The sequence below is a fragment of the Amycolatopsis sp. NPDC104863 genome (assembly GCF_055582965.1).
Map to the genome: position 1 here is coordinate 317954 of NZ_JBVJOW010000003.1, position 86323 is coordinate 404276.

Annotated in this window: 88 protein-coding genes and 1 pseudogene; 43 read left to right on the forward strand and 46 right to left on the reverse strand. The window is 71.1% G+C overall.

Annotated elements, in window-relative coordinates:
• Positions 1–331: 331 nt before the first annotated feature.
• The 6 genes from ACZ63J_RS18125 to kstD are packed head-to-tail and all read right to left on the reverse strand — an operon-like array spanning position 332 to position 5751.
• Positions 332–787 carry a riboflavin kinase gene (locus ACZ63J_RS18125; RefSeq protein ID WP_465403296.1) on the reverse strand — a complete coding sequence of 152 codons (456 nt, stop codon included), beginning with the start codon at positions 785–787 and terminating at the stop codon, positions 332–334.
• Between the two features lie 32 nt (positions 788–819).
• Positions 820–1665, reverse strand: a complete 846-nt coding sequence (locus ACZ63J_RS18130) for a MaoC/PaaZ C-terminal domain-containing protein (protein ID WP_465403298.1) — start codon at positions 1663–1665, stop codon at positions 820–822.
• A 10-nt stretch (positions 1666–1675) separates the two neighbouring features.
• The gene (locus tag ACZ63J_RS18135) at positions 1676–2707 is read right to left on the reverse strand and encodes a 2Fe-2S iron-sulfur cluster-binding protein (RefSeq protein ID WP_465403300.1); all 1032 of its coding nucleotides are present in this window, start codon (positions 2705–2707) and stop codon (positions 1676–1678) included.
• A complete protein-coding gene (locus ACZ63J_RS18140) occupies positions 2700–2957 on the reverse strand; it encodes a hypothetical protein (RefSeq protein WP_439378339.1) in 258 nt (85 codons plus the stop codon). The genes ACZ63J_RS18135 and ACZ63J_RS18140 overlap by 8 nt, the downstream gene beginning before the upstream one ends.
• The gene (locus ACZ63J_RS18145) at positions 2954–4090 is read right to left on the reverse strand and encodes a Rieske 2Fe-2S domain-containing protein (protein WP_465403301.1); all 1137 of its coding nucleotides are present in this window, start codon (positions 4088–4090) and stop codon (positions 2954–2956) included. The genes ACZ63J_RS18140 and ACZ63J_RS18145 overlap by 4 nt, the downstream gene beginning before the upstream one ends.
• Positions 4087–5751, reverse strand: a complete 1665-nt coding sequence (kstD, locus tag ACZ63J_RS18150) for a 3-oxosteroid 1-dehydrogenase (RefSeq protein ID WP_465403302.1) — start codon at positions 5749–5751, stop codon at positions 4087–4089. Before kstD ends, ACZ63J_RS18145 begins: the two co-directional genes overlap by 4 nt.
• A 100-nt stretch (positions 5752–5851) precedes the next feature.
• Between kstD and ACZ63J_RS18155 the strand changes: the two genes are divergently transcribed.
• From ACZ63J_RS18155 to ACZ63J_RS18195, 9 genes are all read left to right on the forward strand, one after another.
• Positions 5852–7453 carry an FAD-binding protein gene (locus tag ACZ63J_RS18155; protein WP_465403303.1) on the forward strand — a complete coding sequence of 534 codons (1602 nt, stop codon included), beginning with the start codon at positions 5852–5854 and terminating at the stop codon, positions 7451–7453.
• A 33-nt stretch (positions 7454–7486) separates the two neighbouring features.
• Complete coding sequence (gene hsaA / locus ACZ63J_RS18160) at positions 7487–8650, forward strand: 3-hydroxy-9,10-secoandrosta-1,3,5(10)-triene-9,17-dione monooxygenase oxygenase subunit (protein ID WP_465337966.1); 1164 nt, start codon at positions 7487–7489, stop codon at positions 8648–8650.
• On the forward strand, positions 8650–9495 hold the full coding sequence (gene hsaD / locus ACZ63J_RS18165; RefSeq protein WP_465403305.1) for a 4,5:9,10-diseco-3-hydroxy-5,9,17-trioxoandrosta-1(10),2-diene-4-oate hydrolase: 846 nt from the start codon (positions 8650–8652) through the stop codon (positions 9493–9495). Before hsaA ends, hsaD begins: the two co-directional genes overlap by 1 nt.
• A complete protein-coding gene (gene hsaC / locus ACZ63J_RS18170) occupies positions 9495–10406 on the forward strand; it encodes an iron-dependent extradiol dioxygenase HsaC (protein ID WP_465403307.1) in 912 nt (303 codons plus the stop codon). Before hsaD ends, hsaC begins: the two co-directional genes overlap by 1 nt.
• A complete protein-coding gene (hsaB, locus tag ACZ63J_RS18175) occupies positions 10403–10942 on the forward strand; it encodes a 3-hydroxy-9,10-secoandrosta-1,3,5(10)-triene-9,17-dione monooxygenase reductase subunit (RefSeq protein ID WP_465403309.1) in 540 nt (179 codons plus the stop codon). Before hsaC ends, hsaB begins: the two co-directional genes overlap by 4 nt.
• A gap of 159 nt (positions 10943–11101) precedes the next feature.
• The gene (locus ACZ63J_RS18180) at positions 11102–11701 is read left to right on the forward strand and encodes an Rv1733c family protein (RefSeq protein WP_465337962.1); all 600 of its coding nucleotides are present in this window, start codon (positions 11102–11104) and stop codon (positions 11699–11701) included.
• Positions 11702–11758: 57 nt separating this feature from the next.
• On the forward strand, positions 11759–12100 hold the full coding sequence (locus ACZ63J_RS18185) for an ArsR/SmtB family transcription factor (protein ID WP_465307553.1): 342 nt from the start codon (positions 11759–11761) through the stop codon (positions 12098–12100).
• Between the two features lie 2 nt (positions 12101–12102).
• A complete protein-coding gene (locus tag ACZ63J_RS18190; protein WP_465337960.1) occupies positions 12103–12570 on the forward strand; it encodes an SRPBCC family protein in 468 nt (155 codons plus the stop codon).
• Positions 12567–13133 (forward strand): dihydrofolate reductase family protein, encoded by a 567-nt coding sequence (locus ACZ63J_RS18195; protein ID WP_465403311.1) that lies wholly within the window; start codon positions 12567–12569, stop codon positions 13131–13133. The genes ACZ63J_RS18190 and ACZ63J_RS18195 overlap by 4 nt, the downstream gene beginning before the upstream one ends.
• On the opposite strand, the gene ACZ63J_RS18200 is transcribed toward ACZ63J_RS18195, so the two are convergent.
• The 11 genes and pseudogenes from ACZ63J_RS18200 to ACZ63J_RS18250 form a co-directional block, all read right to left on the reverse strand.
• Positions 13115–13369, reverse strand: coding sequence for a Smr/MutS family protein (locus ACZ63J_RS18200; RefSeq protein ID WP_465337958.1), 255 nt, complete (start codon positions 13367–13369; stop codon positions 13115–13117). The two genes, ACZ63J_RS18195 and ACZ63J_RS18200, sit on opposite strands and share 19 nt — an antisense overlap.
• The gene (locus tag ACZ63J_RS18205) at positions 13366–13515 is read right to left on the reverse strand and encodes a hypothetical protein (RefSeq protein WP_465403313.1); all 150 of its coding nucleotides are present in this window, start codon (positions 13513–13515) and stop codon (positions 13366–13368) included. The genes ACZ63J_RS18200 and ACZ63J_RS18205 overlap by 4 nt, the downstream gene beginning before the upstream one ends.
• On the reverse strand, positions 13512–14573 hold the full coding sequence (locus ACZ63J_RS18210; protein WP_465403315.1) for an MBL fold metallo-hydrolase: 1062 nt from the start codon (positions 14571–14573) through the stop codon (positions 13512–13514). Before ACZ63J_RS18210 ends, ACZ63J_RS18205 begins: the two co-directional genes overlap by 4 nt.
• 9 nt (positions 14574–14582) lie before the next feature.
• Positions 14583–15599 (reverse strand): fatty acid desaturase family protein, encoded by a 1017-nt coding sequence (locus tag ACZ63J_RS18215; RefSeq protein ID WP_465403317.1) that lies wholly within the window; start codon positions 15597–15599, stop codon positions 14583–14585.
• Between the two features lie 108 nt (positions 15600–15707).
• Entirely contained in the window at positions 15708–18080 is a 2373-nt protein-coding gene (locus tag ACZ63J_RS18220; RefSeq protein ID WP_465307540.1) for an ATP-binding cassette domain-containing protein, read from the reverse strand.
• Complete coding sequence (locus ACZ63J_RS18225; RefSeq protein WP_465403319.1) at positions 18077–18325, reverse strand: AraC family transcriptional regulator; 249 nt, start codon at positions 18323–18325, stop codon at positions 18077–18079. Before ACZ63J_RS18225 ends, ACZ63J_RS18220 begins: the two co-directional genes overlap by 4 nt.
• A gap of 469 nt (positions 18326–18794) precedes the next feature.
• On the reverse strand, positions 18795–19205 hold the full coding sequence (locus ACZ63J_RS18230; protein ID WP_465307534.1) for a VOC family protein: 411 nt from the start codon (positions 19203–19205) through the stop codon (positions 18795–18797).
• A 10-nt stretch (positions 19206–19215) separates the two neighbouring features.
• The gene (locus ACZ63J_RS18235; RefSeq protein WP_465337952.1) at positions 19216–19659 is read right to left on the reverse strand and encodes a helix-turn-helix transcriptional regulator; all 444 of its coding nucleotides are present in this window, start codon (positions 19657–19659) and stop codon (positions 19216–19218) included.
• 27 nt (positions 19660–19686) lie between these two features.
• Positions 19687–20016 carry a YciI family protein gene (locus ACZ63J_RS18240; protein ID WP_465337951.1) on the reverse strand — a complete coding sequence of 110 codons (330 nt, stop codon included), beginning with the start codon at positions 20014–20016 and terminating at the stop codon, positions 19687–19689.
• Between the two features lie 30 nt (positions 20017–20046).
• Complete coding sequence (locus ACZ63J_RS18245) at positions 20047–20658, reverse strand: dihydrofolate reductase family protein (RefSeq protein ID WP_465403321.1); 612 nt, start codon at positions 20656–20658, stop codon at positions 20047–20049.
• A 118-nt stretch (positions 20659–20776) separates the two neighbouring features.
• Positions 20777–21662 (reverse strand): annotated as a pseudogene (locus ACZ63J_RS18250) (LysR family transcriptional regulator).
• Positions 21663–21779: 117 nt separating this feature from the next.
• Here ACZ63J_RS18250 and ACZ63J_RS18255 point away from each other — a divergent pair.
• A complete protein-coding gene (locus ACZ63J_RS18255) occupies positions 21780–23186 on the forward strand; it encodes an MFS transporter (protein ID WP_465403400.1) in 1407 nt (468 codons plus the stop codon).
• A 415-nt stretch (positions 23187–23601) separates the two neighbouring features.
• Here the strand turns inward: ACZ63J_RS18255 and ACZ63J_RS18260 are convergent, their stop codons facing one another.
• Genes ACZ63J_RS18260 through ACZ63J_RS18280 form a run of 5 tightly spaced genes read right to left on the reverse strand, consistent with a single transcriptional unit; the run spans position 23602 to position 27244 of the window.
• Positions 23602–25041, reverse strand: a complete 1440-nt coding sequence (locus ACZ63J_RS18260) for an NAD(P)/FAD-dependent oxidoreductase (RefSeq protein WP_465307524.1) — start codon at positions 25039–25041, stop codon at positions 23602–23604.
• Positions 25034–25264, reverse strand: coding sequence for a ferredoxin (locus ACZ63J_RS18265; protein WP_013224408.1), 231 nt, complete (start codon positions 25262–25264; stop codon positions 25034–25036). The genes ACZ63J_RS18260 and ACZ63J_RS18265 overlap by 8 nt, the downstream gene beginning before the upstream one ends.
• Before the next feature lies 1 nt (position 25265).
• The gene (locus tag ACZ63J_RS18270; protein WP_465337948.1) at positions 25266–25883 is read right to left on the reverse strand and encodes a ferric reductase-like transmembrane domain-containing protein; all 618 of its coding nucleotides are present in this window, start codon (positions 25881–25883) and stop codon (positions 25266–25268) included.
• A complete protein-coding gene (locus tag ACZ63J_RS18275) occupies positions 25876–26667 on the reverse strand; it encodes a DUF4142 domain-containing protein (RefSeq protein ID WP_465307519.1) in 792 nt (263 codons plus the stop codon). The genes ACZ63J_RS18270 and ACZ63J_RS18275 overlap by 8 nt, the downstream gene beginning before the upstream one ends.
• Positions 26651–27244, reverse strand: a complete 594-nt coding sequence (locus ACZ63J_RS18280; protein ID WP_465307517.1) for a hypothetical protein — start codon at positions 27242–27244, stop codon at positions 26651–26653. The genes ACZ63J_RS18275 and ACZ63J_RS18280 overlap by 17 nt, the downstream gene beginning before the upstream one ends.
• 229 nt (positions 27245–27473) lie before the next feature.
• On the opposite strand from ACZ63J_RS18280, the gene ACZ63J_RS18285 reads away from it, so the two are divergent.
• The 4 genes from ACZ63J_RS18285 (at position 27474) to ACZ63J_RS18300 (ending at position 31603) form a co-directional block, all read left to right on the forward strand.
• Complete coding sequence (locus tag ACZ63J_RS18285; RefSeq protein ID WP_465307515.1) at positions 27474–28037, forward strand: sigma-70 family RNA polymerase sigma factor; 564 nt, start codon at positions 27474–27476, stop codon at positions 28035–28037.
• 7 nt (positions 28038–28044) lie between these two features.
• Positions 28045–28836 (forward strand): anti-sigma factor family protein, encoded by a 792-nt coding sequence (locus tag ACZ63J_RS18290; protein WP_465307513.1) that lies wholly within the window; start codon positions 28045–28047, stop codon positions 28834–28836.
• Between the two features lie 268 nt (positions 28837–29104).
• Positions 29105–30616, forward strand: a complete 1512-nt coding sequence (locus ACZ63J_RS18295) for a DUF1996 domain-containing protein (RefSeq protein WP_465403323.1) — start codon at positions 29105–29107, stop codon at positions 30614–30616.
• A gap of 45 nt (positions 30617–30661) precedes the next feature.
• Entirely contained in the window at positions 30662–31603 is a 942-nt protein-coding gene (locus ACZ63J_RS18300) for an SCO0930 family lipoprotein (RefSeq protein WP_465403325.1), read from the forward strand.
• A gap of 824 nt (positions 31604–32427) precedes the next feature.
• On the opposite strand, the gene ACZ63J_RS18305 is transcribed toward ACZ63J_RS18300, so the two are convergent.
• Entirely contained in the window at positions 32428–33492 is a 1065-nt protein-coding gene (locus ACZ63J_RS18305) for an Lrp/AsnC family transcriptional regulator (RefSeq protein WP_465403327.1), read from the reverse strand.
• Positions 33493–33560: 68 nt separating this feature from the next.
• On the opposite strand from ACZ63J_RS18305, the gene ACZ63J_RS18310 reads away from it, so the two are divergent.
• Genes ACZ63J_RS18310 through ACZ63J_RS18325 form a run of 4 tightly spaced genes read left to right on the forward strand, consistent with a single transcriptional unit; the run spans position 33561 to position 37571 of the window.
• Positions 33561–34754 carry a M20 metallopeptidase family protein gene (locus ACZ63J_RS18310; RefSeq protein WP_465337942.1) on the forward strand — a complete coding sequence of 398 codons (1194 nt, stop codon included), beginning with the start codon at positions 33561–33563 and terminating at the stop codon, positions 34752–34754.
• Entirely contained in the window at positions 34751–34960 is a 210-nt protein-coding gene (locus ACZ63J_RS18315) for a hypothetical protein (RefSeq protein ID WP_465337941.1), read from the forward strand. Before ACZ63J_RS18310 ends, ACZ63J_RS18315 begins: the two co-directional genes overlap by 4 nt.
• Positions 34957–36372, forward strand: a complete 1416-nt coding sequence (locus ACZ63J_RS18320) for a sodium:solute symporter family protein (RefSeq protein WP_465403329.1) — start codon at positions 34957–34959, stop codon at positions 36370–36372. Before ACZ63J_RS18315 ends, ACZ63J_RS18320 begins: the two co-directional genes overlap by 4 nt.
• The gene (locus ACZ63J_RS18325; protein ID WP_465337939.1) at positions 36369–37571 is read left to right on the forward strand and encodes a metal-dependent hydrolase family protein; all 1203 of its coding nucleotides are present in this window, start codon (positions 36369–36371) and stop codon (positions 37569–37571) included. Before ACZ63J_RS18320 ends, ACZ63J_RS18325 begins: the two co-directional genes overlap by 4 nt.
• A gap of 292 nt (positions 37572–37863) precedes the next feature.
• On the opposite strand, the gene ACZ63J_RS18330 is transcribed toward ACZ63J_RS18325, so the two are convergent.
• Both ACZ63J_RS18330 and ACZ63J_RS18335 read right to left on the reverse strand, forming a co-directional pair.
• Positions 37864–38223, reverse strand: a complete 360-nt coding sequence (locus tag ACZ63J_RS18330; RefSeq protein WP_465403332.1) for a DUF2255 family protein — start codon at positions 38221–38223, stop codon at positions 37864–37866.
• Positions 38220–39020 (reverse strand): alpha/beta fold hydrolase, encoded by an 801-nt coding sequence (locus tag ACZ63J_RS18335; protein ID WP_465403334.1) that lies wholly within the window; start codon positions 39018–39020, stop codon positions 38220–38222. Before ACZ63J_RS18335 ends, ACZ63J_RS18330 begins: the two co-directional genes overlap by 4 nt.
• Positions 39021–39063: 43 nt before the next feature.
• On the opposite strand from ACZ63J_RS18335, the gene ACZ63J_RS18340 reads away from it, so the two are divergent.
• Complete coding sequence (locus ACZ63J_RS18340) at positions 39064–39450, forward strand: RidA family protein (RefSeq protein WP_465403336.1); 387 nt, start codon at positions 39064–39066, stop codon at positions 39448–39450.
• Here ACZ63J_RS18340 and ACZ63J_RS18345 read toward each other — a convergent pair.
• Positions 39447–40604 carry a steroid 3-ketoacyl-CoA thiolase gene (locus tag ACZ63J_RS18345; protein ID WP_465403338.1) on the reverse strand — a complete coding sequence of 386 codons (1158 nt, stop codon included), beginning with the start codon at positions 40602–40604 and terminating at the stop codon, positions 39447–39449. The two genes, ACZ63J_RS18340 and ACZ63J_RS18345, sit on opposite strands and share 4 nt — an antisense overlap.
• A 232-nt stretch (positions 40605–40836) precedes the next feature.
• On the opposite strand from ACZ63J_RS18345, the gene ACZ63J_RS18350 reads away from it, so the two are divergent.
• Positions 40837–42063: a cytochrome P450 gene (locus ACZ63J_RS18350; protein WP_465337934.1), complete on the forward strand. Its 1227-nt coding sequence runs from the start codon at positions 40837–40839 to the stop codon at positions 42061–42063.
• Here the strand turns inward: ACZ63J_RS18350 and ACZ63J_RS18355 are convergent.
• Positions 42035–42616 (reverse strand): dienelactone hydrolase family protein, encoded by a 582-nt coding sequence (locus ACZ63J_RS18355; protein ID WP_465403340.1) that lies wholly within the window; start codon positions 42614–42616, stop codon positions 42035–42037. The two genes, ACZ63J_RS18350 and ACZ63J_RS18355, sit on opposite strands and share 29 nt — an antisense overlap.
• Before the next feature lie 22 nt (positions 42617–42638).
• On the opposite strand from ACZ63J_RS18355, the gene ACZ63J_RS18360 reads away from it, so the two are divergent.
• Positions 42639–43430: a transglutaminase-like domain-containing protein gene (locus ACZ63J_RS18360; RefSeq protein WP_465403343.1), complete on the forward strand. Its 792-nt coding sequence runs from the start codon at positions 42639–42641 to the stop codon at positions 43428–43430.
• A 67-nt stretch (positions 43431–43497) separates the two neighbouring features.
• Positions 43498–44526, forward strand: a complete 1029-nt coding sequence (locus tag ACZ63J_RS18365; RefSeq protein ID WP_465403345.1) for a YhjD/YihY/BrkB family envelope integrity protein — start codon at positions 43498–43500, stop codon at positions 44524–44526.
• A gap of 30 nt (positions 44527–44556) precedes the next feature.
• Here ACZ63J_RS18365 and ACZ63J_RS18370 read toward each other — a convergent pair whose 3' ends face one another.
• From ACZ63J_RS18370 to ACZ63J_RS18390, 5 genes are all read right to left on the reverse strand, one after another.
• Complete coding sequence (locus tag ACZ63J_RS18370) at positions 44557–45213, reverse strand: TetR/AcrR family transcriptional regulator (protein ID WP_465403346.1); 657 nt, start codon at positions 45211–45213, stop codon at positions 44557–44559.
• A 15-nt stretch (positions 45214–45228) separates the two neighbouring features.
• Positions 45229–46392 (reverse strand): thiolase domain-containing protein, encoded by a 1164-nt coding sequence (locus ACZ63J_RS18375; RefSeq protein ID WP_465403348.1) that lies wholly within the window; start codon positions 46390–46392, stop codon positions 45229–45231.
• Positions 46389–47402, reverse strand: a complete 1014-nt coding sequence (locus ACZ63J_RS18380; RefSeq protein WP_465403350.1) for a thiolase domain-containing protein — start codon at positions 47400–47402, stop codon at positions 46389–46391. Before ACZ63J_RS18380 ends, ACZ63J_RS18375 begins: the two co-directional genes overlap by 4 nt.
• A gap of 7 nt (positions 47403–47409) precedes the next feature.
• Positions 47410–48393, reverse strand: a complete 984-nt coding sequence (locus ACZ63J_RS18385; RefSeq protein ID WP_465307477.1) for a Zn-ribbon domain-containing OB-fold protein — start codon at positions 48391–48393, stop codon at positions 47410–47412.
• 184 nt (positions 48394–48577) lie between these two features.
• Positions 48578–49366: a crotonase/enoyl-CoA hydratase family protein gene (locus ACZ63J_RS18390; RefSeq protein WP_465403352.1), complete on the reverse strand. Its 789-nt coding sequence runs from the start codon at positions 49364–49366 to the stop codon at positions 48578–48580.
• Between the two features lie 61 nt (positions 49367–49427).
• On the opposite strand from ACZ63J_RS18390, the gene ACZ63J_RS18395 reads away from it, so the two are divergent.
• Together ACZ63J_RS18395 and ACZ63J_RS18400 are read left to right on the forward strand one after the other, a co-directional pair.
• A complete protein-coding gene (locus ACZ63J_RS18395; RefSeq protein ID WP_465403354.1) occupies positions 49428–51044 on the forward strand; it encodes an acyl-CoA synthetase in 1617 nt (538 codons plus the stop codon).
• A 14-nt stretch (positions 51045–51058) separates the two neighbouring features.
• Complete coding sequence (locus ACZ63J_RS18400; protein ID WP_465403356.1) at positions 51059–52159, forward strand: NAD(P)H-dependent flavin oxidoreductase; 1101 nt, start codon at positions 51059–51061, stop codon at positions 52157–52159.
• A 40-nt stretch (positions 52160–52199) separates the two neighbouring features.
• Here ACZ63J_RS18400 and ACZ63J_RS18405 read toward each other — a convergent pair whose 3' ends face one another.
• Positions 52200–53000 (reverse strand): S1 family peptidase, encoded by an 801-nt coding sequence (locus ACZ63J_RS18405; protein WP_465403357.1) that lies wholly within the window; start codon positions 52998–53000, stop codon positions 52200–52202.
• Positions 53001–53332: 332 nt separating this feature from the next.
• Between ACZ63J_RS18405 and ACZ63J_RS18410 the strand changes: the two genes are divergently transcribed.
• The 9 genes from ACZ63J_RS18410 (at position 53333) to ACZ63J_RS18450 (ending at position 60823) form a co-directional block, all read left to right on the forward strand.
• Positions 53333–54109 carry a GntR family transcriptional regulator gene (locus ACZ63J_RS18410; RefSeq protein ID WP_465337923.1) on the forward strand — a complete coding sequence of 259 codons (777 nt, stop codon included), beginning with the start codon at positions 53333–53335 and terminating at the stop codon, positions 54107–54109.
• A 431-nt stretch (positions 54110–54540) separates the two neighbouring features.
• A complete protein-coding gene (locus ACZ63J_RS18415; RefSeq protein ID WP_465439567.1) occupies positions 54541–54717 on the forward strand; it encodes a DoxX family protein in 177 nt (58 codons plus the stop codon).
• A gap of 105 nt (positions 54718–54822) precedes the next feature.
• Positions 54823–55941 carry a TIGR03364 family FAD-dependent oxidoreductase gene (locus ACZ63J_RS18420; RefSeq protein ID WP_465403359.1) on the forward strand — a complete coding sequence of 373 codons (1119 nt, stop codon included), beginning with the start codon at positions 54823–54825 and terminating at the stop codon, positions 55939–55941.
• Positions 55938–56612 carry a phosphonatase-like hydrolase gene (locus ACZ63J_RS18425; protein WP_465403361.1) on the forward strand — a complete coding sequence of 225 codons (675 nt, stop codon included), beginning with the start codon at positions 55938–55940 and terminating at the stop codon, positions 56610–56612. The genes ACZ63J_RS18420 and ACZ63J_RS18425 overlap by 4 nt, the downstream gene beginning before the upstream one ends.
• Complete coding sequence (locus ACZ63J_RS18430; protein ID WP_465403363.1) at positions 56609–57616, forward strand: 2-aminoethylphosphonate ABC transporter substrate-binding protein; 1008 nt, start codon at positions 56609–56611, stop codon at positions 57614–57616. The genes ACZ63J_RS18425 and ACZ63J_RS18430 overlap by 4 nt, the downstream gene beginning before the upstream one ends.
• A complete protein-coding gene (locus ACZ63J_RS18435) occupies positions 57613–58662 on the forward strand; it encodes an ABC transporter ATP-binding protein (RefSeq protein ID WP_465403365.1) in 1050 nt (349 codons plus the stop codon). Before ACZ63J_RS18430 ends, ACZ63J_RS18435 begins: the two co-directional genes overlap by 4 nt.
• The gene (locus ACZ63J_RS18440; RefSeq protein ID WP_465403367.1) at positions 58659–59510 is read left to right on the forward strand and encodes a 2-aminoethylphosphonate ABC transporter permease subunit; all 852 of its coding nucleotides are present in this window, start codon (positions 58659–58661) and stop codon (positions 59508–59510) included. The genes ACZ63J_RS18435 and ACZ63J_RS18440 overlap by 4 nt, the downstream gene beginning before the upstream one ends.
• Positions 59488–60285: an ABC transporter permease gene (locus ACZ63J_RS18445; RefSeq protein ID WP_465307455.1), complete on the forward strand. Its 798-nt coding sequence runs from the start codon at positions 59488–59490 to the stop codon at positions 60283–60285. The genes ACZ63J_RS18440 and ACZ63J_RS18445 overlap by 23 nt, the downstream gene beginning before the upstream one ends.
• A 40-nt stretch (positions 60286–60325) precedes the next feature.
• Positions 60326–60823 carry a hypothetical protein gene (locus tag ACZ63J_RS18450; protein ID WP_465337915.1) on the forward strand — a complete coding sequence of 166 codons (498 nt, stop codon included), beginning with the start codon at positions 60326–60328 and terminating at the stop codon, positions 60821–60823.
• A 6-nt stretch (positions 60824–60829) separates the two neighbouring features.
• On the opposite strand, the gene ACZ63J_RS18455 is transcribed toward ACZ63J_RS18450, so the two are convergent.
• The gene (locus tag ACZ63J_RS18455) at positions 60830–61192 is read right to left on the reverse strand and encodes a nuclear transport factor 2-like protein (RefSeq protein WP_465403369.1); all 363 of its coding nucleotides are present in this window, start codon (positions 61190–61192) and stop codon (positions 60830–60832) included.
• On the reverse strand, positions 61189–61731 hold the full coding sequence (locus ACZ63J_RS18460; protein ID WP_465403371.1) for a MarR family winged helix-turn-helix transcriptional regulator: 543 nt from the start codon (positions 61729–61731) through the stop codon (positions 61189–61191). The genes ACZ63J_RS18455 and ACZ63J_RS18460 overlap by 4 nt, the downstream gene beginning before the upstream one ends.
• A gap of 102 nt (positions 61732–61833) precedes the next feature.
• Here ACZ63J_RS18460 and ACZ63J_RS18465 point away from each other — a divergent pair, with 102 nt between their 5' ends.
• The 4 genes from ACZ63J_RS18465 (at position 61834) to ACZ63J_RS18480 (ending at position 65033) form a co-directional block, all read left to right on the forward strand.
• Positions 61834–62319 (forward strand): hypothetical protein, encoded by a 486-nt coding sequence (locus ACZ63J_RS18465; protein ID WP_465403404.1) that lies wholly within the window; start codon positions 61834–61836, stop codon positions 62317–62319.
• Positions 62320–62333: 14 nt separating this feature from the next.
• On the forward strand, positions 62334–62771 hold the full coding sequence (locus ACZ63J_RS18470) for an SRPBCC family protein (RefSeq protein WP_465307451.1): 438 nt from the start codon (positions 62334–62336) through the stop codon (positions 62769–62771).
• Between the two features lie 110 nt (positions 62772–62881).
• Positions 62882–64249, forward strand: coding sequence for an MFS transporter (locus ACZ63J_RS18475; RefSeq protein WP_465403372.1), 1368 nt, complete (start codon positions 62882–62884; stop codon positions 64247–64249).
• A gap of 100 nt (positions 64250–64349) precedes the next feature.
• Positions 64350–65033, forward strand: a complete 684-nt coding sequence (locus tag ACZ63J_RS18480) for a hypothetical protein (protein ID WP_465403374.1) — start codon at positions 64350–64352, stop codon at positions 65031–65033.
• A gap of 58 nt (positions 65034–65091) precedes the next feature.
• On the opposite strand, the gene ACZ63J_RS18485 is transcribed toward ACZ63J_RS18480, so the two are convergent.
• The 4 genes from ACZ63J_RS18485 to ACZ63J_RS18500 form a co-directional block, all read right to left on the reverse strand.
• Positions 65092–66747 (reverse strand): fumarate hydratase, encoded by a 1656-nt coding sequence (locus ACZ63J_RS18485; RefSeq protein WP_465403376.1) that lies wholly within the window; start codon positions 66745–66747, stop codon positions 65092–65094.
• 910 nt (positions 66748–67657) lie between these two features.
• On the reverse strand, positions 67658–68692 hold the full coding sequence (locus ACZ63J_RS18490) for a sigma-70 family RNA polymerase sigma factor (protein WP_465307443.1): 1035 nt from the start codon (positions 68690–68692) through the stop codon (positions 67658–67660).
• 286 nt (positions 68693–68978) lie between these two features.
• Positions 68979–69404 carry a D-aminoacyl-tRNA deacylase gene (gene dtd / locus ACZ63J_RS18495; RefSeq protein WP_465403378.1) on the reverse strand — a complete coding sequence of 142 codons (426 nt, stop codon included), beginning with the start codon at positions 69402–69404 and terminating at the stop codon, positions 68979–68981.
• Positions 69401–70903 carry a DUF7782 domain-containing protein gene (locus ACZ63J_RS18500; protein WP_465403380.1) on the reverse strand — a complete coding sequence of 501 codons (1503 nt, stop codon included), beginning with the start codon at positions 70901–70903 and terminating at the stop codon, positions 69401–69403. The genes dtd and ACZ63J_RS18500 overlap by 4 nt, the downstream gene beginning before the upstream one ends.
• Positions 70904–70931: 28 nt before the next feature.
• Between ACZ63J_RS18500 and ACZ63J_RS18505 the strand changes: the two genes are divergently transcribed.
• Complete coding sequence (locus ACZ63J_RS18505) at positions 70932–72197, forward strand: amidohydrolase (protein ID WP_465403406.1); 1266 nt, start codon at positions 70932–70934, stop codon at positions 72195–72197.
• A gap of 17 nt (positions 72198–72214) precedes the next feature.
• Positions 72215–72550 (forward strand): DUF3099 domain-containing protein, encoded by a 336-nt coding sequence (locus tag ACZ63J_RS18510; protein ID WP_465337910.1) that lies wholly within the window; start codon positions 72215–72217, stop codon positions 72548–72550.
• Between the two features lie 3 nt (positions 72551–72553).
• Here ACZ63J_RS18510 and ACZ63J_RS18515 read toward each other — a convergent pair whose 3' ends face one another.
• Genes ACZ63J_RS18515 through ACZ63J_RS18535 form a run of 5 tightly spaced genes read right to left on the reverse strand, consistent with a single transcriptional unit; the run spans position 72554 to position 76225 of the window.
• Positions 72554–73426: a carbohydrate kinase family protein gene (locus tag ACZ63J_RS18515; protein ID WP_465403382.1), complete on the reverse strand. Its 873-nt coding sequence runs from the start codon at positions 73424–73426 to the stop codon at positions 72554–72556.
• The gene (locus ACZ63J_RS18520) at positions 73423–74328 is read right to left on the reverse strand and encodes a pseudouridine-5'-phosphate glycosidase (RefSeq protein WP_465403384.1); all 906 of its coding nucleotides are present in this window, start codon (positions 74326–74328) and stop codon (positions 73423–73425) included. Before ACZ63J_RS18520 ends, ACZ63J_RS18515 begins: the two co-directional genes overlap by 4 nt.
• Positions 74329–74337: 9 nt before the next feature.
• A complete protein-coding gene (locus ACZ63J_RS18525; RefSeq protein ID WP_465403386.1) occupies positions 74338–74949 on the reverse strand; it encodes an HD domain-containing protein in 612 nt (203 codons plus the stop codon).
• Positions 74946–75437, reverse strand: a complete 492-nt coding sequence (locus tag ACZ63J_RS18530; RefSeq protein ID WP_465403388.1) for a pyridoxamine 5'-phosphate oxidase family protein — start codon at positions 75435–75437, stop codon at positions 74946–74948. Before ACZ63J_RS18530 ends, ACZ63J_RS18525 begins: the two co-directional genes overlap by 4 nt.
• Entirely contained in the window at positions 75437–76225 is a 789-nt protein-coding gene (locus tag ACZ63J_RS18535) for a sporulation protein (RefSeq protein WP_465307429.1), read from the reverse strand. Before ACZ63J_RS18535 ends, ACZ63J_RS18530 begins: the two co-directional genes overlap by 1 nt.
• A gap of 67 nt (positions 76226–76292) precedes the next feature.
• Here ACZ63J_RS18535 and ACZ63J_RS18540 point away from each other — a divergent pair, with 67 nt between their 5' ends.
• Together ACZ63J_RS18540 and ACZ63J_RS18545 are read left to right on the forward strand one after the other, a co-directional pair.
• Positions 76293–76535 carry a DUF3039 domain-containing protein gene (locus tag ACZ63J_RS18540; RefSeq protein WP_167379801.1) on the forward strand — a complete coding sequence of 81 codons (243 nt, stop codon included), beginning with the start codon at positions 76293–76295 and terminating at the stop codon, positions 76533–76535.
• Between the two features lie 166 nt (positions 76536–76701).
• Complete coding sequence (locus ACZ63J_RS18545; RefSeq protein WP_465403390.1) at positions 76702–77538, forward strand: hypothetical protein; 837 nt, start codon at positions 76702–76704, stop codon at positions 77536–77538.
• Between the two features lie 57 nt (positions 77539–77595).
• Here ACZ63J_RS18545 and ACZ63J_RS18550 read toward each other — a convergent pair whose 3' ends face one another.
• A complete protein-coding gene (locus ACZ63J_RS18550; protein ID WP_465403392.1) occupies positions 77596–80748 on the reverse strand; it encodes an efflux RND transporter permease subunit in 3153 nt (1050 codons plus the stop codon).
• 88 nt (positions 80749–80836) lie between these two features.
• Positions 80837–81985, reverse strand: a complete 1149-nt coding sequence (locus tag ACZ63J_RS18555) for a YihY/virulence factor BrkB family protein (RefSeq protein ID WP_465337903.1) — start codon at positions 81983–81985, stop codon at positions 80837–80839.
• Between the two features lie 224 nt (positions 81986–82209).
• Between ACZ63J_RS18555 and ACZ63J_RS18560 the strand changes: the two genes are divergently transcribed.
• A complete protein-coding gene (locus tag ACZ63J_RS18560; RefSeq protein WP_465307421.1) occupies positions 82210–83946 on the forward strand; it encodes a DEAD/DEAH box helicase in 1737 nt (578 codons plus the stop codon).
• Between the two features lie 1099 nt (positions 83947–85045).
• Positions 85046–86185 (forward strand): sugar ABC transporter substrate-binding protein, encoded by a 1140-nt coding sequence (locus ACZ63J_RS18565; RefSeq protein WP_465403394.1) that lies wholly within the window; start codon positions 85046–85048, stop codon positions 86183–86185.
• The last annotated feature ends 138 nt before the right edge of the window (positions 86186–86323 follow it).

An 86323-nucleotide genomic window follows, 5' to 3' on the forward strand; every position in this document is an offset into this window, starting at 1 on the left:
TGCGCCGAGGGGTATCTCGCGTGCTTGGAGGGGCATCTTGCGTGCGCCGAGGGGTATCTCGCGTGCTTGGAGGGGCATCTTGCGTGCGCCGAGGGGTATCTCGCGTGCTTGGAGGGGCATCTTGCGTGCGCCGAGGGGAGTCTCGCGTGATTGGGGGCGGAACTCGCGTGATCAGGGCCGGATCTCGCGTGACTGGAGACCGAACTCGCGTGCTCAGGGGCGGTTCCCGGCTGGTTTGGCCGGATCTCGCGTGACCCGAGGGGTATCTCGCGTGATCCCAGGGGTATCTCGCTGTGCGTGATCGTCGGCGGGGCGTGAAGAAGGGCGGGAGTTAGGGGGTGACTTGCTGGACCTCGCCCAGTGGGGTGTAAGTGGGGGTGGGCAGGCTGGCTGCCGGGTGGGCTGTGGTCCAGCGGGTGGCCGCCGCTATGTCGTTCTTCAGAGCCGTGATCAAATCCTCCGCCGAGGCGTACGCCTGCTGCTCCCGCAGGTGCGACCCGAGCCACACCACCAGCGTCTCGCCGTACAGGTCGCCCGTGAACTCCAGCAGGTGCGCCTCCAGGAGGCGGTAGCCGTCCGCGCCGTAGTACGTCGGGCGGCGGCCGACCGAGATCGCCGCCGGGATGTGCGTTCCGTCGGCGCGGCGGACCCAGCCCGCCCACACTCCGTCGCCGACCGAGCCGGACTGGTCACTCAGTGCGATGTTCGCCGTGGGGAACCCCAGCTCACGGCCGCGCTGGTCACCCGGCTCGACGGTTCCCCGCACCACGAAGTATTCCGAAGTCACCCCTCCACGTTAGCGGGCGCCCGGCCGGGAGATCAGATCGTGGACAGCACCGTGTCGGCCAGCACCGGCGCGTCGTCCCGCTCGACCGCCGACGTCGTCACCAGCAGCCGGCCGTCCGCGCGCCACACCCGCGTGCGCAGCGTCTCGCCGGGGAACACCACGCCGGCGAACTTCGTCCCGAACGACGCCACCCGCGCCGGGTCGCCGTCCAGGAGCTCGTCGACCAGCACCCGCGCGACGATCCCGTACGTGCACAGCCCGTGCAGGATCGGCCGGTCGAAACCCGCGGCAAGAGCGAACGCCGGGTCCGCGTGCAGCGGGTTCCGGTCGCCGCACAGCCGGTACAGCAACGCCTGCTGGGGCAACGTCGGCGTCTCGAACACGAAGTCCGGCTCGCGCGTGGGCCACTCGAGGCGGTCCGACGGACCCCGTGACCCGCCGAAACCCCCTTCACCCCTGGCGAAGATGCTCGAGCGTGCCGTCCACAGTGGATCGCCGGCTGACGACGTCACCGCGACCTCCTGCACCACCACCGCGGCCTTGCCCTTGTCGTAGACGTCCGCGACGCGCGAGCGGGCCACCGCCTCGCCCGACGTCGGGATCGGCCGGTGCAGGGTGATCTCCTGCTTGCCGTGCAGCACCTTCGCCAGGTCGATCTCGACGCCGGGGAACGACACCGCCGGCGGGTCGAACACCCGCAGGTTGGCCGCGACCGTCGCGAACGTCGGCAGCACCACCAGGTCCTGCTCGTAGGTGAACTGCAGCTCGTCCGGCCCGGCGCCCAGCGCGAGGTGGTACAGCAGCACGTCCGACGACGTCCAGGCGAAGTTCACCTCGCCGATCTCGGCGCCGATGGCGACCGCGGGATCGATGGGCACCCGAAAACTCCTATTCGTAGCTGATCTCGACGTCGTCGGTGACCGGCAGCGACTGGCAGGCCAGCACGATGCCGTCCGCGATGTCCTCGGCGTCCAGGACCTCGTTGTGCAGCATCTTCACCTCACCCGAGACGACCCGGCACGCGCACGCGCTGCATTGTGCCTCGCGGCACGAGTACGGCGCGTCCATCCCCGCGTCCAGCAGGTGGTCGAGCAGCTTCCGCTGCCGCGGCCAGGCCGACGACCGCGTCGAACCGTCCAGCGTCACCGTCAGCGACGCGGGCGCTTCGTCCGATTCCGCGACCGGCTCCTCGGCGACGTCTTCGAACGGGTTCCCGGTCAGCGACGTGAACTTCTCGACGTGGACCCGGTCCCGCGGCACCCCGAGCTGCCCGAGCGCCTCCCGCACGGCGGCCATGAACGGCGCCGGACCACACAGGAAAGCCTCGTGGGACGTATACGCCGTGGCCAGGCCACGCAGCTGCGAGACGTCCGGAAGGCCCTGCACGCTCTCCAGCCAGTGCACCACGACGAGCCGATCGCCGTACCGCTTGGCCAGCGACGCCAGCTCGCCCGCGAAGATCACCGAGCTCTCGTCACGGTTCGCGTAGACCAGCACCACGCGCCCGGAGCCCTGCTCCAGCGCCGTCTTCAGGATCGCCATCACCGGCGTGATGCCGCTGCCGCCGGCGAACAGCAGGAAGTCCTCGTCCACCGACGTCGGGCAGAACACGCCGGCCGGCGCGAGCACGTCGACCTGCATCCCCGGCTTCAAAGACGAGCAGACCCAGCTCGACCCGTACCCGCCGTCGGTCCGCTTGACCGTCACCTGCACGCGGTTCTCGTGCGGCGCGCTGGACAGCGAGTAGCACCGCGCCACCGAGCCGGTCCGGTCGCTGGGGATCCGCAGCGTCAGGAACTGCCCCGCCGTGTAGGAAAAGGCCGAAGCGTGCTCGGGCGGGATCTCGAAGACCACCGACCGCGCGTCCGGCGTCTCGACGACGACGTCGGCGACCGTGAGCGTGTAGACGCGCTCACCCATCGGCCACCGCCAGCGAACCCTCGCGCACCGCGTCGCCGATGCTGTCCGCCAGCTTCGGGCACGTGTCGAGCAGCGCCGACGGCCCGTCCGCGTCGGCGAACACCGGGCAGGTCTCGGCGGGCCGCGAGGTCCACTGGATGCTCGTGTGCTGGATGCTGTTCTTCTTCACCAGCACACACGTCCCGCAGCTGCGGCACTCGTGCGGCCGCAGCCCGCCGGTGAGGAACTCCGTCTGTTCGGCGGTCGTCACACTTCCGCCTCGGTCTTCTGCCGGGCGAGGTTTTCGGCCACCTCCGCCGCCCACGCCTCGTTCGCCTTCGAAGTGTCCACTTCGAACTCGAACCGCCGGGTCATGTCCTCGGTGACGTCGGCGGCGTCGACGTAGAACTGCTGGTACCAGCGGCGAAGCTGGTAGACGGGACCGTCCTCTTCGCACAGCAGCGGGTTGTCGATCTGCGTCTTGTGCTTCCAGATCTCGACGTCCTGCAGGAATCCCGCGCCGATGCCCTTGGCCAGCTTCGCGGCGATCTTGTCCGCGTGCTCGTCGGTCAGCCCGTGCTGCTTCTTGACCTTCATGCCGTACTGCAGCACGAACGACGTCGGCGTCACGGGGTAGTGGCAGTTGATGAGCACGCTCTCGATTTCGTAGCCCTGGAACGAGTTCACCAGCTTGTTGATCATGTAGGACGGTCCGAAGTACGACGCCTCCGACCGCAGCAGGTTGTCCTCACCGCCGTAGTTCGACGCCATGCCCATGTCCGGGCGGCCCTTGGTGTTGAGGTACTGCGTCGCGATGTGGCCCTCGAAGACGTTCTTGAAGTACGTCGGGTAGGCGTAGTGGATGTAGAAGAAGTGCGCCATGTCGACGACGTTGTCGATGATCTCGCGGCAGTTGGAGCCGTCGATGAAGATCGAGTCCCACGTCCAGTTGCTCCACTCGGGACTGTCGGCCGCCTCGATCTTCGGGATCGCCAGCTCCTCGGCCGGCGGGTTGCCCTCGGGGTCGTGCCAGACCATGAGCTGGCCGTTCTGCTCGGACGCCGTCCACGACCGCGTCCGCGCGCGCAGCGGAACCCGCTTGGCGTAGGGGATCGAGACGCACTTGCCCTTGCCGTTCCAGCGCCAGTCGTGGAACGGGCAGGCGACCTCGTCACCCTTGACGCTGCCCTGGGTGAGGTCGCCGCCCATGTGCCGGCAGTAGCCGTCGAGGACGTTCAGCTCGCCCTTCGAATCGGCGAACACGACGAGTTTGGTGCCGAACGCCGTGACCGCGTGCGGTTTCCCGTCGCGGAACCGCTCGGCCAGGCCGAGGCAGTGCCAGCCGCGCGCGAACCGGGTCGGCGGCTCACCGGCGTAGATCGTGCGTACGGACTCCTGCGTCATCGCTCGCCTCCCGTGGTCCCTTGATCTTCGTGCGCCAGCCGCGTCGCCGCAAGGTAGCCGAACACCATGGCCGGGCCGATGGTCGCGCCCGGCCCGGCGTACGTCCGGCCCATCACGGCCGCGCTGACGTTGCCCGCGGCGTACAGCCCGGGCACCACCGAACCGTCTTCACGCAGGACCTGTGCGTGTTCGTCGGTGCGCAGCCCGCCCTTGGTCCCCAGGTCGCCCGGCACGATCTTCACCGCGTAGTAGGGCGCCTTGTCGAGGGGACCGAGGCTCGGGTTCGGCTTGTTGCGCGGGTCGCCGTAGTAGTGGTCGTACTTGCTGAGCCCACGCTGGAAGTCCTCGTCGACGCCGGCGCGCGCGAAGCCGTTGAAGCGCGTGATGGTCGCTTCGAGGGCCGCGGGCGGGACGTCCATCTTCGCGGCCAGGCCGGTCAGCGAGCCCGACTTCACCGCGATCCCGGCCTTGAACCAGCGGCCGGGCAGCGGCTGGCGCGGCCCGATGCCGGTGAACATGTACCGGTCCTTGTAGCGCTGGTCGAAGACCAGCCAGGTGGGGATGTGCTCGCCCGGGCCGTCGCCGGCGCCGTACATCGCGTGCACGGCCTCGACGTAGGGCGCCGACTCGTTGACGAACCGCTCGCCGCGCGCGTCGACCATGACGCAGCGCGGCCGCGAGCGCTCGGCGAGGGCGAACCACGGGCCGCCGGTGAGCGGCAGGGTCGGGCCCCACCAGGCGTCGTCCATCAGGTCGAGCGCGGCGCCGAGCTTGAGGCCGGCGGTGATGCCGTCCCCGGTGTTGGCGGCCGCGCCGACGGTCCACTCGGTGCCGATCGGCGCGCGCTGGTACTTCTCGCGCATCTCGAGGTTCTGCTCGAAGCCGCCGCTGGCGAGGATCACGCCGCGCCGGGCCTCGATGACTCCCTCGGCGGTGACGACCCCGGTGACGCGGTCGCCTTCAACTTGGAGATCGACGAGCGGCGTGTTCAGCCGGACCTCGACGTTCGCCCTGGTCAGGCCCACCCGCAGGCCGGCCGCAAGCGCTTGCCCCATGGCCAGCAGCCGCTGCCCGCGCAGCCGTCCGGCAAGCCATTGGACGCCCAGCGACAGCAGCCGGACGACCCCGCGCGGGTGCCGGGCCAGCAGGCTCAGCCAGCGGTAGTCCGCCTGCGTGATCGGCACGCCGAGCGGGGGAGCGCTGTACGGCGGTTCGAGGTGGGCCAGGTCGTCACCGAGCAGCTTCCCGTCGAAGGCGACCGGCTCGACCGAACGCCCGCCGGAGCGGCCACCCGGGGCTTCGGGGTGGTAGTCGCTGTAGTTCCGGACCCAGCGGAACTTCAACGGCGTGTGGTCGCAGACGAACTTCAGCACCTCGGGGCCGTGCTCGAGGAACGTGTCGCGACGGACGGCCGGGACGACGTCCCCGACGATCGAAGCGAGGTACTCGCGCGCCCGCTCGGGCGGCTCGTCGATCCCGGCGGCGCGCAGCGCGTGGTTCCCGGGCAGCCAGACCCCGCCGCCGGAGCGCGCGGTCGAACCGCCGAAGCAGGGGGCTTTTTCCAGGAGGACCACGCTCAGGCCGGCTTTCGCCGCGGCCAGTGCGGCAGTCATCCCGGCAGCGCCACTGCCGACGACGACAACGTCGAACTGCTCCGTCATGCCACCTCACTTGTAACGTGTTCCACAAGAAGAGTATCCAGTTGAGAGCCGCTTTCGCTCACCATAGACGAGAACGTGTTCCAGTTCTAGGGTGGTGACCATGGACGAACTCGTCGCGGACGTGGTGATCGTGGGGTTCGGGGCGGCCGGCGCCTGCGCCGCCCTGGAGGCGGCCGACGCGGGCGCTGACGTCATTCTCGTCGAACGGTTCGCGGGCGGTGGCGCGAGCGCGGTCAGCGGGGGCGTGGTCTACGCCGGTGGCGGCACCCGCCAGCAGCTCGACGCCGGTGTCGACGACTCCGTCGACGCGATGTACGCCTACCTCCGGCTCGAAGCCGGGGACGTCGTCTCGGAGCAGACGCTGACGCGGTTCTGCGAAGGCAGCCGCGAGATGATCACCTGGCTGGAGGGCAACGGCGTCCCGTTCGAGGGCAGCCTGTGCCCGTACAAGACTTCGTACCCGAGCGACCGGCACTACCTCTACTACTCCGGCAGCGAGGCGGCCGGCGGTTTCCGCGACGCGGCGAAGCCCGCTCCGCGCGGCCACCGCGTCAAAGGCCCCGGGACCTCCGGGAAGATGCTGATGACCCGCCTCAAAGAAGCCGTCGCGAAGCGCGGGGTGCGGGTGCTGACCCAGACCAACGCCCGCGAGCTGGTCCGCGACGACGACGGCCGGGTCACCGGGCTCGTCGTCGCCACGCTCCGCGACGCGCCCGCCGGGGTCCGCGCCCGGCACCGGCGGCTCGCGCAGTACGCGGCCAAGCCCGGCATCTACGTTCCGTCGCTGCGGAAGTCGCTGCACCGCCGGGTCGAACGGATCGAACGCGCGCACGGCCGGGAGCTGCGGATCACCGCCCGGCGCGGGGTCGTGCTCGCCGCGGGCGGGTTCATCGCCGACCGCGAGATGGTGCGCGAACACGCGCCCGCCTACCGCGGCGGGCTCGCGCTCGGCACGTCCGCCGACAACGGCTCGGGCATCCGGATGGGCGTCGAGGCCGGGGGTGCGACCGGCGAGCTGGGCCGGATCTCGGCGTGGCGGTTCGTCACGCCGCCGAGCGCGTTCCTCGGCGGGATCATCGTCGACGCCGAGGGAAACCGGGTCATCGACGAGTCCCGCTACGGCGCCGCCGTCGGGGAGAAGCTCATCGAGGAGCACGGCGCGAAGGGCTGGCTGCTCGTCGACGCGCCGATCGTGGCCGAGGCGCGGCGGGACGGCGGCAAGCAGAGCCAGTGGTTCCAGGGCCTGCAGCTGCGGTACCTGCTGCGGCGCGGCCGGGTCATCGGCACGACCCTCGACGAGGTCGCGAAGAAGGCCGGGATCAACGCCGAGGGCCTGCGCGCGAGCGTCGAGGCCTATCACGGCGCGAAGGACCCGATGGGCAAGCCCGCCGAGTTCGCGCGCCGGCTCGACAACCCGCCGTTCTCGCTCATCGACATCTCCGTGCGGCCCAACCTCGGCTATCCGACGCCGATGCTCACGCTCGGCGGCCTGGTCGTCGACGAGGACACCGGCGCGGTCCGGAGCGCGGCGGGGGAGCCGATCGCCGGGCTGTACGCCGCCGGTCGCACCGCGGTGGGAATCTGTTCCAGGTCGTACGTGAGCGGGCTGTCCCTGGCCGACTGCGTGTTTTCCGGCCGCAGAGCGGGGATCAACAGCGCTCTGGCGCAGGGCGTTCTCGACAAAAACGAGAACGTGTTCTAGTCTTGCCGGAGTGAACGCGAGAGAGGACTGCGCATGAGCGAGCAGGTGATCGCCGGGGTCCGGGACCTCCTGCCGGTCCTGCGGGAACGGGCCCAGGACACCGAGGACGCGCGGAGCGTCCCCGCGGAGTCCGTCAAGGCCCTGCAGGAGACCGGGTTCTTCAAGTTGCTGCAACCGAAGCCGTACGGCGGTTTCGAAGCCGACCCGGTGAGCTTCTACACCGCGGTGAAGCTGATCGCGAGCGCGTGCGGGTCCACCGGCTGGGTCGCCTCCATCCTCGGCGTCCACCCGTGGCACGTGGCGCTGTTCGACGCGCAGGCCCAGCAGGAGGTCTGGGGTGAGGACGAGGACGTGCGGATCTCCTCGTCGTACGCCCCGATGGGCAAGGCCGAGGTCGTCGACGGCGGCTACCGGCTCTCCGGCCGGTGGAGCTTCTCCTCCGGCTGTGACCACTGCACGTGGGTGCTGCTCGGCGGACCCGCCTTCAAGGACGGCAAGCCGGTCGACTTCTGCACTTATCTCCTGCCGATCGCCGACTACTCCATTGTGGACGTCTGGGACACCGTCGGCCTGCGCGGCACCGGGTCGAACGACATCGTCGTCGAGGACGTCTTCATCCCGCAGCACCGCGCGCTGAGCTTCATCGCGACGTCGAAGTGCAAGGTGCCGGGCCAGGCCGTCAACCCCGGGCCGCTGTACCGGCTGCCGTACGGGTCGGTGCACCCGTCCACGATCACCGCGCCGATCATCGGCATGGCGCAGGGCGCCTACGACGCGCACGTGGAGCACCAGCGCAAGCGCGTGCGCGCCGCGTATGCCGGTGAACAGTCCAAAGAGGACCCGTTCGCCAAGGTGCGGATCGCCGAAGCCGCCAGCGAAATCGACGCCGCCTGGCTGCAGCTGACCCGCAACATCGACGAGCTGTACGAGCTGGCCAAGCGCGAGGAACGGCTGCCGAGCGATCTGCGCCTGCGCGTCCGGCGTGACCAGGTGCGTGGCACGGAACGCGCGATCAGCGCGATCGACCGGCTCTTCGAGAACTCCGGCGGCCGCGCGATCCAGCGCGGCACACCGATCCAGCGCTTCTGGCGCGACGCGCACGCCGGCCGGGTCCACGCGGCCAACGACGCCGAGCGCGCGTACGTCATGTTCGGCACCGGCGCCTTCGGGCTCCCCGTCGAGAACGCGATGTACTGATGGCCGCTCCCGAAGGCAAGGACGTCCAGGCGGGCGGTCTCAAGCTCCACTACCACGAGGCCGGCGCCGAACATGCCGAGACGGTGATCCTGCTGCACGGCGGCGGGCCCGGCGCGTCGGCGTGGAGCAACTTCGGGCGCAACCTGCCGGAGTTCGCCAAGCACTACCGGACGATCGCCGTCGACCAGCCCGGCTTCGGGCGCTCCGACAAGCCGGCCGAGCACCCGCAGTACTTCCGCCACAGCGCGGACGCCGTTGTCGGCCTGATGGACGCGTTGGAGATCGAGACCGCGCACTTCGTCGGCAACTCCCTGGGTGGTGGCGCCGCGGTCCGGCTGGCGCTGAACCACGGCAAGCGCGCGGGGCGGCTCGTCCTGATGGGACCGGGCGGGCTGAGCGTGAACGTCTTCGCGCCCGACCCGACCGAGGGGGTCAAGAACCTCGGCAGGTTCGGCGCGAAACCCAGCCGTGAACGCATGGAAGCGTTCCTGCGCATCATGGTCCACGACCAGGCGCTGGTCACCGACGAGCTGGTCGACGAACGCTTCGCCGCGGCGAACACCCCCGAGTCCCTGGCCGCCATGCGCGCGATGGGGATGTCGTTCGCCCGGCCCGAAACGTACGAAGAAGGCATGCTCTGGCGCGAGGCCCACCGCCTGCGGCAGCGCGTGCTGCTGATCTGGGGCCGCGAGGACCGCGTCAACCCGCTCGACGGCGCCCTGCTCGCGCTGAAGACCATCCCGCGCGCGCAGCTGCACGTGTTCGGCGGCTGCGGGCACTGGGCCCAGCTGGAGAAGTTCGACGAGTTCAACCGGCTGGCCCTCGACTTCCTCGGGAGTTCCTGATGGGCATCCGGTCACTGGGCTACCTCCGCATCGAAGCCACCGACATGGCCGCGTGGCGCGAGTACGGGCTCAAGGTGCTCGGCATGGTCGAAGGCAGTGGCACCAACCCCGACGCGCTCTACCTGCGCATGGACGACTTCCCGGCGCGGCTGGTCATCTCACCCGGCTCCGCGGATCGCCTGGCCGTCACCGGCTGGGAGGCGGCGAACGCGGGCGAGCTCGCCGAGATCCGGTCGCGGTTGGACAGTGCGTCCGTGCCGTACAAAGAGGGCACGCCCGAAGAGCTGGTCGACCGGCGCGTCGACGAGCTGATCAGCTTCGACGACCCGTCCGGCAACACCCAGGAGGTGTTCCACGGCGTCGCGCTGCAGCACCGGCGCGTGGTCAGCCCGTACGGCCACAAGTTCGTCACCGGCGAGCAGGGGCTCGGCCATGTGGTTTTGTCCACAAAGGACGACGAGGCGTCGCTGCGGTTCTACCGCGACGTCCTCGGTTTCCGGCTGCGCGACTCGATGCGCCTGCCGCCGCAGATGGTCGGCCGGCCCGCCGACGGGCCGCCCGCGTGGCTGCGGTTCTTCGGCTGCAACCCGCGCCACCACAGCCTGGCGTTCCTGCCGATGCCGACGCCGTCCGGGATCGTGCACCTGATGGTCGAGGTGGAGAACACCGACGACGTCGGCCTGTGCCTCGACCGCGCGATCCGGCGCAAGGTGCCGATGTCGGCCACGCTCGGCCGGCACGTCAACGACCTGATGCTGTCGTTCTACATGAAGACCCCCGGCGGCTTCGACGTCGAGTTCGGCTGTGAGGGCCGTCAGGTCGACGACGACAACTGGATCGCGCGCGAAAGCACCGCGGTTTCCCTGTGGGGGCACGACTTCTCGGTCGGCGCGCGGCCCCCGGGCTCATGACGGCCGCGGCGGTCGACCAGACCGCCTTCCGCAGCGTGCTCGGGCACTTCTGCACGGGCGTCACGGTGGTCACCGGCCGCGACGGCGACACGCTCGCCGGGTTCGCCTGCCAGTCGTTCGCGGCGCTCTCGCTCGACCCGCCGCTGGTGCTGTTCTGCCCGGCGAAGACGTCGCGGACCTGGCCGGTGCTGGCCGCGGTGGGCCGGTTCGCGGTCAACGTGCTGGCCGAGGACCAGCAGGAGGTCAGCGCGGTGTTCGGCGCGCGCGGCCAGGACAAGTTCGCGCGGGTCGGCTGGACCCCCGCGCCGTCCGGGGCGCCGCTGCTCGACGGCGCCCTCACCTGGATCGACTGCAGCCTGGAAGCCGTCCACGAGGCGGGGGACCACTACGTCGTGATCGGCCGGGTGACGGCGCTGGGCACCCCGTCGGACGCGCGGCCGCTGCTGTTCCACCGCGGCCGGTACGCGGTGACCGAGCCGGCCCGGGACGCGCTGTCGGCGCTGATGCCGTGGCCGCGGCCCGACGACTGGCTCTGAACCACTCACGATCCGTGACCGCCGATCGCCGTGGGTTAGCACAAGCGGGTGGTTGTGCAGGGTTTCACAGGTGGGCCGCATCCCATTCGCGAGAGAAAGTCGAGCCCCGGAGCGCACACTGTTACCGAGATGATGTGTTCCCGGGGAGGAGTGTCGCGCATGCGTGGGCCCAGCGGACGGATCGCCCGGTTCCGGCGCCGGTTGCACCCCGGCCGCAACCCCCTGACCAGGCTCGGTGACCGCGTCGAGGCGGCCCTGCTGATGCTGGTCTTCGCCGGCGCGCTGCTGGCCCTGCCGTTCGCGGCCGCCTTCGGCTCAGACACCTACGCCTCGCAGACCGCCCGGGCCGAGCAGGAACGCACCACGCGTCACCCGGCGACAGCGGTTTCGCTCGTCGCGGCCCCCACCCAGACCTACAGCACCGACGGCGCCGGCGCCCCCGCCGACCAGACGACGGTCCAGGCCGCCTGGTTCGACGCGCGCGGCGCCCGCCACACCGGTGACGTCCTGGCCGACGCGGGCAGCCCCGCGGGCACCCACCTCTCGGTGTGGCTGGACCAGCGCGGGCAGCTGACGACCGAGCCGCTCTCGCCGTCGACCTCGGCGGCCGACGGCGTCTTCGCGGCGATCCTGCTCTGGGTCGCGGTCACGGGCGCGCTCGCCGGCCTCTACGGGACCGCCCGCCTCGTCGTGAGCCGCCTGCACTCGGTGGCGTGGGACCGCGCCTGGTCCGAAGCGCGCCACGACAGCCGGTTCTGACCTCTTTCCCCTCCCAGGTCTTGCCACGGGTATCGGGCACGGCTAACGTACAACCACATGGTTGTACTTCAGGAAGAGAGTGAGGAGTCGCTCAACCAGCTCTTCCGCGCCCTGGCCGACGGCACGCGCCGCGACATCCTCGCGCGGTCGATCACGGAAACGCCGTCGGTGTCCGAACTCGCCGCGCGGTACGAAATGAGCTTCGCCGCCGTGCAGAAGCACGTCGCCGTGCTCGAACGCGCGGGCCTGGTCCGGAAACGGGCCACCGGCCGCGAACAACGGGTCTCGACCAGCCGCGAGCGGCTGCAGCGGGCCCGGGAACTGCTGGATTCCTTCGAAGCCCTTTGGCGTCACCGCGTGGCGCGGCTCGACGACATGTTCTCACCGAAAGAAGAATGACGATGCCCGTCACCTCGGTCACCCAGGACCCCGAAAACCTCAGTTTCACGCTCGTCGCCGACTTCCCGGTCCCGAAACAGCGTCTCTGGGAAGCGTTTTCCGACCCGCGTCAGCTGGAACGCTTCTGGGGCCCGCCGTTCGCGCCCGCCACCTTCACCCACCACGACTTCCGGCCCGGCGGCCGCGCCGAGTACTTCCTGTCCGGGCCGGACGGCGAGAAGTGGACCGGCTCGTGGAAGTTCACCGCGGTGGACCCCATCGACTCGTTCGAAGCCGACGACGGCGACGGCGACGAAGACGGCCCGGCCGCGATGAAGTTCGTCTTCGAGACGACGGAAACCGGGTCGCGCATGACCAGTGTGACCCGGTTCGCCGGCCTCGAAGCCCTGGAAAAGGCGTTCCCCGGCATGGAGCAGGGACTCCGTGCCGCGTTGCCCCAGCTCGACGCGCTTCTGGAGGAGCCGGCATGAGAACCCTCAAGATCATCGAACACATCTCGCTCGACGGCGTGATCCAGCATTCCGCCGACGAAAACGGGTTCGCCCACACGAACTGGACGGCGCCGTACCGGACGGCCGAAGGTGGGGCCCAGGTGATGGCCGCCCACGGCGACGAGTTCGACCTGCTGCTCGGCCGCCGCACCTACGACCTGTGGACGACCATGTGGGGCAAGGCGCCGAGCAACCCGATCGGCGACCGCATCAAGGCGGCGAAGAAGTACGTCGCCACCCACCGGCCGGAGAGCCTCAAGTGGGGCCCGGCCGAGGGAGTCGGGTCGGACTTCGTCGAGGGCGTCCGCCGCATCAAGGCACAGGACGGCCCCGGCCTGGTCGTCTCGGGCAGCTCGACGGTGACGACCAAGCTGCTCGAGCACGAGCTCGCGGACGAGGTGGTGCTGATCGTCTACCCGGTGCTGCTGGGCGCGGGCAAGCGGCTGTTCGCCGAAGACGCCCCGCTGCGCTCGTTCGAGCTGTCCGGTTCGACGGCGTTCCCGTCCGGCGTCCTCATGACCACCTACTTCCAGCGGAAGTGAACGAACACCCGGCCGAAGTTGTCCTTGTCCTTCTCGACGCGGTGGTAGAGCGCCTTGACGTCCTTGCGCTCGAGGAACCGCAGGACGTGCTTCTTCAGCTGGCCGGAGCCCTTGCCGGGAATGATCTCGACGAGCGGCGCCTTCTTGGCGACCGCTTCGTCGATGATCGCCTGGAGGGCCCGGTCGATCTCACCGCCGCGGTTGTAGATGTCGTGCAGGTCCAGCTTCAGCTTCACGCGCGCTCCAGTTCTCGCCGGGCCGCCGGTTCCCCGCCCGCCGGTTGCAGCACAGCGTCCGGGTCGGTGAGCATCGCGCGGACCAGCGCCGGCTCGTCGGCGTCGGCGGCGAACTCGAGCAGGTGACGCTCGTGCTCGCCGGTCACAGGGCCTGCCACCAGCCGTCGACTGCCGGGGGTGCCGAGATGTCGATGCGCTCGCCCGGGCGGGGGATCGCCAGCGGGAGGTCCGCCGCCTTCGCCTCGCGCCACACGCGGTCCGCCGGCTCGCCCCACGGGTGCATGGCCAGCTGGAACGTCGCCCAGTGGACCGGGATCAGCAGCTTCGCCCGGACGTCTATGCCCGCCGCGACGCCCTCTTCCGGTGTCATGTGGATGTCCGGCCAGTGCGGGGCGTACGCGCCGATCTGGACCAGGGCGACGTCGAACGGCCCGTGGGCCTCGCCGATCTTCGCGAAGCCGTCGAAGTAGCCGGTGTCGCCGGTGTAGAACACGCGGTGGGCCGGGCCCAGCAGCGCCCACGACGTCCACAGCGTGTGGTCGTTCGTGATGCCGCGGCCGGAGAAGTGCTGGGCCGGCGTCGAGATGAACCGGACGCCCGCGACCGTCGCCTCCTCGTGCCAGTCGAGCTCGATGATCCGGGCGGCCGGCACGTGCCAGCGTTCCAGGTGGGCGCCGACGCCGAGCGGGACCAGGAACGGCGCTTCGGTGCCGGCGACCAGCGTCCGGATCGTCGCCAGGTCCAGGTGGTCGTAGTGGTCGTGCGAAATGACCACCGCGTCGATCCGGCCGAGCCCGGACAGCGGCACCGGCGGCTCGTGCAGCCGCCGCGGGCCGGTGAACGCCGCGGGGGACACCCGGTCGCTCCACACCGGGTCGAGCAGCACGCGGGCGCCGTCCAGCTCCACCAGCGCCGTCGCGTGGCCGTGCCAGGTGACGTGCAGGCCCTCGGCCGACTCGACCGGCGCTGCCTGCACCAGCGGCACCGCGCCGGCCGGTTTGCGCAGCTCGCGGTGCTCGCCGAAGAACATCTCGCGGAAGATGGTGCCGATCGACGCGGCCGTCATCGGGTGGCGCGGGGCCGCGTTGCGGAACACCTTGCCGTCGAACTGGGGTGACCGGCGGACCCGCTCGGCCCGCGCCCCGGCCGCCTTCGCGCCGAACGCCGCCGGCAGGTCCCGGAGCGCCGCGATCGTCTTCCTCATGCCCCGAGTCTACGAACGGTTCCTGAGAGGCGCCCCAGCTTCATGCAGGTGGGTGAGTGCCTGCCGGTACGACTCGACGAGGCTCGTCTCCAGGTACGGGATGCCGAGCTCGGCGCAGTAGGCCTGGACGATCGGCTGCGCCCGCCGCAGGTGCGGTGACGGCATGCTCGGGAACAGGTGGTGCTCGATCTGGTAGTTGAGGCCGCCGAGCGCGACGTCGGTGACGAGCCCGCCGCGGACGTTGCGCGAGGTCAGCACCTGCTTGCGGAGGAAGTCCAGTTCGGAGCGCCCGGTCAGCGTCGGCATGCCCTTGTGGTTGGGCGCGAAGATCGATCCCATGTAGACACCCCACAGTCCTTGGTGGACGGCGAAGAACAGCAGCGCCATGCCGGGGGACAGCACGGTGAGCAACGCGCTGAAGTAGACGACGAAGTGCGTCGCGAGCAACGCGGCTTCGAGCCCGCGGCGGCGCAGGCCCGGCTTGCGGACCGCGCGGACGCCGGACCAGTGCAGGTTCAGCCCTTCGAGCGTCAGCAGCGGGAAGAACAGGAAGGCCTGGTACCGCCCGATGAACCGGGGCACCCCGCGGCTGGCGCGGGCCTGGTCCTTCGACCACACCAGGATGTCCGGGTCGACGTCCGGGTCGAGCTCCTCGTGGTTCGGGTTGGCGTGGTGGCGGGTGTGCTTGTCCATCCACCAGCCGTAGCTCATCCCGATGCCGAGGTTGCCGGCGAGCATCCCGGCGATCTCGGTGGGCCGGCGGCGGCGGAACACCTGCTTGTGCGCGAGGTCGTGGGACAGCAGCGCGATCTGCCCGAACATCACGGCCTGGAACGCGGCGACGGCCAGCTGCCACCACGAGTTCCCGAGGAAGGCGAAGGCGACCCAGCCGGCGGCGAACAGCCCGGTCACGACGGCGATCCGGGCGGTGTAGTAACCGGGACGGCGCTGCATCAGGCCGGCGGCGGAGACGCGCTGGCTCAGCCGGGCGAAGTCGCTGCCGGTGCTGATCTCTGTAGTGGTCACACCCCCGAGTCTTCGGCGTGGGCGGCCGCCGCGGAATCCTGCGCGCCCGAGGCACTTTGCGGGGGCCAGCCCTACCCCCGGTGCTGGTATGCGCCGGGGGCCCGGGCCTCAGCCGACGTACTCCGCGAGGTGCCGCCCGGTCAGCGTCTTCTTCCGCGCCTTCACCAGCTGCGCCGGGGTGCCCTCGAAGACCACCCGGCCGCCGTCGTGGCCCGCGCCCGGGCCGAGGTCGATGATCCAGTCCGCGTGGGCCATCACCGCCTGGTGGTGCTCGATCACGATCACCGACTTGCCCGACTCCACGAGCCGGTCGAGCAGGCCCAGCAGCTGCTCGACGTCGGCCAGGTGCAGGCCGGCCGTCGGCTCGTCGAGGACGTACACCCCGCCCTTCTCCGCCATCCGCGTGGCCAGCTTGATCCGCTGGCGCTCGCCGCCGGACAACGTCGTGAGCGGCTGGCCGAGCGTCAGGTAACCGAGGCCGACGTCGGCCAGGTGCGTCAGGATCTTGTGCGCCGCCGGGGTTTGCGCGTCACCCGCGCCGAAGAACTCCTCGGCCTCGGTCACCGACATCGCGAGCACCTCGCTGATGTCGCGGCCGCCGAAGGTGTACTCCAGCACCTCGGCCGAGAACCGCTTGCCGTCGCAGACCTCGCACGGGTTGGCCGTGCCGGCCATGATCCCGAGGTCGGTGTAGACGACGCCGGCGCCGTTGCAGTTGGGGCACGCGCCTTCGGAGTTCGCGCTGAACAGGGCCGGCTTCACGCCGTTGGCCTTGGCGAACGCCTTGCGGATCGGCTCCAGCAGGCCGGTGTAGGTCGCCGGGTTGCTCCGGCGCGAGCCGCGGATCCCGGTCTGGTCGACCGCCACCACGCCTTCGCGGCCGGCCACCGAGCCGTGGATCAGCGAGCTCTTGCCCGAGCCCGCCACGCCGGTCACGACCACCAGCACCCCGAGCGGGATGTCGACGTCGACGTCCTGCAGGTTGTGCGTCGAAGCGCCGCGCACCTCCAGCACCCCCGACCGCTCCCGCACGGACTCCTTCAGCGACGCGCGGTCGTCCAGGTGCCGTCCGGTCAGCGTCTTGCTCTTGCGCAGACCGTCCACAGTGCCCTCGAAGACGACCTCGCCGCCCTTCGACCCGGCGTGCGGGCCGAGGTCGACGACGTGGTCGGCGATCGCGATCGCCTCGGGCTTGTGCTCGACGACCAGCACCGTGTTGCCCTTGTCGCGCAGCTGCAGCAGCAGGTCGTTCATGCGCTGGATGTCGTGCGGGTGCAGGCCGATCGTCGGCTCGTCGAAGACGTAGGTGACGTCGGTGAGCGACGACCCGAGGTGGCGGATCATCTTGGTGCGCTGGGCTTCCCCGCCCGAGAGCGTCCCGGATGGACGGTCGAGCGAGAGGTACCCCAGCCCGATCTCGACGAACGAGTCGAGGGTGCGCTTCAGCGCGTCCAGCAGCGGCGCGACCGACGGCTCGGCCAGCTTCCCCACCCAGCCGGCCAGGTCGCTGATCTGCATCGCGCAGACGTCGGCGATGCTGATCCCGTCGATCTTCGACGACCGGGCCTCTTCGGACAGCCGCGTCCCGTCGCAGTCCGGGCACGTCGTGAACGTGACGGCCCGCTCGACGAACGCGCGGATGTGCGGCTGCATCGCGTCGACGTCCTTGGCCAGGAAGGACTTCTGGATCGCCGGCACCAGCCCCGAGTACGTCAGGTTGATGCCCTCGACCTTGATCTTGGTCGGCTCCTTGTAGACCAGGTCGTTGAACTGCTTCTTCGTGTACTTCTTGATCGGCTTGTCCGGGTCGAAGAAGCCGGAGCCGCGGAAGATGCGGCCGTACCAGCCCTCCATGCTGTAGCCGGGGATGGTGATCGCGCCCTCGTTGAGGGACTTCTCCTCGTCGAACAGCGCGGTCAGGTCGATGTCGTTGACCTTGCCGCGGCCCTCGCAGCGCGGGCACATGCCGCCGGTGATGCTGAAGCTGCGGCGCTCCTTGATCTGCCGCCCGGCCTTCTCGATGGTGACCGCGCCGGCGCCGCTGATCGACGCGACGTTGAACGAAAACGCCTGCGGTGAGCCGATGTGCGGCTGCCCGAGCCGGCTGAACAGGATGCGCAGCATCGCGTTGGCGTCGGTCGCGGTGCCGACCGTCGAGTGCGAGTTGGCGCCCATCCGCTCCTGGTCGACGATGATCGCGGTGGTGATCCCGTCGAGCACGTCGACGTCGGGCCGGGCCAGCGTCGGCATGAACCCCTGCACGAAGGTGCTGTAGGTCTCGTTGATCAGCCGCTGCGACTCCGCGGCGATCGTGCTGAACACCAGCGAGCTCTTGCCGGAGCCGGAGACCCCGGTGAACACCGTCAGCCGCCGCTTCGGCAGCTCGACGCTCACGTCCTTGAGGTTGTTCACGCGCGCGCCGTGGACGCGGATCAGGTCGTGGCTGTCGGCGCGGTGGGCCGCGGGCTTTCTCGTGGTCATCGTGTCTCCAGGACTCGGTCGGCGGTGAGCGTGCGGAGCGCCCGGGCGGCCCGCTGGTAGGCGTGCGGGGACTGCCCGTAGGCGTCCCGGAAGCGGCGGAGGAGGTCCCCGGTCGTCATGCCCGCGCCGGCGGCGAGCGCCTCGACGTCGACGGTCTGCTCGCGGTCGATGCGGTCACGCACCCGGCGCAGCAGCGTCAGCTCGGCGATGTGCCGCCGGGCGGCGGCGGACAGGCTCAGGCACATGATCGGTCTCCCATCGGTGAACGGCCGAGCACCGCCCGCGCGGCGATCGGGAGCAGCAAGAGCATGAGGACCCGGACAGCTCGACCAGCGGCGCGGCGTCGGTGGAGCACAGCGCCCACAGGCCGATGCTCGCGGCGAGCAGGGGCCGCCGCGGCAGGTTCCGCAGCTGGTCGACCAGGGTCGCCGGCCGCCGCGCGACGACCGGGCGCCGGCGCAGGATCCGCCGGCCGGAGGCCCTCGGCTCGCGCGGCGCGGTCGCGGCCCACCCCGTCCCGGGCACCGACACCAGGACCGCGCCCAGCATGACTGGTGTTCAGGCCGAGCAGGCCGTTGACCGAGATCGCCTTCGGCACGGAGCCCGGCATCGCCACGATGATCATGCCCGTGCCGACGTTCGCCGGCAGGTCACCCGGCAGCGGACCGGCCACCCGCCGGACGTGCCGGACGTGGCGGTGGGACCGGACCTCGGTCAGCGCAGCTCCTGGATGCGGAGCAGGTTGCCGGCGGGGTCGCGGAAGGAGCAGTCGCGGACGCCGTAGGGCTGGTCGACCGGCTCCTGGACGACCTCGGCGTTGCCCGCTTCGAGCTTCGCGAAGAGGGCGTCGAGGTCCTTGGTCGCCAGGTTGATCGAGGCGTAGGTGCCCTTGGCCATCATCTCGGCGATCATGCGGCGCTCTTCGTCGGTGAGGCCGGGCGTCGCCGACGCCGGCGACAGCACGATCGCCGTGTCGGGCTGGTTCGGCGGGCCGACCGTGATCCAGTTCATCTCGCCGTACTTGACGTTCTGGCGGACCTCGAAGCCGAGCAGGTCGCGGTAGAAGGCCAGGGAGGCCTCCGCGTCGGTGTGCGGGAGGAAGCTCGCGTGAATGGTGACGTCCATGGTCGTCACCCTAGGTGGCCGCCGAGGGCCGCGCTTCTCGATTCCTGATCGGTCTGGTGACCTGTTTGGCCACGCACGGCGGCATGCCCACGGTGGCCTCGGCCTGCTGCTCCTTGTAGACGCTCGGCGGCATGCCCACCAGCTCGGCGAACCGCGTGCTGAAGGTGCCCAGCGACGAGAAGCCGACGGTGAAGCAGACCTCCGTGACGCTCAGCTCGCCCGTGCGCAGCAGCGCCATCGCGCGCTCGATCCGCCGTGTCATGAGGTACGAATACGGTGACTCCCCGTAGGCGCGGCGGAACTGCCGGCTGAGGTGCCCGCCGGACATGTTGACCCCGCGCGCGAGGGCCTCGACGTCGAGCGGCTGGGCGTACTCCCGGTCGATCCGGTCGCGGACGCGCCGCAGCAGCGCGAGGTCACGCAGGTACTGCGCCGTGGCGGCGGTGCTGGTCACGCCCCGATCCTGCCATATCGGACGCGCTCACCCGGCCGAGAACGGCCGCAGTTCGACCTTCCGGTCGCAGGCCTTCGACGCCTCGGTGGCGAGCTCGAGCGCCACCGAAGCGTCGGGGACCTCCCAGACCCAGACGCCGGCCAGGTACTCCTTCGACTCCACGAAGGGCCCGTCGCTGACCACGACCGCCCCGCCCCGGTTGTCGACGACCGTGGCCGCGGTGGTGTCCGCGAGCCCGCCCGCGAACACCCAGTAGCCGTCGGCGACCAGGCGTTCGTTGAACGCGCTGATGGCGGGCTCCCGGTCGGTGCGGCCGGGGTCGGTCTTGTCGTCGATCACGGAAACCAGGTATTGCATCCGGAAGTCAGCTCCTCGGCGTCGGGAATGTCAGACCGTTGCATACCGCGGGCGACCGGCCGGCCGGAAGACCTGGGTCGTCACGCCCATCGTGTCGGTCCGCGACTCGACGAGGTCGAGCGCGAGGTCCGGGCCGGCGTCCGGGAACAGCCGCGTGCCCTGGCCGAGCACCACCGGGACCACGAGCAGGGTCAGCTCGTCGACCAGGTCGTGTTCCAGCAGCCACCGGGTGAGCGTGCCGCTGCCGTGCACCTGCAGCTCACCGCCCGGCTTGGCCTTCAGCTCCCGGACGGCGGCCGCGAGGTCGTCGCCGAGCACGGTCGTGCCGTCCCACTCCGGCGTGGTGAGCGTGCCCGAGGCGACGTACTTGGGCGCCGCCTCCAGCGCCACGCCGATCGGGTGGGCGCGCATCTGCTCGACCGAGCCCCAGGACCGGGCGAACAGCTCGTAGGTCCGCCGTCCGAAGAGGAACGCCTCGGCACGCTGGTAGGTGCGCGTGATGAGCTCACGGGTCTCGTCGTCACCCTTGCCCAGGGCCCAGCCGCCGCGCTCGAAGCCGTTCCGGCGGTCCTCCTCCGACGCGCCGCCGTTGCCCTGCACGACTCCGTCGACGGTGATCTGGGTGATGGTCGTCAGCTTCATGGTCGCGGTCCCTCGCCTTCGCGCCGCCCCTCGTGGGTGGCTTCACTCCGGCTACGAACTCCGCCGCCGCGATTCGACACGTCTCCGGAAAATTCTTCGAAGATCTTTCCGGGGAGGCTCAGCGGAGGGCGTCACGGATGGTTTCGCGCAGCCAGCGCTGGGCCGGGTCGGCGTCGAGACGGGCGTGCCAGCAGAGTCGGACGGCCATCTCCGGCAGCGGCGCAGGCACCCGGAACCAGCGCAGGCCCAGCGCCGGCCCGTGCTGCTCGGCCAGCCGCTGCGGCACGAGCCCGACGTAGGGGCTCGACGCCACCAGCAGCATGGCCACGGCGGACGTCGGCACCACCGCCGCCACGTGCCGGGACAGGCCCGCCGCCTCGAGCGCGTCGTCCAGGGGTCCCCGGGCGCGGCCGCGGCGGGACGCCGACACGTGCGGGTGCCGGCACAGCTGCGCCAGCGTCGGGCGCCTGCCCAGGGGGCTGATCCTCCCGGACCAGGCCGACCAGGCGTTCGGTGTACAGCACGGTGGTGCGGATGTCGGGCGCCGTGACGTCGCCGGCGCCGATGTCCAGGTCTACCGAGCCGTCACGCAGGGCTTCGGTGCTTTCGCTGCCTTCGGCGACAAAACGCAGGGTCACGCCGGGAGCGGCCGCCGCCGCGGCTTCGACCGCCGCCGTCGCCAGCGTGGCCGCCACGCCGTCGTTGATGCGGATCGTGAAGGTGCGGTTGAGGTCGGCCAGCGAGAATTCGGTGGTGACCAGGGCGGCCGCCTCGTCCAGCAGCGACCGCACCCGTGGGGCCGTGCGGAGCGCGAACGGCGTCGGCGCCATCCCGCGCCCCGCACGCACCAGGATCGGGTCGCCCATCGCGCGCCGCAGCCGGCCCAGCGCGCGGCTGGCCGCCGGGATCGACAGGTGGAGGCGTTCGGCCGCCGCCGTGACGCTCCCTTCCTGCAGGAGCGCGTCGAACACGCGCAGGAGGTTCAGGTCGAGCTGGTCCGCCATCGTTGCATCTTACGCAAACAGTTCTTGCCAAAGTTGCGTGGCACGCCGCCCCCGGTCGTCCCTACCGTCGGGTGCATGGTCCTCAAGCACCGGGAAACCACCGGACTGCTCACCGTCATGTGCGCCTGCGTCGTGCTCGTCGTCGGGATGGTCGCGGCGATCAACCTCGCCGTCCCGATGCTGGCCGCGAGCGCCCTCCACCCGTCCGCGTCCGCGCTGGTCTGGATCGTCGACACCTACGTGATCGTGTTCGCCTGCCTGGTGATCCCCGGCGGCGCCGCGGGGGACCGGTTCGGCCGCAAGGGTGTCCTGCTGGCCGGGCTCGTGCTGTTCGCGGCGGGCGCGCTCGTCTCCGCGCTGGCGCCGGACGTCGTCGTGCTGCTCGCCGGCCGCGCGCTCACCGGCGTCGGCGCCGCCGCCGTGCTGCCCAACTCGCTCGCCGTGCTGCTGCACGCCGTGGCTGCCGAGCGCAAGTCCGCGACGATCGCCGTCTGGGCGTCGATGACCGGAATCGGCGGGGTGGTCGGCAACGTCGGCGGCGGCCTTGTCCTCACGGCGGGTTCCTGGCGCTGGCTCTTCGCCGCCGCCGTGCCGCTCGCGCTCGCCGCGGCCGCGCTGGTGGCCCGGACCGCGCCGGTGTCCGCCCGCCACGACCGCCGGCTCGACCCGCTCGCCGCGGTGCTGCTCGTCGGCGCGTCGGTCGCGCTGCTGGTCGGGATCGTCCAAGGCCCGGAGGCGGGCTGGGGGAGTGCGCTCGTGGTGACCGGGTTCGCCGGCGCCGCCGTGCTCTTCACCGCCTGGGTGCTCGTCGAGCTGAAGGCCGGGCACCCGCTGCTGGACCCCCGGCTGTTCCGGATCGCGGGCCTGCGCAGCGCCTGCCTCGGGCTGACGGCGATCTTCTTCGGCATGTTCGCGCTGTTCTACGTCAACGCGTCGTTCCTGCAGTACGCCAAGGGGTTCGGCGTGCTGGGGACCGGGCTCGGGATCATCCCGCTGACCGTCCCGATCATCCTCGGCGGCCGCCACGTCGGGCTGCTGACCCGGCGCGTCGGCCTCGACGCGACCGTCGCGCTCGCGTTCGCCTTCGTCGGCGGTGGCCTGCTCGGACTGTCCACAAGCGACGCACAGACGCCGTACGCCGGTTACGCGGCTTGGCTCGTGGTGACCGGGATCGGGGTGACGCTGGCCCTGCCGACGCTGTCCGGGGTCATCGCGGGCGCACTGCCGCCGGCGCAGGCGGGCGTCGGCACCGGCCTGCAGGCCACCACCCGGGAGTTCGGCAGCGCGCTCGGGGTCGCCGTGATCGCCACGGTGATGACCGCGAAGTTCGCCGCCGCGCTCCCGCCGGAAGCACGCGGCGCGCACACGGTGGCGGAAGCATTGGCCAGGACGGGCCACGCGGCCGACGTCGTCGCGGCCTTCACCGCGGGCGCGGACGCCGGGCTGCGGGTGGTCGGAGTGGCTGTGCTCGTCCTCGGCGCGCTGGTCGTGGGGGAAGCGCGGGTCGCCCGGCGGACGAGGTGAAGGCCGTCCCGAGGGTTCCCGTTCCCTGGGGACGGCCTTCGCCGGTGCAACCCCGACCCCGACTTACGACCGTGCCGATCCTTCCGGCGGCATACCCTTCCCCCGGAAGGGCCGGCACGGACGATGCACGCCGCGGCGGCAGGTTCACCGCCGTGACGCTCGACCCCGGACCCCCGCCCGGCGCGGCCGGAAGAAGGCCATCCCGGGGGTGTCGGGTTCCCTCGGGATGGCCCTCTCCTGGCCCGCCGGACGCTCGGCCTGTTCCGGTTTGTCACCGGCACCGGACGCGAGGCGGGCAGGGGGGACGTTTTGCAGTGTCACGTTGGGGACCGGTCACCACACCGCCCAGCCGCGGAGGGGGCGTGGTGACCGGCAAGGGACGGGGACCGCCGCGCGCAGCCCCGCCCCGGCTCTGTTACCTCCCCATCGGGATGGCCATGGTGGGCGGCGCGGCCGCTCCGGGCTGGGCGGCGAACGCCGTGGTCGGCGGGGCCGCCAGCGCGGGGAACGCCGTCGTGGGAATGTTGTTGGCGAACTCGCTCTCGAACTCGCGCTCGAAGGCCTGCTGGTCGAAGCCGCTTTCGAACTCCGTCGGCACCTCGGCCGCCAGCGCGGCGAGCGCCGGCTCGACGACCGGGACCTCGGGGACCTCGGCGACCGGAGCGGGCTCCGGCTCGGGCACGTAGTCGGGCGCGGGCAGTCGCCGGTCGAGCTCGGCCATCCAGTCGAGCATCGCCCGCGGTTTGTCCCACGCCGAGACGCCGACGAGCCGGCCGTCGCGGATGAAGCCGGTGATGCCGTCGGCGAGCGTGACGGTGTCCTCGGCCAGCGACGGCATGCCGCACATCTGCAGCCGCGTGTCGTACAGCGTCGACCACGCCCGGGGGAGCGGGGTGAACGGCACGGCGCTGGAGTGGCCCATCAGCAGGTTGTCCGCCGCGTGCCGGGCCGACTCGACGGCGTTGATCCAGTGCTCGACCCGCCGCGGGGTCTCGTCGAAGCGCAGGTTCGGCCAGCGCGCGATGTCGCCGGCGATGACGACGTCGGACGCGCCCTCGGCGAACAGCTTCGAGTCGCAGAGCACGCCGTCGCTGATGTCGAGGCCGGAGCCGCGCATCCAGTCGACCGACGGGACACTGCCGATGGCGAGCACGACGACACTGGCGACCAGCAGCTGGTTGTTCGTCAGGTGCAGCCCGACGGTGTCCTTCGTGCTGATCCAGTGCCGCACTTCGCTCTTCATCGCGAGCTTCGCCCGGTGCTCGTGGTGCGCCTCGACGACGCCGCTCGAGACGCGGTCGCCGAAGCGGTGCAGCGGGGCCTTGGCGTGCCCGACGAGCGTGACGTCGCGGCCGATGTGCCGCATGCTCGCGGCGAACTCGTTGCCGATCAGGCCGGCGCCGATCACGACCGCCGGCTTCTTGCTGGCGTGCAGGCAGCGCCGCACGGCCATCGAGTCCTCGACCGTGCGCAGGATCCGCACGCGCGGGTCGTGCCGCGGCGACCCGGGCAGGTGCCGCGGGTAGACGCCGGTCGCGGCGATCAGGCCGTCGTACCAGAGGGACTCCCCGCCGGGCAGGTGCACGACCCGCTCGGTGGTGTCCAGGTGCGTGACGCGGGCGCCGAGGCGCCAGTGCACGTCGAGGTCCGGCAGGTAGTGCGACAGGCCCACGTCGCTGGGCCGTTCGGTCCCCATCACGAGGGCCTTGGACACCATCGGGCGGTGGTAGGGGCGCCGGGCCTCGTCGCCGATGAGCACGATCTCACCGTCGAAGTTCTGTTCCCGCAGGCGTTCCGCGGCACGCAGCCCGGCGACGCCGGCGCCGACGATGACGATCCGGTCGCCGTCAGCCATCGAGGTCCCCTCTCATCACGACCGCCTGCATCGGGCAGCAGCGGGCCGCCATCTTCGCCTGTTCGATCGTGGTTTCGTCCAGCAGCCGCGTGTGGAAGCGCAGCCGGCCGTCCTGGCCGAGGTCGAACACATCCGGCGCCTCCATGGCGCAGATGCCGTAGAGCTCGCACCGGTCGTTGTCGACGCTGATCCGGGGCCCGCCACCGGGCAAACGGAAGGGCATGTCAGGCCACCTGCTCTTCCACGAGTCCGATGCGTTCCAGGGTCCGGGCGGGCATGAACCGCAGCAGCGACACCGTGACCGCCGGGATGAGCAGCGTGATGCCGCCCAGCCACACGGTCGAGAGGTGGCCGTTGGCGATCGCGCCGAACCAGGCGTGCAGCGCGGTCAGCGCCACCGCCGGGTACGCGCACCGGTGCAGCCACAGCCAGCGGCGGTAGGAGGTGAACCGCTGCAGGCCGGCGGTGAAGCCGATGGCCAGCATGACCTCGAGACCGACGATGCCGAGGTTGTGCCGGGTCTCCTGGCCGGAGAGGAAGGGGACGAACAGGTACTGCAGCGTGTAGGGCTGGATCGTCAGGTAGAAGAAGCCCAGCGCGTGGATGCCGCCGAAGATCAGCGTTCCGGTCGCGAGGACCAGGTGCGTGCTGCGCAGCGCCTTGCGGCCGGTGACCGAGCGCACCCAGCCCGTGGCGGTGAGCACGCCCCAGGTGAGGGTCAGCATCATCGCCGCGTAGGACGCCCGGGCGGCGAACGCCGCGAGGCCGCGCGCCGCCGGGTCGGTCTTCGGCTGGAACTGCTGCGTGATCAGGATCGTCGCGTCGTGCCAGGTCTCAACCATGGGTGCCCCCGGCACGGACCGGGACCGGACGGGACGAGCCGCGGCCGCGGCGGTTGCCCTTGATCTGGCGCAGCACGTAGAACAGACCGCCGCCGACCAGCAGGAACAACGCCGACACCACGGCGATCTGGGAGGTGTCGAGGCCCAGCTGGGCCCCGGCGGGCGCCGCGGTGGTGGACACACTGGGCTCGGGGAGCGCGGTGTAGTCGACCATCCCGGTGCTCTCGAGCATCGTCATGTGCCGCATCACGGCCTGGTTGCCGACGGTCGCGAAGGCGCGCACGTCGTCGTTGCGGGTGCCGGCGCGCAGCTGCGCCAGGACGGCGAAGACCTGGCCGTGCGCGGCGCGCAGCCGGTTGGCGAACACGCGGTCGAAGGCCGGGCCGGGCGCCGCGTTCATCTCTTCGAGCAGCCAGCCGCGCTGCTCGTCGGACGGCTGGTCGGGGACCGGCGAGTTCAGCTTCGCCGACAGCGCGCGGGTCGCGACGTCGAGCCGGCCGTGGTCCATCATGATCGCGAAGCCGACCGCCTTGACCTGCGGGCTGCCCTTCTCCATGGCCATCATGCCCGAGGGCATCTCCCACAGACCGGCCTGGCGGACCTTGGTCAGCAGCACCGCGTCGGTGGGTGAGACGGCGGTGGTCTGGGCGGTCGAGGCCGAACCGGGCGCGAGCAGCGCCAGCACGGCGACGACCACGAACAGGATGCGGACCAGCGGTCGCGAGCGCTCCAGAGCGGACGGCGGGTCCAGCTCGAGCGTGGCGAACTCAGACGCCGAACGCATTTTGCCTCCACTCGTCCTGGGTCAGCGTGATCTTCTTGCCGTCCGGCGCGATCGGGTACCAGGCCTGGTCGGCGCCCTGGCCGGACGTGTCGGCCGGTTCGCTGTCGCCGGTGAAGTGGTACAGCGGCCAGCCGGCGAGGGTGACCTGCTGGGTGCCGTCGTCGCGGGTGATCTGGCCGATGAGGGACTGGTCGACGTCGATCGGCGCGGGACCGCCGGTCTTGACGGGGATCCACTTCGCGGCGCACGCGTCGTTGCAGTTGGACCGGGACGGGTCGGTCGTGTCCCGGTCGTAGCGGTAGATCGTGTACCCGGTCCCGTCGACGAGCATCAGGCCGAGGTCGAAGGTCTTGGCCGCGCGGAGCTGGCTCTTCGCCGGGTCGTTCGGGTTGGCGGTGATGGGCTGCGGCATCGCCAGGGTCAGCGGCGCCTGCATGCCGGGCATCTGCATGCCGGCCCCGCCACCTGCGGCGTAACCACCCGAGGTGGTCGCGGCGCCGGCGGTGCAGGCGGTGAGCAGAGCGAGTGCGGTGAGGCACACGGCGGCGGGGACCACCGTTCGGGGAATGCGGATCACTGCTCCTCCGTGGGGCATGACTACGCGCCGTCGCCGAGGGTGCGGCGGAAAAGCGCGCGAAAGATCCACAGTGGACTTTCGGTCCGGAGTGGATGCGGAGCGTTGCGGGGGACAACGCCTTGTCGGGGGTCTTCGGTAGGGGATACGGACACGATCCGGAAACGGTTCAAAAAAGTTCTGGGACATTTGGTACTGGACTCCGGGGCTCCGGCACACCAGGATGTGCCGCGTGGGACGGCACACTCGAGCGCTGAGACCCGTCGAAGATCACCAGGAAGCGGTTGTCGGGTCCGACGACGCCTCCGATGATCTGGCGAAGGCGCTCTACCAGGAGTTCGGCGGGTCCCTCATGGCGTTCGCCCTACGGCTGACCGGTCACGACCGGCAGTGGGCCGAGGACGTCGTGCAGGAGACCCTGATCAAGGCATGGCGGAACGCGGACAAGCTCGACCGCCGGCCCGAGATGTTGCGCGCGTGGCTGTTCACGGTGGCCCGGCGTATCGTCATCGACGGCTGGCGCAGCCGGAGCGTCCGCCCCCAGGAGCTCGAGGAGATCGAATCCGACGCGATCGCGGTGTCCGACGAATCGGACCGGACGCTCGCCGCGATGATCGTTTACGAGGCGCTGCAGGGGCTTTCGCCCGAGCAGCGGGAGGCCATCCAGCAGACCTACCTGCGCGATCGGACCGTGAACGAGGTCGCGGCGACCCTCGGGGTGCCCCCGGGCACGATCAAGTCCCGCATCCACCACGCCGTCCGCGCGCTGCGCCGTGCCCTCCGCGAGCGGGGGTGAACTGAGGGTGGCCGGGTCCGCACACACCGATGTCGCCGCATACGTGCTCGGCGTCCTCAGCGAGGCCGAGAACACCCAGTTCGAAGCCCACCTCATGAACTGCCCGCACTGCCAGCTCGACCTGATCGAGCTCTACCAGCTCCCGGACGTCCTGGACCTGGTGAAGCGCAGCTGGCCGGAGCCCCCGATGCCCGCGCCGAGCCCGCGCACCCTTGCGCCCGGGCCGCGGGTCCTGCGTGGCCTGATGGAAGAGGCCACCGTCAAGCGGCGCCGCCGCAAGCGCCTCGGCATCATCGCCGGCGTCGCGGCCGCCTCCCTCGTCGTGGCCGGCCCGCTGGTGACCCTCGCGGTCCGGCCGGCCGACGCCGTCCCGCCCGCCTCGCTCGCCGCGCCGAGCGGCAAGCAGCCGCCGCCGGTGACGAGCGTGCCCGCGACGTCCACCGCGCCGCCGGAGAGCGGCACCCCGAGCCAGCCCGGCGGCGGCCAGACCTACGGCCGCGGCAGCGGCGGGTCCGCGGTCAGCGCCCTCGTCACCGTGTCCCCGGTGGAGTGGGGCAGCCGGGTCGACCTCGAGCTGCGCGGGATCGTCGGGCCGTTGAAGTGCCAGCTGATCGCCGTCTCGGCGTCGGGTGACGAGCGCGTCGTGTCCAGCTGGGTGGTGCCGCCCAAGGGTTTCGGCATTCCCGGCTCGTCGGAACCGTTGCGGCTGCAGGGTTCCATCTCGATGGTGATGGACCAGATCGCGCGGTTCGAGGTCCGTGGTGACGACGGCACCGTCCTCGTCACCGTGCAGCGCTGAATCTTTTTTCCGGGTAAAACGCGGTGACCTGGGTCAATGCTGCCCGGTTGCGTTCCGCTTGATAACGAACAGATAACGGGCCGGTCGCTTTTGAACCTCGCGGCACCGGGGTCCGTATCCCCCAATGCATCCCCCGATGCATCCCGACGCCGGAGCCGAACGCATCCCCCCGGGCTCCGCGTGATCTCGACCTCAACTAACGGTAGTTCTTGCCCGGGCCACCGCGGTGTTCGGCGTGCCCGGAATAACGAACGAGGTGAACTAGTCTATGGCCCGGAATTCTCGGTCCCCCGTGACGGGCAAGCATCGCGTCGCCCGTCGTACGAAGATCGCCATGGGCGCGATCGGCCTGGCGATCGCCGTCGGCGCACTCGCCGTCGCGGTCAGCGCGGGCCGCACGGGCGAAGCGAGCGCGGACCCCGCCGACCCGTCGTTCTTCATCGACATCAACAAGGTTCCCGCGGGCAACAACGTCAACGCGGCCTTGCAGAAGAAGGGCGCGCAGGGATCCTTCACCGTCGACTGTGGAACGAACGCCGACGGCGCGCACCACAACCCGGACAACTTCATCGCCCAGCCCGGGATCAAGAACGGCGCCCAGCATCTGCACGACTACGTCGGCAACGTGACCACGGACGCCGATTCCAGCCTCAAGAGCCTGCTCGCCGGCGACACCACCTGCAAGAACGGTGACCAGTCGGCGTACTTCTGGCCCGTGATCCGGATCGACCGCGAAGACAACGCGGCGAACCAGAACGAAAACCAGCAGGCGCAGCAGAAGCAGCAGGGCAAGACCGGCGACGTCCAGCAGGACCAGAGCGCCAAGGACGCGCAGGCCGCGAAGGACGCCGGGCAGGGCCAGGACCAGGCGGCTGGCGACCAGAACGCCCAGGACCAGAACGCGCAGGATCAGAACGCGCAGGATCAGAACGCGCAGGACCCGAACGCCCAGGATCAGAACGCCCAGGATCAGAACGCCCAGCAGAAGCGCAAGAACACCGGTGGCGGCGCGGGCCGCGGCGGTGACCAGAACGCGCAGCAGCAGGACAACCAGGACCAGCAGGCGCAGCAGGACCAGCAGCAGGGCCAGGACCAGCGTCGTGGCGGCAAGAACCAGAACCAGAACGGCAACGGCGGCAAGAACAACGGTGGCCAGAACGGCAACCAGAACCAGAGCAGCAGCGCCGCCGCGCCCCCGGCCGAAGAGCTCGGCGGACCCCAGGGTGCCAACGAAGAGGTCGGCGACAACGACGGCGAGATCCTCGAGCCGGAGTCCGCGACCCTGAAGTTCATCGGCGGTGGCGCGAAGAACGTCGTCGCGATGCCGCTCGGGCTGAAGATCCTCTACGGTGACGCCAAGCAGAGCACCAACGGCCCGGCCAACGCCCGGCCCAGCTGGACCTGCACCGGCTTCGAGGACCGGCTGACCGACCTCTACCCGATCTGCCCGGCCGGCAGCAAGGTCGAGCGCATCCACGCCTTCCCGAACTGCTGGGACGGCAAGAACACCGACAGCGCCAACCACCGCACGCACATCGTGTTCGCGAACCAGCAGGGCAAGTGCCCGCAGGGCTTCAAGAACGTGCCGCAGCTGCAGGTGACGCTGGTCTACGACGTCCCGCAGGACGTCCAGCAGAAGGGCCAGTACAAAGTGGACGCCTTCGCCCAGGAAAAGCACAACCCGCGGTCCGACCACGACGACTTCGCGAACGTGATGAGCAAGAAGATCATGGGCCGCCTCGTCAACTGCGTCAACTCGGGCAAGGCCTGCGCGGAATAGTCATCCCGGCCAGCTGAAACCCGGATTCGGGAAGGAGAACCTCCGATGAACCGTGCTCGCCCGGTTGCCGCCGCCGTGCTCACCGTCGCCGGATTCGCGCTCGTCGCGGCTTGCGGGTCCAACCCGTACGCTGCTTCCGGCGCGGTCCAGCCGGTGGCGCTCGGCGCCCCGCGGCAACCGGCGAGCGCGGTCCCGGCCGGCTCCACGGCCGGCCAGGCCCAGCTCGTGGCGTCCACAGTGGAGGGTCTTGGTGCGGTCCTGACCGACGCCGGCGGCCACACGCTCTACCAGTACGCCAAGGACGCGGCCAACCCGCCGCGCTCCGTCTGCGACGGTGCCTGCGCCCAGATGTGGCCGCCGCTGCTCTCCGACGTCCCGGCGCTCGTCGCCGGGGTGGACGAGAAGCTCGTCAGCCTCCTCACCCGGCCCGACGGCCGCAAGCAGGTGTCGGTGGCCGGCCGGCCGGTCTACACCTACGCCAAGGACACCGGCGCCGGCGTCGCGCTGGGCCAGAACGTCAGCGCGGACTGGGCAGCCGTCACGCCGACGGGGGAGAAGGCGGCCACCGCGGCCAAGCCGACCACCGTCGGCATGGGCGAGGCCGGCGGTCTCGGCCCGGTCCTCACGGACTCGGCGGGCCGCACGCTCTACCTGTTCACCAAGGACGGCAAGGACTCCGGACAGTCCACATGCGACGCGTCCTGTGCGGACAAGTGGCCGCCCGTGCTCGTCGACGGCCGGATCACCGTCGCCGAAAGCGTCGACACCGGTCTCATCGGCCAGATCCGCCGGAACGACGGCACCATGCAGGTGACCGTCGGCGGCTGGCCCGTCTACACCTACGCCCAGGACAGCGCGCCCGGCGAGGCGAACGGCCACGGCGCCGGGAACACCTGGTACGCCGTCGAACCCGGCGGCTGCAAGGTCGACCCCGCGCGCCGGCCCGACTCCTCGTTCAAGACGGCCTCGGCGACCGGCAGGTACTGACCCGCCCCACGAACCCCGGCCCGGCGGACACTTCCCTCCACCTCACCCCCCAGTCCGCCGGGGCGGTTGCTCCACCCGAAGAACCGCGGGACCCCCGTCCCGCGCCCCGAGCCCCGGCCCGGTGGACACTTCCCTCCACCTCACCCCCCTGTCCGCCGGGCCGGGATTCTTCACCCACACCGATCCGGCCCCACCGGATCAGCGAAGGAGGAGACGGCGGGAGTCGCTCCCGCCCGCGAGTTCCGGCCCGGTGGACACTTCCCTCCACCTCACCCCCCCAGTCCACCGGCCGGAACCCTCCCTCCCCACCCAAGATTCCCCTCCGCACACACGTGATTCCCCTCCAGTCACGCAAGAAGCCTCCCCAATCACGCGAGATCCCCCTCCAGCCACGCGAGTTCCGCCCGCGTCGTCCGTCCAGGTACGCGTGTCGTCCGCTCGGGTACGCGTGCCGTCCCTCCAGACACGCGAGTTGACCCTCCAATCACGCGAGTCGACCCTCCAGACACACGAGTTCCGCCCCTAGCCACGCGACTTCCGTCTCCAGTCACGCGAGTTGACCTTCCAGACACGCGAGTTGACCCTCCAATCACGCGTGTCGACCCTCCAGACACACGAGTTCCGCCCCCAGCGACGCGACTTCCGCCTCCAGTCACGCGAGTTCCGGCTCCAATCACGCGAGATCCGCGCCCAGCCACGCGAGATCCGCCCCCAAAAGACTTCCGGCCGGTGACCGCCCCTCGGTCACCGGCCCGGCCCCCCCGCCAGAACCGCCGCCCCCGCAGACCCCGGTCCGGTGGATGCTTCCCTCCACCTCACCCCCCTCATCCCCCGGGCCGGCTCACGCCGCGGTTCCCGTGCTCCGGCACGGGGACCGCGGCCCAGAAGTCCAGCGGCACCCGGCCCGTCCCGCGCCCCGCCGCGTCGAGCAGACGGCCCATCAGCTTGACGCTCCGCAGCGTCACCGCCCGGCCCGTGATCTCCAGCCAGGGCAGCTTCGCCGCCAGCACCGCCTCCAGTGCCACCGTGTCGTGCTGCGAAGGCAGCCACACCACCAGCATCAGGTTCGCCGCCCCGGTCAGGGCCGCGCACATCCGGACCTCCGGCAGCATCGCCAGCGACCGCGCCGTCGTCTCCAGCTTGTCCGGCGGGACCCGCAGCCAGAGCGTCACCGTCACCGGCGCGGGTGACACGGACCGAGCGATCTCGCACCGGACGCGGATCGCGCCACGGGCCAGCAGCGCGTCCAGCCGGCGTCGCACTGTGGTGGCCCCGACGCCGAGTTCGAGCGCCAACGCCGCTGCCGACACCCGTGCGTCGACGCCCAGTGCGAGGATCAGCGCCCGGTCCGCGTCGTCGAACCGCAGTGGCGCCCGGTTCTTCGGCGGCTTCGCCGAAAGGGCCTCCCGCTGACCCGGCGAGATCGCCCGCACCCGCCACCGGCTGCCCTCGGTGAACATCCGCGGCGACAGCACCGTCCGGACGCGGGTCACGCCGGGCACCGCCGTCACGCGGTCCAGGACGTGCGCGCCCAGCTCCCGCAACGTCGGCGCGACGACGTGGGCGAGCAGGTCGCCCGGCCCGGCCACGCATTCGACGGTCACGACACGCGGGTCCGCGGCCAGCGCGGACGCCGCCGAAAGCGCGGCCCCCGGCGCGCAGTCGATCTCGACGAACGCCAAGGCCAGCTGCGCCGTCAGCTCGCCCCCGGCGTATGCGGTGAGCCACGCGTCGCCCCGCTCGACGAGTGCGTCCCAGCGCCGGGCGGCGGTCACCGCGCCCAGGCCGAGCGCGCGGCCGAGCGTCGACCAGGACGCCCGGGGCGCGGCCTGCAGCGCGTCGACCAGTTTGAGGTCCTGCTCGGCCAGCATGGCGGATTCTTCGTTCATCGGCCCTCGGAACGGTGGTTTCGGGGATTTTCCCCGGCCATTGTGCTCGACTCTCGCATGATCGGCGGATGACCCTGCGCTCCGACGCCGCCGTCCTCCTCGACGACCTGGTCGCCCTGCGCCGCGACCTGCACCGCATCCCCGAGATCGGCTTGACCCTGCCGCGCACCCAGGAGCGGGTCCTCGCGGCGCTCGACGGGCTGCCCCTCGAAATCTCCCTCGGCAAGAACCTCTCCTCGATCACCGCCGTCCTGCGCGGCGGCAAGCCCGGCGGCACCGTGCTCCTGCGCGGCGACATGGACGCGCTCCCGGTGACCGAAGCCAGCGGCGAGGACTTCAGCTCGACCCTGCCCGGCGCGATGCACGCCTGCGGCCACGACCTGCACACGGCGGGCCTGGTCGGCTCGGCCCGGCTGCTCGCCGCGCGCAAGGACGACCTGCCCGGCGACGTCGTGTTCATGTTCCAGCCCGGCGAAGAGGGCTGGGACGGCGCCGGCCGCATGATCGAGGAAGGCGTGCTGACGGCGTCCGGCAAGCACGTCGACGCCGCCTACGGCCTGCACGTCTCGGCCACGACTTACAAAAAGGGCCACTTCACCGCCCGCCCGGGCACGCTGATGGCGGCGTCGGGCGGGCTGTTCGTGCGGGTGCGCGGCGACGGCGGCCACGGCTCGTCACCGCACGACGCGCGCGACCCGATCCCGGCGGCCTGCGAGATGGTGACCGCGTTGCAGACGATGGTCACGCGCGGCTTCGACGTCTTCGACCCGGTGGTGGTCACCGTCGGCACGTTCCACGCGGGCACGCGGCGCAACATCATCCCGGACGACGCGGTGTTCGAGGCGACCCTGCGGTCGTTCTCGCCGGAGGTCGCCGAACGCGTCGGTGAGCGCGCGGTGCGGGTGTGCCAGGGCATCGCCCAGGCGCACGGCCTCGACATCGACGTCACCTTCGAGCCGGAGTACCCGGCGACGGTCAACGACGCCGGCGCGTACGACTTCGTCGCCGACACGATCCGCGACGTCTACGGCGAGGAGCGGTTCACCGAGATGGCCGATCCGATCACCGGTTCGGAGGACTTCTCCCGGGTGCTCGAACGCGTGCCCGGCGCCTACCTCTTCCTCGGCGCGTGCCCGACGGACCCGGCGACCGCGCCGGACAACCACTCACCCCGCGCCCGGTTCGACGACAGCGTGCTCGGCGACGGCGCCGCGCTGCTGGCGGAGCTCGCGGTCCGCCGGCTCGGCATCCTGGCGGGGTGACGCGCGTGCGCAGTTATCACTGGCCCCCGCTGCTCCCGGTGCTCGCGCTGGTCCTGATGCCGTTCCTGCCGTTCGTCAACACGACCGGGCTGTGGCTCGGCCTGCCGCGGATGGTCGTGTGGGGCGCGTTCTGGTGCCTGATGTTCACCCCGGCGCTGCTGCTGTCCGAACGCCTGCTGCGCGCGGCGGGGGAGGAGGACGAATGATCCTCACCTTCACTCTCGCCGGCATCGTCCTGATCGGCGTCCTGGGTTTTGTCGGCCGCCGCAAGCCCGTCGCCGACCTCGCCGAGTGGACGGTCGGCGGCCGCCGCTTCGGCGCCATGACCATGTGGTTCCTCCAGGCCGGGGAGGTGTTCACCACCTTCACCTTCCTCGGCATGGCCGGGCTCGCGTTCTCCGGCGGGGTCGCGGCGATGTACGCGCTGCCGTACGTGCCGATCGCCTACGTCGTGCTGTTCTTCCTCGCGAAGCGCCTGTGGACGCTGGGCAAGGAGCGCGGTTATCTCACGCAGGGCGACTTCCTCGAAGACCGTTACTCCAGCCGGGCGCTCGGGACGCTGTCGGCGGTACTGGGCGTGGTCTTCGTGCTGCCGTACCTGCAGCTGCAGATCACCGGGCTCGGGCTGATCGTCCGGCTGGTGACCGGCGACAGCGCGTCCGGCACGCTCAGCATGGTCGCCGGCAGCGTGCTGGTGGTCGCGTTCGTGCTGTGGGCGGGGCTGCGCGGGGTCGCGGCGACGTCGTACTTCAAGGACGGCATCATGCTCGTCGCGCTGGTGGTGCTGATCGTCGCGGTGCCGACGCACTTCGCCGGCGGGATCCCCGCGGTGTTCCACAAGATCGAGCAGCTGCACCCCGAGAAGCTGATCGTCCACAGTGGAGCGAACGACCACGTCTGGTTCGTGACGAGCATGCTGGTCAGCGCCATCGGCGTCGGGCTGATGACGCTGCCGCACTCGTGGCCGGCGCTGATGTCGGCGCGCGACCCGAAGGTGCTGCGGCGCAACTACGCCTGGATGCCGGTGTACGAGCTGTGCCTGCTGCTGCCGATGATCGTCGGGTTCGCGGCGATCCTCGTGGTGCCCAAGGGCAGTGACCCGAACGGCGTATTGCTGACGCTGTCGAAGGACGCCCTGCCCGGCTGGGTGACCGGCATCATCGTCGTCGCCGCGACGGCCACCGCGATGGTCCCGGCGGCCGGGATCCTGATCGGCATCTCGTCGCTGGTGGCGCGCAACATAGTCCGCGTGCGCGGCGGGCGCAAGCAGTTCTGGATCAACCACGGCACGGTTGTGCTCGCGAGTACCCTTGCCCTCGTGCTGGGCATCTTCCGGCCGGACCTGCTGGCCAACCTGCTGTTGCTCACGTATTCGGGGTCGGTCCAGCTGGCCCCGGCCAACCTGCTGGGCTTCCTCAAACGAGTGCCGGTCGGCAAGGGCCCCGTGTTCGCCGGGCTGATCGCCGGCGAGGTCGTCGTCATCTGGCTGACCTTTGTGGACACTCACTTCGCCGGCACCGTCAACGTCGGCCTGATCGGGCTCGGCGTCAACGTCGTCGTGCTGGCGCTGGCCGCGCTGGTGTCGCGGCGGCAGACTTCTCCCGTGGAGGCGGCGTGACGCGCACGGTTTTCACCGGTGGTTCGGTGTTCGACGGTTCCGGTGCGGAGCCGGCGGAGGCGGACGTCGTCGTCGAGCACGGCCGGATCGTCGACGTCGGCACGGACCTGGACGGCGACGAGGGGGTCGACTGCTCCGGCGCGGTGCTGCTGCCGGGGCTGTTCGACTGTCACGTGCACGTGACGGTGTCGGAGATCGGGCTGCTGTCGCGGGTGCAGAAGCCGTTCTCCTACCAGTTCTACGAAGCCGCGCGGAACCTCTGGGCGACGCTCGGCCTGGGCATCACGACGGTCCGCGACGCCTCGGGCGCCGACCTCGGCATCAAGCAGGCGGTGGACGACGGGCTGATCCCGGGGCCGCGGCTGCAGATCTCGATCGGGCTGATCAGCCAGACCGGCGGCCACGGCGACAGCTGGAACCCGTCGAGCATCTGCGTCCCGCTGCTGGTGCCGCACCCGGGCCGCCCGGACGCGACGGCCGACGGCCCCGACGAGATGCGCCGAGTCGCCCGCACGCTGCTGCGCGCGGGTGCCGACGTGCTGAAGGTGTGCACGACCGGCGGCGTGCTCTCCCCGCGCGACGACCCGCGGCATTCGCAGTACACCCCGGAGGAGCTGGAGGTCCTGGTCGCCGAGGCGTCCGCGCAGGGCCGTCCGGTGATGGCCCACGCCCAGGGCGCGGCGGGCATCAAGAACGCGGTGCGGGCGGGTGTCCGGTCCATCGAACACGGCATCTACCTCGACGACGAGGCGATCGAGCTGATGCTCGGCCACGGAACGTGGCTGGTCCCGACGCTGATCGCCCCGGTCAACGTGGTCCGCGCGGCGGACGCGGGCGTGGATCTGCCGGCCTCGGTGGTGGCGAAGGCGCGCGAGGTGGTGGAAGTCCACCGCGACTCGGTGCGGCGGGCCTACGCGGCGGGCGTGCGGATCGCGATGGGGACGGACAGCGGGGTGGGTCCGCACGGGACGAACCTCGAGGAGCTCGCGCTGATGGCGGCGTGCGGGATGACCCAGGCGGACGTCCTGGAGGCGACAACGTCGTCGGCGGCGCGCTTGATGGGGTTGGACGGTGAGCTGGGGCGGATCGAGCCGGGGCTGCGGGCCGATCTTGTGGTGGTGGCGGGGGATCCGTACGACTTCCCGGCGCTGGCGTCGAACATCCGGGAGGTCTGGAAGGACGGCATCCGGGTGGTCTGACACCGTGTCGTCCCTCTAGACACGCGTGTAGTCCGGTTGGTCACGCGTGTCGTCCATCCGGACACGCGTGTCGTCCGGTTGGTCACGTGAGTTGCGCCGCGGATCACGCGGGTTCGGTCTCTGGCCACGTGGGTTCGGTTCCGGGCACGCGGGTTTGGTCCCGGATCACGCGAGTTCGGTCTCTGGTCACGCGAGTTCCGTCCCGGATCACGCGAGTCACCGCGTGGCGCACGGTCGGCAGCCACTGTCCCGTCGGCCGCGTGCCCGCCGCCGCGTCGCGCAGTTCGCGGCGCTAGCGGCGACCCAGCCGCAGGGTGGTCGCCGCGGCCTCGGGCGTCACCATGGCTTCCGTCCCGCCCGCGTACTTCGCCCGATAAGCAGCGTCGACCGCCGCGGTGACCTCCGCCGACGCGGCACCGACGTCTTCGACGGAAACCTCGGCTTCCAGACCCGGCACCCGAACGCGCGCCCGACCCGACCGCACCGCGGCGCCGAACCACCCGGTGTCCCGCCGGTACCACGTCCGCACGTAAACCTGCCCGCCCGCGCAGACAACCCAAATCGGCACCCACCGGCGCGAGCCGACCGCGATCTCCAGCTCCTGGGCCGCGGTCAAGAACCGCAAGTCGTCCGGGGACCAGGGTTCCGTCATGCCGGCTCCGGGGTGAGGAGATCCTTCAACGCCGCCGCGAACTTTGCCGGGTTTCGCTGCGGGGCCAGGTGGGCTCCCGGCATCTCGGTGAACGGCAACCCCAGCTCCAGCGCCAGGATCTTCGCCGGCTGGTAGTGGTAGTGGCCGCGGCTGGCTTCGCCCGCCACCGGGACTATCTCCGTGCTCGCCCTGCGCAACGCTCGCAGATCCGGCAGGTAGTCGAAGAACTCCGTCAGCTCGCGGTCGAACAGGCGGACCCAGTCGGCCTCGTGGGGGAGGCGGATCGTGGGCAGGTTGGGCAGGGCCGCGCCCGCGATCGCGTCCGCGAAGCGGGTCACCGCCGCCATCAGCTCACCCGAACGGGCCAGCCGGACCTGCTCGGCCGCCGCCTCGAGCCAGCTGCCCGCGTCCGGCATCAGGTGGACCGCCGGGGGTTCGTGGGCGACCAGTGTGGTCACCCGGTCCGAAAACCGGGCCACGAGGTCGAGGCCGATCAGCGCGCCCGCGCTCGAGCCGAACACCAGCGCCGGGCCGTCGGTTGTGTGCTCCAGCACCGCCCGGGCGTCGTCGGCCTGCAGGGACACCGGGACCGGGCCCGTCGTCGTGTCCGTGCTGCCGAAGTGGCCGCGCCGGTCGTACGTGATCACGGTGAACTCCGCGTACAGCTGCTTCGCCAGCGCGCGGTAGGAGTCACCCGCCCCGGTGCCGCCCGCGATCAGCAGCAGCGCCGGACCCTCGCCGCCGCGGCGGACGAGGAGCTCACCGTCCTCCACCGGGCAACGGCTTTCCGAGATCATGCATCGAAGTGAAGCACAACGGCCGCAAGCTAACGTGCGCGGTATGACGGAACGGCGAGCGATCCTCAGCGGCTCCACCTTCGAGGAACAGATCGGGTACGCCCGCGCTGTCGTGCACGGCGATCGGGTGTACGTCTCGGGCACGACCGGCTTCGACTACACGACGATGACGATCTCCGAAGACGTCGTCGAGCAGGCGGCGCAATGCCTGCGCAACATCGGATCCGCGCTGGCGGAGGCGGGCTGCACCCTGGCGGACGTCGTCCGTGTGCGGTACCTGCTGCCCGCACGCGAGGACTTCGAACCGTGCTGGCCGGTGCTGCGCAAGGCTTTCGCGGACGTCCGCCCGGCCGCGACGATGCTGCAGTGCGGCCTGGCGGACCCCCGCATGAAGATCGAAATCGAGGTGGACGCCCACCTCCCCGGCTAGAGCCGTTCGATGATCGACGCCGTGGCGAGCGCGCCGCCGGCGCACATCGTCACCAGCGCCGTCGACGCGTCCCGGCGTTCCAGCTCGTGCAACGCCGTTGTCAGCAGCCGGGCCCCGGTGCTGCCCACCGGGTGACCCAGCGCGATCGCGCCGCCGTTGACGTTGACCCGGGAGGGATCGGGCGAAAGTGTCCGCTGCCACGACAACGCCACCGAAGCGAACGCTTCGTTGACCTCGAACAGGTCCAGGTCACCGACCGTCATGCCGGTCCGCGACAGCACCCGTTCCGTCGCGCGGATCGGGCCGTCCAGGTGGAAGTACGGCTCGGCCCCGACCAGCGCCTGCGCGACGATCCGGGCGCGCGGCCGCAGTCCCAGGGCGGCGGCCCGGTCGGCGTCCATCAGCAGCAGCGCCGCCGCGCCGTCGGAGATCTGGGACGACGTTCCCGCCGTGTGGATGCCGTCCTCCACCACCGGCTTCAGCCGGGCGAGGCCTTCGACGGTCGTTTCGCGCAGGCCCTGGTCGCGACCGACCAGGCGAGTTTCCCCCGTCAAAGCCCCCGAAGCGTCGAGGACCGGAGCCTTCACCGGCACCACTTCGCGGTCGAAGTGCCCGGCTTCCCACGCGGCCGCGGCCTTCTGCTGGGACGCGGCGCCGAACGCGTCGACGTCGTCGCGCGTCAGCCCGCGGCGGACGGCGATGCGCTCCGCCGCGCCGTACTGGTTGGGCAGGTCGATCGACCACGACGCCGGCCGCGGCGACGCACCCGCGCGGTTCGCGCCGAGCGGCACCCGGCTCATCGCCTCGACCCCGCACGCGACACCGACCTCGATGGCGTCCGCCGCGATCAGGCCGGCGATGAGGTGGGTGGCCTGCTGCGCCGAGCCGCACTGGGCGTCGATCGTCGTCGCGCCCGCCGTCTCGGGCAGGCCCGCGTGCAGCCACGCTGTGCGCGTGACGTTGTTGGACTGCTCGCCGGCCTGCGTGACGCAGCCGCCGATCAGCTGCTCGACCAGCGCGGGGTCGATCCCGGCCCGGTCGAGCAGGGCCAGCTGCGCGGCGCCCAGCAGCTCGGCCGCGTGCAGGCCGGCCAGCAGGCCGCCCCGCTTGCCGATCGGGGTCCGCACGGCTTCGACGATGACCGGCACGCCCATGTCGTCCCCTTCGTCGGGAAACACTGTCCACTGACTTAAAAACTAGAACAAGTTATCGTTCTAGGCAAGCCGCCGCAGCATCCACGTAATCTTGATCTTCCGCAACTGAGCGCTCGCTCACCTGCCGTCATCGGTCAAGTTAACGGGTTTCACTGAACGCCCTTCCGTTAGTTAACACCGTATGCTTCAATCCGAGTTAGAACGTGTTTCACGGCGAACCGTGGGAGGCAACGTGGCCGCTCCGCTCATCCCCGCCGGTTTCGACTTCACGGACCCGGACCTCTACGCCCAACGGCTGCCCCTGGCCGAGTTCGCCGAGCTCCGGCGGACCGCCCCGGTGTGGTGGAACCCCCAGAAGACGAACACCGCCGGCTTCGGCGACGACGGCTATTGGGTCGTCTCCCGGCACGAAGACGTCAAGGAGGTCTCCCGCGACAGCACGCTCTACTCGTCGAGTGAGAAGACCGCGATCATCCGCTTCGACGAGAGCATGACCGAGGACCGCCTCAACGCGAACCGGTTGGTGCTGCTCAACATGGACGCCCCGCAGCACACCAAGCTGCGGCGGATCGTGTCGAAGGGCTTCACCCCGCGCTCGATCGCCAAGCTCGAGGACACCCTGCGCGAGCGCGCCGAAAAGATCGTCCACGAGGCGCGCAAGAAGGGCACCGGCGACTTCGTCACCGACGTCGCGTGCGAGCTGCCGCTGCAGGCGATCGCCGAGCTGATCGGGGTCCCGCAGGAGGACCGGCTCAAGATCTTCGACTGGTCCAACCAGATGGTCGCCTACGACGACCCGGAGTACGAGGTCGAGCCCCTGGAGGCGTCCGCGCAGCTCATCGGGTACGCGTGGAACATGGCCGAGGACCGGCGCAAGTGCCCGATGGACGACATCGTCACGAAGCTGATCCAGGCCGACGTCGACGGCGAGGCGCTGGGCTCCGACGAGTTCGGGTTCTTCGTCATCCTGCTCGCCGTCGCGGGCAACGAGACGACGCGCAACGCCATCACGCACGGCATGAAGGCGTTCCTCGACCACCCGGACCAGTGGGAGCTCTACAAGGACCAGCGGCCGAAGACCGCGCCCGACGAGATCGTCCGCTGGGCCACCCCGGTGGTCGCCTTCCAGCGCACCGCCACGCGCGACACCGAGCTCGGCGGCGCGCAGATCCGCAAGGGCGACCGCGTCGGCATGTTCTACAGCTCCGCCAACTTCGACCCGGAGGTGTTCGACAACGCGGAGAAGTTCGACGTCCTCCGCGAGGACAACCCGCACGTCGGGTTCGGCGGCACCGGCTCGCACTACTGCATCGGCGCGAACCTGGCCCGGCTGGAGATCGACCTGATCTTCAACGCGATCGCCGACGTGATGCCCGGCATCACCGAAGCGGCGGCCCCGGTCCGGCTGCGGTCGAGCTGGTTGAACGGGATCAAGCACTACCCGGTTCGGTACGCCTGAGGAACTCGAGGACCCGCCGCCGGGTGAGGTCGGCGGCGGGTTCGTCGTGGTCGGGGCCCGCCGCGTCCGTGTAGAAGTGGCCGACTCCCGGGTAGGTGAACACCCGGGCGTCGGCGCCCGCGCCGGTCGCGGCCGCCTGCCAGGCCGCGACCTGTGCCGGGGGCGCGATCGGGTCCGGGTCGGCGACGTGCGCCTGCGCCGGCAGGCCCGGGCGGACCGACGCGGGCAGCGCTCCCACCGCGTGCAAGAGCACGACGCCGGCCGTGTGCGGGCGCTCGGGCAGCACCTCCTGGACGACTCCCGCTCCCATCGACACGCCCAGGAGCACGCTCTCCGCGGGCAGGTCCCGCACGGCTTCCCGGGCCCGCCCGACGACGGTCGCCCAGCCGACGGTGTCCTTCAGCGCAAAACCTTCCTCGATCGTCGCGGCGGTCGAGCCGGCGTAGAGGTCCGGGGTGGCGACGCGGTGCCCGGCGGCCCGCAGCCGGTCGGCCAGGCCGAGCTCGACGGGCCGCAGTCCCAGGACGGAGTGGAAGAGCACGATGGTGGTCACCCGACCATGACATCATGACGCGATGGCCCCGCGAGCGACCGTCGACGTCGAGTTCTCCGTCCGTGTCACCGAACCCGGGCGCGCGGCGGTCTCCGTCGCGGCCGCGCGGGCCGACACCGACGAGCTCACCGTGTCCTGGCACGGGGAGAGCGAGCTCGCCGAGTTCGAGCACGGGACACGTGCCGAGGTCTTCGAGCTGCCCGCCGGTGAGCACCGCGTCACCTACCACGCCGAGCACGCGCTGACCGAGCCCGAACCCGAGCCCGTCACCCTCGCCGAGCTCGCCGTGTTCACCCGGCCCAGCCGGTACTGCCCGTCCGACCGGATCGCCGGGCTGGTGCCGCCCGAGCTGTTCTCCGTGCCGAGCACCAAGGACAAGGTCGACCGGATCGTCCGGCACGTCCACGAGCGACTGTCCTATGTGGCCGGATCCAGCCGCGGGACCGACGACGCGATCGACACGCTCCTGGCGGGGGAAGGCGTCTGCCGCGACTTCGCGCACGTCTGCATCACGCTCTGCCGCTCGCTCGACATCCCCGCGAGGTACGTCGGCGTCTACGCGCCCGGACTGTCCCCGATGGACTTCCACGCCGTCTTCGAGGCCGTCGTCGACGGCCACTGGTACGTCTTCGACGCCACCCACCTCGCGCCCCGGCAGACCATGCTCCGGATCTCGACCGGCCGCGACGCCGCCGACACGGCGTTCCTCGCGACCCTCGGCTGCGAGCTCGACTTCCTGGGCAGCACGGTCTTCGCGACGACGGACACCGCGCTGCCCCAGGACGACTGGACCGAGCTGGTCGTGCTCGGCTGACGCCGATCGGAGGGGCCAACCGCGTGTTGCCCGCGCGAAGAGGCCTTCCGCTGGGTAGACAGTGTGCGTGAAGAGTTCCCCCAAGGCCCCGAGCCCCTGGGCCCGGGCCCGCGCCCGGTACCGCTGGCTGGACCACATCGCCCGCGCGACCAACCGCTACGTCGAGTGCGGCGGTTACCACTACGTCGCTTCGATCACCTACTTCAGCCTGTTGTCGCTGGTGCCGCTGCTGATGGTGGCGTCGTCGGTCGCCGGGTTCGTGCTGGCCAGCCAGCCGCACCTGCTCGACACGATGGTCCAGGCGATCGTCTCCACACTGCCCGGCGGACCCGGCGGGCTCGGTGAGAAGGCCTCCGACCTGCTCACCGGGTTCGTCGAGCAGCGGACCAGCGTCGGGGTGTTCGGGCTGGGGATCGGCCTCTACTCGGGCTGGAACTGGATGAACGCGCTGCGGGACTCGCTCACGGCGCTGTGGGGGCAGAACCGGTCGGATCAGCCGCTGCCGCGGCTGATCGCCGTCGACCTGCTCGCGCTGCTCGGCCTGAGCGCGGCGCTGCTGGTGTCGTTCACGCTCACCCTCTCCGGCACGGCGCTCGGCAGCTACCTGCTGCGCCTGGCCGGGCTCGACGACACGAGCTGGGGGCACCAGCTCGTGTCCGCGTCTTCGGTGCCGCTGTCGCTGGCCGCCGACTGGCTGGTGTTCCTCTGGGTGCTGACCCGGCTGCCGCGGCAGCCGGTCGGCGTGCGCAGCGCGGTGCGCGGCGCGATCGCGCTGGCCCTCGGGTTCGAGGCGCTCAAGCTGGCCGGCGGGTTCTACCTCCGGCTGATCGGCGACTCGCCGACCGGCATCGCGTTCGGCTCGATCATCGGCCTGATCTTCTTCATCTCGCTGGTCGCGCGGCTGCTCGTCTACGTCACGGCGTGGACCGCGACCGGTTCGGACGCGCCCCCGAAGCCGATCCAGCCGCCCGCGCCGGTCGTGTTCGAGCCGGTGATCGTGGTGGACCCGCCGGTCGCGGTGCCGGCCACGGTCGGCGTGGTGACCGGGGTGATCGGGACGCTGCTCGCGCTCAAGTGGCGACGTTCGCGAGGCTGACTGTGCTGTTGGTTCCCCATCCGGCCGCAGTCACGGCGGAAACGGGCGGCTCGCGCTGACCGGCCGCGGGTCGTGTCCGCCTGCTTTCGGCCGGATGGGGAACAGCCGGTCCAGCTGGTGGTCGATCAGCGCGATCGCCGCTTCCGGCGTCCGCTGGCCCAGGATGATGCTGGTCTGCAGGCCGTCGACGCTCGACAGGAGCAGCTCGGCCTCCGGCATCAGCTCGAGGTCCGGCGCCACCTCGCCGCGGTCGCGGCCCCAGGACAGCAGGTCCGCGGTCAGCCGTTCCAGCTCGGGCGGCGCGCCGCTGAACGCCGAGGCCAGGCCCGGGTCGGACAGCGACCGGACGAAGTAGGCGAGGTGCACGAGGTAACGCGTGCGGCGCTCGTCGTCGATCGGCAGCATCCCGACGAGCAGCGCGTGCAGGATCTCCCGCGGGGTCGCGTCCTCCTCCGGGCCGAGCCCGGCGCGGATGCTCTCGCCGGCGTCGGCGTTGAGGATCTCCAGCGCGCCCAGCAGCAGGTCGTCCCGCGTGCCGAAGTAGTACTGGACCAGCCGCAGCGAGACCCCGGCCTCGGCCGCGACCTTGCGCAGGGACACGTCTTCCAGCCCGCGCGCGCTGGCGATTCGCCAGACGGCTTCGGCGATCTGGCGGCGGCGCTGCTCGTGGTCGGCGAGTCTCGGCATGGTGGGTCGAGCGTATCAACGCGGCTTGTCGGCGCCGACCACCCACATCGAGAAGTACTGCGACCCGCCGCCGTAGGCGTGCCCGAGCGCGATGCGGGCGCCGTCCACCTGGTAGTCCCCGGCCCGGCCCATGACCTGCTTCGCCGCTTCGGAGAAGCGAAGCATGCCGGACGCGCCGATCGGGTTGGACGAAAGCACCCCGCCCGACGGGTTCACCGGCAGCTGCCCGCCGATCGCCGTCTCACCCGCCTCGGTGACCTTCCAGCCCTCGCCTTCGGGCGCGAACCCGAGGTTCTCCAGCCACATCGGCTCGAACCACGAGAACGGCACGTAGATCTCGGCGACGTCCACTTCGGACAGCGGGTCGGTGATGCCCGCTTCGGCCCACAACGCGGCCGCGGCGTCGCGCCCGGCCTGCGGGTTGACCTGGTCGCGGCCGGCGAACGTGGTCGGCTCGGTGCGCATCGCCGTCGCGTGGATCCAGGCGGCCCCGCCCTCGACGGCGTCCCCGGCGGCTTCGTCGCCCAGCACCATCGCGCACGCGCCGTCGGACGACGGGCACGTCTCGTCGTAGCGGATCGGGTCCCACAGCATCTGCGACGCCTGCACCGACTCGACCGTGATGTCGGCCTGCCGCAGGTGCGCGTACGGGTTCAGGGCGCCGTTGCGCCGGTCCTTCGCCGCGACGATCGCCCCGACGTGCTCGGGCGCGCCCGAGCGGCGGATGTAGGAGCGCACGTGCGGCGCGAAGTAGCCGCCCGCGCCGGCGCCGACCGGCATCTGGAACGGCGGCAGGATCGACAGGCCCCACATGGCGTTCGACTCGGACTGCTTCTCGTACGCCACGGTCAGCACGCGCCGGTGGACGCCCGCCTGGATGAGCGACGCCGCGACCAGCGCCGTCGAGCCGCCGACCGAGCCGGCGGTGTGCACGCGCAGCAACGGTTTCCCGTTCGCGCCCAGGGAGTCGGCGAGGAACAGTTCGGGCATCATCACGCCCTCGAACAGGTCCGGCGCCTTGCCGAGGACGACGGCGTCGATGTCGGACCAGCCGACCTGGGCGTCGGCCATCGCGCGGTCGATCGCCTCGCGCAGCAGGCCCGGCATCGAGACGTCCTGGCGCTTGGCGCGGTGGTGCGTCTGGCCGGTGCCGAGCACGGCGGTGAGCTGCTTGGTCATCGGGCCTCCAGCACGGTCACCAGGTTCTGTTGCAGGGCCGGGCCGCTCGTCGCGTGCGCCACGGCCTTGCGGGACTCGCCGCTGTGGATCCGCGCGGCCGCCTCGCCGATGCGGGCGAGCCCGGCGGAGAACATCGGGTTCGCGGCGAGCGCGCCGCCCGAGGGGTTGATCTTGACGCTGTCGTCGAGCTTGAGGGCGTTGCGCAGGATGATCTCCTGGTGCGTGAACGGCGCGTGCAGCTCGGCGAGGTCGGCGCCGTCGAGGTCGAGGGCCTCCGCCGCGATCTCGGTGGACGGCGACCGCGTCAGGTCGCGGGCGCCGAGCACGGGGGAGTCGACGCGGTGCTGGATGCCCTGGATCACGGCGGGGTGCTCGACGATGTCACGAGCGCGTTCCACAGTGGACAGGACGACCACGGCGGCGCCGTCGGTGATCGGCGCGATATCGTGCCGGCGCAACGGGTCCGCGAAGTACGGCGTGTCGAGCAGTTCGCTGACGTCCTTGTCGGTGCCGCGGGCGGCGACCTCGGCAAGATCCTTTTCGGACCAGAGCCCGGCTTCGAGGCCCATCCGTGCCTGGATCCCGGCGATCGACACCGAGTCCGGCCACAACGGCGTCACGACGTACGGGTCAAGCTGCAGGGCGAGCACCCGGCGCAGCTGCCCGGCGCTGGACTTGCCGAAGCCGTAGACGAGCGCGGTCTCGACCTCACCCATCTTGATCTTCAGCCAGGCTTCGTAGAGCGCCCAGGCGGCGTCCATCTCGACGTGCGACTCGTGGATCGGCGGGAACGCGCCGATCGCGTCGACGGCGGCGATGAAGGAGAACGCGCGCCCGGCGAGGTAGTCCGACGAGCCGGAGCACCAGAAGCCGATGTCCTGTTTGGACAATCCGGTCTTCTCGAAGACCTCGGCGAAGATCGGGACGAGCATCTCCACGCCGTTGGTGGTGCCCGGGGTCTCGCGGACGTTCGGGGCCTGCGCGAACCCGGCGATCGCGACGTCTGGCATCAGGACCTCACAGGTGGTGGGCGAAGGTTTCGTAGGCCGCGTCCGGTTCCCCGGTCGGCTCGAAGTGGCTGATGTTCTCCAGCGACGTCCACCACTCGTCGCGAGGCTTCCAGGCCGCGCGCACGCGCATGCCCATCTTGACGTCCTGGGCGTCGCAGCCGAGGACGAGGTGGAGGAAGGCGATGTCGGCGCCGTCGAGCAGGATGTACGCGGCGACGTACGGCGGCTTGAGCCGCTGCCCGAGGAAGGGGACGTTGACGATGCAGAACGTCGTCACGATGCCGGTGTCGGGCAGCTCGACCTCGTCGGTCGTGGGGACACCGTCGGTCGGGCAGGAGCCGCGCGGCGGGATGTAGACCTTCTCGCATTTCGGGCACCGCTGGCCGATGAGCTTGCCTTCGGCCAGTCCGCGCAGGTAGCGGCTTTCCTCGGGCGAGGCGGAGTGCATGTACTTCAGGTGCACGGGCGTGATGACCACGCTGACCGGCGCGCCTTCTTCACGGTCGGCGACCGGGGGAGCGGCCTCGGTCGGCGTGGTGTCCTCGGCGTCCACCGGCAGGAAGTAGGCGATGTCCCGGATGTGCCCGACGGTGTCCGCGGCCCACTTGACCCGGACCCGCTGTCCACTGTGGATCTTCCCGGGCTCGCCGGCGTCCACGGCGTGGAGCATCGCGGTGTCGGCGCCGTCGAGCTTGACCAGGGCCCAGGCGAAGGGCCGGGACAGCGGCTGGCCGTCGAGCGGTTCGGCGCACCAGGACCAGGAGACGACGGTGCCCTCTTCGGCCACCGGGACGAACTCGCTGAGCTGGTCGGCGGTGACGGGGTCGTACTCGACCGGCGGCACGTGCACCCGCCCGTCGCTGCCCCGGATGCCTTCGATGCGGCGTTCCCGCAGCGCGTTCACGAACCGGCCGAGGACGGGCCCGGTGGAGCGCGTGTAGTCGAAGCCGACGTTGAGAGGTGCCGCCAGTGGTGTCTCGGTCACATCCATGAGTGAAACACGTTCTCGTTCTGGCGGCAAGATCCAGGCTCCGGCACATGGAACGCGTTCTAGATTTCCGGTGCCCAGAGAGGCATCACGCGTGATTGGGCGGGCATCACGCGTGATTGGCGGGGCATCGCGCTGATGCCCCTTCAGTCACGCGTGATGCCTCTCTGATCACGCGTGATGCCCGTCAGTGGCCCTTGAAGTCCGGCTTCCGCTTCTCCGAGAACGCCTTCGGCCCCTCCTTGGCGTCCTCCGAAGCGAAGACCTCGATCCCGTACTGCGAGTCGAGCTTGAAGGCCTCCTCCTCGTGGAGTCCCTCGGTGTCGCGGATGGTCCGGAGGATCGCCCGCACCGCGACCGGCCCGTTGGCGTTCACCAGCGAAGCCAGCTCCAGCGCCTTCGCGAGCGCCTGGCCGTCCGGGACCACGTGGCCGATCAGGCCGATGGCCAGTGCCTCGTCGGCGGTCAGGTGACGGCCGGTCAGCAGGATGTCCGCCGCGACCGTGTACGGGATCTGGCGCGGCAGGCGCACCGCCGACCCGCCCATCGGGAACAGTCCCCAGCGCGCCTCCGACACCCCGAAGCGCGCGCCGGCGCCCGCCACCCGGATGTCCGTCCCCTGGAGGATCTCCGTCCCGCCCGCGATCGCCGGCCCCTCGACCGCCGCGATCAGGGGTTTCGTCAGGCGGCGTCCCTTCAGGAGACCCGGGATGCGCGAGGGGTCGAACCGGCCTTCGTCGAAAGCGGCGGCGGGCGAGTTCCGGGACATCGACTTCAGGTCCGCGCCCGCGCAGAACGCGCCGCCCGCGCCGGTCAGGACACAGCTGCGGATCCCGTCGTCGGCGTCGACCCGGTCCCACGCGTCGACCATGATCGCCATCATCTCGCCGGTGATCGCGTTGCGCGCCTCGGGCCGGTTCATCGTGACGACGAGGGTCTGGCCCTCCTGTGAGACCAGCGCGTGCGGTTCACCCACGGAAACCTCCTGAAGGAGCAGTGCCATTGCCCAGAACGATAACATGTTCTACTTTGAGGGCGTGGCACTCAACATCGCGGATCTTCTGGAGCACGCCGTCGACGCCGTGCCGGAGCGCGTCGCGGTCGTGTGCGGCGGGCGGCGGGTCACCTTCGCCGAACTGGAGGCGCGGGCCAACCGGCTCGCCCACCACCTCGCCGCGCACGGCGTGGGACGCGGGTCCCACATCGGGGTCTACTCCCGCAACTCGATCGAGGCCCTGGAGGCGATGATCGCGGCGTACAAGCTGCGCGCGATCGCCGTCAACGTCAACTACCGCTACGTGCACGGCGAGCTCGTCTACCTCTTCAACGACGCCGACCTGGTCGCCCTCGTGCACGAGAGAAGTTACGCCGACAAAGTCGCGAACGCCCTGCCCGAAGCGCCGAAACTGAAACACGTTGTCGTCATCGAAGACGGCAGCGACGGCGATTACGCGGCCTACGGCGGAATCGACTACGAAACCGCCCTCGAAAGCGAGTCCCCGGACCGCGACTTCGGTGAGCGCAGCAACGACGACCTCTACATCCTCTACACCGGCGGCACCACGGGCTACCCGAAGGGCGTGCTCTGGCGCCACGAGGACATCTGGCGCGCGCTCGGCGGCGGGATCAACTTCGTCACCGGCGAGTACGTCCCCGACGAGTGGACGCTCGCCGAGCAGGGCAAGGCCGGCAGCCTCGTCCGGCTGCCCGCCGCGCCGCTGATCCACGGCGCCGCGCAGTGGGCCGCGTTCGGCGCGCTGTTCACCGGCAGCCCGGTGGTCTTCGTGCCGCGGTTCGACGCGCACGAGGTGTGGAAAGCCGTGCAGGAGAACAAGGTCCAGGTGCTCACGATCGTCGGCGACGCGATGGCGCGCCCGCTCATCGAGGCCTTCCGCGAAGGCGATTACGACGCTTCGTCGCTCGTCGCGGTGTCGAGCCACGCCGCGCTGTTCTCCCAGTCGGTGAAGCAGGAGTTCGTCGAGCTCGTGCCGAACGCCGTGATCACCGACGCGATCGGCGCGTCCGAAAGCGGCTTCACCGGGATCGGCATGGTCGCCAAGGGCTCCGACCACAGCGCCGGCCCGCGGGTCAGCTTCGGCAAGGACGCCATCCTGCTCGACGACGACGGTCACCTCGTGGAGCCGAAGGCGGGCGCGGTCGGGCTGATCGGCCGCCGCGGGCACGTCCCGCTCGGGTACTACGGGGATCCGGAGAAGAGCAAGAAGATCTTCGTCGACCTCGACGGCGTCCGCTACGTCGTGCCGGGTGACTACGCCCGCTACGAGGAGGACGGCACGGTCACGCTACTCGGCCGCGGCTCCCAGTGTGTCAACACCGGCGGCGAGAAGGTCTACCCCGAAGAGGTCGAAGGGGCGCTGAAATCGCACCCGGACGTCTTCGACGCGCTGGTCATCGGCGTGCCGGACGAGCGGCTCGGCCAGCGTGTCGCCGCCGTCGTCCAGCTCCGCGAAGGCGCTTCGCCGGATCTCGCCACGATCGAAGAGCACGTCCGCGGCGAGATCGCCGGGTACAAGGTGCCGCGGACGATCTGGCTGGCCGGCGAGATCGGCCGGTCGCCCAGCGGCAAGCCGGACTACCCGTGGGCCCAGCGCTACGCCGCCGAGCACGAACCGGCCACGGCCCAGCCCGTCTGAGGAGGACACCCCAAGTGCGGACACCGCTCTGCGACCGGCTCGGCATCGACCTGCCGATCATCGGGTTCACGCCGTCCGAGCACGTCGCCGCGGCGCTCAGCCGCGCCGGCGGGCTCGGGGTGCTCGGCTGCGTCCGGTTCAACGACGCGGCCGAGCTCGACCGGGTGCTCACCTGGATGGACGAGAACACCGGCGGCAGGCCCTACGGCGTCGACATCGTGATGCCGGCGAAGATCCCGGCCGAGGGCACCCAGGTCGACCTCTCGAAGCACATCCCGGAGGGTCACCGCGCGTTTGTCGACAAGGTGCTGCGCGACCTCTCGGTGCCGCCGCTGCCGGACGACACCGACGAACGCGCGGGCGTGCTGGGCTGGCTGCACTCGGTCGCGCGGTCGCACGTCGAGGTGGCGCTCAACCACCCGATCAAGCTGATCGCCAACGCCCTCGGCTCGCCGCCGGCGGACGTCATCGGCCAGTGCCACGACCGGGGTGTCCCGGTCGCGGCGCTCGCCGGGAAGGCCGAGCACGCGGTCCGGCACGTCGAGAACGGCGTCGACTTCGTCGTCGCGCAGGGCTACGAGGCCGGCGGGCACACCGGCGAGATCGCGTCCATGGTGCTGGTGCCGGAGATCGTCGACGCCGTCGACGTACCGGTGCTCGCCGCGGGCGGCATCGGGTCCGGCCGCCAGATGGCCGCGGCGCTCGCGCTCGGCGCGTCCGGCGTCTGGATGGGCTCGATGTGGCTCGCGACCGAGGAGTACCTGCAGACCATGGGCGAGTCGGTGGCGATGCAGCAGGCGCTGGTCGGCGCGACGTCGTCGGACACCGTGCGGACGCGGATCTACACCGGCAAGCCCGCGCGGCTGCTCAAAACGCGGTGGACGGAGGCCTGGGCCGCGGAAGACGCGCCCGAGCCGTTGCCGATGCCGCTGCAGAACCTGCTGGTTTCCCACGCCCACAACCGGATCCACGCGGCGAACGACCCGAGCGTCGTGTCGATGCCGGTCGGGCAGATCGTCGGGCGGATGAACGCGGTCCGCCCGGTCGCCGACGTCGTCGCGGAGCTCGTCGCCGGCTACGAAGAGGCACTGTCGCGTTTGGACAAGACACGCTGAAGGGGGCCCGCCGTGGCGGGCCCCCTCTTCGCGGAAGCGGTTACAGCGAGCCGGCGGCCGCGGCGATCTTCGACGCGAACGTGCTCACCTCGGTGTAGACACCGGGGGCGTGCGGCCGGGCGCAGCCGTCACCCCAGGAGACGATGCCGACCTGGATCCAGGCGTTGTTGTTGTCCCGGCGGAACATCGGGCCGCCGGAGTCGCCCTGGCAGGTGTCGACGCCGCCCGCGCTCAGGTTGCCGGCGCAGATCTCGGCGCTCGGGATGAGGTCGGGGTAGCTGCCGCCCTGGGCCTGGCAGGTGCTGTCGGACACGAACGGGACGGTCGCCTTCAGCAGGTACCGCTGCTGCGCGCCACCCTCGGTCGCCGCGCCCCAGCCGGCCACGGTGAACGTGCCGGTGTTGTAGGTCGACGTCGTCGCGATCGGCAGCGTCGAGAGGCCGGTGACCGGGCTCGCGAGCTTGATCAGCGCCCAGTCGCCGCCGGTCGAGGTGCCGTAGGTGGGGGACTGGTAGACGTAGGTCGACTTGATCTTCTTGGCGCTCGTGCTGTTGAGGTCCACCACGCCGACGGTCGCGGTGATCGAGGTGTTGGCCCCGGTCCGGCTGACGCAGTGCGCGGCGGTCAGGACGATCTGGTTCGTGTAGAGCGCGCCGCCGCAGCCCATCGACAGCCGCACCATGAACGGGAACTCGCCCTGGGCGGCCCGCGTCCCGCCGACGACGTTGGTGGAGGGCGGCTGGGCGGCGATCGCCGGGGTGGCGAACGAGGCGGCCGCGGCGACCGCGGCCACGGCGGTGGTGACGTTTCTGAGCAGGGTGAACCAGCGCTTGGGAGCCAAGGGGATCAGTCCTTCCAGTGTCCACAGTGGAAGCCGTTGCCGTCAGCGGCTCCATGACTACACCAGGTGGTCACAGACCGGGACAACCGACTTTCTTCGGATCTTTCGGGCGGTTGGGTGATTTCCGACCCCCGGATCCGACGAACGCCGTAGGCCGAAGCGCCCAGTGACCGCGTCCCCGGGAATTCACCCGGCCTTTCCCGGCCGGAAATCATCGAGCCCGCGAAACGCGGGAAAACGGCGTCGGCGCATCCGGGTGATCCTCCGGGTGACAGCCGTGTTACGCGCCACAGCGAACCACGGCGTCGCGGGAAACGAATAGGGTCGATTCCGTGCCCGCCCCTCCACGCCATTCCCGCCTGTCCGCCGACGGTCCCGTCCTCGACGGGATTCCCGAGCACGGCCGCGTCCCGCGTTACTACGCGGTCAAGGTCGAACTGCTGGCGGTGATCGCGGAGCTCGGCGAAGGGGCGGTCCTGCCGACGGAACGGGAACTGTGCGAGCGCTTCGAGGTGTCGAGGGCGACGGTGCGGCAGGCGGTGGGGGAGCTGGTGCTCGAGGGCAAGCTCAGCCGCCGCCAGGGGAGCGGCACCTACGTCGCCGGCCCGAAGCTGGTCCAGCCGCTGGCCCTGGTCAGCTACACCGAGGGCCTGCGGCGCCAGGGCATCCGGCCGGGCCGCAACGTGATCACGCTGGAGCGGCGCCTGGCCGGCAGCGCGCTGGCCGCCGACCTGCAGGTGACATCGGACGCCGAAGTGATCCACATCGAGCGTGTCCTCCTCGCCGACGAGGAGCGCGTCGGGCTGGAGTCGACTTATCTCCTGGCCGAGCGGTTCCCGACGTTGATGGAGGTCTTCAACCCGGAGCAGTCGCTGTACGCGTGCTTGAGCGAGAAGCTGGGCGTGGTGTTCGACGGTGCTGAGGAGCGGGTCGAGACTGTGCTTGCGACGCCGCGGGAAGCGCTGTTGATCGGGACGAACCCGGCGCTGCCGATGTTGCTCATGCACCGCATCTCGTGGGGGCCGGATGGTGCGCCGTTCGAGCGGGTGCGGTCGCTTTATCGTGGTGACCGGCTCAGTTTCATGACCCGCCTGGGCCGCGCCGACTGACTGTCACGTTCTGGAGCGGGACGCGGGGGCGGTCTGCCTAAATCCGGTCAACCGGAGCTGTGGCCTGCTCGCCGCCTCTGGTTGGCACCCGCCCGGCCGAAGCGGCGGTCTGCCCGACCCGGCCAGACCGGCGCCGCGGCCTGCTCGCCGTTCGCGCCCGAGCGTCATGACCCGCCTGGGTCGCGCCGACTGACTGTCACGTTCTCCGGCGCCGGGCGGACTCAACCGACCGGCCCGGTGGCCGCAGGTCGCTTGCAGCTGCAGGGGCCTCGACAGCGCCCCACCCTCCCTGGGGGGCGTGCCCTTGTCCAGTTTATCGGGGGCGGCGGACAAAAAGCCGGAGAAGCCCGAACTCGAGCTGCTTTCTCCACATCACGGCCGGGCTGTGGACAAGGCAGCTCGTCGGGCTGATCCTTCCCGATCTCCTCGGCATCGCGCCCACGCTCACCGGCTGGGCCGCCGTCGGCCTGGCTGTCGTCATGGTCGGTGCGATGGCCATGCACAGCCGGCTGGCCGTCGTGCAGCACAAACCGGCCGAATGGCGCAACGTCGGGGTCAACGCCCTGATCCTCGCCGTCTGCGTGTTCGTCGCGGCGGGCCGACTGTGAAGATAACGGAACGGTAACTCATCCGGTCCAATATTCCCTGGTGCTTCACGCCGTGTTCGCCATGGGGACAGCGCCCGTTGGCGCGCTCCGGAGAGCGTGTGCGGCGTGCGAATCCTCATCGTGGGCGGTGGTGTGCTCGGCACACTCCACGCCTGGCAGGCCGTCGAACGCGGCCACGACGTCGTCCAGCTCGAACGCGAACCCGAGGCCCGCGGCGCTTCCGTGCGGAACTTCGGCCTGGTCTGGGTGGGTGGCCGGGCCTCGGGCGCCGAGCTGGCGACCGCGGGGCGCGCCCGGCTGCTGTGGGAGCGGATCGGCGAGCGCGTCCCGGCGCTCGGCTTCCGCGCCAACGGCTCGCTGACCGTCGTCCGGACCGACGCCGAGCTCGCCGTCGCGCGCGAAGTCGCCGAAGGGCCCGAAGCCGCCGAACGTGGCTACAAGCTGCTCGACGCCGCCGAGACCCGTGAGCTGAACCCCGCTCTGCAGGGGGACTTCCTGGGCGCGCTGTGGTGCGAGCGGGACGGCGCCGTCGAGCCGCGCACCGCCCAGCCCGCGCTGCGCGCCGAGCTGGCCAAGACCGGCCGGCACACCTGGCGGCCGGGCCGGGAGGTGCGGCACCTCACCGCCACCGGCGTCGTCGACGACCGCGGTGAGCGGCACGAAGGGGACGTCGTCCTCTTCTGCACCGGCGCGTGGACCGGCGGCCTCGTCCGCGAGCTGGCCGGCGACCCGCCGGTGCGGAAGGTCCGGCTGCAGATGGCGCAGACCGAGCCGCTCGGCGAGGAGCTGACCACCAGCGTCGCCGACGGTGACAGCTTCCGCTACTACCCCGCCTACCGCGGCCCGGCGCTCGACGCCCTCGCCGGATCCCAGCCCCAGGGTGACGTCGCCGCGGCGCACCGCATGCAGCTGCTGCTCGTCCAGCGGCTCGACGGCTCGCTGACCATCGGCGACACCCACGAATACGACGAGCCGTTCTCCTTCGACGTCACCGAAGACCCGTACGAGCACCTCGCCGACGTCGCTTCGACGCTCCTGGGCCGCCCGTTGCCGCGGCTGCGGCGCCGCTGGGCCGGGGTGTACGCGCAGACCACCGACACCGGCCGGATCGTGCACCGCGCGCGGGTCGCGGACAACGCCTTCCTGATCACCGGACCGGGCGGGCGCGGCATGACCTGCGCGCCCGCCATCGCCGAAGACACCGCCGAGGAGCTGGGACTGTGACCACCGAACTCGTCGTCCTCGACATGGCCGGCACGACCGTCGCCGACGACGGCCTCGTCGTGCGCGCCTTCACCGCCGCGATCGAGACCCTCGGGGTGCCCGAGGAGCGGCACCCGGACATGCTGCGCTACGTCGTCGACACGATGGGTCAGTCGAAGATCACCGTCTTCCGCGCCCTGATGGACGGCGAAACCCAAGCGCAGCAAGCGAACTCGGCCTTCGAAGCCGCCTACGGAAAGCTCGTCGCCGACGGTGCGTGCGCCCCGATCCCCGGCGCCGAAGACGTCATCCGCGGCCTGCGCGAAGACGGCGTCAAGGTCGCCTTCACCACCGGGTTCGCCCCGGCCACCCAGCACGCCATCCTCGACGCGCTGAGCTGGCAAGGCCTCGCCGACCTCGTGCTCGCCCCGGGCGACGGCGTCCGCGGGCGCCCGTTCCCCGACCTCGTCCTCGCCGCGGCGCTGCGGCTGGAAGTCACCGACGTGCGGCACATCGCCGTCGCCGGGGACACCCCGTCCGACGTCCTCACCGGACTCCGTTCCGGCGCCTCCGTCGTCGCGGGCGTCCTGACCGGCGCCGGCCGCCGCGAAGACCTCGCCGCGGCCGGCGCCACGCACGTCCTCGCCTCCGTCTCCGAACTCCCCGCCGTGCTCGAAGGAGAACCCCGATGAAGAAGACCCTGGCCGCCGTCCTCGCGGTGGCGCTGACCGCGCTGCTCGCCGCCTGCGGCGGCACCGGCGCCGCGTCCGCCGGCGGCAAGACCGTCACCGTGTACACAGTGGACGGTCTCGAAGACTGGTACACCGCCCGGTTCGCCGAGTTCAAGGAGCAGACCGGCATCACCGTCCAGGCCGTGACGGCCGGGTCCGGCGAGGTCGCCTCCCGCGTCGAGAAGGAGAAGGCCAACACCCAGGCCGACGTCCTCGTCACGCTCCCGCCGTTCATCCAGCGGGTCGCCGGGCTGCTGCAGCCGTACACCCCGCAGGGCGCGGACAAGGTGCCGGACAAGGACCCGCAGGGCCGCTTCGCCGCGATGATGAACAACTACCTCAGCTTCATCCGCAACCCGCAGGCCGCGCCGAAGACCTGGGACGACCTCCTCGACCCGAAGCTCAAGGGCAAGGTGCAGTACTCGACGCCCGGTGAGGCCGGCGACGGCACCGCCGTGCTCCTGCAGCTCCAGCACGTCCTCGGCGAGCAGGGCGCGCTCGACTACCTCGGCAAGCTCGAAGCGAACAACGCCGGCCCGTCGTCGTCCACCGGCAAGCTGCAGCCCAAGGTGGCCAAGGGCGAGCTGCTGGTCGCCAACGGCGACGTCCAGATGAACCTCGCCGAGATCGCCAAGAGCGGCGGCTTCGACGTGTTCTTCCCGGCCGACGCCCAGGGCAAGCGCTCGACGTTCGCGCTGCCGTACTACGCCGGGCTGGTGACGAACGCGCCGCACCCGGACGACGCGAAGAAGCTGCTCGACTTCCTGTTCTCGCCCGGAGTCCAGGCCAAGACGGCCGACGCGTTCGGCATCCCGGCCCGGTCCGACGTCACCGCGAGCGGCCCGAACGCCGGGAAGATCAAGGCCGCGCTCGACGGCGTCGACATCTGGCAGCCGGACTGGACCGCCGTGCTCGGCAAGCTGGACGCCGACCTGGCCGCCTACAAGAAGGCCGTCGGCCGATGACGCCGGCGGTCGAGTTCCGCGGTGTCTCCGTCCACTTCGGACAGACGACGGCGCTGGACACGCTCGACCTGACCGTGGCCCGCGGGGAGACCCTCGCCCTGCTCGGGCCGTCCGGCTCCGGCAAGTCCACGGCGCTCAAGGCCCTCGCGGGGTTCGTACGGCCCAGCGCGGGCCGGGTCTTCCTGGCCGGCGAGGACGTCACCGACCTGCCGCCGCACCGGCGCGGGCTCGGCGTGGTGGTGCAGAGCTACGCGCTGTTCCCGCACCTGCGCGTCGACGCCAACGTCGCGTTCGGGCTCAAGGCCCGGCGGGCGCCGCGCGCCGAGGTGGCGGCGCGGGTCGCCGAGGTCCTCGACCTGGTCGGCATGGGCGCCTACGCCCGCCGGTTCCCGCGTGAGCTGTCCGGGGGCCAGCAGCAGCGGGTCGCGCTCGCCCGGGCGCTGGCCATCCGGCCGGACGTGCTGCTGCTCGACGAGCCACTGTCCGCTTTGGACGCCGCGCTGCGCGAGGACATGATCGCGGAGCTGCTACGGCTGCGCGCCGAGCTGCCGGACACCACGCTCGTCTACGTGACCCACGACCAGGCCGAGGCCCTCGCGCTCGCCGACCGCATCGCCGTCATGCGCGACTCGCGGCTGGTCGAGACCGGCCCGTGCGAGCAGCTCTACCGGCGCCCGGCCACCGAGTTCACCGCGAGCTTCCTCGGCGCGGCCAACCTCATCCCGGTCGACCTGGTCAGCGCCGGGCGGCCCGCGACCGTCCGGCTCGGCGAGCGCGTGCTGACCGCCGAGCCGACCGGCGCGCTCGGCGCCGGACCGGTCGCGCTCGGCGTGCGCCCGCACCGCGTCGGGGTCGGCGAGCCCGGCGCGGACACCCTCCCGGCGCTGGTCCGGGCGGTGCAGTGGCGCGGCACCGGCTACCGCCTGGACCTGGAGCTGGCCGGGGGCGCGGTCATCCGGGCCGAGGTGGCCGACGCGTTCGCCGTCGGGTCGGCGGTCGGGGTGTCGATCCCGGACGGCTGCCCGCTGGTCGGGGTCGGCGCATGACCGGCGTCGCCCTCGAAGCCGTCGTGACGCGGCCGCGCCGGACGTCCGGGCGGCGCGTCCGCGGCCTCTGGCTGCTGCCGCCGCTGGTGGTCGTCGCGGTCTTCTTCGGGTATCCGCTGGTCCTGGTGGCCGGGCAGTCCCTGACCACCGGCAGCGGGCTCGGCCTGGCGGTGTGGGGCGAGGTGCTCGGCTCGGCGGAGTTCCGGGACGCGGCGTGGCAGACCGTGCTGCTGGCGCTGGGCGCGACCACCGGCTGCGTGCTGCTCGGCACGTTCCTCGCCCTGGTGATCGCGTTCGTCCCGTTCCCGGGCGCGCGGACGCTGTCGCGGCTGGTCGACACCGTGCTCGCGTTCCCGTCGTTCCTCATCGCGCTGGCGTTCACGTTCCTCTACGGCAGCGCGGGTGTGTTCGGCGCGGGTGGCTTCCTGTACTCGCCGTGGGGCGTGCTGCTCGCCGAGATCACCTTCTACACGCCGTTCGTGATGCGGCCGGCGCTCGCGGCGTTCGGGCAGGTCCCGGGCGTGCACCTGGACGTCGCGGCGTCGCTGGGCGCCCGGCCCGGCCGGGTGCTGCGGCAGGTCGTGCTCCCGGCGGCGCTGCCGTCGCTGGCCTCGGGCGCCTGCCTGACGCTGCTGCTCGCGCTCAACGAGTTCGGCATCGTGCTGTTCCTCGGCGCCAAGGGTGTCACGACGCTGCCGATGCTGGTCTACGGCAAGGGGATCGTCACGTTCGACTTCCCGGCGGCGAGCGTCGTCGCGCTGGTCGACGTCGTGATTTCGCTGCTGCTGTACGGGAGTTACCGGGTCCTGTCCGGAAGGGGGAGCCGTGCTGCTGTGGACGCGGCGTAGCAAGCTGCTGCTGTGGCTGGTGTTCGGCGTGGTGTTCACCCTCGTGGTGGCCGCGCCGCTGGTGATGATCGTGCTCGCGTCGTTCGCCGGGCACTGGACCGGCGTGCTGCCCGGCGGGTTCACCCTCGGGCACTACGCCGGGGCGTTGTCGGGGGAGACGTTCGCGAGCCTGTCGGTGAGCATCCAGACCGGGGTCATCGCGGGCGCGGCGGCCGTGCTGCTCGGGACGTGGGCCGCGCTGGCGGCGGAGACCGCGCCGCGGCGGCTGCGGCAGTTCGCCGACACGGCGTTCCACCTGCCGATCGCGGTGCCGTCGGTGGTGCTGGGGCTGGCGCTGCTGGTGGCGTTCAGCCGGCCGCCGCTGGCGTTCAACGGCACCCGCTGGATCGTGCTGCTCGGGCACCTGCTGATCCTGCTGCCCTTCGCCTACAGCACGGTGTCGGCCGCGCTCGCCCGGGTCGACCCGCTGCTCGCGCAGGCGGCGGCGTCGCTGGGGGCGTCCCCGGCGCGGGTGCTGCTGCGGGTGCGCGTCCCGGTGCTGCTGCCGGCGATGACGGCGTCGGCGAGCCTCGCGCTCGCGATGTCGATGGGGGAGCTGGGCGCGACGATGATGCTGTACCCGCCGGACTGGCGCACGCTCCCGGCGAGCATCTTCGCCCTCACCGACCGCGGCCAGGTGTTCCTCGCCTCCGCGGCGACGGTGGTGCTGCTCGGGGTGACCCTCGCGGGGGTGATCCTGCTCGGCCTGGTCCGCGGCCGGGCGGCCCATCGCTGAGGGGATGCAACCCGGTGGGCGTCCGCTCCGTCTGGCAGGTATGCGCAAACTGCTGGGAGCGAGCCTGCTGCTGTTCACCGTGACGGCGTGCGGAGCCGGCACCGGCGGCGCTCCGGCGGGCAGTCCCGCCCCGGCGACGTCGGTGCCGGGCACGGTCACGCCGACCCTCGACCCGTCGTCGCCGCCGGTGGCCCCGCCGCCGTCGCAGACCGTCGGGCGCCCGACGCAGGGCATCGCGCCCGGGGACGACGTCATCGCCGAGAGCCAGGTCGACGCGCGCGGGCTGCCGGAGGGCTACCCGCGCACGCTGACCCGCAGCATCGACGGCAAGCAGGTGATCCTCGGCGCCGAGGAGGGCGGCTGCCGCCGCGTCTCGGCCCGCCTCGGCGACCAGACACCGCAGCAGGTGGTCGTGCTGATCGCCGTCTCCGCCGCGAAGAAGGGCCAGATGTGCCCGGACTACATCAGGGAGATCAGCATCCCGCTGACCCTGGCCGCGCCCCTCGGCACCCGCACGGTCGTCCTCCGCCAGGGCTGACGGCCTTCAGCCGGCGGCCGCCGCGGCCATGACCGGGTGCCAGCGGGTGGCGTCGAAGATCAGGGTGATCGCCTCGATCCGGCCGTCCCGCAGGCGGAAGTGCTCGGCCGTGCGCTGGGTTCCCACCGGCGTCGCGGTGTGGACGTCGTAGACGAGCGTGGCCTCCGATTCGCCGTACAGCTCGCTGATCATCTCCACGCCGGAGACCACCTGCAGGAACCCGGGCAGCCCGGCCAGATGGCCGTCGGCGTCCGAGCTGAGCAGCGGGCTCCGGAAGGTGAACGTGCCGGCGAGCTGCGCGGCCGCGGCGGGCACGTCGCCGTCGAACCTCGCCCGGTGGTAGGCCTGAACGGTCTCGCGGGTCGTCATGGTCGGTCCTCCAGGTAGCGGGTCAGGTGGTGCTGGTTTTCCACGACACGCAGGCACAAATGCCGCAGCAGGGCGATTTCCCCGGGGGTGAACCCGCGGAAGACGGCCGCCATGGCCGCCTGGGACGGGCGGCGGAACTCTTCGAGCCATGTCCGCCCGGCCGGGGTGATCCGGGCGAGCACGGAACGCCGGTCCGCCGGGGCGGGCACGCGGATCGCGAGCTCGCCCCGCTCGAGCGTGTCGACCAGGCCGGTCACGTTCCGCGAACTGACCCCGGCGGCAGCGGCCAGGTCCTTGATGCTGATCCCGTCCTCGCTCCCGCTGAGCCGGATCAGGACGTCCAGCGCGCCTGGGCTCAGCCCCCGGCTGTCCGTCCCGTGCGCGCGCAGGGAGTCGAGGCCCCGCGAGGCCGTCCGGATCGCCGCGGCCGCTTCCAGCGGGCCGATGTCGTCGTCGACGGCGAAGTCGCCGAGGGCGGCCCGGACCCCGGGATCGAACAGCCGGCCGTCCGGATCGGGCGTGAAATCTACGTCCTTCATGATGAAGCCATACATTAGTACGTGCTTCCGTATCTGTCACGATCTTCGTGCAACCCCGCGCCGGGCCCGTTCCGTCCTGGACGCATGAGGTACTTAGCGAAGGTGGTCGGAACAGGCGCGATCCTCTTGACGGCGACGGCCTGTGCCGGCCAGGACCTGCCCACCAGTCAACCCGCGGCCGGCGGCAGCTCGGTCGCCCCCACCGGCAGCGTTTCGACCTCGCCGAGCGAGTCGGTCCTGCCGGCGCCGCCGAACCAGCCGGGCAAACCCCGGCTCGAGGTGCCCGAGGGCAGCACCCCGGTGCCGCCGAACAAGGTCGACGCCGCCGCGCTGCCCGCCAACTACCCGCACGAGGTGTGGACGGCGAACGGCGGCACGATCCTCAACATCCGCGCCCAGGAGGGCGGCTGCGGCCACGCCCTCGGCGAGGCGACCGAGCAGGCAGGCGACCGCGTGGTCGTCAACCTGAGCGAGACCAAGGCGCAGACCGGCCAGATGTGCACGATGGACATCCGGTACCCGGTGATCTCCGTCGCCCTGGCGGCGCCGCTGGACCAGCGCACCGTCGTGTTGAAGGCGACCAAATGATCTAGGCTCGGGTGATGGGTAGCCGTCAGGTCTCACGCACCGCGATCGTCGCCACGACCCCGGAGAAGATCTTCGGGCTCCTGGCCGATCCGGCCCAGCACCCGCTCATCGACGGGTCCGGCACGGTCCGGGCCGCCCAGTCCGGCGGCCCGGACCGGCTCGCGCTCGGCGCGAAGTTCGGCATGGACATGAAGATGGGCGCGTCCTACAAGATCCTCAACACCGTGGTCGAGTTCGAAGAGGGCCGGCTGATCGCCTGGCGGCACTTCAACGGGCACCGCTGGCGCTGGCGGCTCGAACCCGTCGACGGCGGCCGCACCGAGGTCACCGAGACCTTCGACTGGTCGACGGCGAAGTTCCCGCTCGCCATCAGCCTCAGCCCGTTCCCGCGCAAGAACGCCGAAGGCATCGAGAAGACGCTGGCCCGGCTCACGGAGCTGTTCCCGGCCTGACAGGGTTCACGCACATTAGTTGTACGATGCTTAATATTGTCCGTGCAACTAAAGTGGGGTAGTCGGTGCCACAGCCGGTCCGGCGGCGAGTGGTCCTCGCCGTCTGCTGCATGAGCCTCTTCATCGTCGGGCTCGACAACACGATCGTGAACCTCGCGCTCCCGGCGATCCGGGACGATCTGGGCGCGTCGGTGTCGAGTCTGCAGTGGACGATCGACGCGTACACGCTCGTCCTGGCGAGCCTGCTCATGCTGTCCGGCTCGACCGCGGACCGCGTCGGCCGCCGCCGGACCTTCCAGACCGGTCTCGCGCTGTTCAGCCTCGGCTCGCTGCTGTGCGGGGTCGCGCCGAACGTCGGGCTGCTGGTCGCCTTCCGCGCGCTGCAGGCGATCGGCGGGTCGATGCTCAACCCGGTCGCGCTCTCCATCGTCACCAACATCTTCACCGAGCCCCGCGAGCGCGCCCGCGCGATCGGCGTGTGGGCCGGGGTGGTGGGGCTGAGCATGGCGGTCGGGCCGGTGGTCGGCGGCGCGCTCGTCGGCTGGGCCGGCTGGCGCTCGATCTTCTGGATCAACGTCCCGGTCGGCGTGGCCGCGATCGTGCTGACGGCGCTGTTCGTCCCCGAGTCGCGTTCGCCGCGCCCGCGCCGGCTCGACCCGGTGGGCCAGCTGCTGGTGATGGTCCTGCTGGCGTCGGTGACCTACGGGATCATCGAAGGCCGCGGCACCGGCTGGGGCTCGCCGCCGATCGTCGCCTGCTTTGTGGTCGCCGCGGTCGCGCTGGCGGTGCTGCTGCCCTACGAACGCCGGCGGCGGGATCCGTTGCTGGAGCTCAGGTTCTTCCGCAGCGTCCCGTTCTCCGGCGCGACGCTCACCGCGGTCACCGGGTTCTCCGCGCTCGCGGGCTTCCTCTTCCTCAACACGCTGTACCTGCAGGAGACCCGCGGGTTTTCCGCGCTGCACGCGGGATTGCTGACCCTGCCGATGGCGGCGGTGACGGCGGTGTGCGCGCCGCTGTCGGGCCGCGTGGTCGGCGCGCGCGGGCCCCGGCTGCCGCTGCTGGTCGCGGGCGCGGGGATCACGATCGCCGGGCTTGTGCTCGCCGGGATCGGCCCGGCCACCCCGGTTCCGGTGCTGGTACTGGGTTACGCGGTCTTCGGTGCCGGCTTCGGCATGCTCAACGCGCCGATCACGAACGCGGCGGTGTCCGGCATGCCCCGCGAGCGCGCGGGTCTCGCGGCGGCGGTGGCCTCGACCAGCCGTCAGGTGGGGATCTCGCTCGGGGTCGCGGTCATCGGCGCGGTCGTCGCGGCCGGGGAGCCGACGGTCGCGCCGGGGACGGGACACCTCGCGTGGGGGATCGTCGCGGGCTGCGGAGTGCTGGTGTTCGTCCTCGGCCTGGCGACGACGGGCCGCTGGGCGCTGGCCACCGCGGCGCGGGTCAATGGTCCGGACCACGATGTGGCGCCGGTCGGCTGAGCTTCTTCGAAGCCGTCGAAAACTCTTCGCAAATCCGGTGAACCGACGCTGTTACCGAGCCGTATCCATGGTTGAGGTGGTGATCAGAGAGGAGGGGCACATGCCCCGGTTGAGCAGTGGTCGGCACCGCAAGCAGGCGACCGTCGGTCTGGCCGCGTTGCTGGGTGTTTCCGGCGTCACCGCGGCCGCGATCGCGCTGAGCAGTCCCGCGGGCAACGCGGCCGAAGCGCCGAAGGAGAACTGTGGCGGGCTCGACACCGCCCTGCAGAACAACTTGAACTTCATCGCGGGCCAGCAGGCGAACCCGGACGCGCAGTCGGCCGCGAGGATCGCCAACCGGCAGGCGGTCGTGGACCTGATCCAGCAGCGGCGGCAGGTCGCGGGCTGCACGGCGAACGTCGCGGCGAACAACGGCGCGCCGGCCCAGCAGGCTCCGGCCCAGCAGGCGCCGGCCGCGCAGGCCCCGGCGCAGCAGGCGCCCGCGCAGCAGAACCAGAACCAGGCCGGGGCGAACACCGGGAACCAGGGCGCGACCGGCGACGTTGTGTGCGCCGGCTCCACCGTGACGCTCTCGGGCGAAGGGGGCGCGCCGGCCGCGTCGAGCAACCAGTTCCCGGCGGGGACGAAGCTGAAGGTGACCAACCTGGACAACTCGAAGTCCACCACGGTGGCGGTGACGTCGGTGTCGGGCAGCTGCACGCTGCTCAACAACGCGGCCTTCGAACAGGTGCGGGAACCCGGAAAGTTCCTCATCCGGCGCGCGCGGATCGAGCGCGTCGGCTGAGGGAGCAGGGAAGGAAAGGGGGCATCGGCGGCGGGCCGGTGTCCCCTTCCCTTGCGTCCTAACGGAAGCTGATCTGCAGCACCGGGTCGCCGGTGCTGGCGAAGAAGTCGTTGCCCTTGTCGTCGATGACGATGAACGCGGGGAAGTCCTCGACCTCGATCTTCCAGACGGCTTCCATGCCGAGCTCGGCGTACTCGAGGACGTCGACCTTCTTGATGCAGTCCTGCGCGAGCCGCGCGGCCGGGCCACCGATCGAGCCGAGGTAGAACCCGCCGTGCGTCTGGCACGCGGAGGTCACCTGCTTCGAGCGGTTTCCCTTGGCCAGCATGACGAGTGAGCCGCCGGCGGCCTGGAACTGCTCGACGTAGGAGTCCATCCGCCCGGCCGTCGTCGGGCCGAACGAGCCGGACGCGTAGCCCTCCGGCGTCTTGGCCGGGCCCGCGTAGTAGACCGGGTGGTTCTTCAGGTAGTCCGGCATCTCCTCGCCGGCGTCGAGGCGCTCGGCGATCTTCGCGTGCGCGATGTCACGCGCGACGACCAGCGGGCCGGTGAGCGAAAGCCGCGTCTTGACCGGCAGCTGCGAGAGCTGCGCGCGGATCTCGGCCATCGGCCGGTTGAGGTCGACGCTCACGACGTCGTCCGAGAGGTCCTCTTCGGTGATCTCGGGGAGGAAGCGGGCGGGGTCGCGCTCGAGCTGTTCGATGAAGACGCCGTCGGCGGTGATCTTGGCCTTGGCCTGACGGTCGGCCGAGCAGCTCACGGCGACGCCGACGGGGCAGCTGGCGCCGTGGCGGGGGAGCCGGATGACACGCACGTCGTGGCAGAAGTACTTGCCGCCGAACTGCGCGCCGATGCCGAACTGGCGGGTCATCTCGAGGACCTGCTGCTCGAGGTCGCGGTCGCGGAAGGCGTGGCCCAGCTCGGAACCCTCCTGCGGCAAGTTGTCGAGATAACGCGCCGAAGCGAGCTTTGCGACCTTCAAGTTGAACTCGGCCGACATGCCGCCGACGACGATGGCGAGGTGGTACGGCGGGCAGGCCGCGGTGCCGAGGCTGCGCAGCTTCTCGTCGAGGAAGCGCGCGAGCCGCTTCGGGTTCAGGACGGCTTTTGTTTCCTGGTAGAGGAAAGTCTTGTTGGCGCTGCCGCCGCCCTTGGCCATGAAGAGGAACTCGTAGGTCGGGTCGCCCTCTTTGTGGTAGAGCTCGATCTGCGCGGGGAGGTTCGTGCCGGTGTTGCGCTCGTCCCAGAAGTTGACGGGCGCCATCTGCGAGTAGCGCAGGTTCAGCTGCTGGTAGGCGTCGAAGATGCCCTGCGAGAGCGCGCGCTCGTCGTCCCCGCCGGTGAGCACGCCTTCGCCGCGCTTGCCGATGACGATCGCGGTGCCGGTGTCCTGGCACATGGGGAGAACGCCGCCGGCGGAGATGGCTGCGTTGCGGAGGAGGTCCATCGCGACGAAGCGGTCGTTGCCGCTGGCTTCGGGGTCGTCCACGATCGCGCGGAGCTGCTCGAGGTGTGATGTGCGCAACAGGTGCTGGATGTCTTTGATCGCGGTGCGCGCGAGGGTGGTGAGCGCTTTTGGCTCGATCTTCAGGAAGGTCCGCCCGGCGGCTTCGACGGTCTCGACGCCCTCGGCGGTGACCAGCCGGTACTCGGTCTTGGTGTCCTTGCCGAGGGGGAGGACTTCGGTGTGCTGAAACGTGGTGGTGGACGGCACTGCCAGGCTCCTTTGCCAGCTCCGGGATCGGTCCACCCTACGCAGGATGGTCGGGGGGTGGGATGGGCGCACCTGGGTCGGTGTGGGGCACCCCACTTGGGGTTCGGTTTGGTGGAGTGGTGTGGGGCGTTATGGGCTGTCTCGCGCGGTTCTTTGTTCGGCCTCGGGGTTCGTGTTCCCATCGCCTCGAAGTCTGGGGTTCGTGTTCCCGCCGCCTCGAAGTCCGGGCTTTGTGTTCCCACCACCCCGACGCCCGATTGTGACTACGGCCGGCAGTACCGCGTCAAGGCGGGAAAGATGCCTTGACCCGGCACCGCCGGCCGTGTTCTGGCTTCGGATCGGGGTTGCGGGGGGTCTGGCTGGCTTGCCTGCCCCGGCTGCCTGCCTACCTGCCCGCCCGGACTGTCGGCCCGCCCGGCCGCCGGCTGCCTACCTGCCCGGGCTGCCTGCCTGCCCGCCCGGGCTGGCCGCCTACCTGTCCGGCTGCCCGGGGCTGCCTGCCCGCCCGGCCGGCTGCCTACCTGCCCGGCTGCCCGGGCTGCCTGCCCGCCTACCTGCCCGGCTGGGGCGGTGCCTTCGGTGTGCTTCACAACCGCTGAGCTGGTCGGGAGGCCGGGTCCACCCCGACGGACCCGACCTCCCGGGGAGAGCGACCGGATGCGTGCACATCCGGGCGCGTGGTCTGCGCCGGTGCCGGTGGAAGCCGCTAGACGAATGTGGCGTGATGCACCTCATAAGTCAACGCGGCCGAACGGGTGTCGGCGAAGGGTTGCTACCCCCGTTTTGTGGGGGCAAAACCCCTTTTTCGTGGAAAATTTTCCAGTCTGGCGCTGCGAAACCCGGACCTGCTGGTCATGGCACGCAAAAGGGGCGGGCACCCGTAGGTGCCCGCCCCTTTGAGCAGAGTCGATCAGCTGGCGTACGCGCGGAGCCGGTCCGCGCGCTCGCCCTGGCGGAGCTTGGACATGACCTCGCGCTCGATCTGGCGGACGCGCTCGCGGGAGAGCCCGAAGTGCTTGCCGATCTGGTCGAGCGTGCGGGGCTGGCCGTCGTCGAGGCCGTAGCGCAGGCGGATCACGTGCTGCTCGCGGTCGTCCAGTGTTGCCAGGACGCGGCGCAGGTCGTCCTGCAGCAGGCCCGAGATCACCGCACTCTCGGCGTCGGTCGCCTCGGAGTCCTCGATGAAGTCGCCGAGGGGGGCGTCCTCCTCCGTGCCGACCGGCATGTCCAGGCTTACCGGGTCACGCGAGTGGTCGAGCAGGTCGGAGATCTTGTGCGCCGGGATGCCCGACTCGGCCGCCAGCTCGTCGTTCGTCGCGTCGCGGCCGAGCTGCTGGTGCAGGTCGCGCTTGATGCGGGCCAGCTTGTTCACCTGTTCCACCAGGTGGACCGGGAGCCGGATGGTGCGGCCCTGGTCGGCCATGCCCCTGGTGATGGCCTGCCGGATCCACCACGTGGCGTAGGTCGAGAACTTGAACCCCTTGGAGTAGTCGAACTTCTCCACCGCGCGGATCAGGCCCAGGTTCCCCTCCTGGATCAGGTCCAGCAGCGGCATCCCCCGGCCGGTGTACCGCTTGGCCAGCGACACGACGAGGCGCAGGTTGGCCTCGAGCAGGTGGTTCTTCGCCACGTGCCCGTCGCGCACCAGGGCGGCGAGCTCGGTGCGGCGCTTGGTGGTGAGGTTCTCGCCGGTGTCCAGCATGTGCTGGGCGAAGACGCCGGCTTCGATGCGCTTCGCGAGCTCGACCTCGTCGGCCGCGGACAGGAGGGCCGTCTTGCCGATGCCGTTGAGGTAGACGCGCACGAGGTCGGCGGCGGGGCTCTGGGCGTCGAGGTCGGCGTCGGTGAGCGCCCCCACGCTCAGCGACGACGGTTCCTCGGACGCCTGAGCCGGGATGCGCTCGCGAATCCCGCGCGACTCGCGTTCGAGAGTCTGGACTGACATTCTGCCTCCCCGGTCACGGGCTGAACGTGCTGCTGCGGTGGTCCGCCGGTGCGCACCCGCGGCCCGGGGCCTGTGGAACCCGGTACGCCGGTCCGGCCGGCTTGGCTGGACATCTGGCACAACGCTCCGGGTTCCCGAAACGTTCCCGGCTCGCTGAAAAGGAGACGACTCCGGGCGCCCTCCGGTTGCTCCACCATTGCTGAGCTTTTGCTGAGAACGCGCGACCGACGGGAAACCTGAGAATCCCGTGTGAATCGGGCCGGGAACTGAACCCTCCCGGGGTGGTCTAGACCTCTATGAGAACGGTGAACGGACCGTCGTTGACGCTCGACACCGCCATCATCGCCCCGAACCGTCCCGTTGCCACGGTGGCGCCGCGTCCGCGCAGCTCGGCCACCACGGCGTCCACCAACGGTTCGGCGACCTCGGGCCGCGCGGCCTGCGTCCACGACGGCCGCCGGCCTTTCTTCGTGTCGCCGTAGAGCGTGAACTGGCTCACCACGAGCAGCGGCGCATTCGCCGTGGCGCATGATTCCTCGTCGCGGAGCACGCGCAGTTCGTGCAGTTTCCGCGCCATCGTGACGGCCTTCGGCGGGTCGTCGTCGGCGTGGATTCCCAGCAGCACCAGCAAACCCGGCTCGTCGATGGCGCCGACGACCTCACCCGCGACGGTGACGTCCGCCCGGGTGACGCGGGCCGCGACGGCCCTCACTGGCCCGCCGGGACGAGCATCCCGTGGCGGACGAGCTCACGCACGACCGGCAGCGCGGCGGCCGCCAGCTCCGAAGCTTCCAGGCCCTGCGCGGCCGCGAGAAGCTCGATCAGGTCTTCCAGGGGCAACGCGCCACGGCAGCCCGCGAGCAGCCGCGCGGCCAGCTCGTCGACCTCGTGCTGCCAGCCCGGCCCGTCGGTGCGGTGCAACCGCCGGATGGTCGTTTCCCAGCCCTCGTCCCCGGGTTCCTCGACGCTTTCCAGCAAAACCGTGTCGGGCACCACAAAACGGACATCAAGGAGCGAATCACCCGATTCGTGCAACCATTCCACCCGGTCGAGCCAGCCCGCCGCTTCCGGGCCGAGCGGGTCGTCGTAGGCCTGCCGCAGGTCTTCGCAGACGACGGTCGGGGTCCGCCCGGCCGCGCGCCGCAGGGTGACGAACCCGAAGCCGATGCCGCGGACGTCGTTCGCCGCGAACCAGTCGAGCCACGCCGCCGCCTTCACCCGCCCCTCGGGCGAGCGCGGCTCGATGCCCGCGTCCCGCAGCCAGGTGCCGACGTACAGCGCCGGGTCGGCGACGTCCCGCTGGACGAACCAGGCGTCGGTCTCGGCGGGCAGCCAGCGGCTCACCCGGTCGGCCCAGTCCTCGCGGCCGGTGTGCAGCCAGGACGCCAGCAGCTGCCCGACCCCGCCGTCGTTCAGGAAACCCGGGAGCTGCCGCACGACCAGCGCGCTCGCGTCGTCGCCGGCCAGCCCGGAGTCGCGGTAGGTGTAGTCGACGCGCGCCGGGCCGACCACGAACGGCGGGTTGCAGACGACCTGGTCGAACTTCCGCCGCGCGACCGGCGCGAACCACTCGCCGCGCGCGAGCTCGACGTCCAGCTCGTTGAGCCGGAACGTCGCCGCGGCCAGCGCCAGCGCCCGCTCCGAGACGTCGGTGGCGGTCACGCGCTGTGCGTGCCGGGTCGCGTGCAGCGCCTGCACGCCGTTGCCGGTGCCCAGGTCGAGCAGGGTGCCGACCGGGCGGCGGCTGGTCGCGCGGATCAGCGACAGCGACGCGTGGCCGACGCCGAGCACGTGGTCCTCGGGCACCGCGGCGCCGAGCACGTCGGCGTCGAGGTCGGAGACCACCCACCAGGAGCCTTCTTCGTCGCCGTGCGGGCGGACGTCGAGCGCGGCGCGGTAGCCGTCGGCGGCCAGGGTGAGCAGGCCCGCCGAGACCGCGTCTTCCGGCGTCAGCGGCGCGAACGCGGCCTTGACCTGCGTCTCCGGCTCGGTGCCGCCCAGCAGGAACAGCCGGATCAGCGTGCCCAGCTCACCCGCGTCGCGGCTCGCGCGCTCGGCCGGGACCGGCTCGCCGCGGCCCAGCGCCGCGTGGGCGGCGCCGCCGAGGGCGCCCACCACGCCGTCGGCGTCGTAGCCGGTGCGGCGGAAGGCTTCGCGCAGCCTCGCGCAGACGTCGTCGGACAGGTCGGGCAGTACGCTTCGCGTGCTCACGGTGGGTAATGCTGCCACGATGGCCCCTGTGACCCTCGAAGACGTCCTCACCCCGCTCGCCGCGGCGCTGCCCGAGCTCGAAGCGCTGTACATCGACCTCCACCGCCACCCCGAGCTCTCGTTCGCCGAGACCCGGACCGCGGCCGAGCTGGCCCGGCGGCTGGAGCGCGACGGCTACGAGGTGCACACCGGCATCGCCGGCACCGGCGTGCTGGGCGTCCTGCGCAACGGCGAGGGCCCGACGGTCCTGCTGCGCGCCGACATCGACGCGCTGCCGGTCGAGGAGAAGACCGGGCTGTCGTACGCGAGCACCGAGCGCGGCACCGACGAGCACGGCAAGGACGTCCCGGTCATGCACGCCTGCGGGCACGACATGCACGCGACCTGGCTCTCCGGCGCCGCCGCGCTGCTCGCGAAGGGCCGCGACACGTGGTCCGGCACGCTGCTGGTGGTGTTCCAGCCCGGCGAGGAGAGCGCGGGCGGGGCGTCGGCGATGGTCCGCGACGGCCTCTTCGAGATCGCCGGGAAACCGGACGTCGTGTTCGGCCAGCACCTGGTGCCCGGCCCCGCCGGCTGGGTGCTCACCCGGCCCGGCGTGATCATGGCCGCGACCGACACCCTGCGCATCACGCTGCACGGCCGCGGCGGGCACGGCTCGCGCCCCGAGACGACCGTCGACCCGGCCGTGCTGGCCGCGTCCGTGGTGCTCAAGCTGCAGACGATCGTGTCGCGGGAGATCGCCGCCACCGAGTCGGCCGTGGTCACCGTCGGCTCGCTGCACGTCGGCACCGCGAGCAACGTGATCGCCGACGAGGCCGTGCTCGAGGTCAACGTCCGGTCGTTCGACCAGGCGGTCCGGGAGCGGGTGCTGGCCGCGGTCGAGCGGATCGCGATCGGCGAGTCCGCGACGGCCGGCGCGCCGAAGCCGCCCGAGATCGTCCGGTCCGGCTCCTACCCGATCACGGAGAACGACGAAGCCGCCAACAACGCGCTCACCGAGGTCTTCCGCGCCCGCTTCGGCGCCGACGTCGTGCTGCCGGCGCCGCTGGTCACGGGCAGCGAGGACTTCAGCGAGTTCGGCCGGGCGGCCGGCGCGCCGTCGGTGTTCTGGCTGGTCGGCGGCTTCGACCCGGAGACCGTCGTCACAGCGATGACCGAGGGTCGGTTCGAACGCGACATCCCGTCGAACCACTCGCCACGGTTCGCCCCGGTGCTGCACCCGACCCTGCGCACCGGCATCGAGACGCTCGTCGCCGCCGCGTTGAGCCGGTTGAGCCACCCCGGTGTCGGATGAGCCGCGCGGGTGGGACGATGGAGAGCGGAGGTGGTGCAGTGACCATGCCCGCCAACGACTCGGACCCGGTGCTGATCACCGCGGCGGCCCCGTCGTACGAAGAGCAGTTCAAGGCTCGCAAGCGCAAGTACGTGATCATGATGGGCTGCCGCATCCCGTGCCTGATCCTGGCCGGGCTGACCTACCACACCTGGTGGCTGGCGCTGGGGTTCCTCGCGATCTCGGTCCCGCTGCCGTGGATCGCGGTGCTGATCGCCAACGACCGCCCGCCGCGCAAGTCCGAGAAGGTCAACACCTACCGGGCCGAGGCGACGGCGATCGAAGGCACCAGCCACCGCGTCATCGACGGCTAGCGGTCACCCCGGCTGCGGGCCCACCTTCCCGACGGCCAGCGCGCCCAGGCGCGTCCCGTGCCGCAGGACGTCCACAGTGGACTCCCCGGCCAGCCAGCCGGTGAGCACACCCGCGTCGAACGCGTCCCCGGCGCCCGTCGAGTCGAGGCACTCGGCCTCGACCGCGGGCACGCTCGTGACGCCACCCGCGTCGACCCAGCTGGCGCCGTCCAGCCCGGCGGTCACCACCACCGCGCCGACCGTGCCGAGCAGCTCCTTCGCCGACGCCGGGTCCGCCGAACCGGTCAGCGCGACCAGCTCCTCGGTGTTCGGCATCAGCAGGTCGGCTCCGCGCACGTCGTCGAGGAAGGCCGCCGGGTCGGTGATGTGCGCGGCCGCCTGCGGGTCGACCGACGTCGTCAACCCCGCTTCCTTCGCGGCGGCCAGCGCCGCGAGCCCGGCCGCGCGCGACGGCGGGTCCAGCAGCACGTACCCGGACAGGTGCAGGTGGCTCGCGCCCGCCAGCACCTCCGGCGTGACGTCCTCGGGGGAGAAGCGCTGGTTCGCGCCGCGGTCGGCGAGCATGCTGCGTTGCCCGGAGCCGTCGACCATCACCACGACGCAGCACGTCGGCGCCTCGTCGTCGACCGCGAACGCGCACCGCACCCCCGCGGCCTCCAGCTCCGCGCGGATCAGCCGGCCGCCCGGGTCGTTGCCGATCCGGGCGAGCAGCGTCGTCTCCGCGCCGAGGGAACGCAGCCACAGCGCCGTGTTGGCGCCCGAGCCGCCGCCGGTGAACCGGATCTTCGCGCGCGCGTCACCCCCGTGCGGCAACGGCTTCTCGTGCCGGGCGATCACGTCCAGGGCGGCGTCGCCGACCACCACGATCCCGCTCATGCCAGCGCCACCGCCACTTCGGTCGCCAGCTTCGCGTTGTTGAGCACCAAGGCTTCGTTCGCGTCGATGCTCACGCCGCCGCTCGCGGTGTGGAAGTGCTCCAGCAGCACCGGCGTGACTTCGGCGCCGTGCACGCCCCGCTCGGCGACCAGCGCCAGGCCCTCGGCGAGCAGCCGGTCGTGCAGCTCTTTGTCCATTTCGGACGCTTCGGGGATCGGGTTCGCCAGCAGGACACCGGAATCCGCGTACGCACGGTGCGCGGCGACCACGGCGGCGGTCTGCTTCGGGTCGTCGACCCGCCAGCCGACGGCGTGGCCCGACGAGCGGAGGTAGAACGCCGGGAAGTCGTCGGTGCGGTACCCCAGCACCGGCACGGAGTTCGTCTCCAGCACTTCCAGCGTCGCCGGGATGTCGAGGACCGACTTCACGCCGGAGCAGACGACCACGGTCGGCACCTTCGCGAGCACGCCGAGGTCCGCGGAGACGTCCCACGACTGCGCCGCGCCGACGTGCACGCCGCCGAGCCCGCCGGTGGCGAACATCCCGATGCCGGCCGCGGCGGCCAGCGCCGACGTGCTCGCCACGGTCGTCGCGCCCGAGCGGCCGAGGCCGACGGCCGGGCCGAGGTCGCGCAGCGACAGCTTGTCCAGACCGGCGTCCGGCGCGCAGACGCGCTCGAGCTCGGCGGGGGAGAGGCCGACGACGACCTTGCCGTCGAGCACGGCGATGGTGGCCGGGACGGCGCCGCCGTCGCGCACGACCCGCTCGAGGCGGCGGGCGACGTCGAGGTTGCGGCCCGGCGGCAGGCCGTGGGACAGGATGGTGCTCTCCAGCGCGACGACGGGGTGCCCGTCACGCAGCGCGGAAGCGACCTCTTCGTGCAGGTTGAGTGGGGTGGTCACGAGGAACCATCATCGGTGATCGGCTCGCTCGCCGCGCCAGTGGGTCAGCTCGGCCGTCAGGTTCTTCACCGCGGTGGTCGCCCAGCGTGTCCGTGCGGCTTCGCTGCGGTAGAGGGTGCCGGACAGCATGCCTTCGAGGACGGCGATGCGGCCTTCGCGCCAGACGTCGTCGGGGTACTTCGCGTACTCCTCGCGCACCGCCTTGGCGTACGCGGCGTAGTTCGCTTCCGGCGCGCCGAGGATGGCGAGATCGGCGTCGAGCAACGCGGTGGCGAGGTGGTCGTCCGGCGGGGCGTCGTGCTTGATCGTGGCGAGGATGAGGCCTTCGACACGGTTGATGTGCTCTTCTCGGACGCCTTCCAGCGCTTCGCGGGCCCATGCGGCACTGGCGCGTTCGTCTTCGCCGGGCTTCGCGTCGTAGACGACGTCGTGCGTCCAGGCGGCCGCGGCGACGATCGCGCGCCCGGTGGCGTCGAGGTCCGCCGCCAGCCAGGCGGAGTCCCGCGCGACCGCGGCCGCGTGGTCGAGCGTGTGATAGCGGCGGTGCGGTTCGCCGTAGCGGGCTTCGAGGCCCGGCCGGGGTACGCCACCCAGCGCGGTGACGGCTTCGGCCCACTTCACGGGAACGTCCAGCGGGTCGGTGAGCCCGAGAAGTCCTTCTCCCGCAACCCGAACACCTTCTCCGGCCGCAGCCGCATCGACGCGTTGGTGGCGGGGTCGAGAAAGTCTTCTTCGTACGAAGTCTCGTATTTCGTGTTCATCGCGGCGAGGAACCCGCGCAGCGCGTCCGGGTCGGTGACGATCTCGGCCGTCCCTTCGACGACGACGGGTTCGTACGGGTCGTCCGTCGCGATCGACACGGCCGAACCCGCGGCGATGTTCCGCGCCTTCACCGACCGCAGCGACGAGGAGAACCACAGCACTTCGCCGGTCCACACCGCCCAGACCGGCATCAGGTGCGGCCGCCCCGCCGGGGTGACGGTCGACAGCCAGAAGTCGTGCGACTCCCGCAGCCGCGTCTCGGCCCACGACCAGGGCAGCAGGCCCGCGGGACCGGCCGTGATCCCGTAGCCGGGCATGTGCGGCCGCTCCTGACGTGGGGTGGCCATCAGTCGAAGATGCCCCGCGGCCGCGCCACCTGGTCGAGCCAGTCTTCGAGCTGCTTCTCCCAGTTGACGTCCGGCTTCATGGTGAACATCCCCAGGAAGTCCTGCCCGCGGCCGCCGAAGCCGCCGCTCTTGCTGACCCGGACGTTCTTGGTGACCTCCAGGACGACGTCCGTGCGGCTCGACGACGCCAGGAACGTCACCGCGAGCTGGGAGAACACGCTCGCGAAGCGCGGCGAAGGCGTGAAGCGGACCTCTTGGAAGAACGGCAGCTGCTGCTGAGCGCCGTTGATCCGGCCCTGCTCGAGGATCGCCTCGCGGAAGACGAAGCCGATCCGGCTCAGCGCGTCGAGGACCCGCTTCTGCGCCGGGATCGGCTCGATCGCGACGGCGTCGGCGTCGAACGGGTCGGACACCGCTGCCGCCAGGTCGAGCTCGGCGCGCACGCCGACCGCCATCCCGGTGAGCGGCTTGCCGAAGACGCTGGTGATCGGCGTCTCCCAGGGCAGCGGCAGCTCGAACGGCAGCCGGACCTGCTGGCCGGCGCGGATGGTCTCGGCGCCCACCAGGTGCTGGGAGCCGAAGGGGAGGTCTTCGGTCTTGTCCGCGCCGGGCACCTGGACGCGGGCCAGCAGCGTCACGTCGAGGCCCTTGATCTCCTGGTCGACCTCGCCGCCGGCCAGCAGGACCTCGCCGTGCAGGGGACGGCCGGGGGAAGCGGTCCGGTCGAGCAGCCGGGCGTCGATCTTCGCCCCGCCCGAGCCGAACGTCGCGAGCACCTTCTGGAACATGCCGCAGATCCTGCCAGGCCGGGGGGCTTTCGTACGAGGTTCGGCGGGACTCGGGCACAATGGCCGGGTGAGCACCGAGACGCTGACGAAGCCGGAGACCACGCCCGAGGGCACGGACACCACCGACGACGACACCCCGAAGATGTTCCACTACGTGAAGAAGAACAAGATCGCCGAAAGCGCGGTCATGGGCAATCACGTGGTGGCGCTCTGCGGCGAGGTCTTCCCGGTGACGAAGTCGCCGAAGCCCGGTTCGCCGGTCTGCCCGGCCTGCAAGGAGATCTTCGACGGGCTGCGCCCGGGCGAGTGACCCCGGCCTGAATCCCCCCGGCGGGTGAGCCCGCCGGGTCTTTCCGCTGTCCGGAACCGGACAGCTTCCCGAACAAACGTGAAAAACCTTCATTCGGCGGGTGTGCGGGGTGCGGGACTCCTGGTAAATCCCTGACGCCAGGTTTCCTCACCCACCGGAGTCGCACATGCGCAGGACCGGGATCGTCGTCGCCGTAGCCGCCTTGCTCACCGTGTTCGCGCCCGCGCTGGCGCAGGCCGTCACGGGCTGGTCGGAGGTCGGGCGGGACCAAGCCCGCGCCCTCGACGAGAGCCAGGGGCTCGCCACGATCGTCCGCCCGTCGGGCACCACCATCCGCTACACCGGGATCAGCACCATCCCGGCGGACCTCAGCTCGCAGGGCTGGAACCACGTCGGCGACCCGGGCTCGGCCCAGGGCTGGTACGTCGAGCCCTACCAGCGTGACGACCGGGGCGCGAAGCTCTTCCGCGTCCAGGCCCCGGACGGTTCGTGGGCCAACTACAAGCACAACCTCGAGTCCTGGGAAGCGAACAACAACTCCTTCGCCGCGGTGTCGCCGGACGCCCGGTGGATGGTGGCGGGGGAGTGGGGCACGATGGACCGCCTCCTGGTCCACCCGATGCCCGGAGCGGTGTTCGGCACGCCGGGCGAGAACCTCCCGCTCGCCGGCACGATCCGCCTCGACCACCCGGTCCGCGACGTCCAGGGCTGCGACTTCCAGACGGCGACCCGCCTCCTCTGCGCATCCGACGACCCGGACGGCAGCCTCTTCGGCACGACGAAGCCGCTGCTGCAGGTGGATCTCGCGGGCCCGCTGTCCGGTTCGGACGTCGCGGGTCACGTGACTTCGCTGGGTCAGCTGCCGTTGCGCAGCGGCTGCAGCGGCAACTTCGAGGTCGAGGGCATCGATTTCGACGAGCGGGACAACACCCTGCGCGTGATCGTGATGTCGCCGAGCATCTGCATCCTCTTCGACAGCATGACCTACCGCTTCAAGCAGTGAACACGCCGAAGGCCCGGCACCTCCCGAGGGAAGTGCCGGGCCTTCGACGAACTCGGGTCAGGCGGTGGGGGCGGGGTCCAGGGACTCCGACTCCGGCGCCTTCGCCGGGTGACGGCGAGCCTCGCGCCGCGCGCGGCGACGCTCCTTCCGGGTCTCGACCATCGTGTACAGCGTCGGGACCAGCACCAGCGTCAGCAGCGTCGAGCTGACCAGGCCGCCGATCACCACGATCGCCAGCGGCTGGCCGATGAACCCGCCCTGGCCGGTGATGCCCAGCGCCATCGGGACCAGCGCGAAGATCGTCGCCGCCGCGGTCATCAGGATCGGGCGCAACCGCCGCCGGCCGCCCTCGGTGACCGCGTCCGAGACGCTCATCCCCTCCGCGCGGTACTGGTTGATCAGGTCGATCAGGACGATCGCGTTCGTCACCACGATGCCCACCAGCATCAGCATGCCGATCAGCGCCGGCAGGCCGAGCGCGGTGCCCGTCGCCAGCAGCAGCCCGATCGCGCCGGTCGCCGCGAACGGGATCGACACCAGCAGGATCAGCGGCTGGATCAGGCTGCGGAACGTCGCCACCATGATCAGGAACACGATCGCGATCGCCGCCAGCAGCGCCAGGAACAGGTTGGAGAACGCCTCCTGCTGGTCCTGGCTCACGCCGCCGAGGGAGTACGACGCGCCGCCGGTGAACGTCAGTCCGTCCAGCTTGGACTGAATGTCCGCCGTGGTCTTGCTCAGGTTGTCGCCGGTGTTCTTGGCGGTGACCGTGGTCGAGAGGTCGCCGCCGGTGCGGTGCACCGACGCCGGGCCGTCCACAGTGGACACCTTCGCGACCTCGTCGAGCCGGACGACGCCGGCCGGGCCCGGGATCGGCAGGCTCTTGACCTGGTCGACCGTCACCGGCGCGGCGCCGGCGCGCAGCACGACGTCCGTGCGCTGGCCGCCGACCGGCAGCTGCGTCACCGTGCGGCCGGCGATCGCCTGGTTGGCGACCTGGCCGATGGTGCTCGCCGACAGCCCGTGCGCGGCGGCCGCGGCGTCGTCCACCTCGACCTGCACCCGCGGCGAGCCGACGGCCAGGTCGCTGGTCACCTCGGTCAGCCCGGACACCCCGCCCAGCGCCTGCACCACCTGGTCGGACGCGGGCTTCAGCGCGGCCTCCGACGGCGCGGTCACGGTGACCGAAACCTGGTCGGAGTTGAAGCCGGAGGCGTCCGCGCCGATCTTGATCTCACCCAGCTCGGGCCGCGACGTCAGCTTCGCGCGCAGCCGGTCCGACAGCGCGTCGAGGTCGGTGTCCTTCGCGACGGTGACCGAGATGCTCGTCGACGTGCCGCCGCCCCCGAACCCGCCGAACGCGCCACCTCCGCCGACGCTCACCTGGTACGTCTGCACCGCGCTCTCGGCCGCCAGGGCCTGCTCGACCGCCGTCGCGGCCTTCTCCTTCGCCTCGACGCTCGTGCCGGCGGGCAGCTTCTGCGTCATGTTCAGCGTGGTGCCGCCGGACTGGTCGAGGAAGTTCGTGTTCAGCCGCGTCGCGAGCCCGACCGTGCCGGCGAAGATCAGCAGCGCCAGCAGGACGACGGTGAGCCGCCGCTTGGTCGCGAACCGGATCACCGGCAGGTACGCCCGCTGCAGGAGGCCGCGGCGCTCCTTCTCGACGGCGGCTTCGCGCGCCCGCTCGGCCTCGATGGCGTCCGTGGGCACCTTCGGCTGCTTCAGGAACCAGTACGCCAGCACCGGAACCACGGTCAGCGAGACGAGCAGCGACGCCAGCAGCGCCACCGTCACGGTGATCGCGAACGGCGAGAACAGCTGGCCGACGAACCCGCCGACGAACGCGATCGGCAGGAAGACCGCGACGGTCGTCAGCGTGGACGACGTCACCGCGCCGGCCACCTCGCGGACGCCGTCGAGCACCGCTCGTTCCTTCGCCTCGCCGTAAGCCAGATGTCGCTTGATGTTCTCCAGCACGACAATGGAGTCGTCCACCACCCGGCCGATCGCGATCGTCAGCGCGCCGAGGGTGAGCAGGTTGAGCGACAGGTCGCCGGTCCACAGCGCCAGCAGCGCGACCACCACCGACAGCGGGATCGACACCGCCGTCACCAGGGTCGAGCGCACCGACAGCAGGAACAGCAGGATGACGACGACCGCGAACGCCAGGCCCAGTAGGCCTTCGGTGGTCAGGCCGCTGATCGCGTCCTTCACCGGCGTGCCCTGGTCGAACACGATGTTCATCTCGGCGCCGGTCTTCTTCGACAGCTCCGGCAGCTTGTCGCGCACGGCGTCGGAGATCGCGACGGCGTTCCCGTTGTCCACCATGGTGATCGAGAGGCCGAGGCTCGGCTTGCCGTTGGTGCGCGTGATCGACGTCGGCGGCGCGAAGCCGGTCTGCACGTCGGCGACGTCGCCCAGCTTCACCGGCCCGCGCGGCGGCGTGCCCCGGGTGGCGCCGGAAGCGGCGCCCGGGGTCAGGTAGAGGTTGCGGATCGTGTCCACAGTGGTCTGGCCGCCGCCGACCTGGACCGACAGTGTCTTGTCGCCCTCGGTCAGGGTGCCGGCCGGCACCGCGGCGCCGGCGGTCTGCAGCGTGGTGGCGATCGACGTCGGGTCGACGCCCGCCGCGGCCAGCTTCGCGTAGTCGAGGGTGATCGTGACGCGCGGCTGCTGCACGCCGGTGACGGTGACCGTGCGGACGCCGTCGATCTTCCGCAGCTCGGGCGCGACCTGGTCGGTCAGCGCGGGCGCGAGCTGCTGCGGGTCCCCGGCCGTGCCCGCGGCGACCAGCACGACCGGCAGGTCGTCGGTGCTGCCCGCGGACACCGAGGGCTCGGAGTTCTGCGGCAGCCGCGGCTGGACCTGGTTCACGATCTGCTGGATCTGCTGCACGGCGGCGTCGAGGTCGGTGCCGAACGCGAACTGCGTCACCACGCGCGAAACGCCGTCCGAGGACGTCGAGTTGATGTCCTCCAGGCCCTTCAGCCCCTGCAGGGCGCCTTCCAGGGGCTCGGTGACCTGCTTGTCGACCGCGTCCGGCGACGCGCCCGCGTACGCGGTGACGATCTGGGCCTGCGGGAACTGCAGGGACGGGAACAGCTGCTGCTTGATCTGCGGCAGCGCGAAAGCCCCGAAACCGACGACGACGAGCGCGAGCAGGCCGATCAGGCTTCGGTTGCGCAGGCTCAATCTGGCCAGCACGGACATGACTTGGGAACCCCCTCGGGAACGACGCGGCGACCGACGCCTGCGTCAGTGACCGGGGCAGCTTTTCACGGCGATGCTGAGGAGCGACTCAGTCTGCGGGTTGATTTTGTGTCGTCCGCGGGGATGAATCGCGACCCTGAGCCGCGCTGGGTGCCGGTTCCGGTGCGCTGGGTGACGGTTCGTCCTCTTCGGACGCTTCACCGTCGCCGTTTGCGGAGACGTCTTCGGCGCGCGGGCGCCGCAGCGGCGTGGTCGTGCGCTCCCACAGCTTGCGCCCTTCCTCCGTGCGCAGCCGCTCGGAGGCGCGTTCCATCTCCAGCCGCCGCCACTTCCGGCGCTGGCGCCGGGTCGCCTTCGCCGGCCACAGCTCCTGGATCGCGCTGTTGAAGTACGCCCCGCCGACCACGGCGAGCCCGACGAAGAACGTCAGCAGCAGGAACGCGATCGGCGCGGCCAGCGCGCCGTAGGTGTACCCCGTCTTGGTGATCCAGTTCAGGTAGATGCGCAGGCCGACCGAGGAGAGCAGGAACACGACCATGGCGAGCACCGCGCCCGGCAGCCCGCGGTGCCACGGCAGCTTCCGCGGCAGGGCGAGCTTGTACAGCGTGGTCAGCGCGAGGGTGATCATCACCGCGAGGGTCGGGAAGTAGAGCGCGTTCACCCACGACGCCACCGTCGGACGCCAGTCCGTGGGGAAGAACTCGGGCAGCAGGTCGGGGCCGATCGCCAGCAGCGGCAGGCCGACCACCAGGATCACCAGGCCGCCCAGGTACAGCAGCAGCGCGAAGATCCGCTGCCAGACGTCGTTGCGGACGCCGTACTGGTCGTGCGCGACCGTGATCGCGTCGACGAACGACGACATCGCCGACGAACCCGCCCACAGCGAGATCAGGAAGCCGACCGAGACGATTTCGCCCTTGCCGACGGTGAGGATGCTGTTGACCGTGGGTTCGATGATGTCGTGGACGGCGTTCTGGCTGAACACGGTCCGGCAGAAGCCGATGATCTTGTCGTGCACGGCCGAGACGACGTTCTGGCCGAACCATTCGCCGATGAAGCCCAGGCTGCCGAGCAGGCCGAGCAGCAGCGGGGGCAGCGAGAGCGTCTGCCAGAAGGCGGCCTCGGCGGCCTCGGAGAAGATGTTGCCTTCCCAGGCCTTGGCGAGCGTGCGCGTGAGCAGCCGCCACGGCCCCCTTCGGGCCACCTTCGTCGCTGCGGACGGCTGCACCTCACCCATGACGTGTCCAGCATGGTCCATCCGTGCGGATTTGGCTCGTCACACCCCCTGCGGCCGGGCGTGTCGGGTGACATCACCCGTGCCGGTGCCCGGAACTGTCGGACCCGGCCGGTAGACTCGCTCCAGTGCCCTCACCGCAGCCATCGACGCCGAAGTCGGTGCCACAGTGAGGGTTTTTGCACGTCACAGCGCACGTCAAGGCACTTGAGCGAGGGGGGACCGGCATGACGGAGACGCAGCTCGGGGCGCCTCCCGCGGAGAAGGACTCGACCGCGCGCCCGCTGCGGGCGTGGCAGCGGCGGGCACTGACCAAGTACCTGACGACGCGGCCCAAGGACTTCCTCGCGGTGGCGACGCCCGGGGCCGGCAAGACGGTGTTCGGCCTGCGGATCGCGGCGGAGCTGCTGAGCGACCGCACGATCGAGGCGGTCACCATCGTTACGCCGACCGAGCACCTCAAGCACCAGTGGGCCGCGTCGGCGGCGCTGGCCGGCATCCAGATCGACTCGAACTTCCGCAACACCACGGGCGTGACGTCGTCGGACTACAACGGCGTCGCGCTGACGTACGCGCAGGTCGCGGCCCACCCGACGCTGCACCGCGTGCGCACCGAAAACCGCAAGACGCTGGTCATCCTCGACGAGATCCACCACGGCGGCGACGCGAAGTCCTGGGGTGACGCGATCCGCGAGGCCTTCACCCCGGCCGTCCGGCGGCTGTCGCTGACCGGGACGCCGTTCCGGTCCGACGACTCGGCGATCCCGTTCGTCACCTACGAGCCGGACGCCGGCGGCTTCCAGCGCAGTAAGGCCGACCACTCGTACGGTTACGCGGACGCGCTGGCCGACGGCGTGGTCCGGCCGGTCGTCTTCCTCGCGTACTCGGGCGAGGCGTCCTGGCGCACGAGCGCGGGGGAGGAGTTCACCGCCCGGCTCGGCGAGCCGCTGACGGCGGAGCAGAACGCCCGCGCCTGGCGCACGGCCCTCGACCCGGCGGGCGAGTGGATCCCGGCGGTGCTGCAGGCGGCCGACACCCGGTTGTCGCAGGTCCGCCAGCACGTCCCGGACGCCGGCGGCCTGGTCATCGCGACCGACCAGGAGACGGCGCGCGCGTACGCGAAGATCCTGGAGCGCCTCTCGGGGGAGGCGCCGACGCTGGTGCTCTCGGACGACCCGAAGGCGTCCGGGCGGATCAAGGAGTTCTCCGAGACGAAGGAACGCTGGATAGTGGCGGTCCGCATGGTCTCGGAAGGCGTCGACGTCCCGCGGCTGGCGGTGGGGGTGTACGCCACGAGCGCGTCGACCCCGCTGTTCTTCGCCCAGGCGATCGGCCGCTACGTGCGAGCCCGCAAGAAGGGCGAGACGGCGAGCGTGTTCCTGCCGTCGGTGCCGGTGCTGCTGGAGCTGGCCAGCGAGCTGGAGGCGCAGCGCGACCACGTGCTGGGCAAGCCGCACCGCGAGCAGGAGGGCTGGGAGGACGAGCTCCTCGCCCAGGCCAACCGCACCGAGGACGAGCCGGGCGAGGAGGAGAAGGCGTTCACGTCGCTGGGCGCCTCGGCCGAGCTCGACCAGGTCATCTACGACGGCAACTCGTTCGGCACGGCGGTGTTCTCGGGGTCGGACGAGGAGCAGGAGTACCTCGGGCTGCCGGGCCTGCTGGAGCCGGACCAGGTCCGCGCGCTGCTGCGCAAGCGGCAGGAAGAGCAGATCGCGGACGAGAAGCGCCGCAAGCCCGCGAAGGAGGAGGCGCCCCCACCGGCGGCCCGCCCGGCATCGGTGAGCGAGCGGCTGGGAACGTTGCGCAAGGAGCTGAACGCGCTGGTGGGCATGTACCACCACCGCACGAAGAAACCCCACGGCGCGATCCACAACGAGCTGAGGCGGGTGTGTGGTGGGCCGCCTACCGCGATGGCGACCGTGGAGCAGTTGGAGGAGCGGATCGTCACCCTGCGGTCCTGGTGACTTCTGCTGGCTGAGCCGGGTTGCCGAGCCCGGCCAGGCTGGGGGATCGAGGTTGCGCGGCGGTCGGCCTGCTCCGGTCGCGCCGACTGAGGTCGGCCGACCTTGATCTGGCGTGCGGCTCGGCGCGGGATTGCGGTTCGGCGCTGACCGCTCACCGGGGTGCCCGCCAGTTCGGGTCGAGTGCTTGACCTTGGCGTGCGGCTCAGCGCGGGATCGCGGTCCGGCTCCGACCGCTTGCCAGGGATGCCCGCGAGTTGGGCCGACCTTGACCTTGGCGTGCGGCTCGGCGGGGGGTGCGGCTCAGCGCGGGATTGCGGTTCGGCGCCGACCGCTTGCCTGGATGCCCGCCAGTTCCGATCGAGCTCGCTTGACCTCGGGGCGCGGCTCAGCGCGGGATTGCGTTTCGGCGCCAACCGCTCACCTGGGGCCTACGAGCACCGGTGAGTCCGCTCGACCGGCGCTGCCCGGTCCGCGGTTTGCTCGCCGATCCGTCCAACCCGGGTAGCCGCCGGCTCCAGCCGAGCCCACCTCACCGGCCCAGCTGCCAGGCCCGTCCCAGCCACCGGTGTCGCCCAGGAGGCTGAACCCGCCGGTCACCGTCCGTTCCACCACCACCTCCACGGACCTTCCACAACTCCGTGACGTTGCGTGCCCGATCGGTCTTCTCCCGGCTGCCCGTGCGTCCCCCGGCCGGTGGCGCTTCGGGCATCCCGGGTGCGAAGTTCGCAAGTGGGCGACCAGTCCCGTGTGTTTGCCGTGGGTTCACCACCACTTCGCGGTGGATCGCACTCGGTGTACACCGGCGGAGTACCTTCAAGGCGTCAAGAAACCTGGATGTAACACAGGGTGAGTGCTGGCGATCACATCGTCAGCGGATCTACTCTTTCCGGGCGAGGTTCAGCTCGTGTTGCCGAACCGTGTCCAATTGGTGTCATTTAATCGATCCAGCTATCTTCCCCGCAGCCGCTCAGCGGCATATGTTGTCGCCCACAACATATGCGCGTCGGTGCGCCGGGACCCTCCGGATCGCCGCCCCGCTAGGCCCGAAGCGAAGCCGAGGGCCGCTCGTCACCAATGCTTGGATCCGGAAGGAACGAGGATGCGCAGCAGAACCCTTACCCTCCTCGCCGCGACGGTGAGCACCGGCCTGGTGCTGTCCGCTTGTGGTGCCAACAGTTCAGACAGCGGGGGCACGGGGAGCAGCTCCGCGTCCTCGTCCGCGCCCGCCGCCGCCGGCGGCGCCAGCGGCAAGGTCGGCGTCATCCTCCCGGAGACCGCCACCTCGGCGCGCTGGGAAGCGTTCGACAAGCCGATGCTGCAGGCCGCGCTGTCGGCCCAGGGCTTCGAGGTCGACGTTCAGAACGCCCAGGGTGACAACCAGAAGTTCGCCACCCTCGCCGACGGCTTCATCAGCTCCGGTGTCAAGGTCCTGATCATCGCCCCCGGTGACCCGGCCGTCGGTTCCGCGGTCGAGACCAAGGCGAAGGCCGCGGGCATCCCGGTCATCGACTACGACCGCCCGAGCCTCGGCGGCTCCGCCGACTACTACGTCTCGTTCGACAACGAGAAGGTCGGCCAGCTGCAGGGCCAGGCCATGGCCGACGCGCTGAAGAGCAAGCCGGGCGCGGGTTTCGTCCAGATCGAGGGCGCCCCGACCGACAACAACGCCACGCTGTTCACCAAGGGCCAGGACTCCGTCCTCGACCCGCTGGCCTCGTCGGGCACGCTCAAGCGGATCCAGAAGCAGCCGATCAACGACTGGGACAACCAGCTCGGCGGCACGACGTTCGAGCAGATCTTCACCGCCAACGGCGGCAAGGTCGACGGCGTCGTCGCGGCGAACGACGGTCTGGCCGGCGCGGTCATCACCATCCTCAAGAAGAACGGCCTCGCCGGGAAGGTCCCGGTCACCGGCCAGGACGCCACCGCCGACGGCCTGATGGCGGTCATGCGCGGCGAGCAGTACATGACGGTCTTCAAGCCGATCAAGGAAGAGGCCGAGTCGACCGCCAAGCTGGCCGCCGCCCTGGCCAAGGGTGACACCGCGGGCGCCGACGCGATCGCGACGGGCAAGCTCCACGACCCGAAGAACAACCGCGACATCAAGTCGGTGCTGCTCACGCCGACCACGATCCTGGAGAAGGACGTCAAGACCGTCGTCACCCAGGGCTACGTGAAGGCCGCCGAGATCTGTGGTGGCGACCTCGCCGCCAAGTGCAGCTCGCTCGGCATCTCCTGAGCCATCCGCAGTACCCATGAACAGCCGGGGCGGGGGGGGGGGCCCCACGGGGGGCCCCCGCCCGTGTTCCCCCCCAGAGAAAAGGCCCCCCTCAATGAGCCCGTTTTTTCGGGCAAAGGTCCTGCAAAAAGACCCTGC

Coding starts and splice junctions, on each gene's coding strand:
- ACZ63J_RS18135 (WP_465403300.1), bottom strand. CDS start 2,707: ATGGGTGAGCGCGTCTACACGCTCACGGTCGCCGACGTCGTCGTCGAG.
- ACZ63J_RS18145 (WP_465403301.1), bottom strand. CDS start 4,090: ATGACGCAGGAGTCCGTACGCACGATCTACGCCGGTGAGCCGCCGACC.
- kstD (WP_465403302.1), bottom strand. CDS start 5,751: ATGACGGAGCAGTTCGACGTTGTCGTCGTCGGCAGTGGCGCTGCCGGG.
- ACZ63J_RS18155 (WP_465403303.1), top strand. CDS start 5,852: ATGGACGAACTCGTCGCGGACGTGGTGATCGTGGGGTTCGGGGCGGCC.
- hsaA (WP_465337966.1), top strand. CDS start 7,487: ATGAGCGAGCAGGTGATCGCCGGGGTCCGGGACCTCCTGCCGGTCCTG.
- hsaD (WP_465403305.1), top strand. CDS start 8,650: ATGGCCGCTCCCGAAGGCAAGGACGTCCAGGCGGGCGGTCTCAAGCTC.
- hsaC (WP_465403307.1), top strand. CDS start 9,495: ATGGGCATCCGGTCACTGGGCTACCTCCGCATCGAAGCCACCGACATG.
- hsaB (WP_465403309.1), top strand. CDS start 10,403: ATGACGGCCGCGGCGGTCGACCAGACCGCCTTCCGCAGCGTGCTCGGG.
- ACZ63J_RS18180 (WP_465337962.1), top strand. CDS start 11,102: ATGCGTGGGCCCAGCGGACGGATCGCCCGGTTCCGGCGCCGGTTGCAC.
- ACZ63J_RS18185 (WP_465307553.1), top strand. CDS start 11,759: ATGGTTGTACTTCAGGAAGAGAGTGAGGAGTCGCTCAACCAGCTCTTC.
- ACZ63J_RS18190 (WP_465337960.1), top strand. CDS start 12,103: ATGCCCGTCACCTCGGTCACCCAGGACCCCGAAAACCTCAGTTTCACG.
- ACZ63J_RS18195 (WP_465403311.1), top strand. CDS start 12,567: ATGAGAACCCTCAAGATCATCGAACACATCTCGCTCGACGGCGTGATC.
- ACZ63J_RS18210 (WP_465403315.1), bottom strand. CDS start 14,573: ATGAGGAAGACGATCGCGGCGCTCCGGGACCTGCCGGCGGCGTTCGGC.
- ACZ63J_RS18220 (WP_465307540.1), bottom strand. CDS start 18,080: ATGACCACGAGAAAGCCCGCGGCCCACCGCGCCGACAGCCACGACCTG.
- ACZ63J_RS18225 (WP_465403319.1), bottom strand. CDS start 18,325: ATGTGCCTGAGCCTGTCCGCCGCCGCCCGGCGGCACATCGCCGAGCTG.
- ACZ63J_RS18230 (WP_465307534.1), bottom strand. CDS start 19,205: ATGGACGTCACCATTCACGCGAGCTTCCTCCCGCACACCGACGCGGAG.
- ACZ63J_RS18240 (WP_465337951.1), bottom strand. CDS start 20,016: ATGCAATACCTGGTTTCCGTGATCGACGACAAGACCGACCCCGGCCGC.
- ACZ63J_RS18245 (WP_465403321.1), bottom strand. CDS start 20,658: ATGAAGCTGACGACCATCACCCAGATCACCGTCGACGGAGTCGTGCAG.
- ACZ63J_RS18255 (WP_465403400.1), top strand. CDS start 21,780: ATGTGCGCCTGCGTCGTGCTCGTCGTCGGGATGGTCGCGGCGATCAAC.
- ACZ63J_RS18260 (WP_465307524.1), bottom strand. CDS start 25,041: ATGGCTGACGGCGACCGGATCGTCATCGTCGGCGCCGGCGTCGCCGGG.
- ACZ63J_RS18265 (WP_013224408.1), bottom strand. CDS start 25,264: ATGCCCTTCCGTTTGCCCGGTGGCGGGCCCCGGATCAGCGTCGACAAC.
- ACZ63J_RS18270 (WP_465337948.1), bottom strand. CDS start 25,883: ATGGTTGAGACCTGGCACGACGCGACGATCCTGATCACGCAGCAGTTC.
- ACZ63J_RS18275 (WP_465307519.1), bottom strand. CDS start 26,667: ATGCGTTCGGCGTCTGAGTTCGCCACGCTCGAGCTGGACCCGCCGTCC.
- ACZ63J_RS18295 (WP_465403323.1), top strand. CDS start 29,105: ATGGCCCGGAATTCTCGGTCCCCCGTGACGGGCAAGCATCGCGTCGCC.
- ACZ63J_RS18300 (WP_465403325.1), top strand. CDS start 30,662: ATGAACCGTGCTCGCCCGGTTGCCGCCGCCGTGCTCACCGTCGCCGGA.
- ACZ63J_RS18305 (WP_465403327.1), bottom strand. CDS start 33,492: ATGAACGAAGAATCCGCCATGCTGGCCGAGCAGGACCTCAAACTGGTC.
- ACZ63J_RS18310 (WP_465337942.1), top strand. CDS start 33,561: ATGACCCTGCGCTCCGACGCCGCCGTCCTCCTCGACGACCTGGTCGCC.
- ACZ63J_RS18320 (WP_465403329.1), top strand. CDS start 34,957: ATGATCCTCACCTTCACTCTCGCCGGCATCGTCCTGATCGGCGTCCTG.
- ACZ63J_RS18330 (WP_465403332.1), bottom strand. CDS start 38,223: ATGACGGAACCCTGGTCCCCGGACGACTTGCGGTTCTTGACCGCGGCC.
- ACZ63J_RS18335 (WP_465403334.1), bottom strand. CDS start 39,020: ATGATCTCGGAAAGCCGTTGCCCGGTGGAGGACGGTGAGCTCCTCGTC.
- ACZ63J_RS18340 (WP_465403336.1), top strand. CDS start 39,064: ATGACGGAACGGCGAGCGATCCTCAGCGGCTCCACCTTCGAGGAACAG.
- ACZ63J_RS18345 (WP_465403338.1), bottom strand. CDS start 40,604: ATGGGCGTGCCGGTCATCGTCGAAGCCGTGCGGACCCCGATCGGCAAG.
- ACZ63J_RS18360 (WP_465403343.1), top strand. CDS start 42,639: ATGGCCCCGCGAGCGACCGTCGACGTCGAGTTCTCCGTCCGTGTCACC.
- ACZ63J_RS18370 (WP_465403346.1), bottom strand. CDS start 45,213: ATGCCGAGACTCGCCGACCACGAGCAGCGCCGCCGCCAGATCGCCGAA.
- ACZ63J_RS18375 (WP_465403348.1), bottom strand. CDS start 46,392: ATGACCAAGCAGCTCACCGCCGTGCTCGGCACCGGCCAGACGCACCAC.
- ACZ63J_RS18380 (WP_465403350.1), bottom strand. CDS start 47,402: ATGCCAGACGTCGCGATCGCCGGGTTCGCGCAGGCCCCGAACGTCCGC.
- ACZ63J_RS18385 (WP_465307477.1), bottom strand. CDS start 48,393: ATGGATGTGACCGAGACACCACTGGCGGCACCTCTCAACGTCGGCTTC.
- ACZ63J_RS18430 (WP_465403363.1), top strand. CDS start 56,609: ATGAAGAAGACCCTGGCCGCCGTCCTCGCGGTGGCGCTGACCGCGCTG.
- ACZ63J_RS18435 (WP_465403365.1), top strand. CDS start 57,613: ATGACGCCGGCGGTCGAGTTCCGCGGTGTCTCCGTCCACTTCGGACAG.
- ACZ63J_RS18440 (WP_465403367.1), top strand. CDS start 58,659: ATGACCGGCGTCGCCCTCGAAGCCGTCGTGACGCGGCCGCGCCGGACG.
- ACZ63J_RS18450 (WP_465337915.1), top strand. CDS start 60,326: ATGCGCAAACTGCTGGGAGCGAGCCTGCTGCTGTTCACCGTGACGGCG.
- ACZ63J_RS18455 (WP_465403369.1), bottom strand. CDS start 61,192: ATGACGACCCGCGAGACCGTTCAGGCCTACCACCGGGCGAGGTTCGAC.
- ACZ63J_RS18460 (WP_465403371.1), bottom strand. CDS start 61,731: ATGAAGGACGTAGATTTCACGCCCGATCCGGACGGCCGGCTGTTCGAT.
- ACZ63J_RS18470 (WP_465307451.1), top strand. CDS start 62,334: ATGGGTAGCCGTCAGGTCTCACGCACCGCGATCGTCGCCACGACCCCG.
- ACZ63J_RS18475 (WP_465403372.1), top strand. CDS start 62,882: ATGAGCCTCTTCATCGTCGGGCTCGACAACACGATCGTGAACCTCGCG.
- ACZ63J_RS18480 (WP_465403374.1), top strand. CDS start 64,350: ATGCCCCGGTTGAGCAGTGGTCGGCACCGCAAGCAGGCGACCGTCGGT.
- ACZ63J_RS18490 (WP_465307443.1), bottom strand. CDS start 68,692: ATGTCAGTCCAGACTCTCGAACGCGAGTCGCGCGGGATTCGCGAGCGC.
- ACZ63J_RS18510 (WP_465337910.1), top strand. CDS start 72,215: ATGGAGAGCGGAGGTGGTGCAGTGACCATGCCCGCCAACGACTCGGAC.
- ACZ63J_RS18515 (WP_465403382.1), bottom strand. CDS start 73,426: ATGAGCGGGATCGTGGTGGTCGGCGACGCCGCCCTGGACGTGATCGCC.
- ACZ63J_RS18530 (WP_465403388.1), bottom strand. CDS start 75,437: ATGGCCACCCCACGTCAGGAGCGGCCGCACATGCCCGGCTACGGGATC.
- ACZ63J_RS18535 (WP_465307429.1), bottom strand. CDS start 76,225: ATGTTCCAGAAGGTGCTCGCGACGTTCGGCTCGGGCGGGGCGAAGATC.
- ACZ63J_RS18545 (WP_465403390.1), top strand. CDS start 76,702: ATGCGCAGGACCGGGATCGTCGTCGCCGTAGCCGCCTTGCTCACCGTG.
- ACZ63J_RS18550 (WP_465403392.1), bottom strand. CDS start 80,748: ATGTCCGTGCTGGCCAGATTGAGCCTGCGCAACCGAAGCCTGATCGGC.
- ACZ63J_RS18555 (WP_465337903.1), bottom strand. CDS start 81,985: ATGGGTGAGGTGCAGCCGTCCGCAGCGACGAAGGTGGCCCGAAGGGGG.
- ACZ63J_RS18560 (WP_465307421.1), top strand. CDS start 82,210: ATGACGGAGACGCAGCTCGGGGCGCCTCCCGCGGAGAAGGACTCGACC.
- ACZ63J_RS18565 (WP_465403394.1), top strand. CDS start 85,046: ATGCGCAGCAGAACCCTTACCCTCCTCGCCGCGACGGTGAGCACCGGC.